This window comes from Cupriavidus sp. SHE (genome assembly GCF_000812445.1).
GTDB lineage: Bacteria > Pseudomonadota > Gammaproteobacteria > Burkholderiales > Burkholderiaceae > Cupriavidus > Cupriavidus metallidurans.
Window position 1 is genome coordinate 1 of record NZ_JWMB01000007.1, and the last position, 104,180, is coordinate 104,180.

A 104,180-nucleotide genomic window follows, 5' to 3' on the forward strand; every position below is an offset into this window, starting at 1 on the left:
GCCCGCAACCGCCGCGCCAATGGCCGAGTCGTTGGTCGAGGTGGCCAGGCGCGGCGTCAGGCGCGTCGGCGCGGTCTCCCCATCGCGCATGAAGCGCCATTCGGGCAGGGTGGAGATACCCGTGGTCTGGATGACGGTGTGGTGGGCAAGATCGTCGGGCGTGGCTGGCGTGCCGAACCGGGCCAGATAGTCAGGCGCGGCGCAGACCACGCGGCGGACCCGACCGACCGGGATGGCCTGCAACGACGAACTGGGCAGTGGGCCGATGCGGACCCCGACGTCGATACCTTCCTCGACGAAATTGACGTTGCGGTCGATCAGCAGGCATTCGGCATCGACTTCCGGATAGCGTCGCAGATACTCGACCACGATCGGCGTGACGAACCGACGCCCGAACAGGACCGAAGCCGTGATCGACAGCTTGCCACGCGGCGCGGCATGGGCGCCCGTGGTGGCAAGCTCGGCTTCCTCGATCTCGGCCAGGATGCGGCGGCAGTTTTCGTAGTAGGTGGCGCCGGTTGCCGTCGGGCGCACCAGCCGCGTGGTGCGTGTGAGCAGGCGCACGCCCAGGTGTGTCTCCAGCTCGGTGATGACGCGGCTGACCACCGAGAGCGACACGTCGAGCTTCCGGGCGGCGGGCGTGAAGCCGCCGGTATCCACCACGGTCACGAACGTCTTCATGGCCTGCAGGCGATCCACCGTCGTTCTCCGTCAGGCGGTGGGGCCGTTGCTGCCGATATCGCCGTTCTCGTCGATACCGTGCGCGTTCAGGTCCCAGCAGGCGATGAACAGCGCTGCGATCAGCGGCCCGATGACGAAGCCGTTGAGTCCGAACAGCGCCATGCCACCGAGCGTGGAGATCAGCACCACGTAGTCCGGCATCTGGGTGTCCTTGCCAACCAGGATCGGGCGCAGCACATTGTCGACCATGCCGATCACCAGCACGCCGAACCCAATCAGCACCAGGCCCGTGACCGTCGAGCCGGTCAGCAGGAAGTAGACCGCGACGGGTGCCCAGATCAGGCCTGCGCCCACGGCGGGCAGCAGCGACAGGAACGCCATGATCACGCCCCAGAGCAGCGCGCCCTGGATACCAAGGACCGCGAAGATGCCGCCGCCGAGTGTCCCCTGCACGAGTGCCACAGCCACGTTGCCCTTCACGGTGGCGCGTACCACGGTGGTGAACTTCTGGATCAGGTGCTGCTTGTACAAATCGCTGAGCGGCACGGCCGTGCGGATCTTGCGGGACAGCCGAGGGCCGTCGCGCAGCAGGAAGAACAGCAGGTACAGCATGATGCCGAAGCTGATCACGAACTGGGCCGTATTCTGGCCGATGCTCAGTGCCCGCGTGGCCACGAACTGGCTGGCCTGCAATGCGCTGGCGCTCAGCTTTTCCTGCAAGTCCGCGATGCTGGTCAGATCCACCTTTGCCAGCAGCGTGCGCACGTAGGGCGGCAGGGCGTCCACGGCGCGCTGAAAGTACACGCCGAAATTCAGTTGGCCCGAGCGGATGCTGTCGTAGAGGCTGGCGCCCTGGTTGATCAGCGAGGCGGTGATGATCGTCAGCGGCAGGATGACCAGCACCAGCACCAGAAGCAGTGTGAGCAGCGCGGCCACGTTGTTGCGCCCACGCAGCCCGGCCGTCAGGCGCCGTTGCAACGGGGCGAAGATGATGGCGAGGACGGCGCCCCAGAAAACAGCGCCATAGAAGGGCAGCAGAATCCAGAAGAACGCGATGGAGACCGCCGCGAGCAACAACAGGAACGTCTTGTGATACAGACCGGGTGATTCGGCCATGGTGGAATCCTTAAGCGCAAGCCAGCAGCCATTCTACGATGCCGTGAGGTCGCCACCCGTGACATGTGCCCCGGTGTGGCCGCACGGCCGTGAATGGCCCTATTTGCGCTGTCCGGGCTCCGCTACCGACCGGGCGGCCGCCAGATTGGCGGCGATCCGGCCGGCGGTCTGCGAATCCGGGGGCAGCAGCCGGTACAGGTGCTCCCAGTAGGCGATCGCGCCAGCCTTGTCGCCGCGTTCGGCCGCGGCGCTGGCGGCCAGCGCCAGCCCCTTCGGGTCGTCGGGGTCGAGCCGCAGCGCGGCGTCGATCTGTGCCATCGCCGGGCCTTCCAGCGATCCGCCGTTGACGCTGGCCAGCACGTCCGCGTAGTCGGAACGCAGCGACGCCACCTTCGGCTCCAGCGCTACCGCGCGAGCGAATGCCTCCGCTGCGTCGTCGTTGCGTTCGAGCACGGTGTACGAACGCCCCAGCATGACCCAGCCCTCGGCGTCGTTCGGATTCCTGCGCAGGCGCGCGGCGAGCTGGTCGACCATGTCCTCGACGCGGGCCGCCGTCAGGGTGACCTCGCCATCGGGGCCGTGAGGTCCATCGTGCGCCACCGCAGACCCGAGCAGCGATACTGGCGAGCCCAGGTGCAGATACAGCGCGACGGCCACCGGTGGCAACACGGTAAACAGCATCGCATTGGTCAGCAGCGATTGGCGGCGCGCGGGCGATTGCATGTCCCGTTCTGTCTCCGCCACGGCATCGCCCGCTGCCATCTGGCGGCGCCTGCCGCGCCAGAGCCAGGCCAGCACCGCCACGAGCAGGAGGAAGGGGCCGAGCCACAGCAGCCACGTCTGTGGCTTGAACGGCGGCTTGTAGAGCACGAAGTCGCCGTAGCGCTGGACCAGATAGGTCTTGATCGCATCGTCGCTGGCCCCTTGCACCATCTGGGCCCGGATCTGGCGGCGCAGGTCGACGGCCAGATCGGCGTTCGAATCGGCCAGTGTCTGGTTCTGGCAGACCAGGCACCGAAGCTGCGAGGAGAGCGCCAGCACGCGCGCGTCGAGTTCCGCATCCGTCAGCGCGAATGCTGCCCCGGCATGGAGCGCGATCAGCAGGGTCAGCGTGGAGAGCCAGGTTCTAGGCACGGCTGCCCCCGTTCTCAAGCGATTTCAGCAGTGGCAGCAGCTTCTGTTCAAGGACCTGCTGTGTGACCGGGCCGACCTGGCGATAGCGCACCACGCCCGCTGCGTCGATGATGAAGGTCTCCGGCACACCGTACACGCCGAGGTCGATGCCGACGCGGCCATCCGCATCGACGGCCGAGGCCTTGTAGGGGTCGCCCATCCGTTGCAGCCACTCCAGCGCCGCGCCGCGCGTGTCCTTGTAGTTCAGTCCATAGAGCGGCACCTGCGTCTGCCCGGCCATGCCGAGCAGGACCGGATGCTCGGCGCGGCACGCGGTGCACCAGGACGCCCAGACATTCAACACCCAGACCTTGCCGCGCAGGCTGGCCGGGTCGAATTTTTGCGCGTTGGCGTTTGCAGAGGTTTCGAGTACCGGCAGCACGAACGCAGGCGCAGGCTTGCCCACCAGCGACGAAGGCAGCTCGCGTGGATCGTGGCGCAGCCCCGCCGCCAGGGCGATCACGATCGCCAGGAATACGCCCAATGGAAGCAGGAAGCGCATCATGCTTCGGACTCCTTGCCGGCTGGCAGCGTCAGCGGGGGCGTGGCGGGGCGAGCCCCCGCATCGTCATTGGCCGTGACCGCAGACGTGACCGCCATCGCCGGATGGCGCGCGCGATATCGGCGGTCGCTGGCGGCAAGGAGCCCGCCCAGCGCCATCAACGCGCAGCCGCCCCAGACCCACGAGACGAAGGGCTTCACGTAGACCCGCAGCGCCCAGCGGGCATCGGCGGACGTGGCATCCGACGAATCGCCGAGCGCCACATAGAGATCGCGTGCGAGCCCGGTGTCGATGGCGGCCTCGGTGGTCGGCATGTCCTGGCTGCGGTAGACGCGCCGCTCGGTGGCGAGCGTGGTGACCGGACGGCCTTGCCGCGTCACCGTGACTGTGCCCCGCAGCGCATCGTAGTTCGGTCCCCTGACCGGCACTACGCCGTCAAAGCGGAAATCGTAGCCGCCCACCGCGACCGAGTCGCCCACGCGCATCGACAACTCGCGCACGCTCTCCTGGCTCTTGACCAGCGTGACGCCGGTGATGAACACGCCCACGCCGATGTGGGCCAGCAACATGCCGTAGTAGCCGGCCGGCAACTGGCGCAGGCCGGAGCGCCAGTCCCGCGCGTGCCGCATCTGCGTGGCCAGGCTGGCCAGCCCGCTCATTGCGCACCACGCGGCCAGCGTGAGGCCGAGTCCGGTCATGGCGGAGCTGTTGCGCAGCACGGCCAGCAGCCCAAGCGCGATGACCACACTTGCCACGGCCGCCCAGCGCAGTCGCCTGGCCATGTCGGGCAGGTCGCTGCGTCCCCAGCGTGCCAGCGGGGCGGCGCCCATCAGCAGCACGGCGGGGGCCATCAGCGGCACGAACACTTCTTCGAAGTACTCGGGGCCGACCGATACCTTGCCGAGGTCCAGCACGTCCAGCAGCAGCGGATACAGCGTGCCGAGCAGCACCGCCGAGGCGGCCACGGCCAGCAGCACGTTATTGGCCAGCAGGAAAGATTCGCGCGAGGTCAGGTTGAAATCGGTGCGCTGGGTCAGCCGGGGCGCGCGCCACGCGAATAGCGCGAGCGCCAGCCCCGTGACCAGTCCCAGCAACGTCAGGATGAAGATGCCGCGCCGGGGATCCACCGCGAATGCGTGGACCGAGGTAAGCACGCCAGAGCGGACCAGGAACGTGCCGAGCAGGCTCAGCGAGAACGTGAAGATCGCCAGCAGAGCGGTCCAGGCGCGGAACGCGCCGCGCTTCTCGGTGACCGCCAGCGAGTGGATCAGCGCGGTGCCGGCCAGCCAGGGCATGAACGACGCGTTCTCCACCGGGTCCCAGAACCACCAGCCGCCCCAGCCCAGTTCGTAGTAGGCCCACATGCTGCCCATCGCAATACCGATGGTCAGGAACATCCACGCCAGGATCGTCCACGGGCGCGACCAGCGTGCCCAGGCCGCGTCGAGTCGTCCTTCGAGCAAGGCCGCCACCGCGAATGAGAACGCCACCGCGAAGCCGACGTAGCCCATGTACAGGAATGGCGGATGGAACACCATGCCGGGGTCCTGCAGCAGCGGATTGAGGTCGCGCCCCTCCATCGCGCGGGGCAACAGACGCAGGAACGGATTCGATGCGAACAGCACGAACAGCAGCAGTCCGGTGCTGATGGCCCCCATCACGCCGAGCACGCGCGCGACGAACGCCAGTGGCAGGCGGCGGCTGAAGCCAGCCACGGCCATTGCCCACAGCGCCAGCATCAGCGACCACAGCAGCATCGATCCCTCATGGCCGCCCCATACCGCCGCCATGCGGTAGATCAGCGGCAGCGCGCTGTTAGAGTTCGCCGCCACGTAAAGCACGCTGAAGTCGTTGTCGACGAAGGCGTATGTCAGCGAGAGGTAGGCCGCGATCAGCAGCGTGCCATGCAGGAAGGCAGCGGGCCGTGCAAGGCACATCCAGGCAACATTGCCGCGCGCCGCGCCCACCATCGGCAGCGTTGCCAGCACCAGCGCCACGAGCATGGCCAGGATCAGTGCGAAGTGGCCCAGTTCCGGATTCATCGCGTTTTTTCCGTGGGGTTGTCCGATGCGGCGCGTTTGAGCGCGTCGGCGGCTTCGGGCGGCATGTAGTTCTCGTCATGCTTGGCCAGGATTTCGCTGGCGACGAACGTGCCGTCGCGATCGAGCGCCCCGCGTGCCACCACGCCCTTGCCCTCGCGGAACAGGTCCGGCAGCAGGCCACGGTAGACCACGGGTATGTCGTGCCGTGTATCGGTCACGACGAAGCGGATCGTCAGGTTTTCTGGATCGCGCTTCAGCGAGCCGGGGGCGACCAGGCCGCCGAGACGAAAATTGCGCGATGCCGGCGCTTCGTGCGCGGCCACCTGGGTTGGGCTGAAGAAGAAGACGAGATTGGAGCGAAACGCATTCAGTACGAATGCCAGTGCCGTGCCGCCGCACAGCAGCGCGGCCAGCAGCAGACCGAGGCGACGTTGCCTGCGCGTCATCGGCGCGACCTTGCCCGCAGGCTGTTGCGGCGCCGCGCGCGAAGCAGGATCAGTTCCGCGGCGATTAGCACGAAGGTCATGCCGAAGGCGCTTGCGATATAGCCGGCGTGTCCGGCCAGCATGTCGAGATTCAGCGTGCTCATGGCAAGGTCTCCAGGGTGCCGGTGTCGATCTCGCCGCGCTCGCGCAGGATGCAGCGCAGGCGCACCAGCGCCACGCCGATCGCGTACAGCCAGCACGCCACCGTCATCGTCAACATGCCGGCCAGCATCGTGGCCGCCATAGTTGGCGCGGCGGTCAGGCTGACCGATGCGCCCTGGTGCAGCGTGTTCCACCATTGCACGGAAAAGTAGATCACTGGCACATTCGCCACGCCGACCAGCGCCAGCACGGCGCAGGCACGTTCTGCGCGACGGGGCTCGTCGATGGCTGCCTCCAGCGCCATGTAGCCGAGGTAGAGGAACAGCAGGATCAGTTCCGATGTCAGCCGCGCGTCCCAGACCCAGTACGTGCCCCACGTGGGTTTGCCCCAGAGTGCCCCGGTCCATAGCGCGATGACCGTGAACATCGCGCCCGTGGGCGCCAGCGCCGACGCCATCATCGAGGACAGCCGCGTGCGCAGCACCAGCGCCAGCGCGCACCAGCCCGCCATGACCACGTAGATGAACATCGACATCCACGCTGCCGGCACGTGGATGAAGATGATCCGGTAGACCTCGCCCTGCTGGGCATCGGTGGGCGCCACCACGAATCCGAGGTACAGGCCGAGGGCCAGGAACAGCGCCGCAACGGCGAAGCACCAGGGCGCAAGCCGTCCGGCAAGCGGGTAGAAGCGCACTGGCGCGGCAAAGGCCAGCCAGCGCGCCCGCGCGGTGCGTGGGGAACGGGCGTTGGCGTCGAGGGAAATGTCGCGCTGCATCGTGTTACTCCATGGCGATGCGCAAGCCTGCCGCCGTGGCCAGCGGACACAGGAACAACGATAGCGCCAGGCAGGCCCCGAGTAGCGAAAATTGCGGGATCACGTCGAGTCCGGCATCGGCCGCCGCGCCCGCGCTGGCGCCGAACACCAGCACAGGAATTGACAGCGGCAGCACCAGGATGCACAACAGCACCGCGCCACCGCGCACGCCCAGCGTCAATGCCGCGCCAACGGCGCCGATCAGGCTAAGTGCAGGAGTTCCCACCAGCAGCGAGGCCGACAGCAGCAGCGCGGAGCCAGCCGGCAGGCTGTATTGCTGGGCCAGCAGCGGCGTCAGCACGAGCAGCGGCAGGCCGCTGGTCAGCCAGTGCGCGCCGATCTTGGCCAGCACGAGCAAGGCCAGCGGGTGGGGCGACAGCAGGAGTTGGTCGAGACTGCCATCCTCGTGTTCCTGTGTGAACAGCCGCGACAGCGACAGCATTGACGCGAGCAGCGCCGATACCCACAGGATGCCCGGCGCCAGCGCGCGCAATTGCTGCGGGTCCGGGCCGATGGCCAGCGGAAAGAGACTCGTGGCGATGACGAAGAAGACCACGCTGGAAAGCAGCCCGGTGCGCCGCCGCCAAGCGATCGACAGGTCGTGCGCGATGATCGTGCCGATGGCCTGGATCATGGCGAACCCGCGTCTGTGGCGAGATCGAGCACGGCACCCTCGGCGGGCAGCCGCTGATGCGTGGCGACCACGGCGATGCCGCCCCGCTGCAGGTGCTCGGCGAGCAGCGTGTGGAAGCAGTCGGTCGATGCGTCGTCGAGCGAAGTCAGCGGTTCATCGAGCAGCCATAGCGCGCGTGGCGTCAGCGCCAGCCGGGCCAGCGCCACGCGGCGGCGCTGTCCTTGCGAGAGCGTGCGCGCCGGGGCATCGGCGACGCGATCGAGGCCGAACCGGGCCAGTGCATGGTGCATGGCTTCCGCATCGGGCTGCTGGCCAGCCATGCGAGCGGCGAACTGAAGATTCTCGAAAGCAGACAGGTCGGGGTAGATGCCGTTGACGTGGCCGAGGTAGGCAACCTGCGCAAGATAGTCGGGGTCTCCGGCCCGCACCGGGCGGCCTCGCCAGTACAGGTCGCCCTCGGCGGGTGGCATCAGGCTGGACAACACGCGTAGCAGGCTGGTCTTGCCAGCACCGTTCGGGCCCATCACCTGCAACAGGTCGCCGAATGCCAGGGAAAGGCCGAGGCCGCGGAAGATAGCGCAATGGCCGCGCCGGACGCCAAGCTCGCGGGCCTCCAGTACCGCGTCGGCCATAGGCTATTGCTCCTCGGCCTTGGAGATGTCAGGCAGATGGTGGGCGATCCCTTTGTGGCAATCGATGCAGGTCTTTTCCTTGTTGGCCAGATAGGTCGAGTGCATGGCCTGCGCGCGCGGGCTCTGGCGCGTGAAGTCCATCGACTGGTAGTCGTGGCAATTGCGGCACTCGAGCGAGTCGTTTGCCTTGAAGCGGGCCCATTCGTGCTGCGCCAGTTCCAGCCGGTGCGCCTGGAACTTTTCGCGCGTGTCCACGGTGCCGAAGATCTTGGCCCAGACTTCCTTCGACGCCTGCATCTTGCGCGCCATCTTGTCGGTCCAGTTGTGCGGCACGTGGCAGTCCGAGCATTTGGCGCGCACGCCGCTGCGGTTGGTGAAGTGGATCGTGCCCTGCAGTTCCTGGTAGACGTTGTCGCGCATCTCGTGGCAGCCGGTGCAGAATTGCTCGGTGTTGGTGAGTTCCAGCGCCGTATTGAACGCGCCCCAGAACACCACACCGGCGATGAAGCCGCCCAGGGTCAGGAATCCCAGGCTGAAGTAGGCACTGGGGCGGTTGATGGTATGCCAGTAGCGCTTGATCAGGTCCCACATGATCGGTCACCGTCGCCTGGTTATTTGGCACCCTTGGTGCCGCCACTGCGTTTGAGGATCGCCTCCACATCGACGAACGTGTTGTTCACCAGCGGCTTGGCGTCGGCCTGCGGCACGTGGCATTGCGTGCAGAAGTAGCGCCGGGGCGAGATCTCGGCCAGCACGTTGTTGTCACGATCCATGTAGTGCGTGATGCTGACCGGGATGGCCTGCGTTTCCTCCGTGCGCGTGCGCGCGTGGCAGAACATGCAGCGGTTGAAGTCCTTGTCGAGCTGGTAGCTGTCGATCTTGTGGGGGATCGTCGGCGGTTGCATCGTGTAGTTGCGGGTGCGGCGGATATCCTTGTTCTCGGTCGGGAACAGGATTGGCGGAGAGGTCTCGCTGGCCACCGGCGTGGGGCCACGCATCGAGTCCACCAGGCCCTGCGCGCGCGCCAGCGGCACGCTGAGCAGCATGACCACCAGCATGAGGACCAGCAGGGGCAGGGGGACCCAGGATCGGCTTGGCAACATGGCGTGTCCTCCTGTACTCATACCTTGACGATCTTGACCGCGCACTTCTTGAAGTCGGTCTGCAGCGAGATCGGGCAGGTTGCGTCGAGCGTGACCTTGTTGATCAGCTGGCTGGCATCGAACCAGGGCACGAATACCAGACCGCGCGGCGGCGCGTCGCGTCCGCGGGTTTCGATGCGCGTGCGCATACGGCCGCGCCGCGAGACCACTTCCACTTCCACCCCGCGCCGCAGCCCCAGTGCCTTGGCGTCTTCCGGATGCATGAAGCACACCGCATTCGGGAAGGCGCGGTACAGCTCCGGCACGCGCCGTGTCATCGAGCCGGAGTGCCAGTGTTCAAGCACGCGGCCCGTGGCCAGCCAGAACGGGTATTCCTTGTCCGGGGACTCGGCCGGCGGCTCGTAGGGCAGGGCGTAGATCACGGCCTTGCCGTCCGGGTTGCCGTAGAACTGGAAGCCGGTACCCGCCTTCACGTACGGGTCCGAGCCTTCGCGATAGCGCCAGCGCGTCTCCTTGCCGTTGACCACCGGCCAGCGCAGGCCGCGTGCCTCGTGGTACATGTCGAACGGCGCCAGGTCGTGGCCGTGGCCACGGCCGAAGGTCGCGTATTCCTCGAACAGGCCCTTCTGGACGTAGAAGCCGAAAGCCTTGGACTCGTAGTTGTTGTAGTCGGAGGCGGTTTCCTTGAGTGGAAACTTGTCGACCTGACCGTTGCGATACAGCACGTCGAAGAGCGTCTTGCCCTTGTACTCGGGCTTCTTCGCGATCAGGTCCGCCGGCCAGACGTCCTCGACCTTGAAGCGCTTCGAGAATTCCATCAACTGCCAGAGATCGGAGCGCGCCTCGCCCGGGGCGTCTACGAGCTGGTGCCAGAATTGCGTGCGGCGTTCCGCGTTACCGTACGCGCCTTCCTTTTCCACCCACATCGCGGTGGGCAGGATCAGGTCGGCCGAGAGCGCGGTGACCGTCGGGTAGGCGTCGGAGACGACGATGAAGTTCGTCGGATTGCGGTAGCCGGGCAGGGTCTCCTCCATCATGTTGGCTGCCGCCTGCATGTTGTTGTTGACCTGCACCCAGTACGCGTTGAGCTTGCCGTCCCTGAGCATCCGGTTCTGCAGGACGGCGTGGTAGCCGGGCTTGTCGGGGATGGTCCCCGCCGGCAGCTTCCAGATGCGTTCGGCTTCCTCGCGGTGCTTGGGATTGGTGACGACCATGTCGGCCGGCAGCCGGTGCGAGAACGTGCCTACCTCCCGTGCCGTGCCGCAGGCGGATGGCTGCCCTGTCAGCGAGAACGGGCTGTTGCCCGGCGTGGCGATCTTGCCCGTCAGCAGGTGGACGTTGTAGGCCATGTTGTTGACCCACGTGCCGCGCGTGTGCTGGTTGAAACCCATGGTCCACAGCGACATGACCTTGAGATTCGGGTCGGCATAAAGCTCGGCCAGTTGCTCGAGCTGCTTCTTGGGCACGCCTGAGAGCTTGCTGACGTAGTCAGCATCGTACTTCGACACGAACTTCGCGAAGTCGTCGAACGTAATCGGTTTGGAGTCGTTCGGGTTGCCGGCGTTCTTGGCCGCCTTCTGGAGCGGATTGTCCGGGCGCAGGCCATAGCCGATATCGGTCACGCCTTCCTTGAACACCGTGTACTTGTTGACGAAGTCCTTGTTGACCTTGTTATTGCGGATGATGTAGTTGGCGATAAAGTTCAGCATCGCCAGGTCGGTCTGGGGCTTGAAGATGACCGGGATATCGGCCAGGTCGAACGAACGGTGCGTGAACGTGGACAGCACGGCCACGCGGGTCTTGGGGTGGCTCAGGCGGCGGTCCGTGATGCGTGTCCACAGGATCGGGTGCATCTCCGCCATATTGGAGCCCCACAGCACAAAGACGTCGGCAGCCTCGATGTCGTCATAACAGCCCATCGGCTCGTCCATGCCGAAGGTGCGCATGAAGCCGGTCACGGCCGACGCCATGCAATGGCGCGCGTTCGGGTCGATGTTGTTGGAGCGGAACCCCGCCTTGTACAGCTTGGAAGCGGCGTAGCCTTCCCATACGGTCCACTGGCCGGAGCCGAACATGCCCACGGCGGTCGGGCCTTTCTCCTTGAGCACGCGCTTGAACTGGGCCTCCATCTCGTCGAAGGCGCGATCCCAGCTAACCGGCGCGAATTCGCCGTTCTTGTCGTACTTGCCGTTCTTCATCCGCAGCAGCGGCTTGGTCAGGCGGTCCTGCCCATACATGATCTTCGACAGGAAGTAGCCCTTCACGCAATTCAGGCCCTTGTTGACCTCGCAAAGCGGGTCGCCCTGGGTGGCCACCACCTTGTTGTCCTTGACCGCGACGGTCACACCGCACCCCGTGCCGCAGAAGCGGCAGGGCGCCTTCGACCATTTCAGTTTCGTGACTTCGCTGTCCGTCACGAAATTGGCCGCATCCGTCGGCAGCGAGACGCCCGCCACCGAGGCCGTGGCGGCGATGGCTGTCTGCTTGATGAAATCACGGCGCGTGAGTGGCATCGGAGATCTCCTCGTTCATGGCGGCGGCATCTTCGTTGTGCTGGTAGACCAGCGTGGCGGAAAAGACGCCTTCGAGTTGATGCAGACAGGTGAGTTGCGCGGCGATGGCGCGCGAGCTGGGTGCTTCCGCGGTGACGACGATCTTGCCGGCGTCACTGATCGCATGGATCTCCAGGCCAGTCATGGCCTCGATGGCCGCGCAGACGGCATCGAGCTTTTCCGGGTTCGCGTACACCATGATGCCGGCGATATGCCACTCTTCGCCGGCCGGCACGGGCACGATGGGAATGGACACTCCTGATGCTGGCATGGCGGGGGACTCCAGCTTCTCGGCTGCTCAGGCTAGCTTCGCAGCCTTGTTATGGCACGGGCATTGGACCAAAGGCCAATCCTGAATGGCAATGTTCAATGGGTTGGCGGTCCGCTGATCAGTTGGCTCATCCAGACGATGAAGCCATAGCCGGCCACGACGATGACCGAGAGCACGGGCACCATCACGGCGGTCAGAAACAGGAAGCTGCGCAGTTCTTCCGTTTTGCGTTGGGGATCTTCGACGCTGCCTGATTGCATAGCGGCCTCTGGTTATGTACAGGCTTGCCGGACTTTGCGCCGGTTATGCGTACTTATTAAAGAAACCATTAAGCGAAGTGTCAAGGCGGCCACACGCGGTGGTCACGCCGCTCCGACAGCGGTGGAATATATCAAGACGTGATCTGATTCGTGACCGTGGCCTGCGCGAAGGCGCTGAAGATGGAAAAGCGTGGTTCTGGTACCTTCGACGGAGATCGCCGTGCCCGCTGCCGGCCCAACCATACACATTGCCCGTAGAGCCATGCAAAGCAAAGATCACTGGGAGACTGTCTACGCGACGAAGCCGCCAACAGAGGTCAGTTGGTATCAATCCGCGCCGACCCTGTCACTCGACCTGATCCGCAAGCTCGATCTGCCAGCGGACGCCACCATCGCTGACATTGGCGGAGGTGCCTCCACGCTGGTTGATCATCTTTTGTCACAGGGATTTCATCGCCTGGTGGTTGTCGATCTTGCCGGCCATGCACTGGCCGCCGCGCGGGACCGTCTGGGCGCGCGGGCGGCGGGCGTGCGCTGGATCGAAGGCGATGTCACCACGCCAGTATTGCCAGAAGCGTCCGTCGATCTCTGGCATGACCGTGCCGTGTTTCACTTTCTGACTGAGTCAGAGGATCGCGGGGCGTATGTGGCGCAGGCCAGACGCGCGGTCCGGCCTGGCGGTCACCTGATCATCGCCACCTTCGCGCTGGACGGGCCCACGCAGTGCAGCGGCCTGCCGGTGGCGCGATACGACGTCGCAGGGCTGCGTGCCGAGTTCGCCCCCGCGTTCGATCTTGTCGCGCACACCACGGAGACCCATACAACCCCGGCGGGGCACAAGCAGTCATTCCTGTACTGCCACTTCGTGCCTCATCCTTCGGTCTTGATGCCCGACTGAGCCACGAGCGTCTGCCAGACCTGCTGGTCGCGTCGGAGCAACGCGGCGAACTCCTGCGCCGTCGTGCCTCTGGGCAACATGCCGCTGTCAATCAGCATCTTCGAGCCGGCAGGTGTCTTGATGATCGTCGCAAGCTCGTTCGAGAGCCGCTGCACCAGTGGCGCCGGCGTCCGGGCTGGCGCCAGCATGCCGATCCAGCCGATGGACTCGAAGCCGCTGAACCCGGCTTCGGCGAACGTCGGTACATTCGGCATTGATGGCACGCGCGACCGGCCCAGTGTTGCCAGCACCTTGATCCGGCCGGCATCGCCATAGGTCTTGGCCATCACCGTGGAGACGAAGCCTACCGGCAACTGGTTGGCCAGCAGATCGCCGATGGCTGCCGTATCGCCCTTGTAGGCGGTATGGACGATATTGATGCCGGCCTTGCGCTTGAGCAGTTCACCGTACAGATGGCCAGTGGAGCCGACCCCCAGGCTGCCATAGGCGGAGCCGGGATGTTTGCGGGCCCATTCCACGTACTCGGGCAGTGTCCTGGCCGGGGTCGCATCGCTGGCCACCAGGACCTGCGCGGCATCCGCCACGAGCGTGAGTGCCTCGAAGTCGGTCAGCGGGTTGTACAGCGGCTGGGGCTGGATCAGCGGGCTCTGGATCAGGGCGGTGTTCGTGAACAGCAGCGTGCGGCCATCAGGCGCGGCTGTGGCGACAGCGGCGGCGCCGATCATGCCAGCCGCGCCCGGGCGGTTGTCGACGATCACGTTGGTCTTCAGCGCGGTACTGAGCTTGTCTGCGATAAAGCGCGTGATCGCATCGGTGGAGCCGCCGGGCGGATAGGGCAAGACGATGCGGACCGGGCCGGTGACGGTCTGCGCCAACGCTGGGCGGTGCAGCGCGAGGCCGCCGAGCATCGCGGCGGAGAGCTTCAACAAGTGGCGTCGCTGGGTGTTCATCGTTGTCTCCAATATTCTCTTGGTCGTGTCGGGGCGCGGTGGCGGGCTGTCAGCCCACCTCTTATTCGTCCTGCTCGAACTGTTTCTGCAGTTCCCCCTTCTTGACCTTGCCCGTTGCCGTCATCGGCAACTCGTCCACCACGCGGATCTCGGGCACCTTGTAGGTCGCCATATGCTCGCGGCACCATGCCGTCAGCGCCTCGGCCGACACATTGTCATGCCCGGGGCGCAGGCGGATAAAGGCCACCGGCACCTGGCCCTTGTCCCGATCGGGACGTGCGACCACGGCGGACCCGAGTACGGCGGCATGACGCCCGAGCAGGACTTCCAGCTCGGACGGGAATACGCTCATGCCGCGCACCTTGATCATCTCCTTGCGCCGTCCAAGGAAGTGCAGGTAGCCCGCATCGTCATAGGCGCCGATATCGCCCGTCCTGAACCAGCCGTCCCGGAACACCTCCGCATTGGCGTCGGGGCGGCCCCAATAGCCCTTGAGCAGCGAAGGCGTGGTGACGACAATCTCGCCTTCCTCGCCAACGGGCAGCGTCACGCCGGTTTCGAAGTCGCAGATCTTGATGCGCGTGCCCGGCACTGGCAGACCGACGAAGACTGGCCGGCCGTGCAGGTCCATGTCGTCTGTCTGCATCCCCGTGGTGAAGGTGTCGCTCGTGTGCGTCTCCGTCATGCCCCAGGCGCCTTCGGCCACGACGCTGCCGGTCAGCGCGTGCCACTGGCGGCGCAGGTCCACGGTCAGCTTGCGGATGAACGATGCCACGCGCGTATGTTGCAGCGAGCGCATGTCGTGCCGCGCAAGCTCGGGGTGCTGCAGCAGTTCCACAAGGTTGTCGACGACCATGAACGTGCGATTGACGCGGTAGCGGTCCACGGCGGCCATGACGGCGAGGGGGTCCCAGCGCGCCAGCAGTACCAGCGTGGCGCCGCTGAAGATCGGATAGATCAACCCGAGGTTCTCGCCGGCGATCCAGAACATCGGCAGGAAGTTCAGCATCACGTCCGACGACGGCAGCTTTGCATCCTGGTCTTCGCGCCCGCTGGTGACCGCCAGCGTGGCGGCCGCCGTGTAGATCATGTCGCGCTGGGTATGCATGCAGCCCTTGGGCATACCGGTGGTACCGCCCGTGTAGTTCAGCGCGGCCAATGCATCGAGATCCACGCTCACGTCGCGCACGTTGCCCGTGCATGTCTGGATGGCCGCCATCAGGTCGATCGTGCCCGCGTGCGCCACTGGCGCGGCATCGAGTCCAGCCGGAACGGGCAGCGTGGGATGCACGGGCAGGAATTCGCCGGCCGATGTGCTGAACACCGTTTCCACGCTGGTTTGCGGCTTCACCGTCATCAGCATCGGCACAAGCGTGTCGAGCGCGATCACCATGGTCGCACCGGCATCGTTCAGCTCGTAGGCCAGTTCGTGTTCCTTGAACAGCGGATTCACGGGCACGTAGACGGCGCCAAGCTTGAGAATCGCGTAGAACACGATATGGAACTGCGGACAGTTGCCCAGCAGTACGGCCACGCGATTGCCGGGGCCGATGCCGTGGCCCCGCAGCAGTTCCGCGCAGCGCTCGCTCAGGTCGTCGAGTTCGGCGAAGGTGATCTCGCTGCCGTAGTAGATCAGCGCCGGCCGCTCAGGCTGGATGCGCGCCCATGCCCGCAGGGTCTCGCCAAGGCTGATCTCGCCGTGTGGATACTGCGGTGAGGTGGGCAGGCCGGCGGGCCAGATGCGGCGATGCCGCGCTTCAAGATCTGCGAAGAAAGCTGCGTCTTCCATCGTGTCTCCAGGAGTATTTGCTCCGCGCTCCGGCACGGCGGGAGCGGAGTCAGGGGGCAGTTCAGTCACTGCGTCGGCTACCACGCATCCACGTAGCGTCGGGGCGCCTCGTCTCGTGGGGTGGCATCGAGCCCGGCCAGCAACCAGCGCCGCGTTTCGGCAGGATCGATGACCGCGTCGATCTCGAGCCCGGCTGCGGCATTGATCGCGTGTCCGCGTTCGTACATCTGCGCCACGAGCTGCTGGTAGAGGGCGTCGCGTTCGGGGCCAGCCGGCAGCGCTTCCAGCTCCTTGCGGAAGCCGAGCCGTACCGCGCCTTCCAGTCCCATGCCGCCGAACTCGCCGGTTGGCCAGGAGATGGTGAAGGCCGGCGCGCGGAAGCCGCCTGCAGCCATGGCCATCGCGCCCAGACCGTAGCCCTTGCGCAGCACCACGGCCATGAACGGCACGCGCACCTTGGCGCCCAGCACGAACAGGCGGGACACATGGCGGACCTGCGCGCGGGCTTCGATCTCCGGGCCGACCATAAAGCCCGGCGTGTCGATCAGCGAGACGATCGGCAGGCCATGCGTGTCGCACAGCTGCATGAATCGCGCGGCCTTGTCCGCGCCGTCTACGTCGATGGCGCCACCCAAGTGGCGCGGGTTGTTGGCGACGATGCCCACGGGTCGGCCTTCGATACGCGCCAGCGCCGTATGGACTCCAGTGCCATAGCCCGCGCGCAGCTCGATCACGCTGCCAACGTCGGCAATGCCCTGGATCGCGGCACGGGTGTCGTAGACGCGCAGGCGGTTCTCGGGCACCACGCCGCGCAGCATCAGGGCGTCGGGCGCCTCCCAGTCCTGCGTGCGGCCCTGGAACATCGACAGGTAATGCTTCGCCGCGCGCACGGCTTCGGCTTCGTCGTCGACGAGCAGGTCGACCACGCCATTCTGGTACTGCACGGCGGCGGGGCCGATGTCCTCCGGGCGATACACGCCAAGGCCGCCGCCTTCGATCATGGCGGGGCCGGCCATGCCGATGTTCGCGTCGCGCGTGGCGATGATCACGTCGCTGCAGCCGAGCAGGGCCGCGTTGCCCGCGAAGCACCGGCCAGCGGCGATGCCGATCACCGGCACCTCGCCGCTCAGCGCGGCAAATGCGGCGAAGGACGGTTGGTAGAGACCGGCGACGGTAGGAAAGTCCACATCGCCGGGGCGTCCGCCGCCGCCTTCCGCGAAGATCACGGTTGGCAGCTTCTGCTCGGCGGCCACCTGCAGGATGCGATCTGTCTTGATGTGGTTGCGCTTGCCCTGCGTGCCCGCCAGTACCGTGGCGTCGTACGCCAGCACCGCGCAGCGCGCGCGCTCCGGTGCGAATCGGGTGCCGTTGATGCGGCCGGTGCCGGTGATCAGGCCATCGGCCGGCGTATTGGTGATCAGGTCCTCGGCGCTGCGTCGGCTGGCCTGCGCGGCTACCGCATAGGCGCCGTACTCGACGAAACTGCCTGCATCGCACAGATCAGCCACGTTCTCGCGCGCGGTGCGCTGGCCGCGCGCATGGCGTTTCGCCACCGCGTCCGGCCGCGCGGCATCATCGAGGAACGCATCGCGATCGCGCACACGTTGCAGATCGGGGCGGATCGCGCGTGGGTCTGCCGCTTCGCTGCGGTGATGCGCGACGCCGGCGTCAGCCACCAGTTCCAGCACGAGCAGGATTTGCCCTTCGACAGTCTGGCCGGCGGCACCGACGCGCACATCGATCACACGGCCCGCGCACTCGGCCGCGATGGTGTGCTCCATCTTCATGGCGTCGAGGATTGCCACGATCTGGCCCGGTTGCACGATGTCGTCTTCCTGAACGCGCATCTCGACCACGCGCCCGTTCATTGGCGCGCGCACTGCAACCAGTCCTTCATCGATAGCCTCGGCAGCAGCGGTCGGAACAGGCACGGGGGCGGTCTGCGTGATACCGATGGAAGCCTGTCGCGCTGCATCGCTGGCCGCCACGCGTTGCGCGGCGGTCAACAGTTCCGGCAGGATCGCCTCGAAGTGACGTGTATGGACATGCTGCGTCGCGAAGTCTTCGCGTGCCACCAGGGCGCGCAACAGGTCGAGGTTGCTTGGCACGCCGTCAACACGGCATTCACCGAGCGCACGCCGCACGCGCCGCACCACGTCCTCGAAACGGGGCGAGGCGGTGCTCACGATTAGTTTGGCCAGCAACGAGTCATAGCCTGCCGGTGGCGCGTAACCGGTGTAGCCGTGCGTGTCGACGCGAACATCGGGCCCGGTAGGCGGATCGAAGCGTTCGAGCCTTCCCTGCGCCTGGCGCGCCTGGCCCTGCGCATCGGTGGCCTCGGCATTGATGCGTAGCTGAACGGAGAAGCCCCGCGCTGTCGGCGGCGCGGCGGGGTCGAGACCCAGGTCGCGCAGGCTCCGGCCATCGGCAAGGCCAAGCTGGAGGGCAACGAGATCGAGACCCGTCACCTGTTCCGTGATGGTGTGCTCTACCTGCAGACGAGGATTGGCTTCGATAAACACGAAGCCGTGGGGCGTGCCTGCGTCGTCGGTCTCCACCAGGAACTCGAACGTGCCCAGGCTGCGGTAGCCGGTATGCCTTGCGATCCTGCTGGCGGCCTGCACGATGCGATCGCGCAGGGCGGGTGTCAGCACCGGGCTCGGCGCGATTTCCACCAACTTCTGGAAGCGGCGCTGCAGCGTGCAATCGCGTTCACCGAGCGCGATTGTCTCCGTCCCATCGCCGATGATCTGCACTTCAATATGGCGCGCGCGTTCGACCAGCCGCTCGGCATAGATCGCTTCGATGCCGAAGGCGCTGCGGGCTTCCGACTGGCAGCGCGCGTAGGCTTCGGCCAGCGCTTCGGCATCGCGGACGACGCGCATCCCGCGTCCACCGCCGCCGCCCACGGCCTTCAGCACGATGCCATCGCCTTGCTGCGCCGCGAAGAACGCGCGGACGTCGTCGAGCGAAGCGCCACCGGGGGTGGCCGGCATCACCGGCACGTCGCATTGCGCGGCCAGTGCGAGCGCGCGGCCCTTGTCGCCGAACAGGGCAAGCTGCTCGGGCGTGGGACCGACGAACGTGATACCTGCTGCCGCGCATGCCTGCGCGAAGTCGGCACGCTCGCTCAGAAAGCCGTAGCCCGGATGGATTGCATCGCAGCCAGCGGCGCGCGCCGCGCCGAGAATGGCGTCGATATCGAGATAGGCAGCCGGGCCATTGCCGGGCAGCGCGATGGCTTCATCGGCAAGCTGGCGATGGCGCGATTGAGCGTCGTCGGTGGCGTACACCGCGACAGTGGCAATGCCGAGATCCTGCGCGGCGCGTTGAACCCGCAGCGCGATTTCGCCGCGGTTGGCAATCAGAAGCTTTTTCACTGGCTCGATTCCGTGAGGGATGGATGCGGTACCGCCCGGATGCAAGCCAGAATGTAAGGCGCGTGCGTCAAGCTGCATGCACCCATGGCGCAAGTTTCATGGCGGCCATGCATCGGCTGTATAGCCGCAGCCGCCCTGCGGAATTGCTGCCTTGAGCCGCCTGGAGTGGCCTTGTGCCGCCGCGCCTAGTCGCCTGCGATTCGCTGCGCTGCAGCGATAAAGCGCTGCACATGGCGATCGTCGGTGTCCTGCTGCGTGGCCAGGGCGATGCCGATACGTGCCGCCGGGCGTGGGCTGGACAGGCGCAGAAAGCGCACGCGCCGATTCGTGTAACGCGCCGCCACGCCCGGCACCAGCGCCACGCCCAATCCGCTTTCCACCAGACTGACGATGGTCTGCACCTGCACCGCCTCTTGCGCGATGCGCGGCACGAAACCGGCCTGCTGGCACAGCAGCATCGCCACGGCCTGCAGGTTCGGCACATCGGCACGGGGATGCATGATGAAGGGCTCGTCGGCCAGCGCCTTCAATGCGATGCTCTCCTGCTCGGCAAAACGACCGTCAGCCGGCACCGCCGCCACGAAGGCGTCGGACTCGAGCGGGGTCAGCGTGTAGGGGCCGCTGTTGAGGATGGGAAAGCGCACGAGTCCGGCGTCGAGCTGGCCGTGTTCGATGCGGTCCAGAATCGCGGCCGATGTGGATTCGTGAAGGATCAGGTCGATGCCAGGGTGTGCCGAGCGGAAGGCCGGGATGAGACGGGGAAGCAACGCATAGGTGGCGGAGCCGACAAAACCGATACGCAACGCGCCGCGTTCCCCAAGCGCCGCAGACACCGCGGCGGCCCGCGCCTGGCCGGCATGGAACAGGGCCCGGCGCGCATCGTTGAGCGCCGCTTCGCCCGCCTGGGTGAGCCGCACGCCGCGCGTGGTGCGCACGAACAGCGGCGTGCCCAGTGATTCCTCCAGCTTGCGGATCGAAATCGACAACGGGGGTTGCGCCATGTGCAGGCGCTCGGCGGCGCGATGGAAGTTGCCGGTTTCGGCCAGCACGACGAATTGCTGGAGCTGACGTAGATCCATGATGATATCCAATGAATATCGGTTGCTAAAAATCTAATATTAGACGCAATGGGGCTGGCTGCCTTAATCTTGGCCGATCAATACATCGAATCAATACAACAGGAGACACGGTATGCTGCCTCTGTCCGGCATCCGCGTGGTGGATCTGTCGACCGTGGTGATGGGTCCTTACGCCAGCCAGTGGTTGGCCGATCTTGGCGCGGAAGTCATCAAGGTGGAAACACCCGAAGGCGATTCCACGCGCCGTACCGGCCCGGCGACCGAGGACGGCATGTCCGCGATCTTCCTGGGCGTGAACCGCAGCAAGAAGAGCGTGGTGCTGAACCTGAAGCGCCCGGAGGCGCAGGCGGCGCTGCACCGGCTGCTGGCGTCGGCCGATGTCTTCGTCCACAGCATGCGGCCGCAGAAGCTGGCGAAGCTGGATCTCGATCCCGCCAGCGTCATGGCGCGCCATCCGCAACTGATCTTCGTGAGCCTGCTCGGTTTTGCCGAGGACGGCCCGTACGGTGGCCGTCCCGCGTATGACGACATCATCCAGGGGCTGTGTGGCAACGCGGCGTTGATGGCCGCGCAGACCGGCACCGTGCGTTACTTCCCGACCATCTCGGCGGACAAGACCAGTGGTCTGGTTGCCGCGCTGTCGATCTCGGCCGCGATTGCGGGCCGTGCGCGACAAGGCGGAAAGGGCTCGATGGTCGAAGTGCCGATGTTCGAATCGATGGTGGCCTTCAATATGGTCGAGCATCTGTACGGGCAGCACTTCGAGCCGCCGCGTGGGCCGTCCGGCTATCCGCGCGTGCTGGCGCCGCTGCGCCGGCCGTACCAGACCGCGGACGGCTACGTCTGCATGATGCCGTACACCGACGCGCACTGGCGTGACTTCTTCCAGGCGTCGGGGCGCGAGGACCTGGCTGCCGACGGGCGTTTCACCGATATCGCCGCCCGCACGCGCCATATCGAAACGCTCTATGAAATCACCGGCGAACTCGTGCGCGCGCGCAGCACCGCGGACTGGCTGGCCGTCTGTGAGCGGCTGCAGATTCCAGTTGCCCGCGTGAACGGCCTTCACGAACTCGTTGACGATCCGCACCTGCGCGCGACCGGCTTCTTCGACCAGATCGAAGATCCGTCGATGGGCACGCTGCGCTTTCCCGGCGCGCCTGTGCGCTTCGATGGCGAACGCGCGCGCGCGGCCGTGCCGCCCAGGCTTGGCGAGCACACGCGCGAGATCCTTGCCGCCGCCGGACTTGGCGACGACGAGATCGACCGGCTGCAATCGAATCAGTAGGCCCGCATCCATCACCGAATTCCCGAGGAGACACCATGACGACTTCACAACCGCAACGCCTGGGCCAGGGCTTCTACTGGCAGGACATCCGCGAAGGGCAGGTTTTCGAGACCTTCAGCCGCACCGTTACCGAGACTGACCTGGTCAACTTCATCTCGGTCACCGGGATGCTCGAAGCGATCTTTATCGAAGAAGGTTACGAGGCCGGCGCCATCAAGGGACGTCCGGTGCCCGCCGCGCTGACGTACTCGCTGATCGAGGGCTTCATCCTGCAGACGATGATCCAGGGTACCGGGCTGGCGATGCTCGAGCTGACGCAGAAGATCCTCGGTCCGGTGGTGGTGGGCGACACGATCCACGCCAGGATCACCGTGACTGGCATTCGTCCGACGTCGAAGAGCGGCCGCGCCGTGGTGGATTCGTCGATCGAGGTGTTCAACCAGCGTAACGAGCTGGTCATGACGTACACGGCGCGACGCCTGCTGGCGGGCCGCTGATCCGGTGGCGTAACCGCCTTCGCTGTACTTGCCGTACTTGCCGTACTTTCTGGAGGAGACAACCATCATGCCGACACAGAGCAAAAAAGCCGGGCATTTCATTCGTTCGATTCTGCTTGCCGGCTGCGCCTTCGCGCTGACGGCGGCCGTCGCGCCGGCCATGGCGGGCGAGTTTCCGGATCATCCGATCCGGCTCGTCGTGCCGTTCCCGCCCGGCGGACCTACCGATCTGGTGTCGCGCGTGATTGCGCGGAAGATGTCCGAGGAGATCGGGCAACAGGTCATCGTTGACAACCGGCCTGGCGCCAACGGCAATATCGCCGGCGAGATGGTGGCCAAGTCGCCGGCTGACGGCTACACGGTGCTGTACAACACGTCGTCGATCGCGTTGAGCCCGGCGCTGTACAAGAAGCTGCCGTATGACGTGAAGCGTGACTTCGCGCCGGTGGCGATGACCGCAATGGTGCCGCTCGTGCTGGAAGTCAACGCGCAGGTGCCGGTGCGCACCGTGCCGGAGTTCGTTGCCTGGCTGAAGGCCAATCCGGGCAAGATGACCTATGGTTCGGCGGGCAACGGCAACGTCACGCATCTGGCGGCGTTCCTGTTCCTGCAGGCAAACGGGCTCGACGCCGCCCATGCGCCGTACAAGGGCAGCGCCCCGGCACTGACCGATCTGGCCAGCGGGCAGGTGCAGTTCATGACCGACACCATCAACTCGTCGTTGCCGTTTATCCGCGACAAGCGGATGCGCGCACTGGCCGTCACCAGCAGCGCGCGCAGTTCGCAACTCCCGGACGTGCCGACGCTGGCCGAATCTGGCATGCATGGGTTCGAAGTGGGCGCGTGGCAGGGCATGATGGTGCCCGCGAAGACCTCGCCGGAGATCATCAAGAAGCTCAACAGCGCGGCCCTGAAGGCGCTTGCGGCGCCCGATGTGCGTGCCAGCCTGGCGCTGCAGGGCGCGGAGGTGCGGGCGTCGAGCCCGGAGGCCTATGCGAAGTACGTGGCATCGGAAATCGACCGTTGGCACAAGGTGGTCAAGGACACTGGCGTGACGCTGGATTGAAGCAGCATCAGGCGCTCACCGGGCGCTTACCGGGCGCTTATGGAGGTACCGTTTTGAGTTCACTGTTTGGCACGTTCTCGCTGATATCCCTGCCTCCTGAGGCGTTGGCGTTCCGGCGCGAGGTGAAGGCATTCCTGGCCGAGCATCTGCCGGATCTTCCCGCCGATGTCCGCGCGCGATCGTGGATGGGATTCGACGCCGCGTTCAGCCGCGCGCTTGCGCAGCGTGGGTGGGTCGGCGTCACGCTGCCGGCGCGGTTCGGTGGCGCAGGGCTCGATGCGTTCTCGCGTTTCGTGCTGGTGGAGGAACTGCTTGCCTGCGGCGCGCCGGTTTCCGCGCACTGGATTGCCGATCGCCAGAGTGGCCCGTTGATCCTGCGCTACGGCAGCGATGCGCAACGCGAGTTCTATCTGCCACGTATCTGCCGGGGCGAGGCCTTCTTCTGCATCGGCATGAGCGAGCCCAATTCGGGGTCCGATCTGGCCAGCGTGGCCACGCGTGCGGTGCCGCAGCCAGGTGGCGGTTGGCGCCTGAACGGCCGCAAGATCTGGACGACCAACGCGGATCGCTGCCACTACATGCTCGCGCTGGTGCGAACCTCGGGCGAGGCTGGGGACCGGCAGAAGGGGCTGTCGCAGGTGATTGTCGACCTGTCTCTGCCGGGCGTGACGGTTCGGCCGATCCATGATCTGAGCGGTGATGCGCATTTCTCGGAGGTCAGCTTCGAGGACGTGCTGCTGCCCGCCGATGCGCTGATCGGCAACGAAGGCGCGGGCTGGGAACAGGTCAACGCGGAACTGGCATTCGAGCGCAGCGGCCCCGAGCGGCTGTACTCGAGCGTGGTGCTGCTCGATGCCTGGGTGGCTGCGCTCCGTCGCCTGCCTGCGGTGCGCCGCGATGCAGTCACAATCGGCGGGATCGTCGGCCGGCTGGCCACGCTACGGGCGATGTCCGTGGCCGTGACCGCGCGGCTGGCTGCCGGAGAAAGCCCGCTGGTGGAGGCGGCATTGGTCAAGGATCTCGGCACCGGACTGGAGCAGTCGATCGGCGCGTTGGCCGAAGCGGCGCTGGGCGATGACCCGGAGCTGGCGATGGATGCGGAGCTGGTTCGCACCGCTGCCTATGTCAGCCAGATTTCGCCGACCTATTCGCTGCGCGGTGGTACGCGAGAGATCCTTCGCGGCATGATCGCCCGCGGCCTGGGCCTTCGCTAAGAGGCGCTATCAAAAAGATTCTGGCGTCGTTGCGCGGCCTTGCCGTACCACTTGTACTGTCTGCGGCCGCGCGTCTAGCCAGAACCGCTTCGCTTCATTTTGATAGCGCCTCCAAGGGATGCAGGGATGAGGGACGCTTAAGGGATTAGGGACGCACCATGTACAACGAATACTCGGAAGCACTGGAAGCGCTACTGCGCGATCACTGCACGCCCGCTGTCGTGCGACAGATCGAGTCCGGCGGCAGTGGCGCGGATCTCTGGCGCTTGCTCGATGAAAGCGGTTTCGCGGACAGCTTGCTGCCGGAAGCCGGGTTGAGCCTGGCGGACGTCGCGCCGATGCTGTTCGTGATGGGCCGGCATGTGCTCCCGGTGCCGTTGGCGCAGACGATGTTTGCCCGGGCCGTGCTGCGGATGGCAGGCGTCGAAGTGCCGGAGGGACGGGAGGGGCCTATTGCGCTGGCCGATTTCGACGGCGCGCAACGCACGCATGTGCCGTGCGGCGCCACGGCAACGTGGTTTCTGGTGCAAGAGGGCGCCCAGGCGGCGCTCGTCCATCGCGAAGCCGCGGCGCTTTCGCCTACTGGCGTGCGGGATGACCTGACGCTGTCGCTCGGGGAAGTTGGCACGCAACGATTCCCATTGCCGGCAGGGCTGTTGCGTTCGGTGGGCGCATGCCTGCACGCAGTGCAAATGGCGGGTGCGATGTCGAGCGTGTTCGACTTGACGCTGCAATACGCCAATGACCGGGCGCAGTTCGGCCGCAATATCGGCAAGTTCCAGGCGATCCAGCATCAGATCAGCGTGATGGCGGAGCAGGTGGCGGCGGTGCGTATGGCGGCGCAGATCGCTTGCGCGGCCGACGGCTGGCAACCTGACCGGCTGCGCGCGGCCATCGGCAAGTTCAATGCGAGTGATGCGGTGACGGCCGTGACGTCGATCGCTCACGCGGTGCATGGCGCGATTGGTGTGACGGCGGAGTACGACCTGCAGCTCTATACGCGCCGGCTGCACGCGTGGCGGCTGGCGGATGGGTCGGAGCGGTACTGGGCGCGCGAACTTGGCGAGGCGACCTGCGAGGCCGATGGCCTGACCGTGGACCTGATTCGCGAGTGGAGCGGCGAGGCAGCGTAGTCGCAGGGACGGCCACGGCCCGCTCCACGCGGGAGCGGGCCGTCGTCGATCCCTGGTGTGCGTTACACGATCGTGTCGACCACACCGCCGTCAACGCGCAGGGCCGCCCCGGTGGTGGCGGACGCCTGTGGCGAGCAGACGTAGACGATCATGTTGGCCACTTCCTCGACACTGGCCGCGCGCTGGATGATCGACGTGCTGCGGTGTGCCTTGACGAACTCGGCCGCCACTTCCTCGGCGCTTTTGCCGGATTTCGCGATTTCATCCTTGAGCATGGCCGTCACGCCTTCGGATAGCGTCGGGCCGGGCAGCACGGCGTTCACCGTGACGCCGGTGCCTGCCATCCGCTTGGCCAGACCGCGCGAGACCGCCAACTGCGCGGTCTTGGTAAAGCCATAGTGGATCATCTCGACCGGAATGTTGATGCCAGACTCAGAGGCGATAAACACGATGCGGCCCCATTTGCGCTCGGCCATGCCCTTGGCATAGGCGCGCGAGAGGCGTACGCCGGACAGCACGTTGACGTCGAAAAAGCGTGTCCAGTCGCTGTCCGGAATATCGAAGAAATCCTTCGGCTCGAAAATGCCGAGGTTGTTGACGAGGATGTCGACAGCCGGGTGGGTATTGACGAGGGTGTCGCAGACGGCGGCGTCGGTCAGGTCGCCTGCGAATCCGGTGGCCTGGGCGGTGGGATAGGATTTCTTCAGCGACGCCAGCGCGTTATCGACCGAGGCCTGGCTACGGCCGTTGACGATCACGTGGGCGCCGGACTCGGCCAGTCCGCGCGCCGTGGCAAAGCCGATGCCGGCGGTGGAACCGGTGACCAGGGCGGTCTTGCCCGACAGATCGATGTTCATGGCGACTCCATTTCGTTGGAAGGTGAGCCCTTGGCCGCTACGGCAGGGCAACCCGTCAAGTGTATGAAGCCGCCGGCGAACTGCAAGCCGGGCGTGTGGAATGCAGCGTTCCGCCCGTGAAAGCGAACGGCAGTGAAACGGGAACTGCGCCGGGGCCAGGCGAGCCACCGGCGGGTGACGTGGCCAGCCCTTGTTTGCTGGCTATTCCTTCACCGTCCCGGCCACGTGCAGAATCCGGTTTCGCACCACGGCGATAGCCTGCTTGAGGGCGTAGACATCCTGAAAATAGCGCTGCGGCATCCGTATCTGACTGGCGTGCGCATCGATCTGCTCGATTTCCTCGCGCCACTGCGCAATCTGGTGCCGCGTCGGCCGCTCGCTTCTCCAGATTTCATCTTCCAGCGCCTTGATCTCCCGATACCAGACCACGAGCCGGCCTTTGATCCGCGACTCCGCGAAACGCGGCAGGGCCTGCAACAGGCCCAATAGCAGGGCCATGAAGGGGAGCAGGATCAGCAGCCGTCTTTCGACAAAGCTGGCCAGCCAGAAGGGCAGGTATCGCTGCAGGAAAGGACGCCCCGACTTGAAGAAGCGCGTGCTTTCCTCCGAAACGGGAAACTCGTTGGTGTTCAGGTTGGGAAACGTGCCGAGCGGCGTGAAGTAGTCTTCGCCGCCGTGGACGGTCTTGGCGGCTTCCAGCAGCAGGTACACCAATGCGGGGTGCATGGTGTCCTTGGATACGAGCAGGGCCTTGGCGGCCAGCAGCGTGACGTCGGCCTGCGGAAGATCGTTGACGATGCTGGTCGAGGCACGCGGGAAGACGATCTTGGAGAGCGACGGGAATTTCTGCACCAGCGCATCAGCCTGGGCGAAGCTCATCAGTTTCAGGTCGCTGTTCAATAGCGTCTGCTGCATCTCCGCATCCGGCCTGCCGATGAAGAACGCGGCGTCCACCTGCCCATCCTTGAGGCCCTGGTAGGCCGCATTGGCGTCCATTTGCAGCAGCGTGGTATTGGCAGCGGTAATGCCGCTATGCGCGAGCAGGATCCGGGAGACTTCGAGTAGCCCGCTGCCCGGAACGCCAATGGAGACTTTCTTCCCTTGCAGTTGGGACAGTCGATCCATCCTGGCGGCGCCGCGATAGAACACCCAGATCGGTTCATAGGCGACGGCGGCAATGGTCTGCAGCCCGTCGGTATCGCTCGGGCTGACCGTGCCCGACTGGATGAACCCCACCTCGTACGCACTATCCGGATTCTTCAGCCGTTCGTAGTTCTCGATCGAACCGGAAGAACTGCGGATCTCGAGGTTGATGCCGTCGCGTTTCAGGATGGCCGCGTATCGATCCGCGAAACCTTGATAGATGCCCTTGTCCGCGCCGGTGGTGATGATGATCGTATGCTGGATGGCGGGCCGGATGACAGCTACCAGTGACCAGCCCAGTGCGACCAGCAGCAGGATGCCCCCAGCAATAAGGAGTCGACGGCGGCCCGCCGACATGGGCGGATTCTGGCTGCGGCGAAGCGCCGGATCGCGCCTAGACATTGGTCACCCGATAACAGAAAGAAAGCACTCCCGCTGCAGCAACGCCGAGTATCGCTGATGACATGGCGAGTTTTGTAATTTTTGGATTTTCTACGATACCAGATTGTTGTATCGCGGCTCAAACGACCTCACTCGGCAGCTCGATCAGGGGGCAAGAAAAAAGGCCGCATGAATGCGGCCTTCTCTTCGTGCGATGCCGCTCAGTGGAAGAGCTTCATTGCCTGGGTGATCGTGTTGGATACGCCCCAGACCAGCGGGATCAGCACATACAGCCAGAAGATGGCCAGCAGGCCTTTGCTGGTGGGTTGGGCTTTCACTCGTGAGTTGTCCATGTGCATCTCTCCGTCGGGCGGTCAGTGGGCGGCGCTGGCATTGCCGGCAAGGCTGGATACATCGGCTTCGCTCATGTGGTGCCTGTCGCTGACGCGCGCCACCAGCAGATTGCAGATGAAGCCGACCACGAGCAGGGCCGCCATGATGTGCAGTGTCATCGTGTATGCGTCGGCGCCAGTCACGCCGTGCGCGACCTGGTACTCGCGGATGTAGTTCACGAGCACCGGGCCGGCAATACCCGCGGCGGCCCAGGCTGTCAGCAGGCGACCGTGGATGCCGCCCACGAAGGCGGTGCCGAACATGTCGGCCAGGTAAGCCGGGATCGTGGCGAAGCCGCCGCCGTACATCGACATGATCACGCAGTAGGCCAGCACGAACAGCGCGATGTTGCCGCTTGCGCCAAGCTGTGGCACCAGCCAGTACAGGACAGCGCCCAGCGCGAAGAATACGAAGTAGGTGTTCTTGCGGCCGATCCAGTCAGAGGACGAAGCCCAGAAAAAGCGGCCGCCCATATTGAACAGCGACAGCAGGCCCACGAAGCCGGCTGCTGCGGCGGCGGTCACGCTGCCTTTGAAGCTCTCCTGAATCATCAGCGACGCCTGGCCCAGCACGCCGATGCCGGCCGTCACGTTCAGGAACAGCACCAGCCACAGCAGGTAGAACTGGGACGTCTTCAGGGCCTGGTCGATGTGCACGTGGTTACGCGTGATCATCTTGCTGGCGGTGGTGGGCGGGGTCCAGCCAGCCGGCTTCCAGCCCGGGGCGGGCACGCGGATGGCCAGAGAGCCGATCAGCATCGACACGAAGTAGCCGATGCCCATGACCACGAAAGTCTGGGCCACACCCACAGACGTAGCGCTCTTGAAGGTGTTCATCAGCGCCACGGACAACGGCGCGGCGATCATCGCGCCGCCGCCGAAGCCCATGATCGCCATGCCGGTGGCCATGCCGCGACGGTCCGGGAACCAGCGAATCAGCGTGGACACGGGCGATACATAGCCCAGGCCCAGTCCGATGCCGCCCAGCACGCCGTATCCGAGATAGAGCAGGGCGATCTGGTGCGTGTAGATACCCAGCGCGGAGACCAGGAACCCGCTGCCAAAGCAGCAGGCGGCGGTGAACATCGTCAGGCGCGGACCCACGCGCTCGAGCCATTTGCCGGCGAATGCAGCGGAAATGCCAAGGAAGAAGATCGCCAGCGAGAAAATCCAGCCAAGCGTGGTCAGTTTCCAGTCATCGGGCGCTGACTCGGTAATGCCGATTACCCTCGATAGCGGTACGTTGAATACCGAGAATGCATAGGCCTGGCCGATGCAAAGGTGAACCGCCAGCGCGGCGGGCGGGACCATCCAGCGGGAAAATCCCGGCTTGGCGTAGGTCGCTTCCTTGGAAAAGAACGGGGCCGGGCCATAGGCCGGGCTGCTGCCTTCATTCATCACACTGCTCATCGAGCGTTCTCCAGACGAGGGTCCTGGGCAACCGTTCCGCTTGCAGCATGGCGCGCAGGCGGGTCTGGGTGGCCCAGCCGGTTGACCCGTCACGCCGCGGTCGGATTACCCCCAGATGTGTCGACGCACCGGGCTTTGGACATGGTTATGGCCCGGACTGGTCGACGCTTGCTACCACACTACAAATCGGAAATGAGATTGGGCTGCGGGTAATGGCGCCGCGGCAACTGGCGCGAGCGAGTGCCGGCGGATCCGGCAGTCGGCGTGGCGAGAGACGCGAGGCGTCCCGGGATGAAATGGCTCATTATTTTTCCGTCGGGGGCGAGCAGTCATTGTTCTGACCAACAATGACTACCGTGGAAAATGTTATGTGCGCTGAACCTTAGCTGTGTCGATCGCTGACTTCAATAGGTTTTCGAGGACATATTCCCGTACCAACGGCGCTTTCGATGTGATGCATGAAAATCGACGGCGCGACGCGATATTTACCGTGTGATTTTTGCGACAGCGTTGAATAATGTATGGACGGCACATGGGGCCGCATATGCCATATTGATAGGACAAATTGTCACGAATGCGTCATGCGCGACGCCTACGATCTGTGCCGTGGCGGTTTTCCTCTGCCATGGAAGGACAAGCCGGTCACCAGCAATGGGTGCAAACGGGCGACAAGTGGGTGTCGCACGGACCGGCGAATTGACACGCCGCGGCCGGCCAATGGTCGCGGCATTTTTTTTCGCCCGAGAAGGTCAGTCAAACGTCAGAAGGCTTCGTTGATCTGGAAATAGGCGCCCTTGGTCTGGCGGCCGACGCCGACATCGAATCGGACATTGACCCGCGGCTTGAACTCGAAGCGGTAGCCCACGCCGCCATTCGGCAGCCAGTGGGCTGACGTCAGCCCGCCGGGGTTGCCGGCGATGGCGCCAGTGGCGAGCCAGAACACCATGCCCTGCCGGCCCACGATGTGCCAGCGGTATTCCACCTGGGCGGTCAGCATCGCCTTGTCCCGATACTGGCCCATGAAGTAGCCGCGCATGTGCTTGTTGTCGCCGAGAATCGACATCATGCTCCACGGCACATCGCCCCAGTTGAACTTGCCGTAGATGTCGAATGCCAGCACGTCCCGCTCGCGCATACGGAAGTAGCGGTCGTAAGTGAATTCCAGCGACTCGAAATCGGTGTCGCTGCCCAGCGCGCGCCGGAAGATGGTGCCATTCAGAAGCAGCGCCTGCCCCTTGTATGGATTGGGCAGGAAATCTCGCGTGTCATACGAAAAATGGGCCGTCAGGCCGCTGCTGAGCACGCGAGTGCCGTGCGGGTCAGTGGCCAGCGCGCTGTTCGCGCCGCGATCCAGTTGCGTCGCGTCGTCGTACTCGACATCGATGCCGCCGCCAATATAGGTGTTGGGCTGCACGCGCATCATGACCCGGGGCTTGAACACGACGCCGCGACGCGTATAGCCCTCCTTGTTGGCGTCGTTGACCGCGTTGTCGTATCCGATGCCCCAGTACGACGTGGGGATATTGATCAGCGCGCCGGAAAACACGAAGCGGTAGCTGTCATCGGCGAAGAACGTGTTGTTGTCCACGCCGATACCCAGGGCCCCCGTGGTGGTGGCGAAGCCATGGATGTTGACGGTGGAGAGCTGCGTATCTTCCTCGGCGTTCTTCGGTTTGTAGAGGCCAATGGCCGCCGCGCCGATGCCGAAACCCATTTCCGGGTTATAGAAAGGACCCGGCAGCACGCCCCAGTCGATGCCGTGGCTCAGGTCTACCTGCTTCGAGGCGCCGAGCTTGTTAAGGATCTTGTCTATCCAGCCTACGTGTTCCGGGTCCTGCGCCGGCTCGCTCGACTGCGCGGCGGCGTTCGCGGCGGCCAGGGCAAGAGCGAGCGGGATAACCAGGGTCGTGCGCATGGTTGTCAGAACCGGAGGAGGCCAGTAGCAATCACGTAGTTGCGGTTATACCCGTAACCGATCTCCAGCAGTAAGCCGACACTGCGGTTGATTGTCCAACTCGCGCCGACGGATCCGCTCCAGGGCCCAGTGACCTGCTCGGCCATCTGGTAGTTCAGGCGGGTAGTCTGGCCGCCGCCGCCGCCCGCGGTCCAAGCGTGGGCGGCAAGCGGCAGGCAGCCGATTCGTCCGCCGCGTACTCCCATCGCGTGCGCATTCCCTTGGCCCGGTCAAGATGCACGATCTTTACCGAATGCCGCCCTGGATCGAAGTGAATGTTTTCGATAGGCGACATGAGGAAATCCAGATCCCAATCCGCACCCGACGGCGCGGCGACCATGCGTTCAGGCCACAGCCTGAGTCACGAAGCGGATTGGCGCTTGCATCGCCGCAGATGGGCGATGGACTAGGGCTGATCGCTGTAGGTCAGCTCGACTGCGCAGGAGTGGTAGCGGTGGCCGGAGTGGCCGAAACCTTCGGCGTGCTGGCCGCGGCCGTGTCGCAGGCCGGGCGGGTGACTTGCTGTCGCTGCCGGGCCTCGGCACGACCGCGCTCGATCACGGCAAAGTCGGGGCCGGCAACGGCTGACAGCGAGGCAAGGAGGGAGGCTGCGCCACACAGGGCGAGCAGGGCGGACTTCATCAGAAAACTCCGACGGGTGGGAAAAACTATGCCCAGAATGATCCGCTCCTTCCGTCATAGCGTCCAAGACCGGATCGTTATTCGGGCGATAGGCTGGGCCAATAGTTGGCGATAAGGCCAACTATTGCGCAGCGGGCCAGCCCACGTACTGCCGCTACATCTGGTACCTACGACCGGAACATGATTTGTGCGACGACCACAAGGACCATGAAGTACACGAATAGCAGTCCGCAGAGCGAAAACGCCACCGTGCAGAGCGTGTCCATCGCCCGATTGGGGTCTGAGAATCGTTCTTTCAGCCAGTTGTTCATATCAAACTCCAGAAGTCAGACGACGCAAGCGCGCCGAGATGAATCAATGCAAAGCCAATTGCAGACAGTGAGGTAATGCCGAGCGAGGCCAGCAGGACCCTGTTATGCCCGCGCCGGGGCATTCCCGATGCATATCCGTCCGTATGGGGTAGAACTGCGCCACACGCGGCGAACAGGCTTGCCAGCACAAGCAGGAGCGTCATGCCGCCGTTCAGGTACCCCTGGAAACCGGCATCCACCCTCGCACTTGGTGGACAGGGTTCTGCCAGCTCATACAGTGCGGAGGTGCAGAAGCCGATCGCCGCCCAGCAGAGCTGCCCGTTCCTGACAACACTAACTAAGGCCAGTTGGGCGGAGGGGATGGCAAGCGGGAAGGCCTTCATGCAGATCAGCGAGATCATCGGCGCCAGCACGGGCAGGGCGACGGTGACGAGAAACCATCCCACCTTGAACCTCCTTGTCCTCTGATTGGTTTCAGAGAGTCTAAGAAGGCATGCGCGCTACGGCGAGTAAACTTGTGTTTCCAATTTCGCCAAGCGCATTACATTTGTTGTCGCGATGCATCGGCGGCGGTGTTCGCCAACGATGACCGTGGCAAACACCGCCTCGGAGCACTGCGCGGCTCAGCGCATCTTGCCGAGGATGGCCTGCATCTCGGTGGCATCGAATGCCCGAAGCGTCTGGGTGTGAACGTTGCCAAGCGCGCCGACGCTCAGCCCGAACGCCGTCACCACGGTGTCATCCTGCGCCTCCAGCGTCAGCACGACGTCGTATTTGCCCAGTGTCCAGAACACATCCTTCACTTGCACGCCAAGTTGCGCGCCCAATTCACGCACGGCGGCGGCGCGTTTGGTCGTTTCCTTGACAGTGCGGATGCCCTGATCGGTGAAGCTTGCCAGCACGATGTAGCGGGTCATGGTGAGTCTCCGGCAACAAGTGGATGGGCGCCGTCGGCGCCGTGCCGGGTGTGGGCGTGAACCCTATCCGGCCGGGAGAGCGTGTGGACGGTGGTTCAGGGATTCGGCGCGAACTCGCGCGGCGCTTCGTCGTTCACCCCAAGACGATGGCGGTGACGACGCTCGCCTGGAAGAATCGGCGAAACAGCCTGAGCAATGCCAAAAGCACGCAAATTGCGAACCACCGGCGACCGGATGCGGTTCGTGGTCATCCCGTGGCCATTTCGGGGAACGCGATCCCGTGGTGTGGCGCGAGGTGTTGCAGAAATGAAGCGCCTTCCGCGCAGCAACCCGGCCTGTTGCCATCGCCATGTAACGGATGCGCTGCAACATGGCTGCCATTCTGGGTCAGCCAAGAATGTCTTTCATAAGAATCAAGTAGTAATCTTCCTGCCACATTTCTCATGCATCCTCCAGTCCGTCTCAAACAGGGAGGACACCATAATGAGAAGGATTTCCGTACTCGCGGCAGCCGCCATGTCGGTCGCCCTCGCGGCCTGCGGCGGCGATGACAACAATGGCAACAACGCCGGCACGACGCCGCCGGTCGAGCAGCCACAAGGCGGCGCCACGCCGACCAAGAACGTCGTGTTTTTCCTCGGCGACGGCATGGGCATGACGACGCTGACCGCCGCGCGTATCTACAAGGTGGGTGAGGAAGGCGATCTGACGATCGACACGATGCCGGAAAGCGGCTTCGTCCGTACGTATTCGAACGACGCCCAGGTCACGGACAGCGCCCCGTCGATGGCCGCCTACATGACCGGCGTGAAAATGAACAACGAAGTCATCTCGATGACTCCGGAAACGAGCGCCGTGGACGCCAATGGCAAGGCCTACGTGTCGGGCGCTGACAGCACCTGCCCGGCGACGGGCAACGGCAAGAGCGTGCCGACGCTGCTCGAGCAGATGAAGGCTGCCGGCTACGGCACGGGCGTGGTCACCACCACGCGCATCACGCACGCCACGCCAGCGGCCACCTACGCCCACATCTGCCACCGCGACGGCGAGAACGCCATCGCTGCGCAACTGGTACCGAAGGGCGCCGGCTTCAACGGCGCGCTGACCGATGGCGTCGACGTGATCTTCGGCGGCGGACGCCAGCACTTCCTGGCTACGGCCGCAGGCGGCAAGCGTACCGACGGCCGCGATCTGGTCGGCGAGTTCAAGACGGCCGGCTATAGCTACGCTGCCAGCAAGTCGGACTTCGACAAGATCACGGCCAGCTCCGCCAAGGTGGTGGGTCTGTTCAACGCGAGCCATATGGATTACGACCTCGATCGCGATCCGGCGAAGGAGCCGAGCCTGGCAGAGATGACCGGCAAGGCCATCGACGTGCTGGCTGCCAAGAAGAAGGGCTTCTTCCTGATGGTGGAAGGCGGCCGTATCGACCACGCGCTGCACGAAACCACCGCCCGCAAGGCGCTGCAGGACACCGCCGCGTTCGACGACGCGATCAAGGCCGCCATCGACAAGCTCAACGTGATCGACCCGGGCCTGAAGAACACGCTGATCGTCGTCACCGCCGACCATGACCACACCCTGGTCCTGAACGGCTACGCCAAGCGCACGGGCAAGACCAGCGATGCCAACCCCGGCGTGCTGGGTCTGGTCAAGGACTACGTGACTGGCTCTGCCAAGCTCGATTCGACCGGCAACCCGTTCTCGATCATCGGCTTCGGCAATGGCGAGAACCGTCCGGCCACGCGTACCGCGCTGACCGATGTGCAGGTCTTCGACAAGACCTACCACCAGGAAGCTGTGATTCCGATGCCTGCGGGTGGTGAAACCCACGGTGGCACCGATGTGTTCATCGGCGCCATGGGCAACGGCGCTACCAGCTTCACCGGTGTGATGGACAACATCGAGGTGTTCGGCCTGATCAAGAAGGCAATCGGACTCTGAGCCAACCCGCCATCACCGCACAACGGAATATCGACATGAAAATCACTACCCGTATCGGAATGCTGGCGGCCGCGGCGGCCAGCGCTTGCCTGACGATGCCCGCGGCGCACGCCGCCGGCGAGGCCAAGAACGTCATCTTCTTCCTGGGCGACGGCATGGGCCCCGCCACCGTTACCGCATCGCGTATCTACAAGTACGGCGAGTCGGGCAAGCTGACGATGGAATCGCTGAAGCGCACCGCGCGCATCAAGACGTTCTCCAACGACGCGCAAACCACCGACAGCGCACCGTCGATGGCTGCCTACATGACCGGCGTGAAGATGAACAACGAGGTCATCTCGATGTCCCCGGACACGAAGGCGACCGCGCCGGGCACAGACGTCAACGGCAACAAGACCATCAACAACTGCCTGCCGACCAACGGTACCTCGGTGCCGACGCTGCTGGAACTGGCCAAGGCGCGCGGCAAGGCAACGGGCGCTATCACCACGACCGAGCTGACGCACGCCACGCCGGCCGCCACGTACTCGCACATCTGCCATCGCGATGCGCAGTACAACATCGCCGCGCAAGCGGTGCCGGGCGGCGCGGGTTTCAACACGGCGCTGGGTGACGGCGTCGACGTGCTGATGGGCGGCGGACGCAACCACTGGACGCCGTTTGACGCCACGACCAACAAGAAGGGCCGTGCCGATGGCCGCAATCTGCTGACGGAGTTCGCCGCCAAGGGCTACGCCGTGGCCGCCACGCGCGACCAGATGTTGCAGGCAAGCGGCAACAAGCTGATTGGTCTGTTCAGCACGACGAGCCATCTCGAGTACGAGATTGACCGCGTGGCGGGCAAGGGCGAAGGCGCTACCCAGCCGAGCCTGGCGGACATGACCGCCAAGGCGATCGAGCTGCTGTCGAAGAACGGCAATGGCTACTTCCTGATGGTCGAGGGTGGCCGTATCGACCACGCGCTGCACGGCACCAATGCCAAGCGCGCGCTGGAAGACACCATCGCCTTCGACGACGCCATCAAGCGCGCGCTGTCGATGGTCGATCTGTCAAACACGATCATCGTGGTCACCGCCGACCACGATCATACGATGACGATCAACGGCTACTCGCACCGCGGCAACCCGATCCTGGCCACGGCCACCGACTACAAGACCAAGAAGACGGCCCTGGCGGCCGATGGTCTGCCCTACACCACGCTGGTGTTCGGCAACGGTGGCACCCCGCGCAAGGCTACCCGCGACAACCCTTCGCTGGTGGACACCACCGCCAATGACTATCTGCAGGAAGTTGGCGTGAACCTGGGTTCCCCGGGTGCCGAAACGCACGGTGGCGGCGATGTGATGCTGTTCTCCACTGGCCCCGGCAGCGCGCCGTTGAAGGGCACTCTCGACAACACCAAGGTGTTCGGTGTGGTCAAGTCGGCCCTGGGTCTCTGATCCTCGTCGTACCCGACACGGGCACTTCACGTGCCCGTGCCATGACGCACGCCGGTTCGCCGGCGTGCGCTTTCCACTTTCAGCACGGCAATGATCAACATGAAGCAAGCCAGCATGAAACAAGCCGGCGTGAAGCAGGCAATCGGCCAGTTCGTTCTGCTGGCTCTCGGCATAGGCGCCTCGTCGACGGCCCTAGCGGCCACGGCCACGGTCACGGCCACGGATTCGGGCAAGCCGCTCGCGCTGCGCGTGCAGCACGAGCTGTCGGCACTCGGCAAGGATGGCGTGAAGCGCGATGTGTCGTTCGGCGAGCGTGTCTATCGCAACGGTGACTCGGTCTGGATCGAGCGCGAAGTGCCGGCGAGCGTGCGCCATGCGCACGACGAGGCAGAACATGCCGCGGGTGACAAGGGCCACAAGCACATGGATGTTTCCACGGCGGCGCGCTGGATCGAACGCAAGCCCAACGGCGAACTCAATGTTCGGCTCGTCAGCGACCAGATGCGCAAGACCTTCGAGGTGCGCCAGGGTGACTACGGCAATGTCGGCTTCGATGGTTCCTGGGCCGCGGCGAGCCATCTGCTCGACCCCGCCCTGCTCAAGACGATGAAGGCCAACGGGCCCGTACGCGATGGCGTGCAGGAATACACGGCCCGTCGCGGCGACGAGCGCGTGACGGTGCAATGGGATGTGGCCGGGCAGTATCCGCGCCTGGTGCAGTCGCTCAACACGAGCGGCACACAGAAGAAGATCACGCGTGTTACGTCGGTCGCGACGCCGGCGAGCGCGCCCTGGTCTCGCACACGCGGCTACGCGCAGGGCGATTACTCCGATCTGCTGGATTGAATCGCCGATTGACTCGGATATCCGCTGACGTGCCGGACAGCGCCGGATAGCGCCGGACAGCGCTGGGCGCTCAGCGGCCCGATTGGGTGCGAATCGACGTGGCGATATCGCGGCTCACCGAGGCGAGGGCGCGGTTATGCGCCGAGATGATCGCCTCGAAGCCATCGCCGGCAACGGCCTCGCGCACCACCGAGCGCCCTGCAATCGCCGGCTGCTTCCCCGGCGGCTGGATGGTCCACAGCGCATCCATCGACACGGCGACGGCCGGCTCCGTATCCAGACTCAGGATATCCACGCGGACACGCCAGGCCGGCATTGCATTCGAACCCGTATCGAAGACGGTCACCTGATCGGACCCCAGCGTGGTTCTCAGATCGGCAGCGATGACCTGGGAGATTTCGGACTTGAGCGGCTCGGCCCAGCGTGCGAATTCGTTGACCTTGACTTCATTGGCCGAGACACGTGTCACGATCTGAGGCCGGTCGACCAGATCCGGGATTGTCACCGGCCCGACGACGACACGGATTGGCGTCGCGGTGGAGGCACGTTCCACGGTGTTGTCCGGATCTAGCGTGTAGAACCGCGATTTCGGCGAGCTACAGCCGGCCAGCAGCCCGATAAGCGCCACGGATGCCACGCTTGCGCTGGCGATCGACCTTGTCATGCGTTTCATGGCTTGTCCTCCGCTTTGCCGCGTATCAGCGCTTCGGGGTGTTGCTCCAGATAGTCGGCAAGCGAGCGGAGCGCGGCGGCCGTACGGGCGAGTTCCTTCATGGCGTCCGCCGTGTTCTGCTGCAGCGCCGAGTCGGGGCCGAGCGCGGTGTTGGCGGAGTCGAGCGTGGAGCGTGCCGATGCCAGCGTGTCTCGTGCTTGCGGCACGAGCTCCGAGTCCAGCCGCGTCAATAGCGACGTCGCGTTGCGGAGCATGTCCTTGGTGTTCTGGCCGATCTGCGCAAAGGGCACGCTGTTCAGTTGCGCGACAACGCGGGTCAGGGACTGCTGCAGCGACTGCAGATCGCCTTGGATGGACGGAAACTCCGGCGGGCTTTCGTTCCAGTTGATCTTGGCCTTGGGTGCGTTGGGGAAGAAATCCAGCGCGATATAAAGCTGCCCGGTCAGAAGGTTTCCATTCCGCAATTGCATTCGGAGCCCTTGGGAGACCAGGAAGTCGCCAAGCTCGCGGGGATTTTCGGCTACCGGGCCCAAGGCGGCGCCGGTGCGGTAACGCGACGTGAATCGTCCCGGGTAGAAGTTTATTTCCACCGGGATGCTGAACTTGCGCGTGGCCGGATCGTAGCGCGTGTAGATGCCGGTGACCTCGCCGATCACGATGCCCCGGAACTCGATCGGAGCGCCGATGGCCAGGCCGCGCACCGTGTCCGTGAAATTGACCACGTAGTGATGCACGACGCTGTCCTGGCGCTTGAGTGCGGTGACACGGTCATGGAATAGCGCGAAGGTCGATCCTGCCGCTGCAGCAGGTTGGTCCTGCGCTTCATACGGGGTCTCGAAGCCAATGCCACCGATCAGGATCGACACCACGGACTGGGTGTTCACGCGCAAGCCGCTCGTATCGAGCGAAACGTCAACGCCGCTGGCGTGCCAGAAGCGTGTGCCCTGCTGCACGAACCGGTCGTACGGGGCATTCACGAACACCTTGAGCGTGACGCCACGCCCGTCGGAGTCGAGGTCGAATGCGGTGATCTGTCCCACCTGAAGGCGGCGGAAGTAGACCGGGGAGCCGACATCGAGCGAGCCCACGTCCTCGCTCTTTAGCGTGAACTCGCGGCCCGGCACGTCGCTGGTGAATGCGGGCGGCGTCTCGAGCCCGACAAAGTCGTGGCGCGTCGCCGTCGCCGTGCCGGTATCGGTGGCGATATACGAGCCGGACAGCAGTGTGCCGAGGCCGGAGACGGACCCGCCCGAGATGCGCGGCCGCACCACCCAGAAACGTGTGTTGTCGACAAGCAGGCGTCCGGCGTCCTTGGCGATCTCGGCGGTCACCACCACGCGCTTGCTATCGGGGGAAAGCGCCACCGACTTGACCAAGCCGATGTCGACGTCCTTGAACTTGATCTTGGTCTTGCCGGCCTCCAGGCCCTCGCCGGTCTTGAAGCTGACGGTGATCGTCGGTCCCTGTTCGATCACGGCCTTCACCGCGAGCCAGCCGCCGATCAGCACGGCAACGATTGGCACGAGCCATATGAGCTGCAGGCGCCAGCGCGAGCGCGATGGCGACTTGGCGACGGCCTCGGGGAAGTCCGGGGTATCGGGGTCCTGGCCTGGACTGGTCATGGTTGATGCTCCGCTTCATCCCAGATCAGCCGCGGATCGAATGTCATCGCGGCGAACATGGTCAGTACCACCACCGCGCCGAAGGCGATGGCGGCGGGGCCGGCCTGGATCGTGGCCAGGGCCTTGAATTGCACCAGTGCGACGAGCACGGTGATTACGTAGATATCCAGCATCGACCAGCGGCCGACGAACTCCACCACGCGATAGATCTTCGTGCGGCGCTTCGGCGCAGAGGTGGAATGAAATTGCGTGGAGAAGGCGAGGTAGCCGAGCGCGAGGATCTTGAGCATCGGCACGGCAATGCTGGCAATGAACACCACGATCGCGAGCAGCCACGATCCTGACGTCCACAGGTATGCGACACCACTCAGGATTGTGTCGTTCTCCGCGCCGAACAGCGAGCTCGTGTACATGACGGGCAGCACGTTAGCGGGGATGTACAGCACGACGGCGGAAATCAGCAATGCCCAGGTGCGTGTCAGGCTCGCGGGTTTGCGACTATGCAGCGTCGCGCCGCATCGCGGGCAGGCCAGCGCATGGTCGCGCGTGTGGGCGCTGGTCAGCAGTCCGCAATCGTGGCACGAAAGCAGGCCGCAATGCGCCGCCGTGATGGGGCCCGAAACGATTGGCGGTTCCAGATGCGGGCGTGCGCCGCCGGTTGTGCGCACATCCGAGAATCGGACCCATAGCGAATGCGGGTCGAAGGCGGTATGGGCCCCGACCAGCACGAGCATCAGCGCGCCGAACGACCACAGCGCGACGCCGGGCACGACCGACGCGATGTGCGCGAGCTTGACCAGGGCCACCAGCAGGCCAAGGATCAGCACCTCGGTCATTCCCCAGGACTCGGCCTGATGGCAGAGCCGCAGCACCTGAGGCGCAAACCAGGGCTTGCGGCCCAGACGCAGCGGCAGCAGTACCCACAACATGCTTGCCGTCTGCAGTACCGGCATCACGATGGTCGTGATCAGGACCAGGATTGCCAGCGGCCACATGCCGCCGTGAAACAGCACGCGCACTGCGCCAGCGAGTGTCGTTTGCACCAGCGTGCCGCTGACGGAGAGACCGACGATCGGATAGAGATTCGAAATGCCCAGCAGCACCAGCGCGCCGAGCGCGAGGGCCAGCGCCTGCTCCAAGCCGTCAGGGTGGTTGCGGGCAAGTTCGGCGTCGCAGCGGCAGCATCGCAGCGTGCCCTTGATGGGCACGGGCAATGCGCGCTGGAGCAGGTCGCATTCGGGGCAGGCGATCAGATCGGTGCGGGTCATGCGCCACCTCCGTGACGTGTTCGGCCTTGACGATCCTGCTTTGCCTGTTGACATCGCCGGTGCCGGAGTGGCTTCCTGGTCCTTTCCGCTTTGTACAGGCGTCAAGCCACCAGTGGCTCGTGGGAGCCACTGCAGCTAAGCCTATCAATCGACGCCTGGATCGGGTAGGGGACTTTGGTCCAGCATCGCCGGGTCATGCACGGGTCATGCACGACGTAACCGGCGTAACCGGCGCAATCAGCGAGAGAAACAGCATGGATCAGCGCCCGGAGCGCTGATTCATCTGCCCGAGCACGTGCCGCGCGTGTCCCGAGCAGTCTTCGTCGTCGGCAAGGTTCTCGATGTCGTGGGCGAGCGCGAGCAGGTCGCGCCGGGTGCCAGCCAGCCGCTGTTCCAACAATTCGATCTCGCCGGCCTTGCGCCGCAATACCTCGATGAGCTTGTCGCGTGGCCAGTCATTGAGATGGGTCGGAAGGATGGCGCGGATTTCGTCGAGCGAGAAGCCGGCGTTCTGGGCCCGCAGGATGATTTCCAGCCGTGTCAGCGTTTCCGGGGCGTATTCGCGGTAGCCATTGGCCTGCCGCTGTGCCGGCTGGAGCAGACCGCTTGCCTCGTAGAACCGAATGCGCGAGGCGGCCACGCCGCTCAGGCGTGCCAGTTCTCCTATCTTCATCTGCAGTGTTCCAGGGGGACTTGACATTAAAGTTGACTTTAAGCTTAGGGTTACGCAGTCGTCAACGCAATGCGCAAATGCCTGCGAACCCCAGCCATGAAACTGTTCACGCCCCTTACCCTGCCCAACGGCGCAGTCATTCCCAACCGCCTGGCCAAGGCCGCCATGGAAGAGAACATGGCCGATGCGGACCATGCGCCATCTGACGCATTGCTACGGCTCTACGAAGCCTGGGCCGCGGGAGGCGCTGGCCTGATCCTTACGGGCAATGTCATGGTCGATCACCGGGCGATGACCGGACCGAATGGCGTCGTGCTGGAGAACGACGCCCATCTGGATCGCTTCCGGCAATGGGCGCGGATCGCACGCGCCCACGGCGCCCACGTCTGGATGCAGATCAACCACCCCGGCCGCCAGATGCCCGCCGCGCTGGGACAGACCACGCTGGCGCCGTCAGCCGTTCCGCTGGAACTGGGCGCGCTGTCCAGGCAGTTTCCCGTTCCCAGGGAGATGACGGCAGCCGACATCGACGATGTGCGCGAGCGCTTCGTCTGCAGCGCGCACCTGGCCGAACAGAGCGGCTTCACTGGGGTGCAGATCCACGCGGCCCATGGCTATCTGCTCAGTCAGTTCCTGTCGCCGCTGGCTAACCGGCGGCACGACCAATGGGGTGGCCCGATCGAGAACCGCGCGCGTCTGCTGCTCGACATCGTGCGTGCGGTGCGGCAGGCGGTGTCGCCGGCTTTTGTGGTGTCCGTCAAGCTGAACTCGGCCGATTTCCAGCGCGGGGGATTCAGCCCCGATGATGCGAAGCGCGTGGTCGAGCTGCTCAATCCGCTCGGCGTCGATCTGGTGGAACTGTCGGGCGGTAGCTACGAAGCCCCGGCCATGCAAGGGCAGGCGCGGGATGGGCGCACGCTCGAGCGCGAGGCGTACTTTCTGGCCTTTGCGCGTGATATCGCAGCCATCGCGCAGATGCCGCTGATGGTCACGGGTGGTATCCGCCGCCGCGCCGTGGCCGACCAGGTGGTCGATAGCGGCATTGCGATGGTTGGCATCGCCACCGCGCTGTCCATCGATCCCAATCTGCCGCGCGATTGGTTGGCGGGCAAGAACAACGCGCCCGCGCTCCGCCCGATCACATGGAAGAACAAGGTGCTGGGTTCGCTGGCCAACATGGCCGTGGTCAAGTTCCAGCTCAAGCGGCTCAGCCAGGGACGCGGCACGCATCCACGGGTCTCCCCGCTCAGGGCACTGGTCATGCAGCAAATGGCCAACACCTGCCAGACAAGGCGTTACAAGCGCTGGATGATGGGGCGGGAGTTGGGCTGAGGGTAATAAGGGGTAAGGGGCCGGCCCACTACCGCCCCTGATTCACGGCTTCGAATCCGGCGACGAGTGCATCGAGCAGATGGCGCACGGCGGGCACCATGCCGCGCCGCGTCGGAAAGATCGCGTGCACGAGCCCACTTGTCGAGGCCAGTTCGGGCAGCAGATGCAGCAGCCGGCCAGACTGCAGATCTTCTTCGATGAATTCCCTCGGCAGCATGGCCACGCCGACGCCGAGCATCGCGGCGATTTTCAGGCTAGCGATATCGTCCGTCGCGAGTCGGGGGCGGTGGGCGAAAGCACGCTCCTTTCCGCCGGCATCGACGAGGTTCCAGACGTATCGCTCGTTGTTGCTGGCCATGGCAATGGTCGACCAGTCCTGTAGCGACTCGATCGAGGCTGGCTGGGCGTGCAGCCTTGCCAGTTCCGGACTTGCGACGAGGACGAACGTGGACAAGCCCAGTTGCCGGACCGCGAGGTCGGTGTCCTCCAGCGGCGCGGGCCTGACGCGGATCGCGAAGTCCAGCCCTTCCTCGATGACGTCGACGCGGCGATTGGTGGCGTCGACCAGAACCTGCACCTGTGGGTTGTCGCGCACGTAACGGGAGATGGTCTCGGCGACACCCGAGCTGAGAAGCGCAACCGGGCAACTGATCCGCACGGTGCCCTGTGGCTGCGAGCGGGTCTGGTCGACGATCTCCTTGGCGGCCCTGGCTTCGGCCACCACCGCAAGGCAGTGCTGGTGAAAGCGTCGCCCGGTCTCCGTCAACGACAGGCTGCGGCTGGTGCGGTTCAGCAGGCGCACCCCAAGCGCCTCTTCCAGCGCGCGGATGCGCCGACTCAGTTTCGATGTCTGCTGGCCAAGGCTACGGGCGGCGGCAGTGAAGCTGCCGCGATCCACCACTTCAGCGAACAGCCGAAGGTCATTGAGGTCCGGGATCTGATCCATGTGAGGAGGCGCTTCAGGATGATCAGATCATCCTACTGGTGACAACGATGCTTTGCAAACTCGGATATTTCGCCATTGTCGTTGCTTGCCTAGCATTCATCCCAACCAGAGACCACGCTAAATCGTGCGGGTCGATGGGAGAGCCGGCCGATTGCGGACGGCCTGACCGAGGGGATGGAAATGCTCGTACACCGGCGTTGGGAATCACTGGATGCAGCCGATCATGGCTGGCTCCGCGCGAAGCACCACTTCCAGGTCGATGCCGCTGGCAACCCCGCGCATCACCCGCTTGGCTCGCTGATTGTCTGGAATGACGACGAGATAGCGGTCGGTGGAGGCTTTCCGCTTCATGGGCACCGCGACATGGAGATCGTCACGTATGTCCGCCAGGGGACGCTCGAACACCGTGACACGCTGGGCTCCATCGGCACGATCCGGGCAGGAGAGGTCCAGGTGATGAGTGCGGGCCGTGGCATTCGTCACGCCGAGTCCAACCGCGGCAGCGAGCCGCTCAGGCTCTATCAGATCTGGCTGCTGCCGCGCGAACGTGGCGGCGACCCGCGATGGGAGACCCGGCCTTTTCCCGAGGCTGCCCGATCCGGCAGCTTCGCAGTACTGGCCAGTGGATTCCCCGGCGACGGCGACGCACTGCCGATCCGTGCGAATGCTCGGCTTCTCGCCGCGACACTCGGGCCCGGTGATCGCCTCACACATTCATTCGCTCCACACAGCAACGCCTACCTCGTGGTGGCTTCGGGACGTATCGCCGTGGATGGCGAGTTCGTCGGGCTACGCGATGGGGTGGCGATCACGAATGCCGCATCCATCGACGTCGCGGCGCTTGAACACTCTGAACTGGTGATGGTGGAAACCCGTTGAGAGTCACTTGATCCATCCACCTCGAATCACTTTCGTCTGAAAGGACATGACCATGGAACACAACAAGTACTACCCGCTACTCGGCCGCATCATGCTCGGTGCGCCATTTCTCATGAGCGGCCTCGGCAAACTGGCCGCATATGGCGGCACCGTTGGCTATATTTCCGCAGTCGGCCTGCCGGCGGCGCCGCTGGCGTACCTGATCGCGGTGGCGGTCGAGGTGGGCGGCGGCATGATGCTGTTGTCGGGTTATCGGGTGCGTGCGGCGTCGCTAGTGATGGCGGCATTCTGCGTGGCGACAGCCGTTTTCTTCCATCACAACTTCGCCGATCAGAATCAGATGATTCACTTCCTGAAGAACCTGATGATCGCGGGCGGCCTTTTGCAGATCGCCAGCTTTGGTGCGGGCGCATGGAGCCTGGACGCGCGTCTTGCGGGGCCGGCGCCGCGCAAGACGGCCTTGCGGGCGAACTGATATCGGCGCTTGCTTGGCAAGCATGACGAATTGCCTGCAGGAGGCAACCAATGCAGAACAGTATTCCAACGCTGTTGCGGCGCAATCTTGAAGACGTCTTCGGCGAAATCGATCCGGCGCGCAGGCGCCGTGCCATCGACGATATCTTTACTGACGACTGCGTGTTCTACGATCCGAACAGCGGTGTCCATCGTGGCCGCGAGGCGATCGACAGGATTGCAGGTGTTATCAAGGCGTCGCATCCGGACTTCCGGTATCAGCCGATTGCCGAGCCCGAGGTGGCGGGGGATGGGGGGCGCATTCGATGGGTATCGGGGCGTCCTGGCGAAGCGCCTGCCTATGCGGGCACCGACTTCATCGTTACCAGGGACGGCCGCATTGTTGCCGTTTATCTCTTCTTCGACGAACTGCCTTGAGTCGTGGCGCGCCTGCCTCAAAGGCTGGCGCTGCCGAATCCCTCCGGCGTTGCCGGAACCATAGAAACCTCATGAAGGAGTCTGCAAATGTCCAAGGTCCTGGTGCTGTATTACTCCACCTACGGGCACGTGGAAGCCCTGGCGGAGGCAGTCGCTGAAGGCGCTCGCGCCACCGGCGCTACCGTCGATGTCAAGCGGGTACCGGAAACGGTGCCGGCGGCGGTGGCCGAGGCCTCCCACTTCAAGGTCGACCAGAAAGCGCCGGTAGCCACGGTGGAGGATCTGGCTAACTACGACGCCATCGTGGTCGGCACGCCAACCCGCTTCGGGCGCATTTCCTCGCAGATGGCGGCGTTTCTCGATCAGGCCGGTGGCCTGTGGATGCGCGGCGTGCTGAACGGCAAGGTCGGTGGCGCTTTCACGTCTACCGCCACTCAGCACGGCGGGCAGGAAGCCACGCTGTTCTCGATCATTGCCAACCTGCTGCACTTCGGCATGACCATCGTCGGCTTGCCGTACAGCCATCAAGGGCAGATGACGCTGGATGAAATCGTCGGCGGGTCGCCGTATGGCGCGACGACCATCGCTGGTGGACAAGGGCAGCGTCAACCGAGCGCCATCGAACTCGAGGGTGCGCGCCACCAGGGCGAACTGATCGCGAAGACCGCGAACAAGCTGTTCGGCTGAGGATGTGCATCGCTAGCTGAGCGGCCTGCCGGGGGCAGTCGGACAGGGAGTGGCGCCTTGCCTGGGCGTCGCTTCCTTTCGCCCATCGCGGGACGGCGCGCTCGGGTGCTAGAAGTTATGCCGCATGGCCAGTGCGAAGGTCTGTGGATCGGCGCCGGCCTTCACGCCCAGGCCGTTGATGGCGAAGTCATAGAGGGCGTTCCGCTTGTTGTTGATCCGGCTGTAGTAGGTATAGATCGACGTGCGCTTGGAAAGCGGATAGTCGTAGCCAACAGTGATCTGCGTGGCGCCGGTCTCGGGGCCGGCATGGAATGACCCAATCGTCTCGGTCGCATTGCCCGCGCCGTTGCTGGCGAACGTGAAGCCGATCTTCACGCTGCCGGGTCCGAGCTTCTGGACCAGTGAGGTGTAGTAGCTGTTGCGCGTCAGGTCACCGGTGGCAGTGCGATAGTGCAATCGCTCGTACACCAGGGCGATCGTCGTCGTGGGGAACTGGTAGGAGACGCCGACCTTCATGCCATCGTCGTTACGGCCGGCGGTCTGATAGTGCTGATGGATCTCGTAGGCCATCGACACACTGAGCGGGCCGTGTTCGTACGCACCCGCGAACGAGTACAGCGCCGGATTGCGCGGCACGCTGATCTTTTCTTCCGGCAGGCCCCAGGTCATCGCGCCGCTTAACCCGCGCCATTGCGGCGTCTGGTAATGCAGGGAGTTCTGCTGGCGCCGGTCGAACGAGTTGGTGTTCTGGACGTTGTCCGCGGTGGCGGCCGCGCCATTGCCCATGATCGACATATAGCCGGCGGTGGTCGGGTAGTAGGGGTCGAGGGTCTTGGTCGAAGTGGTATAGGCCGTATCCCAGTTGCCCATGAATACGGTGCCATACGGGCTGGCCATGCCGAGCCGCGTGTCGCGTGCGGCGATCTGCCCCGCGCCGGTGTCGATCGACAGCGTGCTCTCGACCTGCCAGATGGCCTTGAGCCCATAGCCGAGCGCCTCCTCGCCGCGAATACCAAAAACGGACCGGTTGTTGGTCAGCCGCGCAGTGCCGCCCAGGTGGGTGCCGTCGGTCGCGGTGGAGGCTGACGCGTACTCGAGGGCCGTATTGAGTCGCCCGTAGATCACAACGGATGACTGGGCGTTCGCCGTGCCGACCAGGCAGGTGGCCGACGCCGCCAACGCCGCCAACGTCGCCAGGGGGCGCATCCAGTGCCTCACGCCAACTCTTGTCATCTCGCGCTCCCCCGTTGGTTTGATTCCTATAGTAGTGAAGCGTCGCGCGGACGGGAATCGACGCTGATCGATAGAGGGACCACTACAAGGGAATCATGGCGCTCGAGAACCAGAAACCTATTCCGGCCAGCATGCACGGCGGTGTGCTGTCGTTTGTCGCAGGCTTTGTCGATGTGGTTGGCTTCATCGCCCTGTTCGGGCTGTTCACGGCCCACGTGACCGGCAACTTCATCATGATCGGCGTGGAGTTGACCGGGAACTCGGACGGCCTGGCAACCAAGCTGCTGGCACTGCCGGCCTTTGTCGTCGCAGTGGCTGCCACACGTGTGCTCGAGTCGAGTTTCGCGCGACGCCAGCGCCCGGTGGTTGCGCTGCTGCTCGCCATCGAATGCCTGTTCCTGCTGCTATTCATCGGCACCGGGCTTTGGGCGAAGGCTGGCGCTGGCCTGACGGCCAATGCGTTGCCGTCCACGCTTGCGGGAATGCTGGCCGTGGTGGCCATGGGCATCCAGAACGCGTTGTCCCGTACCGCGCTGGCCGATCTGGGGCCGACCACCATCATGACTGGCAACACTACCCAGGTCGTGATCGATCTCGTCGATCTGACTTCCGCCAGCCCGGAACAGACCGGGGCAATCGTCACGCGGCTGCGCAAGATGCTGCCAGCCGTGGTGGGGTTTGCCGCTGGCGCGGTGCTCGGCGCGCTTGCCTATCAGGCGGTCAGTTTCTGGTGCGTCTTCCTGCCGGTGCTGCTGCTGGCGGCGGTGTGTCGCCAGCGTTGGCCCGGCCGGGTGGCGCTGGCCTGAACCGGGGTTCGCCTGCCATCGAAATTTTGCCTTTTTGCTTTGAAATATTTTGGTGTACCATCCGCATACATTAACAGCGTCAACGTATTCAAAAAATGGAAGCCAATGAGTTCCGCCCGCTGGCTGGCGTAAAAGTGCTTGAGTTGTCACAGATCCTGGCGGGCCCCACCTGTGGGCTGATGCTTGGCGATCTAGGGGCCGACGTGGTCAAGATCGAGCGATTTCCCGCCGGGGACGACGCGCGGAAGTACCGCCGGCAGGGCGACAGCGGATTGCCGCCTTCCTTCCTGATTGTCAATCGCGGCAAGCGGTCGCTCGGCCTCGACCTGCGCAAGGAAGAGGGCAAGGCGGTGCTCAAGCGGATGGTTGCCCAGGCCGATGTGCTGACCGAGAACTTCCGTCTGGGAGTGATGGAGAAACTGGGCCTTGGCTACGACGTGCTGCGCGAGGTGAATCCGGCCCTGATCTACTGCTCGATCACCGGATACGGACGGACGGGGCCGCTGGCCAGCAAAGGTGGCTTCGACCTGATTCTGCAGGCGTTCTCGGGGCTCATCAGCGTGACAGGAGAGCCCGGCCGCGACCCGGTCAAGCCGGGCATGTCGATCGCCGACGTCAATGCCGGCATCCTGGCCGCATTCGGTATCCTGGCCGCGTACATCAACCGGCTACGCACGGGCGAGGGCTCGCGCGTCGAGACCTCGCTGCTGCAGGCGTCGATGCAGCAGCTTTACTGGTACGCGGCGGCCTACTTCTCGACCGGGGCGATTGCGAAGCCGGTCGGCACGGCGCATCCGCTCATCGCGCCTTACCAGGTGTATCAATGCGCTGATGGCGGTATCGCGCTGGGGGGCGCCAATCAGACCAACTGGGAGCGCATCGCCGATGTGCTGGGCCATCCGGAGTGGAAGGCCGATCCGCGTTTCGACAGCGCGGCGGAAAGACTCGCGCGCCGTGCCGAACTCGAACTGTTGATCACCGATGTCCTGAAGGGCGCGCCGGTGGCGACGTGGGTAGAGCGATTCGATGCCGTGGGGGTGCCTGTCGGCCCGGTTCAGAACGTGGCGCAGGCACTGGAGCATCCGCAGGCGAAGGCAGTCGGGATGGTCGTGGAAGCCCGCAAGCCAGGCGGCGGCATGACGCGCGCGCTGGGGCTACCCGTTCTGTTCGACGGGGGCAACGCCAGTTCGACCGGCCCGGCCCCCGCGCTGGGCGAGCATTCCAGTTCGGTGCTGCGGGAGTTTGGATTTGCCGCGGGAGAGATCGAGGACCTGCTGCGCAACGCCGTGGTCCACGACTGCGCTCATCCGGTCGCGGCGTGATGCGCGTGATGTGCTTACGGGCGACGTCCGCGGCCGACCGCCGCGCCATCGTCGGGCATCGCCGCGATCATGTCGGCATAGACATTGCCGCCCGCGGAGATGTGCCGGACCATCGCTTCGGCGGCGGCATCCTCGTCGCCAACCTTGATCGCGTCGAGCACGGCCTTGTGCTCGGCCAGCGATGCGCGAACGCGCGCGGGGTGCTCGAAGCGGTAGTCCCGCATGCCACGCATCCGCGCGCGCATGGTGCGGATCTGCTTGGCCAGGATGTCGTTGCGGCTGCCCTCGTAGAGCACGCCATGGAATTCGTCGTTGGCGGCGCGGTAGGCCTCGGCATCTCCCTGTGCGGCCGCGCACGCTTCGTAGGCGGTCTCCAGCGCGTCACGCTCCGCCGGCGTCATGCGGCGCGAGGCGAGTCGGGCGGCAAGCGATTCCAACTGGACCAGGATCTCGCTCAGCGCGACGTAGTCGCGCAATGTAATCGACGACACGATCGCGCCCTGGCGCGGCACCAGGGTGACGAGTCCGGCCGATGCGAGCTGGATCAGAGCTTCGCGCGCGGGCGTGCGGGACACGCCGAAACGGTCGATCAGTTGCTGTTCATCGATCTGGGTGCCGCTCGGCAGGTGCCCGGACAGGATTTCCTGCTCTATCTCGGACCTGATGGTTTCGGTGCGGCTCTTCTTTTCTTCCGACATGCCTGTGTTCATCGCTGTAGATGTGGCGATTCTACGCTGCTGCCGGCGCTTACCGGCCGTCTTCCGGCCCGGAATTCGATCTTTTTCGTCGTTTATGTACACATAAGGTTTGTTTACGCATGCATAAATTTGCTGCGTGAGCGCCTTTATGCCTCTACGCCTTTACACACCTTCATCCCCAAACCTCCTATGACCGACACATCCGGATTGCCCTCGCTCGCCATCGAAGGGCGAGTTGCCACCATCACATTCCAGCGCCCCGACGTCGCCAATCGCCTTGGGCCCGATGACCTTGACGAGATTCATCGCCATATCGAAACGGTGAACGCCAGCGAAGCGCTCGTCCTGCGGATTCGTGGCACCGGGAAGTACTTCTGCAGCGGCTTCGATATCGGCAAGCTCGCGGCGGGGCAGGGCGGGTCGGGCTTTGAAGAACTCGTCAACGCGGTCGAGGACTGCCGGCCTGTCACCATCGCCGCGCTAAACGGTGGCGTCTATGGCGGCGGCACCGATCTCGCGCTCGCGTGCGACTTCCGCGTTGGCGTACCGACAACGGACATGTTCATGCCCGCCGCGCGTCTCGGCCTGCATTTCTACAAGCGTGGCATGGAGCGATACGTGACCAGGCTCGGCCTGGACACGGCCAAGCGGCTCTTCCTGACCGCAGCCCGGCTCCAGTCGGACGAACTGCTGCGCTGCGGCTTTTTGACATCGCTGGTCGACGCCGCCGACCTCGACGCGAACGTCGATGCGCTGAGCGAAACGGTCGCCAGCATGGCGCCGCTCGCGGTGCTGGGCATGAAAAAACATCTCAACCGGATTGCGCGGGGCGTGCTCGATGTCGAGGAACTGGCTGTCGACGTTGCACGCGCCGCGCAATCGGCTGACATCAAGGAGGGCGCGCTGGCCTGGAGGGAAAAGCGCAAACCAAGGTTCCAGGGCAACTAGTCCAGGGAGCCGGCTTTCATCAGTAGAACCGAAATGGAGACAGAAGCATGAAGATAGCGAAGGCATCGAAGATATGCATCGCCGCCGCGTTGCTGGTGCCGATGACGCTGGCGTGGGCGCAGGGCCCTGCCGCGTATCCAACCAAACCGATCCGGCTGATCGTCGGTTTCCCGCCAGGCGGTGGCGCTGATGCCGTGGCGCGCATCGTCGCGGAAAGAATGTCCCGGGACCTGGGGCAGAGCATCATCATCGACAACAAGCCCGGCGCCGGCACGACCATCGCGGCGGAAGCGGCAGCCCGCGCCGAGCCCGATGGCTATACGGTCTTCATGGGTAGCGCGAACCTCTTCGGAGCGGACAAGGTCCTCTACAAGACAATTCGCTACGACGGGCAGAAGGACTTCACGCCGATCTCGCGCTGGACCATCGCGCCGATGGTCCTGGCGGTGAATAACGATATTGGTGTGAAGTCGGTGCAGGAACTGATCGCCAAGGCGAAGCAGAATCCCGGCAAGTACTTCTATGCTTCATCCGGCAGCGGCGGGGCGCCGCATATGGCTGGTGTCTACTTCAACAAGCTCGGCGGCACGCGGATGGAGCACGTGCCGTTCAAGGGCGGCGCGCCGGCCGTGACGGCCGTGATTGCTGGCGATGCGCAAATGATCTTCGCCACGCCGCCGTCCGTGCTGCCGATGGTGGAGACCGGCAAGCTCAAGGCGCTGGCCGTGACGTCGGAGAAGCGGTCGCCGTTGCTGCCGAACCTGCCCACAGTGTCGGAGAGCAGCGTCAAAGGCTACGACTTCACGTTCTGGTTCGGGTTGTTTGGCCCGGCCAATCTACCGCCCGATGTCGTGCGCAAGCTTTTTGCCGCAAGCCAGAAGGCATTGAGCGATCCCGAGGTGGTGCAGAAGCTCGCGGCGCAAGGCAACCAGGCGCTGCCTTCTGCGTCGCCGGATGAATTCCGCAAATGGGCGTTGGCGGAAGGGGCCAAGTCCAAGCAATTGATTGAGCAGTCTGGCGCACATCTGGACTAGGCTGGGCGGAGCAGGGCCGCCAGGCCCATGGCCAATGGCGGAAATAGTGACGATTCAGGCGTTTGACTTTTTAAGACGACTGGTCATATTATTTCCGCCATGGCTCGTACATCAGACAAGACCGACATTCCGAACCGCCTGACCAAGGCGGGTCGCGAACTGTTCTCCCACCACGGCTACAACGCCACCGGCATCCAGCAGATCACCGATCACGCTGGCGTGCCGAAGGGCTCGTTCTACAACCACTTCGAAAGCAAGGAAGCGTTCGCGGCAGCGATCATCGCGGAGTACGCCGATTATCTGCACCGCTCATGGGAAGCCATGATGGAGGACGCCCCGCCCGAGCCGATGGCGGCGATCCGCTATGTCTTCACGCGGATGATTGCCTATCACGAATGCTGTCCCACGCAGGCGGGTTGCCTGATCGGCAACTTCGCTGCCGAGATCGCCTTGACGAGCGATACCTGTCGGGCCGTGCTGCAGGACGCCCAGTTCGCCTGGCGCGAACGGCTGGCCGGCATGATCAGCCTCGCCCAGGCGCACGGCGAAATCCGCGCCGATATCGCGTCAGCCGAGCTCTCGGGGCTCGTCTGGGATACGTGGGAGGGCGCCTTGCTGCGTATGAAGATTGAACGCTCGGTTGCCCCGCTACGCCGCAGCGTCGACCTGATGTTCGACCACCTGTTCCAGCCGGCCGCCGCGGCCGGCATCCACCACAGTCCAACCTTGGAGTAAGTCATTCATGGGTGCACAGACCGAAGCATTCCTCACCGAAGCCCTGTTTCAGCCGATCAAGCTGGGCCGTATCGAACTCGCCAACCGCATGGCCATGGCACCGCTCACGCGCAGCCGCGCCGATGACGATCTGGTGCCGACCGAGATGGTGGTCGAGTACTACCGCCAGCGCGCCAGCGTCGGCCTGATCATTGCCGAAGCCACGCAGGTTTCGGAGACGGCCCAGGGCTACACGAACACCCCCGGCGTCTACACGCCCGAGCAGATCGCGGCCTGGAAGACGGTGACCGACGCCGTGCACGCGCAAGGCGGCAAGATTTTCCTGCAGATCTGGCACACGGGTCGCATGTCGCACTCGCATTTCCAGCCGGACAATCAGGCACCGGTGGCGCCTTCGGCCATTGCGGCCAATGCCAAGACGTATATCAACGGCCAGGGCTACGTCGAATGCTCGCTTCCGCGCGCGCTGGAAGCTTCGGAGATTCCGGAGATCGTGAATGACTTCCGCGTCGCCGCGGCCAACGCGATCAAGGCTGGCTTCGATGGCGTCGAAGTGCATGGCGCGCACGGCTATCTGCTCGATGCCTTCCTGCGCGATGGCACGAACAAGCGTACCGACGCCTACGGCGGCAGCATCGAGAACCGCGCCCGCTTCCTGCTGGAAGTCATGGCGGCGGTGACTGCCGAAATCGGTGCCGATCGCGTGGGTGTCCGACTGGCGCCGGTGTCGCCGGTCAACGACGCGGTGGAAAGCAACCCGCAGCCGCTTTTCGAATACGTTGTGCGTGAGCTGGAAAAACTCCATCCGGTGTACATCCACGTGGTCGAAGGCTACACGGGTGGCCCGCGCGACAATGTGCCGTTCGACTACGAGGCGCTGCACCGCCTGTACTCGGGCGTGTGGATGCTCAATAACGGCTACAGCAAGGAAATGGCCGAGGAAGCGATCCGCGCCGGCCGTGCCGACATGGTCTCGTTCGGCCGCAAGATGATCACCAACCCAGACCTGCCGCGCCGCTTCCGTGAGAACCACCCGCTGAACAGTCCGTTCGAGGACGCGTCGCTCTACGGCGGTACTGGCCCGCACGGCTATGTCGACTATCCGGCATTGGCCTGATCTTCGGCCTCGCGCGCTCTAAGGGCGAGTTTGCATCCGGACCTATGTCCTTATGTCCATAGGTCCGGATCGCGGCAAGCTTGACGTAGCGCGTGCTTCTTGAAATCCCCAGCGTTCTGGCGGCCTTTGAAAGGTTGCCGCGCGCATCGTTGATGGCGGCGCGTATCGCCTGCCGCTCCAGATCGTCGAGGCGGCCAGACGCTACGACATCGCCGATCCCACCGGTCCCGCCAGTAGTTCGGTGAGCGTGGTCGAATCCTCCAGGTCATCCAGCGACAGCAGGCAATCCTCGATGGCGCGTTGGCGCTGCGCGGTTAGCAGGCCGTCGGTGAGTCGTCGGTACTTGGCCACCACCTGCTCGCGGCTCATCGGATGCAGGGCGGACTTGGGGGCCGGTTGTTCGGCCAGCAACTCGGTGCCGTCACGCAGGCGAATGCGCAGGCGGGTCCGGCCACGGCCAAGCGCGCCGGCCTGGTCGAATCCGGCGTCGTGGTGCGCGCGAATCCGTGGAATGAGTGCCCACACGTCATCGCGGTCGATGCGTTCGGGCGCGAACTGTCGCACCATGGCTTCGCCATCCAGCAGCGTCACCGCAAGCGCGTAGGCGATGTTCATCTGGGCGGCAATCGGGGTGATTGGCCGCGCGAGGTCCCACCAGCCGTGGTGATAGACGGCGTGGGACAGGTCGACGTCGATGCGCTCGACATCCTCGGCGCGGAACCGGTGCGTGGCGACGAGATCGAGGAGGCCATCGATGCCTGCGTGCAGCCCGCCCATCGCCGCATGGGCCTTGAGCACGAAGCGGGGCGTTTCCCAGTGGTCGCCGAGTCCGTGCGCGATCTGTGTGGCATCGGGGTTGTGCCCCTCGCCAAAGGTCGAGAGAAAGCCACCGTACTCGCGCTCGAAAACGCGCTGGATACCGCTGTAGCCGCTGGCCGCCAGATGGGCTGCGTAGAGTCCGTTACGCGCGGCAAAGCCGTGGTGCATACGTTTCGACATCGCTTCATATTGCGCGGCCATCAGGCCGGCGGACTGCGTTGCCGCCAGTCCAAGGGCGTCTTCGAAGCCCGCGGCGTCCAGTTGTAGCAGCAAGCCCACGGCCGCAGCCGCCGCATGCGTGCCGAACACCGGACCGGAATGCCATCCACGCGACAACATTTGGCCACCGTGCAGGGCCAGGCCGACGCGCGGACCCACCTCGAAGCCGGCGATCGCCGCCGCCAGCATCCGATCGCCACGGATGCCGCCAAGTCTTTCCGCCGTGGCGAGTAGCGAAGGCAGGATCAGTGACGCGCTATGCAGCGGCGCCAGCGGATGGAAGTCGTCGAGTTCGAACCCCTGGATGAAGGTGCCATTGAGCAAGGCGGCCACCGGAGCGGTCGCCTTGCGACCCCATCCAATAATGCTGCACGGCCCTTCGGCTTCGAGGGCCATGACCGATTCGACCGCGGTGCGGGACCACGGCAGCTGGGCGCCAACCAGCGCGCAACCCACGCCGTCCAGCAGCAGCAATCTGGCCCGTTCGCGCACGGTGTCAGGCACCGCGCTCAAGTCGAAGTTGGCCAGCCAGGTAGCCAGTTGACCGGTTGGGCCGGAGGGATCGCTGGCCTGTCGTCGAGCCTGTTCGCTCATGCTGTTCTCCATGTTTTCAGATACGTTCGAAAATGCCATCCAGACGGCCGCGGGCGAGGACCGATCGGTCAAGCTGCGCCAGCACTTCGGGCAGCGTCGGCGGTTTGTCGAAATGCAGTTTCCCGTTGAGTGCCAGCAACTGGAAGGAGTAGCGATGGGGGCCGTGGCCGGGTAGGGCTCTCGGGCCGGCATAGGCGGTTTTGCCGAAGCTGTTGCGGCCCAGCACGGCATGGATGCTTGCCGGTGGATTGAAGGCGGCCTCCGGCAGGCCGGGCAGGTTGGGGTCGATGCCGGTGGCGATCATGTGCACGAATGGGCGTGGCAAGGGCGCATCGGCATCTTCGATGATCAGCACCAGTTCCTCGGTCTCCGAAGGCAAGCCGCGCCACGCGAGTGCGGGCGAGCGATTCTCGCCGACGCCCTTGCCGGCGTGCGCGACCGGAATCGTTTGCCCGGCGCCGAAGCTGCCGCTGCTGAGTTCCAGCAGAGCGGGGGCAGAGGCAACGGCCGGGTGATGCCAGGCAAGGCGTTGCTCTCCGGCCCTTCGTCCTTTCAGGAGACGTCCCAGCAGGCGGCTCAGCATGATTTGACTCCGCTATCGGCGTTGGCTTCGGACAGGTTCCATACCCAGGGCCGGCGCTGACGGTCGGCGTCCTGCCAGGCACGGATCAGGTTGTCTTCGAGCAGCGTGCCCCCGATCTCGTCGAGGCCCTGTAGGAGCATCTCCCGGCGGAGTGGGTCGATATCGAAGCTCCAGCGGCGATCGCCGGCTTCGACCACCTTGTGCTGGAGATCCACCTTGAACGGGATGGCATGGCGCGCGAGGTTCATCAGTTCGCTGACCAGCGCCTCGTCGAGAATCAAGGGCAGGATGCCGTTCTGGAAGCAGTTGTTGTAGAAGATGCTGCCGAAGCTTGGCGCGATGATGCACCGATAGCCCATCGACTGCAGCGCCCAGACGGCGCTCTCGCGCGACGAGCCGCAGCCGAAATTGGCGCCGCTGACAAGAATCGGCGCGCCGGAGAACTCGGGCAGGGCCGGAAGGAATGTCGGATCGGGGCTGCCATCGGCCAGGTAACGAATCGCCTCGAAGGCGTGCACGCCGAGTTGGTCCCTGGGTACGGTGGTGAGGCGATCGATGCGGATGATGACATCGGTATCGAGGTTGGCGCGGGGCAACGGCGCCGCAAGGCCAGCAAGTGTATGGAACGGTTGCATCTCAGAAGCTCCGAATGTCGGTCAACACCCCAGTGATCGCCGCGGCCGCTGCCATGGCCGGGCTGGCCAGATGCGTGCGGGCGCCCGGTCCCTGACGGCCGACGAAATTGCGGTTCGAGGTGGAGACCGCTCGCGCACCCGGAGGCACCTGTTCACCGTTGGCCGCCACGCACATGCTGCAGCCGGGCTCCCGCCACTGGAATCCAGCATCTTCGAAGACGCGATCCAGCCCTTCGGCCTCGGCGGCGCGCTTGACCAGTTCGGAGCCGGGCACCACCCAGGCCGTCACGCCGGCGGCTACGCTGCGGCCACGCACGACGTGTGCTGCATCGCGCAGATCGGATAGCCGGGAGTTGGCGCAAGAGCCAATGAAAACCCAGTCGACCGGCGTGCCTGCCAACGCCTGTCCGGTCTCTAGCCCCATGTACGCCTGCGCTGCGCGCCATTCCTCCGCTACGGCCGGGCTTGGGGCATCGTCCGGGTGGGGCACGCACTGGTCGATGGCGACTGCCTGGTCCGGACTGGTGCCCCACGTAATCACCGGACGCACGGCTTCGGCAACGATGCGTTCTTCTCGATCGAACATGGCGTCCGCGTCGCCGGCCAGGGACCGCCAAGTCTCGACGGCACGCTCGAACAACTCGCCCTTTGGGGCGAAAGGCCGGCCGCGCAGGTAGTCGAACGTGGCGTCGTCCGGTGCGACCATGGCGAATTTGGCGCCCAGCTCCACCGCGAGGTTGCACAAGGTCAGCCGGCCCTCGATCGGCATGGCTTCGATCGCCGGTCCGGCGAACTCCACGGCGTGGCCGACGCCGGCGGATGCGCCGAGTGTTGCGATGATATGCAGGGCCAGGTCTTTCGGTGTCACGCCCCTGGGCAGTCGTCCATCGACACGCACGCGCATACGCCGCGGCTTTTGTTGGCGCAGCGTCTGTGTGGCCAATACATGCACGATTTCGGACGAGCCGATACCGAAGGCCAGCGAGCCAAGGCCGCCGTTCGTACACGTATGGCTGTCACCGCAGACCAGGGTCGTGCCGGGGAGCGCGATGCCAAGTTCGGGCGCCATGACGTGAACGATGCCTTGACCCGGCTGGCCGAGATCGAACAGACGAATGCGGCCCTTTTCGCTCCCCTGTTTGAGCCCGGCCCAGAGCATGGCACCAAGTGGATACGTTGTTTCCGTGCGGCCGGGCGCGCTGGAGACGACGTGATCGGGCGTTGCAAAGCACAGTTCCGGGTTGTGCGGCGGCAGCTTGCGCTTGGCGAGCTCCCCCAGGGCAGGCGCGCCGGAGAGATCGTGCAGCAGATGCCGGTCAATGTGCAGTAGCGCCCAGCCGTCACCGAGGTCCTTGATGACATGCGCATCCCAGACCTTGTCAAAATGCGTTCGACCCATGCTTCACTCCTGATGGCTTTGCTGGAAGTGCTGCCGGAGCGCGCTCCATTCGTCGGCACCCAGCCGGCGGAACAGCGCGGCGACGGTCGCGTCCATCCGGGGCGCGGGCATTTGCCCCTCGCGCTGCACGTCCTGCAGCACGGCGTCGCAGGCTTCGATGGTGGCCTTGAGCAGAAGACCGGGAAGGATGACCATGCGATATCCGAGTTCCCCAGCTTCTGCGAATGGCAGCAGCGGCGTGCGTCCGGTGGGGACCAGATTGAGCAGGCAAGGCCCGCTGACTTCGCGCGGGATGGTGGCGACTTCTTCGCGGGTCTGCGGCGCTTCCACGAATGCCATATCGGCGCCGGCCTCGAGTGCGAGGTTCGCGCGGGTGATGGCCTCTTCGAGGCTGACCACGGCGCGCGCATCGGTCCGCGCGATGATCGTGAAGTCCGGGTGCCGCCGCGCGGCCACGGCGGCGCGGATCTTGGCCAGGAACTCGTTTCGTTCCACGATCTCCTTGCCGTCCAGGTGGCCGCAGCGTTTGGAGAAGACCTGGTCCTCGATATGGATGGCCGCGACGTTGCGGGATTCGAACTCGCGCACGGTGCGCGTGACGTTGAGCTCGTTGCCATAGCCGGTGTCGGCATCGGCAATCAGCGGGATGTCCACCGAACGCGCGAGCACGGCGGCGTTCTCGACCATTTCGCTCATGCCGAGCAGGCCAAAGTCCGGGAACCCGCGGGCAGCGGCGGTGCCAGCGCCGGTCATGTACACGGCGCTGAATCCCGCCTGCTGAACGAGGCGGGCGGTCAGGCCGTCATAAGCGCCCGGTGCGACCACGATTTCCGGTCGGGCGAGCAGTTGGCGCAGCTTGGTGGCAGCGTTCATCGAGGTCTCCTGGCTTGATTTGAGGATGATGCGAAGGGTTTGGTCACTGACTGATTTCCTCGAGCGAGAGGCCGGAGGTACGCGGTCCGAGCAGGCCGATACTCAGGGCCACCAGCAGCATGCAGGCGACGATGAGCCCCACCGCGCCGGGCACACCCGCGTGCTTCAGGGATGCGGCGATGAGAAATCCGCTCAATGCGCCGGAGACACGGCTCACGGCATAAACGAAGCCGATCGCCTTGGCGCGGTGGCGCGTCGGATACAGCTCGGCCTGGTACGAGTGGAAGCCCAGCGAAATCATGGTTCCCCCGAGTGTCAGCAGCGCGCCCGTCATCAGGATGGCGACCCCGCTGTTCAGGTTCACGAACATCGTGCCTGCGCCGGCCATTACCAGCGCGGAGACCACGATCAGGGTCTTGCGCTCGACACGATCGACGAAGGCCACCGCCAGCAGCGGGCCAAGCGGTGCGACGAGGGAGACCATCAATCCGTACTCGAGGCTCGAGGAAAGCCCCACGCCACGCTGCACCAGGAACGTGGGCATCCAGTTCGAAAAGCCATAGAGACCAATGGCCTGGGCGGCGTGGAACAGTACGAGCATGACCGTCCGGCGTCGGTATGGCGCGCGCCAGATCTCGCGGAAGGAGGCCGGTTTGCCAACGGGCACCTCGCGCGGAGGAAGAGGTGCCGGCAAGGGACGGCCACTCTGCTGGCGGGCTTTTGCTTCCAGTTGCTCGACCACTGCCGTGGCCTGCTGCAATCGGCCATGGCTGGCCAGCCAGCGAGGACTTTCCGGCAGGCCCAGGCGCAACAGCCAGACGAACAGTGCTCCGACGCCGCCCATAAGCACCACCACGCGCCAGCCGTCGAGACCCAGCACGGTGCGCGGCACGAACCACCAGGCCATCAGCGCGACCGAGGGCACGGCAAGGTAGGAAATCACCGCGCTCACCGCAAACGCGCGGCCACGGATGCGCGCCGGCACGAGTTCGCTCAGGTAGGCGTCGATGGTGACCAGCTCCACGCCGAGGCCGATGCCCGTCATCAACCGCCAGAAGTTCAGCCAGGCCGCGTCGTGCTGGAACGCCATGCATACCGCCGACGCCGAATACCAGAGCAGGGCGACGGTGAATACCGAGCGCCGCCCAAGCCGATCGGCAATCGACCCGAATGCCAGTACGCCGATCAGGAGGCCAAGGAACGTCGCGGCGATATAGCTCGCCGCGCCGTCGAGGGCGAAGAAGCCTTCCGTGGTCGCGCTGAGCACGCCGCTGTGGATGATCCCTGGCAGCACATAGGCCGTGGAGAAGAGCTCATAGAACTCGAAGTAGGCCCCCAGCGAGAGCAGCAGGACCAGGCTCCAGGTGCTGCGCGTGGCCGGAAGGCGGTCTATCCGTGCGGCCAGTTCGCCGGCACTGATGCGTGCGGGGGCGGCCTGCGATGCCGCGGACAGCGTCCGATCAGTCATGTTGTCTCCGTCTTATCTGTACGGACTTGGCATGCGCTGCCTCATCCGCAATTAATGTTGTTATATTATTATGATGTCATAGGTACGGCACAGCAAGGGGAATTTCAGATAAGCTCCGGACAGACAGGAGGGATTCGCCACAAATGACTTCGGATGTGATGCATAGCGCGCTAAAACGCAGCCCGGGCACGTCGTTGCACCGGCAGATGTTCACGGTCCTGCGCGATCAGATCGTGCGCGGCCAGTACCGCGCCGGCGCGATGATTCCGAAGGAGGAAGAGCTTTGCGCCATGTTTGGCGTTTCGCGCATCACCGTGCGGCGCGCATTGGCCGATCTGGAAGCGGAAGGGCTGGTCGAAAAGCGCCAGGGCAAGGGCACGTTCGTTCGCCTTGAACTGCCGGCGATGCGCCCGATGGCCACGCTTGGGTATCTCGAATCGCTACGTCAGATTTCGGATGAAACGACGGTCGAAGTGCTGGACTTCGAACGCCCGCTGGCGGCAGGGGATATCGCGCAGCTATTGGGGATCGAGGAGGCGTCGCCGCTGCTGCATGTGACGCGCCTGCGCCGCAAGGCCGCGGTGCCCGTGATGATTACCGAGACATGGGTGCCGGAGGCGTATATCGGAGAGATCAACCAGTCGGATCTGGAAACAGAGCCGCTGTTCGAACTGCTGATGAAGCGGGGCATCCGGTTTGGGCGCGTGGCGCAGGAGTTCACCGCCATCGCTGCGTCGCCAGCGCAGGCGCGGCTGCTGCAGGTACCCCCGGGCCAGCCGCTGATCGGTATCAACCGGCTGATCTATGACGATCAGCAGCACCCCGTGCAATACCTTGTGGTCGTGATGTCGCCGGAGCGCAGCAGGGTGCTGATGGATATCGCGGTCGGGGCCATGAATACGCCGGCGACCGGAAGCATCGTCCACGACGCCGCCGCCTAGCCGCCTGGCCGCCTGGTCCGGCGGCGGCGTTGTGGCAGTCGAGGGGACTACGCCAACCTTACTGCGCGTCGAGCTGGCGGCGCGCGCGGCGCGAATAGTAGGCGAAGGTCGCTTCGAATCGCTTCTGCGTGCTGACCCAGCGTTGAGCCTCGCGACCGAGTTCGGGCGGAATCGGCTGGATCTCCCCGGCGGCCATCGCCAGCAGTTGCAGGCGAGCGGCGCGCTCGAACATCACGCCCAGCACACAGGCTTCTTCCACCGACGCGCCCGCTACCAGCAGGCCGTGGTGCGACAGCAGAATCGCCTTCTTGTCGCCCAGGGCGCCCGCGATGAGTTCGCCCTCTTCATTGCCGACTGGAATGCCAGGCCATTTTTCCAGGAACGCGGTCTGGTCGTACAGCACGCACGTGTCCATATGCGAGATAGTCAGCGGCACTTCCAGCATGGCAAGCGCGGAAGCGTGCGGCGCGTGAGAGTGAACGATGCAGTTCAGATCGGGGCGCGCGCGATAGAGCCATGAATGGAAGCGATTGGCGGGGTTTGGCATCCCGTTCCCCGAAATCACTTCGAGGTCCTCATTGACGAGCAGGAGGTTGTCCGCCGTGATTTCGTCGAAGCCAAGACCCAGGCGTTGCGTGTAGTACGTGCCCGGTTGTTCCGCCCGCGCCGTGATCTGGCCGGAGAGCACGGAATCGTGCCCGAACGTGAACAGGATCCGGCAGGTCTCGGCGACCGCTTCGCGCAGCGGCATCCTGTCCGCGCGGAGTTCGGTCTGCATTTTTTCGAGCGAAGACGCGACGATTTCGCTCTTGCTCAACTGCATGGTATTGGCCATGTTGTGTCCTTCAGGGATGTGCTGGAGTCGGGATAGGAGGTGGCTTTACTTGTTGCCTGCGCCAAGCAGGGCAGACCATCGCTGATTCTCGTCGCTGATCAGCTTGCGGAATTGTTCGGGTGATGACGCGGCGGGCTCGGTCCCTTGCGCGATAAGCGTTGCCTTGAACTTCGGATCGGCAGCCACCTTCGCCACGGCGGCATTGAGTTTTTTCACGATGGCCGGATCAAGTCCCGCGGGTCCGATCAGGCCGGCAACGGAGCCGGATACCAGTGATGGAAAGCCAAGCTCTGCTGTGGAGGGTACCTGCGGCGCGGTGGAGAGCCGGTGCGGGCTTGCCACGGCCAGCGCGCGGAGCTTGCCGGACGTCACGAACGGCATCACCTGGGGCGTGGCTTCAAACGTCATGTTGACCTGGCCCGATACGACGTTGGTGACGGATTCCGCGCCGCTCTTGAATGGCACATGCAGGAATTCGACCTTCGCCACGTCCTGGAAAATGCGCATTCCCTGATAGGGCGCGCTCCCCACGCCGGCGGTGCCGACGCTGATGGCATCGGGCTTGCGCTGAGCGAGCTTGATCAGTGCGGGCAGAGTGTTAGCCGGAACATCCGCGCCAACCACGACGAGGAATGGCGTGGACCCCACGAGCGAGATGTAGGTGAAATCCTTCGCGCTATCGAAGTTGACCTTGACGTCCGTATGCGGATTGACGGCCAGCACGCCAACGGTGGCAAACATCAGCGTGTAGCCATCGGGGCGCGCGCGCCGCACGAAGTCGGCCGCGATGTTGCCGCCGGCGCCGGGCCGATTCTCTACCACCACCGACTGGCCAAGCTGCTCGGAGAGCGCCTTGCCCGTCGCTCGCGCGATAAGGTCGGTAATGCCACCGGCGCCAAACGGCACGACCAGGGTGATTGGCTTGTCGGGGTATCCGGTGGCATTGGCGGTGAACGGGATACTCAGCAGCATGGCGGCAGCCAGGCTAGCCATGGACGACAGGCTACGGCGGCGGTGGGGGCAGGTAGGGCGGGTGGGACGCACTTGCATTCTCCTTTAGGGGGCATATTGGAAACAAGTGTGTCTAGCATGACACCAAAGTGTCCTTAGTGCAACCGAGTTGCCGGGTGGGTCCATCGGGCCGTAAAATCGCGGACCGATGGATGCGCCGGTTCAGGCGCGCACAAACCTCGATTCCGGGATGAGCAAAAAGCAAAAAGTGGAACCCGTGGCGGCCGAGCCGAGCATTGCCGAGCGGCTGGCCGAGCTGCGCAAACTCAACGGCCTGACGCTCGAAGAACTGGCGCAACGCGCGTCACTGACCAAGAGCTACCTGTCCAAGCTGGAGCGGGGACTGTCGTCGCCGACCATTGGCACTGTGCTCAAGCTGGCCGATGCGCTGGGCGTGACGGTGGATCAGCTCATCACGCGGTCGTCGCGTGCCAACGAGATTCTTCACATCCGGGCGGCGGACCGGATTCCCTTCAGCCCGTCCACGGAGCGCCTTGGCTATACCTACGAGGCCATTGCGACCGAACGGCCCGACAAGGCGATGCAGCCGTTCATCATGGTGCCGCCGTTCACGCTGGAGGAAGACCAGCCCATGGCGAGCCATGCGGGAGAGGAACTGATCTTCGTCGTCTCGGGCGAAATGGAAGTCCTGTTCGACGACCGTACCGTGCGCATGAGCGCTGGCGATTCGCTGTATTTCAACGCTTCCATTCCGCACCGGTCACGTTCGCTGGGGCGGATTCAGGCACAGGCCCTGGTGGTCGTCAGCGATCGCAAGAAGGCGTGACGCGAGGGCGAACCCTCGCGGAGGCTGACTCTCGCTCCAGGCAACAACGGATCACGTAGTTCTGCAATTCACTTGCCGCGCCGTACCTCTGGCCCTATGATTCCATGACACAGTGTGTCATATAGGAAATTTCAAGGGTATGGAGGAAACCGTGAGTCAGACCTCAGACCGCAGCGTCGGAGCCACTGCGCCGTCGTGGCGTGGTGTCGTCCGCTTTCTTCACAAAACGCCAAGGGCCTTCCTGCCGATGCTGCCCTTTCCGGAGATCACCCTCGTCGCTGGCAAGGGCATCGAAGGGGATCGCTACATGATCGGCAACGAGGCGGGGTTCTACTCTCACAAGCCCGAAGAGGGCCGGCAGGTCACGCTATTCGAACTGGAAACGCTCGAGGCGCTGGCCCGGGATGCCAAGGTCGTGTTGCATCCCGAGGAACACCGCCGGAACGTCACGGTAGAGGGCGTGCCCCTCAATCACCTCGTGGGGCGCCGGTTCTGGCTTGGCGACACATTGCTGGAAGCCACTCGCCTGTCCACACCCTGCCGTCATCTGGAGGAAATCCTGGGCAAGGCTGTCTTCGATCCGCTCGTTCATCGCTCGGGTCTCAACTGCAAGATACTCAGCGGTGGTGTGGTCCGTATTGGCGATGTAGTGAGGCCAGCCTGATGGCGGCCCGGCCCATCAAGACCGTCTCGGTGGTGGTGTCCGCCATCGACGAGCCACTGCCCGGCGTCAAGCGGTTCGTCCTCAGCGACCAGGACCACTGGCCATTGCCGCCTTTCACCCCCGGCGCGCATATCGACCTGCATCTCGGAGGCGGCCTGGTGCGCACGTACTCGCTGTGCAACGCGCCTTCGGACAGGAACCGGTATGTCATCGCCGTGAAGCACGAGGTGGCGGGGCGAGGGGGATCGGCCTTCGTGCACGAGCGGCTCGATGTCGGGGCGTCGATCGGGGTGTCGCTGCCCAGAGGTGGCATCCGCACCACGGACACGGGGATGAACGTCTTCATCGCAGGCGGGATAGGTGTGACGCCGTTTATCTCGACGATCCGCGATCTCGAACTGCGGGGTCAGACAAACTACGTGCTGCACTGGTCCAGCGCGGGGGCGCCATCGCTCGTCGACATGCTGGGCGACGCCATCGCGGCGGGCAGGGTCCGGCTTTACGACACGCGCGTCGAATCCGCGCCGGATATGGAAGCGATTCTGAATGCGTGCGGTGAGAATGCCAAAGCCTACTGCTGCGGTCCGATGAGGATGCTTGACGCCTTCGAGCGGATCGTCGAAGGCTGGCCGGACGCCCGCAAGCACATCGAGCGCTTCACGCCGCCCAAACTGGTGGACGATACCGACGCGGTGCCCTATACCGTGGTGCTGGCAAGGAGCGGGAAGGAGGCGATCGTCGAGCCAAATGTCGGGCTGGTCGGAACGCTGGAGGCACTTGGGGCGGACGTGTCCGTGTCTTGCGGAGGCGGCGTTTGTGGCGCGTGCAGGACGACCTGGCTGGAAGGGCCGCCGATCCATCGGGACCGGGTCCTGTCGCCGGAGGAGCGCGCCCAGGACGTCATGGTCTGTGTGGCCGGATGCGCGGGGTCACGTCTGGTGCTGGATCTGTAGGGGCTGCCGCTTCGCCCCTGGGCCTGAGCCTGTGCATGGTTTCGGTTTTCGCCGGATCCCACTCCGTCCTGTGTCGTGATAGCATTTGTCCTATGACAATGCTGCGGCGGGAGTGGCATGTCCGCTCACCGCTGATATCCCGATATGCGCCGAGGCCCGGGCCATGCACACAGATTCCCCTGATTCCGCACATCCGACGCAGCCGCTCCACGACCTGCACAACCGCTGGCCACAGGCCGAGTCCGTGGAGGACTTCCGTCACAACCTCGTGGCGGTTCATGCGCGCATCGCGGCGGCCTGTCACCGCGTTGGCCGCGATCCTGCCAGTGTGCGGCTGTTGCCCGTCAGCAAGACCAAGCCGGAGGCGAGCATTCGTCTGGCCCATGCGGCCGGCTGCCGTCTGCTCGGCGAAAACAAGCCGCAGGAGGCCTACCGAAAGTGGGAGGCGCTGGCGGATCTGGAAGACCTGCAGTGGTCAGTGATTGGCCATCTTCAAACCAACAAGGCCAAGCTCGTGGCGCGTTTCGCCACCGAGTTCCAGGCGCTGGACAGCCTGCGCGTGGCCGAGGCACTGGACCGACGTCTGCAGATCGAGGGCAGGGCGCTCGATGTGTTCGTGCAGGTCAACACGTCCGGCGAGGTGAGCAAATTTGGTCTGCATCCCGATGAAGTGCCGGACTTTCTGCGCGCGCTGCCTGCGTTCTCCGGCTTGCGCGTGCGCGGGCTCATGACGCTGGCGCTGCTGTCGGCGGAAGCCGGGCGGGTACGCCAGTGCTTCGTGCTGCTGCGCGAGCTTCGCGAGCGGCTACGGCGGGATGCGCCCGTCGGCATCGGGCTCGATGAGCTTTCGATGGGTATGTCCGGGGATTTCGAGATTGCCATCGAGGAAGGCGCCACGGTCGTGCGCGTCGGTCAGGCGATCTTTGGCGCCAGATCAACGCCCGATAGCTTTTACTGGCCAGAGGCGGAAGGGGGCGACTCTACATTGAGCGCTGCTCACTCCGGCCTTCAAGACGAACGTTGATGGGACACGCTGCATTGCATCGCAAGGAAATGAGCCATGTCTGGTGAGACAGATACCGGGGACGCGCTGCGCCCCCTCTTCATGGACGTTGTGTCCGTACAGTCGCAGGTGGTCTATGGCCATGTTGGCAACAACGTGGCGTTGCCAACGCTGCGCGCGCATGGCCTGAACGTGGCCGCCGTGCCGACGGTCATGTTCAGCAACACCCCTCACTACCCGACGCTGCACGGTGGGGCGCTACCCATCGACTGGTTCGGGGGATACCTAAGCGACCTGTCGGCCCGTGGCGCGCTCCAGCGCCTGAAAGCCATTCTGGTTGGCTATCTCGGCAATCCGGAGCAGGTGGCCGTGCTATCCCGCTGGATCAATCAGGTGCTGGCCGAGCACCCGGATGTGCAGGTGATCGTCGACCCGGTGATCGGTGACCATGACACCGGGATCTATGTCGCGGATGGCATGGTCGAGGCCGTGCGCGAGCTGCTTCTGCCGCTGGCACATGGACTCACGCCGAACGATTTCGAACTCGGGCATCTGAGTGGCCGTTCCGCCGACAGCGTCGAGCAGGTCGTCGCCGCCGCACGCAGCCTGCTGACCGATCGCGTGCAATGGATGGTAGTCACCAGCGCGGCCCCCGGCACGTGGGGACACGACGACATGAAACTGCTCATCGTTACCCGGCACGATGCGCAGGTGCTGAGCCATCCCCGCATCGCGGTTTCGCCCAAGGGCACCGGAGACCTGTTCAGCGCGAAGTTGACCGCGCGACTATTGGAAGGAATGCCGCTGGCCGAGGCCGCTGCAAGCGCCAGCGACCACGTGGTGACCGCTCTGGAAGCCACCCGTCGCGCGCAAAGCCTGGAGCTTCAATTGCCATCGAACCCCTGTATCACGCATCGAGAGTGACCCGATGAAGACCTATCGACTCAACATCTGGCGCCATGACAGGCTGCTGGGTCATTTCGATTCCGGCACGCCGTGGGCCGCCGAGGCCGTCAAGGACGTTGCGGGCCGCCTGGGTGCCGCGGATGGCTATCGACTCGAGTTGCTTGTGGCAACGGATGAGCGTCGTGTGGTGGAAAGCGGCCCCGGTGGCGTGCGGGTGCTCGGCATCGAGCCGCTGTTCGTCAAGACCTCCCTGGACGAGCACGTCCAGGGCTGAAATCGGTCAGGTGCGTGGGGCGGTTGTGGGGGGATCGAGGGGCGATTGCGGGGCGATTCAGCCGCGGCTGGCAATTGCCTGACCCAGCCGCACCGGCTGTCCGACCTGCCAGTCCGGATGGTATTGCCATGCCGATCCCGGCATCAGCAACACGATCGTCGAGCCGAGCTGGAAGTGCCCCATCTCCACACCCTGAAGCAGATCCTTCAGTTGAGGTGCGGAAGCGCCGTCGGCGTAGTGCCACTCCGAGACTTGCCCGGATCGCTTGGGCTCCACCAGGCCATGCCAGACCGTGGCGATGCGCCCGACGATGGCCGCGCCCACGAGCACCAGCGCAAAGACGCCGTGCTGCGGATGCTCGAACCAGCAAACCAGACGCTCATTGATGGCGAGCAGTCCGTCGATGCCTTCAACGATATCGGGCCTGACGGAGTACAGCTTGCCGGGCACATGACGCATGCCCAGCAGGCGCCCCTCGCACGGCATGTGAATCCGGTGGTAGTTGCGGGGGCTCAGATACACCGTGGAAAAGCACCCGCCTTCCAGCTGTTTCGCGAGGGCGGCATCCCCCAGCAACGCGGTGGCGCTATAGGCATGTTGCTTGGCATGGATCATCTGGCCAGCTTCGACGCGCCCAATCTGGCTGATCGTGCCGTCCACCGGGCTGGTCCAGTCCGCCGCAGCGATCGGGCGCGCGCCGGGGCGCAGCGCGCGGATAAAGAACTCGTTGAACGTCGGATAGGTGGCGAGGTCGCTGACCAATGCCTCATCGAGGTCGATCTTGTGCCGGCGCACGAACGTGCGGATCAGGTACTGGGCGAGCCAGGGCTGGCGGCAATCCGCCAGTTGACCTGCGATACGGGTCAGCAGGTGTAGCGGGGCGAGGCGTTGCAGCAGGACCGAGAAGGACATGGAGGCGGGCGTTGGGGCGACCCGGTGCAACGCATCGGGCCGCTGATTGTTTCATGGGGCAGGATTCTAATGTGGAACGATCCCGTTTGTACTGTTTGTACCGTTTCTGCCAGGTGTCGTCGCAAGGTGTCGTTGTTACGGCAGGGAATCACTGTATTGCCACCGTGGTGGCGGCGATCTACCCAAGGCTGCGCCTGATGTCCTGCGCCAGCCGTTCGCATTGCGCAGGTTCGATGGCGGAAATCGTGATGCGCAGGCCCCGCACGCCATCCTGCACGGAGAAAGCGCTCCCTTGCCGGACCAGCCAGCCTTGCCGGGCCAGTGCTAGGGCGATGGCCTGATCGTCGCACTGCAAGGGCACCCAGAGGTTGAAGCCATCGCCCTGCGCCATGTGCCCGATGCCCTGAGCGTCCAGCGCCTGCTCCATCGCCTGCCGGCGTCGGGCGTAGTCGTTCCGGGCCTTGTCGATCAGCCTGATGGTCTCGGGGCGGGTGACGGTGACCTCGACGATGTCCTGCAGAAGGTGGCTGACCCAGCTTGTTCCGGGCGCCAGGCACAAGCGTAGCTGCCGGGATGTGGCCACGTCGCTGGCAACCGCGGCGACGCGAAGATCGGGGCCTAGTGCCTTGGTGAAGGACCGCACCACGGCCCAGCGATAGGTGCTGCGAGGAATCACCGGGTGGTAGGCGGCGCCAGAGAGCAGGGCGAAATGGTCGTCCACGATCACCGGCACATTGGGATGCTTTGCCAGCAATCGCGAGATTGCCCGCGCCCGCTTCTCGCTCAGGCAGCAGCCCGTCGGATTGTGCGCGCGCGGCGTCAGGATGACAGCCTGAGCCCCCTTGGCAAGGGCGCTTGCCAGGCCTTCTGCCTGGATGCCTTCCGCATCCACGGGCACGCCGATCGGCTGCAGTCCGATGGCGCGCAGCATGTTGATGCTGCTCAGGAAGCAGGGATTTTCGACCGCTACCTTGTCCCCAGCCACCAGATACGCGTTGAGCAGCCGCTCGATGGCATCGACGGCGCCATGCGCCAGATTGACTTCGAAAGGCGCGGGGCAGTCGGGCTCGAACCATTTCCGCGCATACGCTTCCAGCCCGGCATTGACAGTGGGTTCGCCATAGAGCCGCGGCTTGTAGGGGCGGCTCTGCAGCGCGGCCGAGATATCCGGCAGCCACTCGATATTCGGATTGCCGCTGGCAAGATCGGTCAGGGGGCTGCCCGCCAGCGTGCCTTCCTGCTCACCCGGCTCGTATTGGTCGCGGATGATCGTGCCAAGCCGCCCCTGCGTCACGGCAATGCCCGCCATGGCGAGGCGCTTGTAGGCCGCGGCCACCGTGTTCCGATTGATGCCCAGTTCCAGGGCCAGGTCGCGTACGGGGGGAAGAGACGTTCCGGGGAGCAGTTGCCGGGACTGCGTCAGGGTGCGTACACAGTCGAAGATCTCCGCGGCGGTCTTGCCGTGTATTTTCATTGGGTGCCAGGACAGTCGATGTGTGCGGGAAAGCCAGGATTCATCTAGCCCGATCCAGTCCGATCTGGCCCGAAGGCGTCATTCTGACATGCCCGGACACTTGGCAGGTATGCCAATCCAGCGATTGGCATAGGGCAAAAAAACGGTGATGCAGCGGAATCGGGGGCACCGGATTGAAGTGGGCTTCGCGCCGCATTCGCGGCGGTGGCTCCCCGGGGCCGCGCCGTGCCGGTGCTCCACGCCGATCGGCCGTTGGAGCCGCCAAAGGAACTTGCCGCCCTCCGCCGGGTCCATTGTTGCGGTCGGTTACAATGCTGTGCCGCAATATCACAATTCTCAGGCTGACGCTGCAGTTGTACCGTATTCGTCACAAGAAATGTGATTTTTATCCGCTTTTCACGCCCCCGATTTGATGCGTTTCGTCCTCTTCCTGCTGACTGCCTTGTGCCTGTCCGCGCTGTCGTTCTCGGCAGCGGCGAACGTGCGCTCGGCCGTGCCGAAGGTGGTAGCGGCGAAAGCGGAAGCGGCGAAGGTCGAGGTGGCCATACCCGATTACGATGCGAGGCTCGCCACCGGCGACGATCTCGCACAGCTTGCCCTGCCGGGAGATCCCGACTTCGGTGACGACGCGGAATTCGATGACGGCCCGCCGCCGGGGTACTGCAATATCTGGTCGGCTGATCTGCTCGATCCGCCCGATCTTTTCGACGCGGTCGACGAGACCAGCGCGTTATTCATCCTTCCCGTATTCCAGCTTGCGCAATCCGTCGATGTCGTGCTGCCCACGCTCACGGAACGCGGCAAGTTCCAGTCCGAAGGCCAGTTCCGACCGCCCAGACCCTTCGTCTGATCGCTCAGGCCGCCGTCCGTGCTGACTGCACGCGCGGTGCGCCTTCATTGCCCCTGAGTCCACACACGTCCGTGACGGTTGCCGTCGCGGTCTGACGCCATGCGTGCCCGCCTGCCGAACGATGTCCGGTGGCGGGGCGTGTGACGGGAAGCGTGTGTGTAGTCGCCGGGGCAGTCGTGCCGTTCGACCGATCCTGACATGAAGACCAAGAAAACGTTGACTTGGGCCGCCGCGCTGTCGTTGATGAGCGCGCCGGCCTGGGCCGCGCAGCCCGTGCCGGCCGGCGTTACCGCCGCCCCCGGGGCTGCCTCGCCACAAGCGGCGAAGCTCGCCGCCAAGGCCATGCCGCGCGCTACCACGCCAGCCCCCGATACGTTCGACCTGCCGCAGTTGCTGCAACTGGCGCAGTCGACCAACAAGGGCGTGGAAGCCGCGCAGGCCAATGTGGATGCCGCCACGGCTGCTATTACCAGCGCCCGTGCGTATCCGAACCCGCAAGTGGAAGTGATGTATGGACGCCTGTCCGGCAAGCAGCCGGGCGTGACCAGCGGCAATGCGCCGTCCTACGCAATCGTCCAGAAACTCGATTACCCGAACCAGCGCAATCTGCGCGAGCAGATGGCGGGCCGCGGCCTGGAGGCTTCCGAGGCAATGCGGCAAGGCTTCCGCAGTGACCTGGCCGCGCGCGTGAAGACGTCGTACTACCAGGTGCTGCGCCGCGAGACCGAACTGGCCGCCGCGCGCGAGGACCTGAACATGATGCGGCAGATCCAGGAGCGCGCGAAGGTGCGCGTGAACGTCGGCGAGGCCCCGCGCTATGAATTGATCAAGGCCGACACGGAACTGCTGGCTGCGCAGAAGACGCTGCAGACGGCGGAGCTGCGTGTCGACCAGGCCAAGGCCACGCTGCGCCAGCAGGTGGGAGGCGTAATGCCCGCGCGCTTTGCGCTGGACGGCAGCCTCGGGCACGCGCCCGACATGCCACCGCTGGAAACGCTGCGCGACACGCTGCAGGCCAGCAATGCGGAACTGACCCAGCGCCGCAGCGAGCTGGAACGCGCGAAGCTGGGCGTGGACTACCAGCGCGCGCTGCGCTGGCCCGAGGTGGCGGTGCGTGCCAGCACCGACCGGCAGCCTGACAACAATGTTTCGCAGATCGGCCTGGTGATGACGATTCCGATCTGGGATCGCCGCAGCGGCCCGGTGGGCGAGGCGACGGCGCAGGCCACACAAGCCCGCACGGCGCTCGAAGCGCGTGAATTCGAGTTGATGCAGGAACTCGACACGGCCTATCGCCAATACGAGATCGCGCAGGCGCAGGTGACGGCGCTCGAATCGGGCATCGTGCGCGAGGCCGAGTCGGCCTTGGGCGTGGCCGAATCCGCCTATCGCTTCGGCGAGCGCGGCATTCTCGACTACCTCGACGCCCAGCGCGTGCTGCGTAGCGCGCGCAGCGAGTTGATTGCTGCGCAATACGAACTGCAAGTCGCCGCCATCCAGATTGACAAGCTCATGTCGGCCTCGCCGGGCGTCAATACCGCCCCCGCGTCGTCCATGCCCGATCTCCCGAATCTGAACTGATCATGCGTCCCCAATTCCTGCTTTCCTTTGCAGCCGCCGCCGTGATGATGCTGTCGCTGGCCGGCTGTTCCGATGACCCCGCCCCGGCCGCCGAGGCGCCAAAGTTGCCACCCGGCATTGTCAAGCCCGAGGAGAACCTCAAGCGCACGCTCAAGGTGGCGCCGGTTGCCGCGTCCCCATTCAGCGAGATGTTGCGCGTGGCGGGCCGTATCGACTTCGACGAGCAGCGCGTCTCGCGCATCGGCGCCAGCGTGACTGGCCGCGTGACCGATCTCTATGCCGTGCTCGGCCAGGAGGTCAAGGCCGGCCAGGTGCTGGCCCGCCTGCACAGTAGCGAACTGGGCGCTGCCCAGATGGCCTTCCTGAAGGCCGAGGCGCAGAACACGCTGCAGGCCCGCAATGCGGAGCGCGCGCGGCAACTGTTCGCCGCCGACGTGATCGGCCGTGCCGAACTGCAGCGCCGCGAAAGCGAATACGCGATTGCCGCGGCGGAGGCCCGTGCCTACCGCGATCAACTGCGCGTGCTCGGCATGTCCGCCGCGTCGATCGCCACGCTGGCGAAGAGCGGCAGCATCGAGTCGTATTCACCGGTGTTCTCGAGCATCAACGGCACGGTGGTCGAGCGCAATGTGGCGCAGGGCCAGGTGGTGCAGCCGGCTGACGCGCTGTACACGGTGGCCGATCTGTCGCGCGTGTGGGTCGTCGCCGAGGTGCCCGAGCAGCAGGCTGCGCAGGTGGCCGAAGGGCAGAGCGTCGATATCGAGGTGCCGTCACTGGCCAACAGCAATGGCCGCATCACGGGCAAGCTGATCTACGTGGGCCGGACCGTGAATCCGCAGTCGCGCACGGTGCTGGTTCGTACCGAACTCCAGAACAAGGATGGCCGTCTCAAGCCCGCCATGCTCGCCACCATGCTGATCGCCGCCAAACCGGTGGAACTGCTGGTGGTGCCGGGTTCAGCCGTGGTCCGTGAAGGCAACGATGAACAGGTCTATGTGGAAGTTAGCGACGGCCAGTACCGCCTGACCAAGGTGAAGCTGGGCCCCGAGAGCGACGGCATGCGTGTGGTCCAGAGCGGCATCAAGCCTGGCGACCGCGTGGTCGTGGAAGGCGCGTTCCACCTGGACAACGAGCGCAAGCAGCAGGAGCAGGGGTAACCGGCCATGATGACATCGCTTGTTGAAGCCGCGATCAAGCAGCGGCTGGTGGTGTGCGTGATCGCCGTGGTGCTGTTCTTCTTTGGCCTGCGCGCGGCCGGGAAGCTATCCGTCGATGCGTTCCCGGACGTCACCAACGTCCAGGTGCAGATCGCCACGGAAGCCACGGGACGCTCGCCTGAGGAAGTGGAGCGCTTTGTCACGGTGCCGATCGAGATGTCGATGACGGGCCTGCCCGGACTCGAGGAGATGCGCTCGCTGAACAAGGCGGGCCTGTCGCTGATCACGCTCGTGTTCACGGACAAGACCGACGTCTACTTCGCGCGGCAGCTCGTCATGGAGCGGCTGATCGAGGTTTCCGGCCGAATGCCAGAGGGCGTGACGCCGGTGCTCGGGCCGGTTTCCACCGGGTTGGGCGAGGTCTACCAGTACACGCTGGACCGCGCCGACGACGGCGACCGCGAACTGACACAGGAGGAACTGTCGGAGCGCCGCATCGCGCAGGACTGGGTGGTGCGGCCGCTGCTGCGCTCGATCCCGGGCGTGGCGGAAATCAACTCGCAGGGCGGCTTCGTGCGGCAGTACCAGGCACTGGTCAATCCGGAGCGGATGCGCCACTACAGCATCAACATCCAGCAGGTCTACCAGGCGCTGGCGCGTAACAACGCCAACTCCGGCGGTGGCGTGCTGCCGCACTACGCCGAGCAGTACCTGATTCGCGGCGTGGGCCTGGCCAAGGGTGTCGACGATATCGGCAGCATCGTGCTCAAGGAGATCAACGGCACGCCGGTCTACCTGCGTGATGTGGCACAGGTGACGATCGGCCACGAGGTCCGCCAGGGCGCGCTGGTCAAGAACGGCCAGACCGAGGCCGTTGGCGGCATCGTGATGATGATGCGCGGTGGCAACGCCAAGGAAGTGGTGAGCCGCGTCAAGGCACGCGTGGCGGACATCAACGAGCGTGGCATGTTGCCGGGCAAGCTGCAGATCGTGCCGTACTACGACCGTAGCGAACTGGTGGACTCCGCGCTGTGGACCGTCACCAAGGTGCTGCTCGAAGGCGTGGTGCTGGTGGTGATCGTGCTGTTCCTGTTCCTGGGCGACGTGCGTTCCTCGGTGATCGTGCTGGCCACGCTGGTGCTGACACCATTGCTGACGTTCATCGTGATGAACCAGGTGGGGCTGTCGGCCAACCTGATGTCGCTGGGGGGGCTGGCCATCGCCATCGGCCTGATGGTCGACGGCTCGGTCGTGGTGGTCGAGAACGCGTTCGAGCGGCTCGGCCACGCGGAGAAAACCGGGCTGACGCGCACGCAGGTGCTGGTCAAGGCGGTGCAGGAAGTGGCCACGCCGGTGATCGTGGGCGTGGGCATCATCATCCTGGTGTTCCTGCCGCTGATGACGCTGTCCGGCATGGAAGGCAAGATGTTCGCGCCGCTGGCCTTCACGATCTCGATCGCGCTGGCGATCTCGCTGTTCCTGTCGCTGACGCTGTCGCCGGTGCTGTCGTCGTACCTGCTCAAGGGCGGCGCCGAACACGACACGCGCGTCATCGCGTTCATGAAGCGCTACTACCTGCGCATGCTTCACTGGTCGCTGGCAAACAGCAAGAAGACCGTGCTGTCGGCGGTGGGGCTGTTCATCGCCACGCTGATGATCGTGCCGCTGCTTGGTACATCGTTCATTCCGGAGATGAAGGAAGGCTCGATCGTGCCGGCTATCGACCGCGTGCCGAACATCTCGCTGGAAGAGTCGATCAAGTTGGAGAAACAGGCCAACAAGCTGGTGCTCGAAGTGCCGGGCGTGAAGTCGGTGGTCTCGGGCGTGGGTCGTGGTGAAAGCCCGGCCGACCCGCAGGGTCAGAACGAATCGACGCCGATCGCCAGCCTCAAGGACCGCGACGAGTGGCCCGATGGCTGGACGCAGGACGACATCGCCAACGCGATCCGCGAGAAGCTCAAGGCCATTCCCGGCGTGCAGATCGTGATGGCGCAGCCGATCTCGGACCGCGTGGACGAGATGGTCAGCGGTGTGCGTTCCGATATTGCCGTGAAGATCTTCGGCGACGACCTGGAGACGCTGCGTGACCTGGCTGGCCAGATCGCCCGCGTGGCAGGTGGCATCCAGGGGTCGCAGGACATCCGTATCGAACGGATCTCGGGCCAGCAATACCTGTCGATCGAGATCGACCGTCAGGCGATTGCGCGGTACGGGTTGAACGTGTCGGACATCCACGACATTATCGAGATCGCCATCGGCGGCAAGCGTGCCACGGACATCTTCGAAGGCGAACGTCGCTTTGCGGCGGCCGTACGCCTGCCCGAGGAATTCCGCAGCAACGTGCAGGAGATTCGCCAGTTGCTGGTATCGGCGCCCGATGGCGTACAGGTGCCGCTGCAGAGCGTGGCGAAGATCGAAGTGACCGATGGTCCGGCGCAGATCAGCCGCGAAATGGCCAAGCGCCGCGTGGTGGTGATGATCAACGTGAAGGATCGCGATCTCGGCGGCTTCGTGGCCGAACTGCAGTCCGCCACCGAGAGCAAGGTCAAGCTGCCCGAGGGCTACTACTTCGAGTGGGGCGGCCAGTTCCAGAACATGGAACGCGCGATGGGCCACCTGAAGATCATCGTGCCGATTACCATCGCCGCGATCTTCTTCCTGCTGTTCCTGCTGTTCAATTCGGTGCGCTATGCCACGCTGATCATCACGGTGCTGCCGTTTGCATCGATCGGCGGCATCATCGGGCTGTTTGTCACGGGCGAGTACCTGTCCGTACCGGCGTCGGTGGGCTTTATCGCGCTGTGGGGCATGGCGGTGCTGAACGGGGTGGTGCTGGTGTCGTACATCCGCACATTGCGCGAGTCGGGCATGTCGCTGCGCAACGCGGTGGTGCGCGGCGCCACGCAGCGTTTCCGTCCGGTGATGATGACCGCGACGATCGCCATGCTGGGTCTGGTGCCGTTCCTGTTCTCGACGGGCCCCGGCTCCGAGGTGCAGCGTCCGCTGGCGGTGGTGGTGATCGGCGGGCTGATTACGTCGACGCTGCTCACGCTGGTCATGGTGCCTACGCTGTACCGCTGGTTCGATGACCGCAAGCCGGAGCCGCGCGACATGTCGGTGTAACGCGACCCGGAACATTCGATCCGTACGCCAGTACAATGGCAACCGGCCGGCATGCAACGCGCGTGCCGGCCTTTTTTTGTTTGGAGTGCATACCATGACGATCCAAGCGCGCCGCGTGCTGACGGCGCTCGCATTGATCGCGCTGCCGGTGACCGCGATGGCGGCGCCTGCCGCATCCTCGGCCGACGCGCCCGTCAACGTCGAACTGGGCCAGCGCGGCGGCAAGCCCGAAGCGCCCGAGGCGCCCGGTGCCTGCATGAACGCGGTGAAGGCCGCGTTGCCGAATCCCGACCAGTTTCGCTGGGTGCGCGGCACCACTCGCCGCGTGGCCGAAGACGTCTACAGCGTGGTCGGCAGCATCGAGTACGTGGACAAGTCAGGACAGGCCCGCAAGGGCGAGGCGCAGTGCGATGTGATGCGCGCCCCCGGTAACCAGTTCATCGTGCCGAAGGTGCGTTTGCCCCAGTAATCTCCGCGCTGACCCTGCCACACCGGAAACCCGCAAGATGACATTTTTGTCATCTTGCGGGTTTTTGTTGGACATCGACGACCTCGTCTTCTAACCTCTTGTGTACGCCGTACACAAATAGCGGCGCAACTCACAAGGAGGCGTTTGCATGAAGATCGAAGCGACCAACGAACACCGCTGGCTACAAAAGCTCGTCGGCAGGTGGGTAGGCGAGGGCGAGGCCCAGATGGGCCCCGAGGCGCCGCCTGAAAAATGGAAGATCCCCGAGCAGGTCAGCCAGGTGGGCGACGTCTGGGTGCAGGCGCGTGCGGAGGGCGAGTTTCCGGGATGCGGGTCGGCGGTCACGATCATGACGCTCGGCTACGACCCCGTTCGCAAGCACTTTGTCGGCACGTTCATCGGTTCGATGATGACCCACATGTGGGTCTACGAAGGCGATCTCGAGGCCGATGGCCGCACGCTCACGCTGCGTGCCGATGGCCCGGCGTTCGGCCCGGATGGCAAAGTGATCGCGGGGAAAACGGCGAAGTACCGCGACGTTGTGGCCATGGTTGACGACGATCACCGCACGCTGACGTCGTTCATGCAGGCCGACAACGGCGAGTGGATGCAGATCGTGCAGGCTCGCTATCGTCGCGAGAAGTAGGATGCCGTTCACGGTTTGACTGGCGTTATATACGTGGTTATATTGCGATGCGACGCCCGCCATTCCGCAGGCGTGCTGCCGCATTGTTGCCACGATGAACCGCTCACTGCTGTTGCTGGATGCCTTTGCCGCCCAACCCGGCGATCCCGTTACACGGGCGTTGGCCGGGGTACTGGAGTCCGCCTGCGCGGGGCGCTTGCCGCGCTTCGCGCAATGGCTCGGCCTGCCGCCGGACGCGTTCCGGCACATGCTGGATCACTGCTTTCCCGGGGCCGCGCAGGCGGGGTGGGCGCCAGATGTTCCACCACAGGCGCCGGACAGCCTGCCGTGCGAATTCGCCGATCTGGTGGAGATGCTCGAGGACGGCTGCACGCCGGGCGCGGCAGGGACGCTGGTGCCGCTAGTGCATTGGGCCGCGCACGCGCTGGCCTGCGGCTGCTTCGGCCATACGCACTTGTGGCAGGACATGGGCCTGTCCGGGCGCGACGATGTGTCCGCGTTGCTGCGGCAGGTCTTCTGGCCGGTCTTCGCGGCCAATACCACGGACATGAAATGGAAGAAGTTCTTCTATCACCGCGTCTGCGAGCGGCTCGACATCCATCCTTGCCCTGAGCCCTCGTGCGAGGGCTGCGACCATTACGCGGCCTGTCACGGCACCGAATCGGCCATCGAATCGGCCATCGTGCGACAGCCTCGCTCCTGATTCCCGATTGAAGTCTCCCCAGCCTCCCCGGTGCAGGCGGGCGAGCGTATGAGCGTGGTTATGCGCGATCGACGCGATCGAGTTCGTTGCTGCTCCACCAGGCCTCCAGCAGCGGCTGGAAGCGGTCGTCGGGGGCGCGCGGCACGCGCGTGCTCTTGCGGGCGGGCGGGAGCTGCCGGCCCGTGAGCTGGTAGAAGATGGCGCCGGGCAACGTGCCGGGACCGTGGGGCACGTGATCGACCACGTTCATCTGGCGCGCGGCCTTCAGCGCGCGCGTGGTTTCCTCGGGGCTAAGACCACACGCGTCGGCCATCACGTCACGGCGCAGCGGGCCTTGACGCTTGAGACCATCGATCAGCAGATGCACGCAATCGCGCGTATTCCGTTGTTTCATGTCGCGCATTTTGCGTACCTGCCCCGGACTGCACAATCGTGCATGACATTTGTTTGCATTCGTGCCGGGAATCCGTGGCAGTTCGCTGACAAGCGCACATTCCAGGCGGTGAACGCGCCACATTCGTGCTGCAGGCTTGCATCGGTCTCGATACTGTATAAACATACAGTATTCGTAAAAATACGAGGGCAGCGCCAGTCGATTGCGCCTCTTCATCCACATCATGACCGTGTCATCGCATGTCACGCCGCCGACAGTCGTGGCGGGCCATGCGGCTTCCTCCTCCTCCGCGCCCCGTGCATCGGTGAGCGAACTCGAGCACCGCTACCCCGGGCTGTGGCGCGCGGGTCAGCTCGGCCGCGCCGGGCGCTTGCCCGTGTGCCCGACCGGGTACGATGCCCTGACGGCCGAACTGCCAGGCGGCGGCTGGCCTGTCGGCGCCGTGACCGAGTTGCTGCTGGCCCAGGGTGGCGCGGGCGAATTGCGTCTGCTGATGCCGGCGTTGCGCGCGCTGGCCGCGGCGGGGCGCCGCATCGGTTTTGTCGATCCCCCGTACCTGCCCAATGCGGCAGGACTGGCGGGAGGGCTGGCGGCAGGACTGGCCGACGGTGGCCTGCCCGCGCGTCAGCTTTACTGGGTACGTCCGCAGGCGGGTGCGCCAGTGGCATCGCGCCGCGCCGACATGGCGTGGGCGGCCGAGCAGATGTTGCGCAGCCAGGCGTTCGGCGCGGTGCTGGTCTGGCTCCCGGCGGCGCGGCCAGAGGTGCTGCGGCGTCTGCAGGTGCTGGCGCAGGCCGGCGATACCGTGGTGTGGGTGCTGCGGCCGATCCGCGTGCTGCACGAATCGTCGCCGGCCATGCTGCGGCTGGCGTTATCGCCGTTGCCCGGCAATCTGCTATCCATCGTTTTTCACAAGCGGCGCGGCCCGGCACGCGACACGCCGCTGCTGTTGCCGCTGGAAGGCATGCTCCATGTGCCGCGGCGCGCGGGTATGCCCGCGGTGCCCACGCCGGTCGTTCCGGTCGCTCCGGTCGTTCCAGCAACTCCGGCAGGAGCCGATCATCATGTTCCCGATATCTCCGACATCCGCGGCAGCGCCAGCCATCCCGGCGTACTGGATCGCGGTGCACCTGCCGCGCCTGCCGCTGGACGCGCTGCAGCCGAGCTGGCCTGAGCCGGTCGATGCCGGTATGTCCGCCGCTACGTCTACGTCTGCCCGTATGCCCGCCAGTACGTCCGCCAGTACGTCCGCCGATCCCCGGCCCGCACCCCATACCGGAACGCTGCATCAGGCGCTGCCGGTGGCGGTGATCGAGCACGAGCGCGTGGTGCTGGCCAATGGCCCGGCCGTGGCGCTGGGCGTGCGCTATGGAATGCGGCGCGGCGGCGTGCAGGCGCTGTCGGCCGATGTGGTACAGCTCGATCGCGATCTCGCGGCGGAGTCCGCATTGATGACCTCGGCCGCTTTGGCGTTGCTGCATTTCACGCCGGCCGTGGCGATCGACGCCGAACCCGAAGCGGCCACGGTGATGCTCGATGTCACGGCCAGCCTGCGCCTGTTCGGCGGCCATCGCGCGTTGTGCCGGGCGATTCGCGCGCGTGTGCGGCAACTGGGCACGTTTGCGCAGATCGGTAGCGGTACCACGGCGCAGGGCGCCGCATGGCTGGCGCGTCAGCCGTTGCGCAAGACGTCGCGCGGCATTGTCCGGCCCGCGCGCCGCGCGGTGCGGGCCGCCCGCATGACGCGCCTGCTCGACCGCCTGCCGGTGGAATGCCTGCACACGCTGGCCGATCCCGAATGGCTCGAAGGCATTGGCTGCCGCACGCTGGGGCAAGTGCGCCGTCTGCCGCGCGCGGGGTTGTCGCGCCGCATCGGCACGGAATTGCTGGCGCGGCTTGACCAGGCCTATGGCCAGATCGCGTCTGGGTTTGCCTGGTTCGAGGCGCCGCCGGCGTTTGCGCAGCGCATGGAACTGCCAGGCCGCGTGGAGTCGGCCGAAGGCGTGCTGGCCGGGGCGCAGCGGCTGTTGCTGGCGCTCTCGGGCTGGCTGGCCGTGCAGCAGGCCGGCGTGACGCGCTGCGTGCTGATGCTGGAGCACGAACGCTACCGGCTGGGCGAGGACACCGACAGCACGCCGGTGCCGCTCCGGCTGGCGCAGCCAAGCCGTGATCCCGTGCATCTGTCGAAGCTGCTGCGCGAGAAGCTCGACAAGATCCGCTTTCATGCGCCGGTGGGCGGGTTGGCGTTGCGCGTGGAGGCGATGGAAATTTGCGTGCCGCAAAGCGACTCGCTGTTTCCGGAACCGGGTGCCGAACCGGCGGAACTGGGCCGGCTGCTCGATACGCTGGTGGCGCGGCTAGGGCGCGACAACGTGCTGCAGCCGCATCCACAGGCGGATCACCGGCCCGAGCGCGCCAATCAATGGGCGCCTGTCGACGAACCGCCCGCCCGGGGCACGACAAACGGCACGACAAGCGGCGGCGCAGCCCCGCCCGAACGGCCGCTATGGCTGCTGGAATCGCCATTGCCGCTGCGCGTGCACAAGCATCGCCCCGTTCATGAGGGCCCGCTGGTGATGCTGACGCGCCCCGAACGCATCGAGGCCGGCTGGTGGGATGGTGGCCTGGCCACGCGCGACTACTTCATCGCCGAGCGCGACGACGGGCTGCGTTGCTGGGTCTATCGTGAACGCCCGGGGCATCCCACGCGCGACGGGCAGGAAGACGGCGGCGAATACCGCTGGTTCCTGCATGGGCTGTTTGCCTGAGCGCGCCGGATGCCAGGAGGTTGATCGTGCTGTCAGGCCTGTCTTCGTTGTTGCCGTCGCTGCCCGACTACGTCGAGCTGCACTGCATCTCCAACTTCACATTCCTGAACGGTGCCTCGCATCCGCAGGAACTGATTTCGCGCGCGTTCCAACTGGGCTACAGCGGGCTGGCGCTGACCGATGAATGCTCGGTGGCCGGCACCGCCCGCGCGCATCATGCGATCAAGGTGCTGCGCGAGGATATGTGGGAGGCGGTAACACGCAGCGCCCGGCGGCTTGCCGCAGGGCAGACGGCGGGCGATGTCGACGAGATAGAGGAGCTGTCGGCATTCGACCTCGACACCGGCGACGAAGAGAGCGATGCAGGAGGTGTGGAGGATGCGGAGGGTGCGGAGGATGAGGACGCGCTGTCGCCGGACGACTTCGACGATGACCCCGATGCCGCCGCGCGCCGTCATCGCGTGCTCGAAGCCCGCGCCGCCGCTGCCGATGCGTTCAACCTGATCATCGGCAGCCGCTTCACGTTGACAGCCGCGCCCGAAGACACCATGCCGCCACCGCGCCTGGTGCTGCTGGCGCGCAATCGCATCGGGTTTGGCGACCTGTGCGAGTTCATCACGCTGGGCCGCACCCGCGCGGAGAAGGGCAGCTATTTGCTGTATCCATCCGATCTTGCCGATCCGCAGCCGAAGCAGGCGCATCTGCGCGGAATGCCGGATTGCCTGGTGGTCCTGCTGCCCGATTACTGCGCCGATCTCGACGTCCTGCGCGCGCAGGCACGCTGGTGTCGCGCAACCTTCGGCGATCGCGCATGGATGGCGATGGAACTGCTGCAGGGCCATGCCGAAGCCATGCATCGCGCGCGTTTGCAGCAGGTGTCGGCGGAAACCGGCGTGCCGCTGGTGGCGGCCGGCGCGGTCAACATGCATGTCCGCTCGCGCAAACCGCTGGCCGATGTGCTGACCGCGATCCGCATCGGCCAGCCTTTGCCCGCGTGTGGACGGGCCCTCGCGCCAAATGCCGAGGCGCATCTGCGCATGCGTCAGGTGCTGTCGCGGCTCTATCCGCGCGAAGCGCTGGCGCAGACGCTGAAGCTGGCGGACCAATGCCGCTTCTCGCTCGACATGCTGCGCTACGAGTATCCCGAGGAACTCGTGCCCGACGGCGAAACGCCGATCACCTATCTGCGCAAGGAGGTGGAGCGCGGCATCACCGAACGTTTTCCACATGGCATGGCGCCGGAATGGGAGGCGCAACTCAAGGAAGAACTCGAGCTGATCGAGGAGAAACACTACGAGCCGTTCTTTCTGACCGTGCACGATATCGTCCGCTTCGCGCGCCAGGAGGGCATCCTGTGCCAGGGGCGTGGATCGGCGGCCAACTCGCTAGTCTGCTACTGCCTGCATATCACTGAGGTCAGCCCGGAACAGGCCAACCTGCTGTTCGGCCGGTTCCTGTCGCGCGAGCGTGACGAGCCGCCCGATATCGATGTCGATTTCGAGCACCAGCGGCGCGAGGAGGTGATCCAGTACATCTATGGAAAATACGGCCGCCATCGCGCCGCGCTGGCCGCGTCGCTGATTACGTACCGCTCGCGCAGCGCGTTGCGCGACGTGGGGCGTGCGCTCGGCATCGACCCGGGCGTGGTGGAACAGGTGGTCAAGGGGCAGGCCTGGTGGGATGGCGGCGCGGCGTTCATTGATCGCATTTCGCGCTACGGGCTTGATCCCGATTCCATCACCGTGCGGCAATGGGCCAGCCTGACGGAGCAGTTGCGCGGCTTTCCCCGTCACCTGTCGCAACATGTGGGCGGCTTCGTGATCGCCCGGGACAAGCTGTCGCGGCTCGTGCCGATCGAGAATGCGGCGATGGAAAACCGCAGTGTGATCCAGTGGGACAAGGACGACCTGGAATCGCTGGGGTTGTTGAAGGTCGATGTGCTCGCGCTGGGCATGCTGACCGCGATTCGCCGTGCGCTGACGATGATCCCGAATCCGGACCCGGAGCGCGCCGGACTGCCCACGCGCATGGAAGATCTGCCCGATGGCGACGTCAAGACCTACGACATGATCTGCAAGGCCGATACGATCGGCGTGTTCCAGATCGAATCGCGCGCGCAGCAATCGATGCTGCCGCGGCTGCAACCGCGGAAGTACTACGACCTCGTGGTGGAAGTGGCCATCGTGCGGCCGGGGCCGATCCAGGGCGGCATGGTGCATCCCTATCTGAAGCGGCGCGAAGCGTTTCGCCTCACCCGCAAGCTGCCAACCTACTTCGACGACGTGATCCGCCGCGTGCTGGGCCGCACCTTGGGCGTACCGATCTTCCAGGAGCAGGTCATGCAGCTTGCGATCGAGGCGGCTGGGTTTACGCCCGGGCAGGCTGATCAGTTACGGCGCTCGATGGCGGCCTGGCGCCGTCGTGGCGATCTCAAGAAGCATCAGGACGCGCTGGTACGGGCGCTGACCGGGCGCGGCTATCCCGAATCGTTCGCGCTGGCCATCTGCAAGCAGATCGAGGGGTTTGGGGAATATGGCTTCCCGGAAAGCCATGCGGCCAGCTTTGCCAAGCTCGTATACGTCAGCGCCTGGATCAAGTGTCATTACCCCGAGGCGTTCCTGTGCGCACTGCTCAACAGTCAGCCGATGGGCTTCTACTCGCCGTCGCAACTGGTGCAGGACGCGCGCCGGCATGGCGTGACGTCGCAGCCTGTGGACGTGACGATCAGCAACTGGGAGAGCACGCTGGAGCCGCGCCGGGAAGGGCAGAACTTCCGCGACGTGCGGCTGGGCATGAATCGCGTGAAGGGGATGCGCGAGGCTGCCGCACTGCGGATCGAGGCGGCGCGTGTGGCGCGGCCATTCGACAGCGTCGAGGACCTCGCTCGCCGCGCGTCACTGGACCGGCACGACATTGACGCGCTGGCCGCGGCCGACGCGCTGGTATCCCTCGCGGGGCATCGACGCCAGGCACGCTGGCACGCGCGTGGCGCGGCGGTGCAGACCGCGCATCGCGATCTGCTGCACGATGCGCCGCCGCAGGAGCACGCACTGCAACTTCCCGAGCCGAAACTCGGTGAGGACGTGGCCGCCGACTACGCCAGCCTGGGGCTATCGCTGAAGTGCCATCCGCTGACACTACTGCGCCACAGACTGAGCGCGCTCAAGTTCGCGACGGCACGCCAACTCGCGAACTGCGCCAACGGCCGCCGCGTGCGCGCCTGCGGCATCGTGACCGTGCGCCAACGGCCATCGACGGCCAGCGGCACGATCTTCACCTCGATCGAGGACGAGACCGGCGCCGTCAACGTCATCATCTGGCCAGACCTGGTAGAGCGGCAGCGCAAGGAGGTTCTGGGAGCGACGCTGCTCGGCGTGATTGGCACCTGGCAACGACAGGGCGAGGTGCGCCATCTGGTCGCGGACGAACTGGTGGATCTGAGTCCGTTGCTGGGGAGGCTGATGGTGGGGAGTCGGGATTTTCATTGAGAAGGAGGTCCAGCTTCCCCCCCCCTTCTCATGCATCGGAGCAGAGCGCAGCAGGCCGGTCCCCGACTCCGGTCCCCAACTCAACGCACAAATTTTCAACCCCTGCAAGCAAAACCCCGCCAGGGTTGATTGCCCAAAAATTAGGCAATCAACCTTGAGCCAATACCGGCGCGGGCTGGCGGGTTGTCAAGAGGGGGATTATCCACGCTCTCTGTGGATAGTTCCTATCCGTCGTGCGGACTACCCCATCTGTATTAACAGAGGTGCTTACTTCGGTCCCTACTTCGGCTGGGCAACCGTTCGCAGATAGGGCTTGAGCGTCTTGAAGCCCTGTGGATATTTTTTCTTCGCGTCGTCATCCGACACCGAGGTGGGGATGATCACGTCGTCGCCGGGCTTCCAGTTGACGGGTGTGGCGACGGTGTGTTTCGCGTTCAGTTGCAGCGAGTCGAGCAGGCGCAGCACCTCGTCGAAATTGCGTCCCGCGCTCATCGGGTAGACCAGCATGGCCTTGACCTTCTTGTCAGGGCCGATCATGAACACCGCGCGGATCGTGGCGTTGTCCGCTGCCGTGCGTGGGCCGCCGCTCGCCTCGGGGTGGATCATGTCGTAGAGCTTGGCCACCTTGAGGTCGTGATCGCCGATCATCGGGTAGTTGACCGTGGCGCCCTGCGTTTCCTCGATGTCCTTGACCCAGCGCGAATGGTCGCCCACCGGATCGATCGACAGGCCGATGATCTTCGTATTGCGTTTGTCGAACTCGGGCTTCAGCTTGGCCATGTAGCCGAGCTCGGTGGTGCAGACCGGCGTGAAATCCTTGGGGTGCGAGAACAGGATGGCCCAGCTGTCGCCGATCCACTCATGAAAATGAATCTTCCCTTCAGTGGTGTCGGCGGTGAAGTCCGGTGCTTCCTCGCCAAGTCGGATTGCCATGGTCGTGCTCCTTTATTGGTGGGTTGGGTGGGGGCGTGACGCAGCCGTCTGTGCGGCGAAAATCCAGTATAGGAACTGGTTTGCCTGCCGGACGGACAAATGGCCTTCATCCATGTGGCGGATGGCCGGCCTGGCCAGGGCCGTGCCGGTATCGCCGGAATCACTCCTGTCGTGCTACTCGGGCCGTTCCAGATCCTCGATGACCGCGCGCAGGAACCGGGCCGCCTCGCCGCCCGTGACCACGCGGTGATCGAACGTCAGCGACAGTGGCATGACCCGGTGCACGGCAGGCACGCCGCCGGACGCCACCACTTCGTCGCGCACGCGCCCCGCCCCGAGGATGGCAACCGTTGGCGGCACCACGATGGGCGCCGCGTAGCGGCCCGCGATCATGCCGAAGTTCGACAGGGTGATGGTATTGCCGCGCATTTCCTCCGGCGCGATGGTGCGCGCGACCACGTCGGCGCGCATTCGGTCCAGCCCGGCACGCAGGTCGGCGGCATCGCGTTTGCCGACGTTGCGCAGCACCGGCACGAACAACCCCTCCGGCAGGTCCGCCGCAATGCCCACGTCGATCCGCTCGAGCAGGTGGCGTCTGCCGGTCCTGCCTTCGTACCACGCGTTGAGCGCCGGTTCCGCGCGCACGCCGGCCACCAGCGCGCGCACCAGGCGGATCGTGATGTCCTGACCGGTCACCGATGCGCCGGTCGCCTGCCACGCGTGCAGGTCCGCATCGTCCATGACCGTGGCCGCGGCCACTTCGCTCTGCGCGCGCGCCATGTTCTGCGCCATTGCGCGGCGCACACCGCGCAGCACGTCCGGCGCGCCGACGTCCGCCAGGGTGGTGGCCACGCGCTGCACATCGGTGGCCGTGATCACACCATCATGGCCGGATGGGGTGACCATCGACAGGTCGACCGACAGCTTGCGCGCCAGCGCGCGCACGGCCGGCGTGGCCTTGATGCCGTGTCCGCCGGGAATGCCGGCGGCGCCTACGCGCGTGACGCCTTCATTGACCACATGCGTGCCGACCTTCACGGCGCCTACCACCGTGCCGGCATCGTCGGGCGCCCCCGCGCCCTCGAAGCCAACCAGCGGCGCGCCCAGGTGGACGATGTCGCCGGGCTGCGCAAAGAGCTTCGCAACCTGTCCGGCGAACGGCGAGGGGATCTCGACGATGGCCTTGGCAGTTTCCACCGACAACAGCGGCTGGTCGGCTGCGATGGTGTCCCCGGGCTTCACATGCCAGTTGACGATTTCCGCTTCCTGCAGGCCTTCGCCCAGGTCGGGCAGTTTGAAGATCCGCATCGCTATGTCTCCTTGGCTAGGCTGCTTCCAGCGCGCGTCGCGCCGCGTCGACAATCCGCGCCACCGACGGCATGTAGCTGTGTTCGAGTCGCGCCAGCGGCACCACCGTGTCAGGCGCCGTCACGCGCTGCACCGGGGCGCTCAGCGAATAGAGTCCCGCGTCGGCCAGGTTGGCGGCAATCTCCGCGCCCAGGCCGGCGGTACGCGGCGCTTCATGCACGATCACGCATCGGCCGCTCTGCGCAACCGACTCCAGGATGGTCTCCATGTCCAGCGGCTTGAGCGTGGCCACGTCGATCACTGCCGCGGAAACGCCTTCGTCGGCCAGCACATCGGCCGCGGCCAGCGTTTCCCGCAACATCGCGCCCCAGCTCACCAGCGTGAGGTCAGTGCCCTCGCGCAGCGTGAAGCAGGCGTCGAGGGGCAGCGCCTGGCCGTCGTCGGCGACCTCCTGCCGGAACAGCCGATACAGGCGGGTGGGCTCCAGGAAGATCACCGGGTCCGGGTCGCGAATCGCCGCAAGCAGCAGCCCGTAGGCGCGCGCCGGCGATGAAGGCATGACCACGCGGATGCCTGGCATCTGCGCGAACAGGGCCTCCGGGCTTTCGGAATGGTGTTCGGGCGCGTGGATGCCCGCGCCGCTCGGCGCGCGTACGACCATCGGACACGTGATCCGGCCGCGTGTGCGGTGCCGCATATGACCCGCGTGATTCAGGATGTTGTCGATCGCCGGATAGATGAAGCCGGCGAACTGGATCTCCGCGACGGGCTTGAGCCCCATCGCCGCCATGCCGATGGCCGCGCCGACGATGGCGCCCTCGGCCAGCGGCGTGTCGATGACGCGCGCCTCGCCGAAGCGCGACTGCAGCCCCACGGTCGAGCGGAATACGCCGCCGTTCACGCCGATGTCCTCGCCCAGCAGCACCACGTCGGGATCGTTGGCCAGGGCGTGGGCCAGGGCCAGGTTGACGGCTTCCACCATATGCAGTTCAGCCATGATGGGCTCCCGAGGTGTCGGTCTTGCCAGAGGCGTCGTATTGCCGCGCGGTGTCGAGTTGTTCGGCCATGGCGTCTGGCAGCGTTTCATACAGGCAATCGAACATCGCCGATGCATCGGGATGCGGCAGCGCAAGATAGGCCTGCACGGCTGCGCCGACGGCCTGCTGGCATTCCTTGATCAGCGCCTCTTCCTGCGCGGCGTCCCAGGCGCCGAGGCGGGCCAGGTAGTCTCGCAGCCGGATAATGGGCTCGCAGCGCCAGGCTTCCTTGACCGATGCCTCGTCCCGGTAGCGCGACGCATCATCGGCTGTCGTATGGTCGCCCAGGCGGTAGCTCACCGCCTCGATCAATGTCGGCCCGCCGCCGTGGCGCGCATGCTCGATGGCCGCGCCAACGCGCTGCCGCACCGCAATCACGTCATTGCCGTCGATCTGTTCGCCCGGAATGCCCGCCGCGATCGCCTTCTGGGCCAGCGTCGCCGCCGCCGTCTGCTTGGCGCGCGGCATCGAGATGGCCCACTGGTTGTTGTTGATAACGATGACCAGCGGGACGTGCCACGCGCCGGCCATGTTCATCCCTTCGTAGAAGTCACCCTTCGAGGTGCCGCCGTCGCCTAGGATGCACACCGCCACGTTCGGCGCCTGGCGCAGCTTGAACGTGTAGGCCACGCCGGCCGCATGGCCAACCTGCGTGCCGATCGGCACGCAGTTGCCGAAGTCATATGGCACTGCGGCAAAGGCGCTGCCGCGTTCGTCGCCACCCCAGTACAGCAGGCTCTCCGTCATCGTGACGCCCCGCACAAACTGCGCGGCATGATCGCGGTACGACGGCACCAGCACGTCGTCGCGGCGCATCGCCGTGGCCACGCCGACGCCGATCGCTTCCTGGCCCAGCGCGGACGCGAACGTGCCGATCTGGCCGGTACGCTGCATCGCGATGGCCTTGAGATCGAACTGCCGGGTCAGCACCATGGCGCGATAGAGCGGCAGCAGGGTGGCCGGATCGCGGGCAAAGTCGGGAAGGTCGGGCTCGGGCGAGCCGTCGGGGGAGAGGTAGCGGGTAAAGCCGATTTCAAAACGCGCAACAGTGCCCATGTGGTTGTCCCCTTGAGGTTGCTCCCTTGTGGTTCGCGGTGTCCTGTGCGGCGCAGCATCTTGTGAACGCTGCTGCCTTTGAGTGTAGGGCACGGAATCGCGCTGCGGGCGTGCGGTGGCGCACCGCCGTCACATTGTCGGCGCGGGCGGGTGGGGCGGTTTCATCGGGGGACGCGAAGCCGGGGCGCTAGCGGCGCCGATGCGCGGCCTGTGGCGGCACACCGCCACGTGGTGGATAGAGTTTCTGGAACTGGGTGGACGTAATCCCCATGCCGCCCTTGTCGTCGATGATCGTCATCTCGTGCCACGCGACGGGCGAGCCCTGAAGACCGGCGAATTCCCTCAACTGCCAGATCCGGCCCGTCTGCGTGTCGAGCAGGAACGGGCCGGTGCGAGTCTGGCCGCTGGCGACGATCTGGAACCGGCCGGGCGCTGCGGCCTCCGCTGGCTGGCCTTCCGGGATGGGCGGCTGGGCGACGGCCCCGGCCCCGGCGACGGATGCGGCATTGGATGCGGCGGAAACCGGACTGCCGCTGGACGTGGCGGGTGCCCCTGCCTTGGGCTTGTCGCTGCCTCCGCATCCGGTCAAGACCACGAAGGCTGTCGCCATCGACAGAGACAGCATGGAACGTATTGCATCTTGCATACGGGCCTCCCGCGCGCCTGGTGTTGTTCCAGTCATTCCAGAAAGTTTAGGCGCGAGGCCACGGGCGCGCCAACGCGATATAAGGAATCCGCATAATCGCGCGCGATTTGATTCGTTGTCCGGCCGGTGCGGCTTCCCTACAGTGCAAGGCTTGTGCTTCCCCCAGAGCAAAGACCTGCCATGACGATCGCCACTGCCGACGCCACCGTCGATACCTCCGCCAACCTCGCCACCGATTCTTCCGCCAGATCCCTTCAAGATTTCGAAATCCGCCCGCTGGGCGCCGCACTGGGTGCGGAAGTCATCGGGGTCGATCTGGGGCGGCCGCTGTCGCATGGTGATTTCCAGCGCATCCATCAGGCGCATCTCGATCATCACGTGCTGGTGTTCCGCGACCAGCGCATCACGCCGGCACAACAGATCGCCTTCAGCCGCCGCTTCGGGCCGCTGCAGATTCACGTGCTGAACCAGTTCCAGTTGCCGGGCCACCCCGAAGTGCTGATCGTCTCGAACGTGATCGAGAACGGCAAGCCGATCGGGCTGGGCGATGCCGGCCACTTCTGGCATTCGGATCTCTCGTACAAGGAGACACCGAGTCTTGGTTCCCTGTTGCACGCGCGGGAGTTGCCCGCCGAAGGCGGCGACACGCTTTTCGCCAATATGCATACCGCGTGGGAGAGCCTGCCGGAAGCGCTGCAGCGCAAGGTGGCCGATCTCACCGCCGAGCACACGTATCTGGCGCGGTACGCGGAGTTGCAGGCGCGCAGCCCGTGGCGTCCGAACCTGACGCCGGAGCAGATCGCGCAGGTCAAGCCCGTGGTGCATCCGGTGGTTCGCACGCATCCGGAGACCGGGCGCCGCGCGCTGTTCGTCAGCGAGCATTTCACCACGCGCATCGTCGGCCTGCCTGATGACGAAAGCCGCGCGATCCTCGAAGAATTGTTCGCGCACAGCGTGAAGCCCGAGCACGTGTACCGCCATCAGTGGCGCGAGCACGACCTCGTGTTCTGGGACAACCGGTCGCTGCTGCATCTGGCCGCCGGCACGCCCGATCAACTGCGGCGCGTGATGTATCGCACCACGATCGAAGGCGATCAGCCGTTCTGATCCGGTTCCCGTTTTTTCACTCCGGCCCCATTTTTCAGGAGTCCATTGCATGTCGCTGTTTACGTCCGCTTCCACCCTGACCCGTCGCGCCGCCGTTGCCATGCTGACGGCGGGCCTCGCCTTGACTGGCAATGCGCACGCCGAAGGCCGCCTGCGCATTGCCGAGCAGTTCGGCGTGGTCTATCTGCTGCTCAACGTCGCACGTGACCAGCAACTGATCGAGAAACACGGCAAGCAGCAGGGTATCGACGTCAAGGTCGAATGGACGCAGCTTTCCGGTGGCGCGGCGGTCAACGATGCCTTGCTCTCCGGCGCGATCGACATCGCAGGTGCCGGTGTCGGCCCGCTGTTGACGCTGTGGGACCGCACCCAGGGCAAGCAGAACGTGAAGGGCGTGGCGTCGCTTGGCAACTTCCCGTACTACCTGGTCAGCAACAATCCCAAGGTCAAGACGATTGCGGATTTCACCGAGAAGGACCGCATCGCGTTGCCGGCGGTGAGCGTCTCGGTGCAGTCGCGCGTGCTGCAATATGCCGCTGCCAAGCAGTGGGGTGACAAGGAATTCAACCGGCTCGACAAATGGACCGTGGCGGTGCCGCATCCCGATGCTGCCGCGGCGATCATTGCAGGCGGCACCGAGATCACTGGTCACTTCGGCAACCCGCCGTTCCAGGAACAGGAACTGGCGGGGAATCCGCACGCGCGCATCGTGCTCAATTCCTACGATGTGCTCGGCGGGCCCAGCTCCGCCACGGTGCTCTACGCGACTGAGAAATTCCGCAGCGAGAACCCGAAAACCTATCGCGCGTTCGTCGATGCGCTGGCCGAAGCCGCCCAGTTCGCAACGAAGAACCCGGAAGCTGCCGCCGATCTGTATATCCGCGTGAACAAGGCGAAGATCGACCGCGCGCTGCTGGTGAAGATCCTGAAGAACCCGCAGGTGCAGTTCAAGGTGACGCCGCAGAATACGTTCGCGCTGGCGGACTTCATGTATCGCGTGGGTGCGATCAAGCATCAGCCGAAGTCGTGGCAGGACTATTTCTTCCAGGACCCGGCAACCGCCGAAGGGAGCTGACATGGCCGAAGGCAATAGCGCGCACCTGCGTGTGGTCGCCAGTCACGAACCGCTGCTGCAGGTGGATGGCGTATCGCTGGAGTACCGCACCGCGCAGCGCGTGGTGCGCGCCACGCATCGCGTGAGCTTCGACGTCCACGCCACCGACCGGTTCGTGCTGCTGGGGCCTTCGGGTTGCGGCAAGTCGACGCTGCTCAAGGCGGTTGCGGGCTTCGTGCCGCCGGCCGAAGGCGAGATCCGGCTCGATGGGCAACGGGTGCAAAAGCCGGGGCCGGACCGCATCGTCGTGTTCCAGGAATTCGACCAGTTGCCGCCGTGGAAGACGGTGCGACAGAACGTGATGTTCCCGCTGCGGCAGGCGCGTGGCATGTCAAAGGCCGAGGCCAACGACGTGGCGCTGCATTTCCTGGACAAGGTGGGGCTCGCGGCCTTTGCCGATGCCTATCCACACACGTTGTCGGGCGGCATGAAGCAACGGGTGGCGATTGCGCGCGCGTTGGCCATGCGGCCGAAAGTGCTGCTGATGGACGAGCCGTTTGCCGCGCTCGACGCGCTGACGCGCCGCCGGATGCAGGAGGAATTGCTCGCGCTGTGGGACGACGCGGCCTTCACGCTGCTGTTCGTGACTCACTCGATCGAGGAAGCACTGGTGGTCGGCAGCCGCATTCTGCTGCTGTCGCCGCATCCGGGGCGAGTGCGCGCGGAACTCAACAGTCATCAGTTCACGCTGGCCAGCCAGGGCAGCGCGGAATTCCAGACGGCCGCGCACCGCATCCACCGGATGCTGTTCGACGAATCCGCCACCGTGGAGGATGCGTCGAGCCGCATCGTTCACGCCTGAATTCCCAGGTATCCCCAAATTCCCGCACTTCGATTCGAGATGCAAGCGATGAGTACCGCCAATCCCCCGGTTCGCCCCGAGTACGAGCACGTACTGGCTCCCTTCACGGCCGCGCCGTTGTCTCTGCCGCTGCCGTGGTACCGGCAACTGTGGCAGCAAGGCTGGTTGCGCAAGGCCCTGATCCTGATGGTGCTGGCCACGCTGTGGGAGATCATCGCCCGCATCCAGGACAACGACCTGCTGCTGCCGACGTTCCTGGCCACGGTACGGGCGTTCGGCGAAGGCATCGCCAGTGGCGAACTGCCGGGCAAGGCGGCGGTGTCGTTGACGGTGCTGCTGCAGGGCTATGCGGCCGGCATCGTGCTGGCCTTCGCGCTCACCACGCTGGCTGCGTCGACGCGTATCGGGCGCGACCTGCTCGACACGCTGACGGCGATGTTCAATCCTCTGCCGGCTATCGCGCTGCTGCCGCTGGCGCTGCTGTGGTTCGGACTTGGCAGCAAGAGCCTGATCTTCGTGCTGGTGCACTCAGTGCTGTGGCCGCTCGCGCTGAATACGTATGCCGGGTTTCGCGGCGTGCCGGAAACGCTGCGTATGGCGGGGCGTAACTATGGCCTGCGTGGGCTGCGCTTCGTGGTGCTGATCCTGGTTCCCGCGGCGTTGCCGGCCATCCTTTCCGGGCTGAAGATCGGCTGGGCTTTCGCGTGGCGCACGCTGATCGCGGCCGAGCTTGTCTTTGGCGCTTCGTCGGGCAAGGGCGGCCTGGGCTGGTACATCTTCCAGAACCGCAACGAACTCTATACCGACCGCGTGTTCGCGGGGCTGGCCACCGTGATCCTGATCGGGCTGGCAGTGGAAGGGCTGGTATTCGCCACACTGGAGCGTGTCACCGTCCGGCGCTGGGGGCAGCAGCACTAGCAGCCACACTAGCAGCACTGGCAGGCAGGTCTTGCCGTTGTCATGCGAGCGGAGTAACGTACGCGCTCATGACCGCGATCCATCATGCTGCCGCCCAGGGCTTCTCTGCCCAGGCCGATACCTACGCCCGTGGGCGTCCCGAATATCCCACCGAGCTTTCCGGCTGGCTGCGCGACACGCTTGGCGTGGCGCCCGGCAAGACCGTTGTCGACCTCGGCGCGGGCACTGGCAAGTTCACGCGCCTGCTGGCGCAGACCGGCGCCACGGTGATTGCCGTGGAGCCGGTCGATGCCATGCGCGCGCAACTGTCGGCGAAGCTGCCGGACGTGCGGGCGCTGGCGGGTAGCGCCGAGTCGATTCCGCTGCCCGACGGCAGCGTCGACGCGGTGGTCTGCGCCCAGGCGTTCCACTGGTTTGCCAACACTGCCGCCGTGCAGGAAATCCGCCGCGTGCTGAAGCCCGGCGGCAAGCTCGGGCTGGTGTGGAATGTCCGCGACGAGTCGGTAGGCTGGGTCGCCAGGCTGACCGAGATCATGACGCCGTTCGAGGGCGATGCGCCGCGCTTCTACAAGGGGGACTGGAAGAAGGTCTTCCCGGCCGATGGCATGGGACCGCTCGGTCTGACACGCTTTGCGTACACCCACAGCGGCGCGCCGGAACAGGTGATCGTCGATCGCGTGATGTCGGTCAGCTTCATCGCGTCGCTGCCGCAGGACCAGCAGGACGCCGTGCGCGCCCGGTTGCGCGAGGTCATTGCCACCGACCCGGCGCTGCAGGGGCGCGACGTGGTGTCGTTCCCGTACAGCACCGAGGCGTACTGCTGCGAACGGCTCTGATCCGGTGGCGGTCAGATGACGGTCAGACGACCGTCAGATGAGCATCAGGTGGCCGGCGCCAGCCGGTCGCGATAGCGCGCGGCCAGGACCTGGCTGAGCGCCAGCGCCAGCACTGCCGCCAGCGCGGCGAACAGGTACACGGCCGGATAGCCGGCGTGCTTCGTGATCAGGCCGGCTACGGGGCCGGTCAACCCGAGCGAGAAATCGAAGAACAGCGCGTAGGCGCCCAGCGCGGAGCCGCGATTGGTGGCTGGCACGCGCTTGACGGCTTCAATGCCGAGCGACGGAAAGACCAGCGAGAAACCGAAGCCCACCACGGCCGCGCCAGCCAGCGCCTGCCACGGTGCCTGGGCCAGCCACAGCATCGCCAGACCCGCTGCCTCCACCGCGAACGACACCAGCGCCACCGGATAACCGCCGAAGCGCGTGATGCTGTCGGCCATGATCAGCCGCGTCAGGACGAAGCAGGTGCCGAGCGCGGTCAGCGCCAGCGCGGCATGATCCCAGCCATGCCCCGCGTAGTAGAGCGTGATGAAGGCCGTGATCGCGCCAAAGCCGACCGAGCCGAGCCCGAGGCACAGGCCGAACGGTGACATCGCGCGGAATACGCTGCGGAAGGGCAAGCGCTCGCCCTTGAGTATTGGCACGGCGGGTTGGCGGCGCGCCAGCAGCCACGCGGCGCCGGCGATGACCGACGTCACGATGCCGATCGCGGTCAGGCCACCGTGGCCGGCCAGCAGCACGCCCACGGGCGCGCCCACCGCCAGCGCGCCGTAGGTGGTGACGCCATTCCAGGAAATCACTTTTGCCGTATGGCGCGCGCCCACGCTGCCGATGCCCCAGGCGATGGTGCCGGTGGTCACCAGGCTCTCGCCCGCGCCCAGCATCAGGCGGCTCGACAACAGCCAGCCCAGCGCGAGCCAGTCGTTGCCCGCGAACTGCGCGGCAACCAGCATCAGCAAGCCGCTGCCGGCGCACAGCAGCAGGCCAGTCAGCACCGAGCGCTTCGGCCCTTTCATGTCGCACAGGCTGCCGGCCCACGGACGGCTCAGCAGCGTGGCCAGGTACTGGATGCTGACAGCCAGACCCGCCAGTACCGCGCTATAGCCAAGGTCGCCATGCACGAAGCCGGGCACCACGGCGATCGGCAGGCCGACGCTGAGATATGCGATGAAGTTGAAGACAACGATGCCAAGTATGCGACGAGTCACATTACCGGAGGCGAGATCGCCATGCGGTGGCGTGGCCTCGGGGGAAAGCGGGGTGGTCATTCGGTGCGGGGCGCGATTGGACGGGGATACAGGCCGGGTCCGGGTCGTGTATCAGGTACGACAACATAGGGAAAACCCGAGAGCGGCAATCATACCGGGAATGGGCGCGGTCCGTGCGGCGTGTTGGCGAGCAGATTGACATTGATTTTGCCGTTCTATACCGTGGACGCCCGTTCCATGCCACGTCCTCGACGCTTTATCCATGCCCCGCAAAGCCGCCCAACTCTCCGAAGCCGACAAGCACGCCGCTGAAGGTGGTGCCGTCGCTGTGGACCGGGCGTTGTTCGTGCTGTCGGCTTTCCGGGAAGGCGACGGGACGTTGGGGCTGGCCGAACTCGCGCAACGCAGCGGCCTGTACAAGAGCACGCTGCTGCGGCTGCTGGCGTCGCTGGAGCACGCGCGGCTGATCCAGCGTCATACGGATGGACGCTATGGGCTCGGCCCCGAGATCGCACGGCTTAATGCGGTCTACGCGGCGTCGTTCTCGCTCGAGCAGGTCGTGTTGCCGGCGTTGCGCGAACTGGTGCGCACCACGCGCGAATCGGCCGCGTTCCACATCCAGCAGGGCGAACACCGGCTCTGCCTTTATCGCGTGGATTCCCCGCAGCCGGTGCGCGACCACATTCGTGCCGGCGATCTGCTGCCGCTCAATCGCGGCGCCGGCGGCCGTGTGCTGCGCGCTTTCGCCGGCGCGCGCGGAGAGATCTATCAGCGCATCCGCGACGAAGGCGTGATCGCGCTGGTGGGCGACCGCAGCCCCGATATCGCGGGCGTGTCGTCGCCGGTGTTCGGGCCCGGCGGGGAATTGAAGGGCGCCTTGACGCTGACCTGCCCGACGCCGCGTTTCTCCGAATCGTTCCGTGAACAGGTACTCGATGCCGCGCGGCAGCTGACGCAGGCGCTTGGCGGGATTTTCCCGGAGATCGTCGAAGCCGCCGGACCCTCATCCTCGGCGGCAACTACCCCGCAGGACGATTGAGCATCCCCCGGCTTGTCGGGGGTGCCGCTCGGTGACCCGCGCGGGATAAGATGCGTGCTTTCGTGCCGACGATTGCAACAGGGGCCACCCGCCAAGGGTAAACCTCGACAAGCGGCAGCCGCCCCCGGTAGCTTTAGAGGATTCGACTCCCGTGCACCTGGCCCAGCAGACCATCCTGGTCGTGATGATGGTGGTTTTCTCCAGCACGCTCGTCATGGCGGCGGGGCTGGTGCTCGCGCTGCGCGCCAATGAGGCTGGCCGCCTGTGGGCCGTCGGGCATGTGATCGCCTCGGGCGCGGGGCTGGTCGTCGCGGCCAGCGCAAGCGCCGGATCGGCGGAACTCGGCGCGCTCGGCGCCGGTGCCTATGTACTTGGCCGCCTGACGATCTACCGGGGTGTGCGCGTCTACTACGGCATGTCCGAACAAGCGGCGCTGCTGCACGGTGTCGGCTTCGTGGCGCTGGTGCTGCTGATGCTGCTGACCGGCCTGCCCGACGGCAGCATGCTCATGCATGCCCTCGCGTACGGCTTGCTGGCCCTGATCTCGTTTTCCACTGTCATCACCATGCTGCGCAGCGCGCGCGGCCGCAGGAGCATCGGCGGCCCGCTGGTGCTGGCTTCCCACCTGGTGCTGCTGATCTCGCAGGTGGCGGCGCTGAGCTACGGGGCGACATTCAAGGGTTTCGAGGTCACGCCTTTCTTCCTGCAGCCCGAAGGCTCGGTCTGGCCGCTGGCGCCGCTGGTCGCCGTGTTGCTGGGCCTGTTCGGTTTCTGCCTGATGTCGATGGAGCAGATCATCGCGCGCAACGAGAGCGGCGCGCGTACCGATGCGCTGACCGGGCTGCTCAATCGCGGCGCGCTCGACATGATGGCCATCAGCATGATCGCGCGCTGGCAGCGCGACGGCGAGGCGCTGTCGTGCCTCGTGATCGACGTCGACTATTTCAAGCTGGTCAACGACACGCACGGCCACCATGCCGGTGACAACGTGCTGCGTGAAATCGCGACGGCGCTCGACAATTCGCGGCGCGCGTCAGATATTGCCGCGCGCTATGGTGGCGAAGAGTTTTGCATCCTCTGTCCGCATACGGACGAGCACCAGGCCACTGCGCTGGCCAATCGTATTCTGCGGAAGGTGAGGGCGATCGAACTGCCCGGCGCGGGCGGTCATGCCAGTGTCAGCATCGGCGTGGCCGAGCTGCGCGGCGGGCCCTCGAGCCGTGAGGGCCTGTGGCGCAGCCTGTTCGCCACGGCGGATCGCGCGCTCTATCAGGCCAAGCAGCGCGGCCGCGACCAGTTCATGCTGGCGTCCAGCATGATCGAAGAGACACCGGTCGGCGACGCGCTGCAATCGGTGACCGAGCCGCAGATGATTGTTTGATGGCGGATACCTGGGCGGGCCCGGTGGGTACCTGGGCCGCCCTTATGTCGCCCTTATGTCGCCCTTATGTCGCTCTTATGCCGTCCTTAAGCCGACCTTATGCCGCCCCGCCATCCACCGGCACATCCCGTTGCGGCTGCCCGTCGTACGTCCAGATGAACTGGCGCGGAATCGGCCCCTTGTTGCGGCCGCCCTGCTGGGTTTGCTCCCACGCATGAGACAGGATGCCCACCGAGCGCGACAGGCAGAATAGCCCGCGTGCCAGCGGTGCAGGAAATCCCAGTTCCGCGTAGATGACAGCGGTCGCGCCGTCGATGTTCATCGGGATCGGCTTGTCGCGTCCCGCGCCGAGCGCCTTCTCCACCGCGCGCGCAATCGCTGCGTAACGGCCGGACACCACGCCATCGTCGGCAGCCTGATCCACCAACGCCAGCAGGCGCGGCGCGCGCGGGTCGAGCGGATGGAATCGATGGCCGAAGCCCGAGACGAACTTGCCGTGCAGGTCGCGATAGTGGGCCAGGCCAGCGGCCACGGCATCATCGAACGGCGTGCCGGCGTCGAAGCGGCGCGCGATGTCCTGATAGAGTTCCACCGCTTGCTCGCCGGCGCCGCCGTGCACATCGCCCAGCACGTTGACCGCCGAGGCCATGGCATTGTTCAGCCCCACGCCGCAGGTGGCGGCCATGCGGGCGATGGCGATGCTGGGTGCCTGCGGGCCGTGGTCGACGGCGGCCATCAGCGCTGCGTCGAGCAGTTCGCCCTCGCGCTTGCCCGGCAGCTCGCCGCGCAGCATCAGCCAGATCATCTGCGCGAACGACACATTGCCGATCAACTGCTCGATCGGGTAGCCGCGATAGCGGATCTCGCCCGGCTTCATGTCGATGATTTCGGTACGCCACCAGTCCTGCGAAGCCTGCTGGCCGGCGTCGATCGTTTCGTTCGTGGCGCTCATAGCGCGCGCTCCTGTTTGAGGGTGTCGATGGCGGCGGCGTCATAGCCGAGTTCGCCGAGTATGTCGTCGGTATGCTCGCCGAGTTGTGGCGGGGGCGTGTCCACGGACGGTGCCTGCCCGTTGACCTTGAAACCGGTGCGCAGCAGGCGGATGTCGCGACCCACGCCTGGCACGTTTTCGAACGCGCCGATCATGCCGCGGTCGCGCACCTGCGGAAGTGCGAGCGTGTCCGGCACCTTCAGCACCGGCCCGGCCGGCACGCCGGCCTCATTGAGCAGTTGCCACCAGTCGGTGGCGGACTTCTTCGCCAGTTCCGCTTCCAGTTCGGCGGTCAGCGCCGCGCGGTTCGCCAGGCGCGACTGGCGCTCGGCAAAGCGCGGGTCGGTCGCCAGTTCGGGGCGGCCCACCACACGGCACACCGCTTCGAACTGCTCCTGCTTGTTGGCGGCGATATTGAGCGGGCCGTCACCAGTGCGGAACGTGCCGGACGGGCTCGCCGTCATGTTCTCGTTGCCCATCGGGGCAGGGTCCTTGCCCGCCACCAGATGGTTGGAAACAACCCAGCCCATCGTGACCAGCGTGGCTTCCAGCATCGATACGTCGAGGAAGTAGCCTTCCGTGCGTTCGGTATCGGCCAGCGAGGCGGCGATGGAAAAGGCCGCGGTCATGCCGCCGATGGTGTCGGAGACGGGATAACCGACGCGATACGGCGCGGTCTGCGGGTCGCCGGTGATGCTCATCACGCCTGCCATGCCCTGGATGATCTGGTCATAGGCCGGCAGGTCGGAGAGCGGCCCATCCTGGCCGAATCCGGAGATCGCGCAGTAGATCAGGCGCGGGTTCACCAGCTTGAGTTCGTCGTAGCCCAGGCCCAGGCGCGTCATCACGCCGGGGCGGAAGTTCTCGACAACGACGTCGGCGCTCTGCACCAGCTTGCGGAAGACTTCCTTGCCGCGCGCGTGCTTGAGGTTGATCGTGATCGAGCGCTTGCCGGGGTTCTGCGCCAGGAACGACACGCCCATCAGCTTGCGGTTCAGTTCTGCATCGGCGCCAAGCTGACGTGCGAGGTCGCCCGTGCCAGGCGTTTCCACCTTGATCACCTCGGCCCCCATGTGGGCGAGCTGGTGGCAGCAGAAGGGCCCGGCCAGCACGTTGGTGAGGTCGAGCACGCGGATATTGCGAAGCGGCTTTTGCATGAGGGGTACGAGGGGCATGTGGGACATGTAGGTCCGGCCAGGAAGGTTGTTGGTCTTAGAGGCACTATCAAAATGATTCTGGCGTCGTTGCGCGGCCTTGCCGTACTACTTGTACTGTCTGCGGCCGCGCGCCTAGCCAGAACCGCTTCGCTTCTTTTTGATAGCGCCTCCTATTCAACGCGAGCGCCGGAGTCTCGCACGATCGTGCCCCAGCGCGTGTGCTCGCTCTTGATGAACGTGGCGAGGTCAGCCGCGGAGCCGCCGCGCGGTTCGCTGCCTTCGTCACGCAGTCTGGCGATCGTATCCGCATCCTTGAGCGCCTTGTTGACTTCCGCGTTCAGGCGGGCGATCACGTCGGCCGGTGTGCCGGCGGGCGCCACCAGCGCCTTCCAGTCCTCGGCCTGGAAACCCGCGTAGCCCTGCTCCGCGACGGTAGGCACATTCGGCAGCAGCGCCACGCGCTTGACCGACGTCACGCCCAGCGCGCGCAGCTTGCCAGCCTTGAGCATCGGCATGGCGATCGGCGGTGTGGCGAAGTAGAAGTCGGTCTGGCCGCCCATCAGGTCGGTCAGCGCGGGCGATGCGCCCTTGTATGGCACATGCAGCGCCTTGAAGCCGGCACGGCGCTGGAACATCTCGCCGGTCAGGTGGCCCACGGTGCCGGTGCCGGCCGACGCCATCGACAGTTGCTTGGTCTTGGCCGCGGCCACGAGGTCAGCCAGCGTCTTGTAGGGCGAGTCCTGTCGCACGATCAGCACCACGGGCTGCGCGGCCACCAGGGCTACGGGCGTGAAATCCGTGACCGCGTTGTACGGCATCTTCGGATAGAGCGTCGGGTTGATGGCGAGGTTGGCGGTCTGGCCCATGCCGATCGTGTAGCCATCCGGGCGTGCCTTGGCCACGGCGTCGAGGCCGATGTTGCCGCCGGCGCCGGCGCGGTTTTCCACCACCACAGTCCAGTGCGTGGCGGTGCCAATCTTGTTGAAGACCAGACGCGATAGCACGTCGGTGCCGCCTGCCGGCGGGAACGGCACGACCAGACGGATCGGCTGAGCCGGATAGGCATCGGCGGCAAACGCGGACGCACCCGGCAGGGCGGCGATGGCCGCCACGGCGATCAGGCCGTGCACGAGGGTGCGGCGTCGCGAGGAGGCCGGGCGGGTCGGACGGGTCGGGTGGGTCTTGGTCATGCTGGGGTCTCCGATTTCTGATGTTCTATAGAACAGAACATTGATCTTAACAAAGGAATGAAACGGAGGATAGGAGGGGGGCGACGGACTGTCAAGTCATGGTGGATGACAGGTGGCGGCGGGATGTCAGGCTGCGGCGCGCGGGTGTGATCCTGACCTGGATGGGAATTTGAACGGCTTGCCCTCTCCCCAGCGCGCTCTGGCGCTGCGGGAGAGGGGAAAAACAGCGGGTGTTTTGATGGGCGTGAGTGAGTCCCCCTCACCCGCGATGGCGCGAGAGGGGTTGGGGGAGAGCGAAAAGACGGAAGGGCGGCGTCAGGCCGCCGCGAGTGCGGTCAATGCGAAGCCAGCGCCGACAGCGTGTCGGGCGGCAGATAGCGCGGACTTTGCCGCCGAAGCATCGCGCCCCAGCCGCAGCAGGCCGCCAAGTTGATGCGGAGCCTTGAGCAGACCGAAGAGGATTGCGCCGATGTCAGTGCTGCCATCGGCCGCCATGCCGGCCACGGCCAGCGGGGGCACGGGACGATCGGCAGGGTCGATCACCACGCGCAGTGCGGCGAACGGAATATGGTGGGTCTGGGCGGCCAGCGCGGCGATGTGGGATTCCATGTCCACGGCCAATGCGCCGTGGGATTCGTGCAGGGCGGTCTTGCCGGTCACCGTGGTGACCGGGGTATCGGAACCCGCCAGCAGGCCACACACGGCCTGGGGCAGGGCGCGGCGAAGCGCCGCTGTCCAGTACGGGTCGGTCGAGTAAGACGCGTCGCCCGCCCGTACGGCGGTGGCGACGATCACGGTGCCCGGCGGCAGCGTGGGATCGAGCCCGCCGGCCACGCCGAAGCTGATGACGCCGTCGCAGCCTTGCGCCAGCCGGGCGTCGAGCACACGCGCCAGTGCCGCATCGCGATGCCCGTAGAGCGTTTCCACGCCCGGTCCCGACGCGATGCGCGCCTCGAAATCCATCCCGCTGACTGCCAGTACCGCCACGACTTCAGAGCCCCCAGGTGATGGCGCGATTGCCATCGCGCAGCAGGTTGCGGAAGCGCGCCAGTGCCCAGAGCGGGAAGAAGCGCGAATAGCCGTGGTAGCGCAGATAGAACACGCGAGGGAAACCCACCGCCGTGAAGTACGGCTCGTCCCAGAAACCATGGCTGGCCTGCG

Annotated in this window: 102 protein-coding genes and 1 pseudogene; 44 read left to right on the forward strand and 59 right to left on the reverse strand. The window is 65.2% G+C overall.

Features of this window, described 5'->3' with window-relative positions:
- From RN01_RS02975 to napE, 15 genes are all read right to left on the reverse strand, one after another.
- Positions 1-699: LysR family transcriptional regulator (locus RN01_RS02975; protein ID WP_039016649.1), on the reverse strand; the 699-nt coding region annotated here is incomplete at its 3' end.
- A gap of 12 nt (positions 700-711) precedes the next feature.
- Positions 712-1,797 carry an AI-2E family transporter gene (locus tag RN01_RS02980; protein ID WP_024570658.1) on the reverse strand — a complete coding sequence of 362 codons (1,086 nt, stop codon included), beginning with the start codon at positions 1,795-1,797 and terminating at the stop codon, positions 712-714.
- A gap of 99 nt (positions 1,798-1,896) precedes the next feature.
- Positions 1,897-2,931, reverse strand: coding sequence for a cytochrome c-type biogenesis protein CcmH (locus tag RN01_RS35040; protein ID WP_024570659.1), 1,035 nt, complete (start codon positions 2,929-2,931; stop codon positions 1,897-1,899).
- Entirely contained in the window at positions 2,924-3,475 is a 552-nt protein-coding gene (locus RN01_RS02990) for a DsbE family thiol:disulfide interchange protein (RefSeq protein ID WP_017514931.1), read from the reverse strand. Before RN01_RS02990 ends, RN01_RS35040 begins: the two co-directional genes overlap by 8 nt.
- Positions 3,472-5,514 carry a heme lyase CcmF/NrfE family subunit gene (locus RN01_RS02995; protein WP_024570660.1) on the reverse strand — a complete coding sequence of 681 codons (2,043 nt, stop codon included), beginning with the start codon at positions 5,512-5,514 and terminating at the stop codon, positions 3,472-3,474. Before RN01_RS02995 ends, RN01_RS02990 begins: the two co-directional genes overlap by 4 nt.
- On the reverse strand, positions 5,511-5,960 hold the full coding sequence (ccmE, locus tag RN01_RS03000; RefSeq protein WP_011518552.1) for a cytochrome c maturation protein CcmE: 450 nt from the start codon (positions 5,958-5,960) through the stop codon (positions 5,511-5,513). The genes RN01_RS02995 and ccmE overlap by 4 nt, the downstream gene beginning before the upstream one ends.
- Complete coding sequence (ccmD, locus tag RN01_RS32755; RefSeq protein WP_008644368.1) at positions 5,957-6,103, reverse strand: heme exporter protein CcmD; 147 nt, start codon at positions 6,101-6,103, stop codon at positions 5,957-5,959. The genes ccmE and ccmD overlap by 4 nt, the downstream gene beginning before the upstream one ends.
- Entirely contained in the window at positions 6,100-6,879 is a 780-nt protein-coding gene (ccmC, locus tag RN01_RS03005; RefSeq protein WP_024570661.1) for a heme ABC transporter permease CcmC, read from the reverse strand. The genes ccmD and ccmC overlap by 4 nt, the downstream gene beginning before the upstream one ends.
- 4 nt (positions 6,880-6,883) lie before the next feature.
- Positions 6,884-7,552: a heme exporter protein CcmB gene (gene ccmB, locus RN01_RS03010; RefSeq protein WP_017515685.1), complete on the reverse strand. Its 669-nt coding sequence runs from the start codon at positions 7,550-7,552 to the stop codon at positions 6,884-6,886.
- Complete coding sequence (gene ccmA, locus RN01_RS03015) at positions 7,549-8,184, reverse strand: cytochrome c biogenesis heme-transporting ATPase CcmA (RefSeq protein WP_017515684.1); 636 nt, start codon at positions 8,182-8,184, stop codon at positions 7,549-7,551. Before ccmA ends, ccmB begins: the two co-directional genes overlap by 4 nt.
- 3 nt (positions 8,185-8,187) lie before the next feature.
- Positions 8,188-8,775 (reverse strand): cytochrome c3 family protein, encoded by a 588-nt coding sequence (locus RN01_RS03020; RefSeq protein ID WP_008644358.1) that lies wholly within the window; start codon positions 8,773-8,775, stop codon positions 8,188-8,190.
- Between the two features lie 20 nt (positions 8,776-8,795).
- Positions 8,796-9,287: a nitrate reductase cytochrome c-type subunit gene (locus RN01_RS03025; RefSeq protein ID WP_017514417.1), complete on the reverse strand. Its 492-nt coding sequence runs from the start codon at positions 9,285-9,287 to the stop codon at positions 8,796-8,798.
- 17 nt (positions 9,288-9,304) lie between these two features.
- Complete coding sequence (gene napA / locus RN01_RS03030; RefSeq protein ID WP_017514416.1) at positions 9,305-11,800, reverse strand: periplasmic nitrate reductase subunit alpha; 2,496 nt, start codon at positions 11,798-11,800, stop codon at positions 9,305-9,307.
- On the reverse strand, positions 11,781-12,110 hold the full coding sequence (locus RN01_RS03035; RefSeq protein ID WP_017514415.1) for a chaperone NapD: 330 nt from the start codon (positions 12,108-12,110) through the stop codon (positions 11,781-11,783). The genes napA and RN01_RS03035 overlap by 20 nt, the downstream gene beginning before the upstream one ends.
- 95 nt (positions 12,111-12,205) lie before the next feature.
- On the reverse strand, positions 12,206-12,370 hold the full coding sequence (gene napE / locus RN01_RS03040; protein WP_011518560.1) for a periplasmic nitrate reductase, NapE protein: 165 nt from the start codon (positions 12,368-12,370) through the stop codon (positions 12,206-12,208).
- A 262-nt stretch (positions 12,371-12,632) separates the two neighbouring features.
- On the opposite strand from napE, the gene RN01_RS03045 reads away from it, so the two are divergent.
- Positions 12,633-13,268 carry a class I SAM-dependent methyltransferase gene (locus RN01_RS03045; RefSeq protein ID WP_024570662.1) on the forward strand — a complete coding sequence of 212 codons (636 nt, stop codon included), beginning with the start codon at positions 12,633-12,635 and terminating at the stop codon, positions 13,266-13,268.
- Here the strand turns inward: RN01_RS03045 and RN01_RS03050 are convergent.
- The 4 genes from RN01_RS03050 to RN01_RS03065 form a co-directional block, all read right to left on the reverse strand.
- Positions 13,241-14,218 carry a tripartite tricarboxylate transporter substrate binding protein gene (locus RN01_RS03050; RefSeq protein ID WP_024570663.1) on the reverse strand — a complete coding sequence of 326 codons (978 nt, stop codon included), beginning with the start codon at positions 14,216-14,218 and terminating at the stop codon, positions 13,241-13,243. The two genes, RN01_RS03045 and RN01_RS03050, sit on opposite strands and share 28 nt — an antisense overlap.
- 61 nt (positions 14,219-14,279) lie before the next feature.
- Complete coding sequence (locus RN01_RS03055) at positions 14,280-16,007, reverse strand: AMP-binding protein (protein WP_017515233.1); 1,728 nt, start codon at positions 16,005-16,007, stop codon at positions 14,280-14,282.
- A 77-nt stretch (positions 16,008-16,084) separates the two neighbouring features.
- Positions 16,085-19,387 (reverse strand): carboxyl transferase domain-containing protein, encoded by a 3,303-nt coding sequence (locus RN01_RS03060; RefSeq protein ID WP_024570664.1) that lies wholly within the window; start codon positions 19,385-19,387, stop codon positions 16,085-16,087.
- 185 nt (positions 19,388-19,572) lie between these two features.
- Positions 19,573-20,466 (reverse strand): LysR family transcriptional regulator, encoded by an 894-nt coding sequence (locus RN01_RS03065; RefSeq protein WP_008644346.1) that lies wholly within the window; start codon positions 20,464-20,466, stop codon positions 19,573-19,575.
- Positions 20,467-20,578: 112 nt separating this feature from the next.
- Here RN01_RS03065 and RN01_RS03070 point away from each other — a divergent pair, with 112 nt between their 5' ends.
- From RN01_RS03070 to RN01_RS03090, 5 genes are all read left to right on the forward strand, one after another.
- A complete protein-coding gene (locus RN01_RS03070) occupies positions 20,579-21,754 on the forward strand; it encodes a CaiB/BaiF CoA-transferase family protein (RefSeq protein WP_017512314.1) in 1,176 nt (391 codons plus the stop codon).
- A gap of 35 nt (positions 21,755-21,789) precedes the next feature.
- Positions 21,790-22,251 carry a MaoC family dehydratase gene (locus RN01_RS03075; protein ID WP_008644344.1) on the forward strand — a complete coding sequence of 154 codons (462 nt, stop codon included), beginning with the start codon at positions 21,790-21,792 and terminating at the stop codon, positions 22,249-22,251.
- Positions 22,252-22,318: 67 nt separating this feature from the next.
- Complete coding sequence (locus RN01_RS03080) at positions 22,319-23,317, forward strand: tripartite tricarboxylate transporter substrate binding protein (protein ID WP_017512313.1); 999 nt, start codon at positions 22,319-22,321, stop codon at positions 23,315-23,317.
- A 53-nt stretch (positions 23,318-23,370) separates the two neighbouring features.
- Positions 23,371-24,531, forward strand: a complete 1,161-nt coding sequence (locus RN01_RS03085) for an acyl-CoA dehydrogenase family protein (protein ID WP_017512312.1) — start codon at positions 23,371-23,373, stop codon at positions 24,529-24,531.
- A 158-nt stretch (positions 24,532-24,689) separates the two neighbouring features.
- Complete coding sequence (locus tag RN01_RS03090; RefSeq protein ID WP_017512311.1) at positions 24,690-25,664, forward strand: acyl-CoA dehydrogenase family protein; 975 nt, start codon at positions 24,690-24,692, stop codon at positions 25,662-25,664.
- 62 nt (positions 25,665-25,726) lie between these two features.
- Here RN01_RS03090 and RN01_RS03095 read toward each other — a convergent pair whose 3' ends face one another.
- The 10 genes from RN01_RS03095 to RN01_RS33760 form a co-directional block, all read right to left on the reverse strand.
- On the reverse strand, positions 25,727-26,521 hold the full coding sequence (locus RN01_RS03095) for an SDR family NAD(P)-dependent oxidoreductase (protein WP_017512310.1): 795 nt from the start codon (positions 26,519-26,521) through the stop codon (positions 25,727-25,729).
- A gap of 201 nt (positions 26,522-26,722) precedes the next feature.
- Complete coding sequence (locus RN01_RS03100; RefSeq protein WP_024570665.1) at positions 26,723-28,021, reverse strand: TAXI family TRAP transporter solute-binding subunit; 1,299 nt, start codon at positions 28,019-28,021, stop codon at positions 26,723-26,725.
- A 245-nt stretch (positions 28,022-28,266) separates the two neighbouring features.
- Positions 28,267-28,398, reverse strand: a complete 132-nt coding sequence (locus RN01_RS03105) for a hypothetical protein (protein ID WP_017512308.1) — start codon at positions 28,396-28,398, stop codon at positions 28,267-28,269.
- A gap of 21 nt (positions 28,399-28,419) precedes the next feature.
- Complete coding sequence (locus tag RN01_RS03110; protein ID WP_011518571.1) at positions 28,420-29,847, reverse strand: OFA family MFS transporter; 1,428 nt, start codon at positions 29,845-29,847, stop codon at positions 28,420-28,422.
- Positions 29,848-30,607: 760 nt separating this feature from the next.
- Positions 30,608-31,762, reverse strand: coding sequence for a BamA/TamA family outer membrane protein (locus tag RN01_RS03115; protein WP_017511284.1), 1,155 nt, complete (start codon positions 31,760-31,762; stop codon positions 30,608-30,610).
- 465 nt (positions 31,763-32,227) lie between these two features.
- Positions 32,228-32,443 carry a hypothetical protein gene (locus RN01_RS03125; RefSeq protein WP_008644324.1) on the reverse strand — a complete coding sequence of 72 codons (216 nt, stop codon included), beginning with the start codon at positions 32,441-32,443 and terminating at the stop codon, positions 32,228-32,230.
- A 167-nt stretch (positions 32,444-32,610) separates the two neighbouring features.
- Positions 32,611-32,754, reverse strand: a complete 144-nt coding sequence (locus tag RN01_RS33755) for a hypothetical protein (RefSeq protein WP_017511282.1) — start codon at positions 32,752-32,754, stop codon at positions 32,611-32,613.
- On the reverse strand, positions 32,751-33,200 hold the full coding sequence (locus tag RN01_RS03130) for a hypothetical protein (RefSeq protein ID WP_017511281.1): 450 nt from the start codon (positions 33,198-33,200) through the stop codon (positions 32,751-32,753). The genes RN01_RS33755 and RN01_RS03130 overlap by 4 nt, the downstream gene beginning before the upstream one ends.
- Positions 33,201-33,377: 177 nt before the next feature.
- Positions 33,378-33,671 carry a GYD domain-containing protein gene (locus RN01_RS03135; protein ID WP_008644323.1) on the reverse strand — a complete coding sequence of 98 codons (294 nt, stop codon included), beginning with the start codon at positions 33,669-33,671 and terminating at the stop codon, positions 33,378-33,380.
- Positions 33,672-33,766: 95 nt separating this feature from the next.
- Positions 33,767-33,922, reverse strand: coding sequence for a hypothetical protein (locus RN01_RS33760; protein ID WP_017511280.1), 156 nt, complete (start codon positions 33,920-33,922; stop codon positions 33,767-33,769).
- A gap of 232 nt (positions 33,923-34,154) precedes the next feature.
- Here RN01_RS33760 and RN01_RS03140 point away from each other — a divergent pair, with 232 nt between their 5' ends.
- From RN01_RS03140 to RN01_RS03150, 3 genes are all read left to right on the forward strand, one after another.
- Positions 34,155-35,615, forward strand: coding sequence for an alkaline phosphatase (locus tag RN01_RS03140; protein WP_024570666.1), 1,461 nt, complete (start codon positions 34,155-34,157; stop codon positions 35,613-35,615).
- Positions 35,616-35,650: 35 nt separating this feature from the next.
- A complete protein-coding gene (locus RN01_RS03145) occupies positions 35,651-37,054 on the forward strand; it encodes an alkaline phosphatase (RefSeq protein WP_017511277.1) in 1,404 nt (467 codons plus the stop codon).
- 99 nt (positions 37,055-37,153) lie between these two features.
- Positions 37,154-37,900 (forward strand): hypothetical protein, encoded by a 747-nt coding sequence (locus tag RN01_RS03150; protein WP_080672913.1) that lies wholly within the window; start codon positions 37,154-37,156, stop codon positions 37,898-37,900.
- Between the two features lie 70 nt (positions 37,901-37,970).
- On the opposite strand, the gene RN01_RS03155 is transcribed toward RN01_RS03150, so the two are convergent.
- The 4 genes from RN01_RS03155 to RN01_RS03170 form a co-directional block, all read right to left on the reverse strand.
- Entirely contained in the window at positions 37,971-38,573 is a 603-nt protein-coding gene (locus RN01_RS03155) for a membrane integrity-associated transporter subunit PqiC (protein WP_017511275.1), read from the reverse strand.
- On the reverse strand, positions 38,570-40,195 hold the full coding sequence (locus RN01_RS03160) for an intermembrane transport protein PqiB (protein WP_017511274.1): 1,626 nt from the start codon (positions 40,193-40,195) through the stop codon (positions 38,570-38,572). The genes RN01_RS03155 and RN01_RS03160 overlap by 4 nt, the downstream gene beginning before the upstream one ends.
- A complete protein-coding gene (locus RN01_RS03165) occupies positions 40,192-41,463 on the reverse strand; it encodes a paraquat-inducible protein A (protein WP_017511273.1) in 1,272 nt (423 codons plus the stop codon). The genes RN01_RS03160 and RN01_RS03165 overlap by 4 nt, the downstream gene beginning before the upstream one ends.
- A 259-nt stretch (positions 41,464-41,722) precedes the next feature.
- On the reverse strand, positions 41,723-42,136 hold the full coding sequence (locus tag RN01_RS03170) for a MerR family transcriptional regulator (protein WP_017511272.1): 414 nt from the start codon (positions 42,134-42,136) through the stop codon (positions 41,723-41,725).
- 96 nt (positions 42,137-42,232) lie between these two features.
- Here RN01_RS03170 and RN01_RS03175 point away from each other — a divergent pair, with 96 nt between their 5' ends.
- On the forward strand, positions 42,233-43,468 hold the full coding sequence (locus RN01_RS03175) for an NADH:flavin oxidoreductase/NADH oxidase family protein (protein WP_017511271.1): 1,236 nt from the start codon (positions 42,233-42,235) through the stop codon (positions 43,466-43,468).
- A gap of 28 nt (positions 43,469-43,496) precedes the next feature.
- Here the strand turns inward: RN01_RS03175 and RN01_RS03180 are convergent, their stop codons facing one another.
- Positions 43,497-44,414, reverse strand: a complete 918-nt coding sequence (locus RN01_RS03180; RefSeq protein WP_024570668.1) for a LysR substrate-binding domain-containing protein — start codon at positions 44,412-44,414, stop codon at positions 43,497-43,499.
- Between the two features lie 180 nt (positions 44,415-44,594).
- On the opposite strand from RN01_RS03180, the gene RN01_RS03185 reads away from it, so the two are divergent.
- From RN01_RS03185 to wrbA, 4 genes are all read left to right on the forward strand, one after another.
- Positions 44,595-45,293, forward strand: coding sequence for a pirin family protein (locus tag RN01_RS03185; protein WP_024570669.1), 699 nt, complete (start codon positions 44,595-44,597; stop codon positions 45,291-45,293).
- Positions 45,294-45,345: 52 nt separating this feature from the next.
- Positions 45,346-45,768: a DoxX family protein gene (locus RN01_RS03190; protein WP_024570670.1), complete on the forward strand. Its 423-nt coding sequence runs from the start codon at positions 45,346-45,348 to the stop codon at positions 45,766-45,768.
- 50 nt (positions 45,769-45,818) lie between these two features.
- Positions 45,819-46,184 (forward strand): nuclear transport factor 2 family protein, encoded by a 366-nt coding sequence (locus tag RN01_RS03195; protein WP_017511267.1) that lies wholly within the window; start codon positions 45,819-45,821, stop codon positions 46,182-46,184.
- A gap of 87 nt (positions 46,185-46,271) precedes the next feature.
- Entirely contained in the window at positions 46,272-46,871 is a 600-nt protein-coding gene (gene wrbA / locus RN01_RS03200; protein ID WP_011518590.1) for an NAD(P)H:quinone oxidoreductase, read from the forward strand.
- Positions 46,872-46,979: 108 nt separating this feature from the next.
- Here wrbA and RN01_RS03205 read toward each other — a convergent pair whose 3' ends face one another.
- Positions 46,980-48,104, reverse strand: coding sequence for a porin (locus RN01_RS03205; protein WP_024570671.1), 1,125 nt, complete (start codon positions 48,102-48,104; stop codon positions 46,980-46,982).
- A gap of 95 nt (positions 48,105-48,199) precedes the next feature.
- Between RN01_RS03205 and RN01_RS03210 the strand changes: the two genes are divergently transcribed.
- Both RN01_RS03210 and RN01_RS03215 read left to right on the forward strand, forming a co-directional pair.
- Positions 48,200-48,910, forward strand: coding sequence for a YoaK family protein (locus RN01_RS03210; protein WP_017511265.1), 711 nt, complete (start codon positions 48,200-48,202; stop codon positions 48,908-48,910).
- Between the two features lie 95 nt (positions 48,911-49,005).
- Positions 49,006-50,232 (forward strand): CaiB/BaiF CoA-transferase family protein, encoded by a 1,227-nt coding sequence (locus RN01_RS03215; RefSeq protein ID WP_017511264.1) that lies wholly within the window; start codon positions 49,006-49,008, stop codon positions 50,230-50,232.
- Positions 50,233-50,246: 14 nt separating this feature from the next.
- On the opposite strand, the gene RN01_RS03220 is transcribed toward RN01_RS03215, so the two are convergent.
- The gene (locus tag RN01_RS03220) at positions 50,247-50,930 is read right to left on the reverse strand and encodes a GntR family transcriptional regulator (protein WP_024570673.1); all 684 of its coding nucleotides are present in this window, start codon (positions 50,928-50,930) and stop codon (positions 50,247-50,249) included.
- A 189-nt stretch (positions 50,931-51,119) separates the two neighbouring features.
- Between RN01_RS03220 and RN01_RS03225 the strand changes: the two genes are divergently transcribed.
- The 4 genes from RN01_RS03225 to RN01_RS03240 all read left to right on the forward strand — a co-directional run bounded on the left by RN01_RS03225 (position 51,120) and on the right by RN01_RS03240 (position 54,764).
- Positions 51,120-51,878, forward strand: a complete 759-nt coding sequence (locus RN01_RS03225; RefSeq protein ID WP_017513804.1) for an enoyl-CoA hydratase/isomerase family protein — start codon at positions 51,120-51,122, stop codon at positions 51,876-51,878.
- A 47-nt stretch (positions 51,879-51,925) separates the two neighbouring features.
- On the forward strand, positions 51,926-52,912 hold the full coding sequence (locus RN01_RS03230; RefSeq protein ID WP_017513803.1) for a tripartite tricarboxylate transporter substrate binding protein: 987 nt from the start codon (positions 51,926-51,928) through the stop codon (positions 52,910-52,912).
- A gap of 99 nt (positions 52,913-53,011) precedes the next feature.
- Positions 53,012-53,647, forward strand: a complete 636-nt coding sequence (locus RN01_RS03235; RefSeq protein ID WP_011518597.1) for a TetR/AcrR family transcriptional regulator — start codon at positions 53,012-53,014, stop codon at positions 53,645-53,647.
- 7 nt (positions 53,648-53,654) lie between these two features.
- Positions 53,655-54,764, forward strand: a complete 1,110-nt coding sequence (locus RN01_RS03240) for an alkene reductase (RefSeq protein WP_017513801.1) — start codon at positions 53,655-53,657, stop codon at positions 54,762-54,764.
- Positions 54,765-54,849: 85 nt separating this feature from the next.
- On the opposite strand, the pseudogene RN01_RS35045 reads toward RN01_RS03240, so the two are convergent.
- The 7 genes and pseudogenes from RN01_RS35045 to RN01_RS03270 form a co-directional block, all read right to left on the reverse strand.
- Positions 54,850-54,981 (reverse strand): annotated as a pseudogene (locus RN01_RS35045) (helix-turn-helix domain-containing protein); the annotation flags it as partial.
- Positions 54,966-56,396, reverse strand: coding sequence for an MmgE/PrpD family protein (locus tag RN01_RS03245; RefSeq protein ID WP_017513800.1), 1,431 nt, complete (start codon positions 56,394-56,396; stop codon positions 54,966-54,968). The pseudogene RN01_RS35045 and the gene RN01_RS03245, both read right to left, overlap by 16 nt.
- 16 nt (positions 56,397-56,412) lie before the next feature.
- Positions 56,413-56,979, reverse strand: a complete 567-nt coding sequence (locus RN01_RS03250) for a YbhB/YbcL family Raf kinase inhibitor-like protein (RefSeq protein WP_008644275.1) — start codon at positions 56,977-56,979, stop codon at positions 56,413-56,415.
- On the reverse strand, positions 56,973-57,614 hold the full coding sequence (gene leuD / locus RN01_RS03255) for a 3-isopropylmalate dehydratase small subunit (protein ID WP_024570675.1): 642 nt from the start codon (positions 57,612-57,614) through the stop codon (positions 56,973-56,975). Before leuD ends, RN01_RS03250 begins: the two co-directional genes overlap by 7 nt.
- 1 nt (position 57,615) lies before the next feature.
- Entirely contained in the window at positions 57,616-59,013 is a 1,398-nt protein-coding gene (gene leuC, locus RN01_RS03260; RefSeq protein WP_017514812.1) for a 3-isopropylmalate dehydratase large subunit, read from the reverse strand.
- Between the two features lie 3 nt (positions 59,014-59,016).
- Complete coding sequence (locus RN01_RS03265; RefSeq protein WP_024570676.1) at positions 59,017-59,886, reverse strand: oxaloacetate decarboxylase; 870 nt, start codon at positions 59,884-59,886, stop codon at positions 59,017-59,019.
- A 43-nt stretch (positions 59,887-59,929) separates the two neighbouring features.
- Positions 59,930-61,354 carry an MFS transporter gene (locus RN01_RS03270; RefSeq protein WP_024570677.1) on the reverse strand — a complete coding sequence of 475 codons (1,425 nt, stop codon included), beginning with the start codon at positions 61,352-61,354 and terminating at the stop codon, positions 59,930-59,932.
- Between the two features lie 143 nt (positions 61,355-61,497).
- Between RN01_RS03270 and RN01_RS03275 the strand changes: the two genes are divergently transcribed.
- A complete protein-coding gene (locus RN01_RS03275; protein ID WP_024570678.1) occupies positions 61,498-62,295 on the forward strand; it encodes a GntR family transcriptional regulator in 798 nt (265 codons plus the stop codon).
- 58 nt (positions 62,296-62,353) lie between these two features.
- Here RN01_RS03275 and RN01_RS03280 read toward each other — a convergent pair whose 3' ends face one another.
- Both RN01_RS03280 and RN01_RS03285 read right to left on the reverse strand, forming a co-directional pair.
- Positions 62,354-63,130 carry an aldolase gene (locus tag RN01_RS03280; protein WP_011518603.1) on the reverse strand — a complete coding sequence of 259 codons (777 nt, stop codon included), beginning with the start codon at positions 63,128-63,130 and terminating at the stop codon, positions 62,354-62,356.
- Between the two features lie 45 nt (positions 63,131-63,175).
- Positions 63,176-64,180 (reverse strand): tripartite tricarboxylate transporter substrate binding protein, encoded by a 1,005-nt coding sequence (locus RN01_RS03285; RefSeq protein ID WP_024570679.1) that lies wholly within the window; start codon positions 64,178-64,180, stop codon positions 63,176-63,178.
- A 109-nt stretch (positions 64,181-64,289) separates the two neighbouring features.
- Here RN01_RS03285 and RN01_RS03290 point away from each other — a divergent pair, with 109 nt between their 5' ends.
- From RN01_RS03290 to RN01_RS03315, 6 genes are all read left to right on the forward strand, one after another.
- On the forward strand, positions 64,290-64,928 hold the full coding sequence (locus RN01_RS03290; RefSeq protein ID WP_011518605.1) for a helix-turn-helix domain-containing protein: 639 nt from the start codon (positions 64,290-64,292) through the stop codon (positions 64,926-64,928).
- A gap of 151 nt (positions 64,929-65,079) precedes the next feature.
- Entirely contained in the window at positions 65,080-65,592 is a 513-nt protein-coding gene (locus tag RN01_RS03295; RefSeq protein WP_223277413.1) for an MOSC domain-containing protein, read from the forward strand.
- Positions 65,592-66,545 carry a PDR/VanB family oxidoreductase gene (locus tag RN01_RS03300; RefSeq protein WP_017513596.1) on the forward strand — a complete coding sequence of 318 codons (954 nt, stop codon included), beginning with the start codon at positions 65,592-65,594 and terminating at the stop codon, positions 66,543-66,545. Before RN01_RS03295 ends, RN01_RS03300 begins: the two co-directional genes overlap by 1 nt.
- A 163-nt stretch (positions 66,546-66,708) precedes the next feature.
- Entirely contained in the window at positions 66,709-67,569 is an 861-nt protein-coding gene (locus RN01_RS03305; protein ID WP_017513595.1) for a YggS family pyridoxal phosphate-dependent enzyme, read from the forward strand.
- Between the two features lie 36 nt (positions 67,570-67,605).
- Entirely contained in the window at positions 67,606-68,472 is an 867-nt protein-coding gene (gene pdxK / locus RN01_RS03310) for a pyridoxine/pyridoxal/pyridoxamine kinase (protein WP_017513594.1), read from the forward strand.
- 4 nt (positions 68,473-68,476) lie between these two features.
- On the forward strand, positions 68,477-68,728 hold the full coding sequence (locus RN01_RS03315) for a hypothetical protein (RefSeq protein WP_008647694.1): 252 nt from the start codon (positions 68,477-68,479) through the stop codon (positions 68,726-68,728).
- Positions 68,729-68,785: 57 nt separating this feature from the next.
- Here RN01_RS03315 and asd read toward each other — a convergent pair whose 3' ends face one another.
- Together asd and ptsJ are read right to left on the reverse strand one after the other, a co-directional pair.
- The gene (asd, locus tag RN01_RS03320; RefSeq protein ID WP_011518611.1) at positions 68,786-69,640 is read right to left on the reverse strand and encodes an archaetidylserine decarboxylase; all 855 of its coding nucleotides are present in this window, start codon (positions 69,638-69,640) and stop codon (positions 68,786-68,788) included.
- 178 nt (positions 69,641-69,818) lie between these two features.
- A complete protein-coding gene (gene ptsJ, locus RN01_RS03325; protein ID WP_017514500.1) occupies positions 69,819-71,114 on the reverse strand; it encodes a transcriptional regulator PtsJ in 1,296 nt (431 codons plus the stop codon).
- 412 nt (positions 71,115-71,526) lie between these two features.
- Here ptsJ and RN01_RS03330 point away from each other — a divergent pair, with 412 nt between their 5' ends.
- From RN01_RS03330 to RN01_RS03360, 7 genes are all read left to right on the forward strand, one after another.
- A complete protein-coding gene (locus RN01_RS03330; RefSeq protein ID WP_017514501.1) occupies positions 71,527-71,964 on the forward strand; it encodes a hypothetical protein in 438 nt (145 codons plus the stop codon).
- A gap of 198 nt (positions 71,965-72,162) precedes the next feature.
- The gene (locus RN01_RS03335) at positions 72,163-73,545 is read left to right on the forward strand and encodes a TolC family protein (protein ID WP_017514502.1); all 1,383 of its coding nucleotides are present in this window, start codon (positions 72,163-72,165) and stop codon (positions 73,543-73,545) included.
- A 2-nt stretch (positions 73,546-73,547) separates the two neighbouring features.
- Positions 73,548-74,702 carry an efflux RND transporter periplasmic adaptor subunit gene (locus tag RN01_RS03340; RefSeq protein WP_024570681.1) on the forward strand — a complete coding sequence of 385 codons (1,155 nt, stop codon included), beginning with the start codon at positions 73,548-73,550 and terminating at the stop codon, positions 74,700-74,702.
- A 6-nt stretch (positions 74,703-74,708) separates the two neighbouring features.
- Positions 74,709-77,825 (forward strand): efflux RND transporter permease subunit, encoded by a 3,117-nt coding sequence (locus RN01_RS03345; RefSeq protein ID WP_017512393.1) that lies wholly within the window; start codon positions 74,709-74,711, stop codon positions 77,823-77,825.
- A 94-nt stretch (positions 77,826-77,919) separates the two neighbouring features.
- Entirely contained in the window at positions 77,920-78,294 is a 375-nt protein-coding gene (locus tag RN01_RS03350) for a DUF2880 domain-containing protein (protein WP_008648670.1), read from the forward strand.
- A 148-nt stretch (positions 78,295-78,442) separates the two neighbouring features.
- Positions 78,443-78,940, forward strand: coding sequence for a DUF1579 domain-containing protein (locus RN01_RS03355; protein WP_017512394.1), 498 nt, complete (start codon positions 78,443-78,445; stop codon positions 78,938-78,940).
- A 94-nt stretch (positions 78,941-79,034) separates the two neighbouring features.
- A complete protein-coding gene (locus RN01_RS03360; RefSeq protein ID WP_017512395.1) occupies positions 79,035-79,643 on the forward strand; it encodes a nitrogen fixation protein NifQ in 609 nt (202 codons plus the stop codon).
- Positions 79,644-79,701: 58 nt separating this feature from the next.
- Here RN01_RS03360 and RN01_RS03365 read toward each other — a convergent pair whose 3' ends face one another.
- Entirely contained in the window at positions 79,702-80,037 is a 336-nt protein-coding gene (locus RN01_RS03365) for a hypothetical protein (protein WP_223277414.1), read from the reverse strand.
- 223 nt (positions 80,038-80,260) lie between these two features.
- Between RN01_RS03365 and imuA the strand changes: the two genes are divergently transcribed.
- Genes imuA through RN01_RS03380 form a run of 3 tightly spaced genes read left to right on the forward strand, consistent with a single transcriptional unit; the run spans position 80,261 to position 86,293 of the window.
- Positions 80,261-81,211: a translesion DNA synthesis-associated protein ImuA gene (imuA, locus tag RN01_RS03370; RefSeq protein ID WP_029700488.1), complete on the forward strand. Its 951-nt coding sequence runs from the start codon at positions 80,261-80,263 to the stop codon at positions 81,209-81,211.
- Positions 81,102-82,805: a DNA polymerase Y family protein gene (locus tag RN01_RS03375; RefSeq protein WP_051068968.1), complete on the forward strand. Its 1,704-nt coding sequence runs from the start codon at positions 81,102-81,104 to the stop codon at positions 82,803-82,805. The genes imuA and RN01_RS03375 overlap by 110 nt, the downstream gene beginning before the upstream one ends.
- 26 nt (positions 82,806-82,831) lie before the next feature.
- Positions 82,832-86,293, forward strand: a complete 3,462-nt coding sequence (locus RN01_RS03380; RefSeq protein ID WP_024570682.1) for an error-prone DNA polymerase — start codon at positions 82,832-82,834, stop codon at positions 86,291-86,293.
- 279 nt (positions 86,294-86,572) lie between these two features.
- On the opposite strand, the gene RN01_RS03385 is transcribed toward RN01_RS03380, so the two are convergent.
- From RN01_RS03385 to RN01_RS03405, 5 genes are all read right to left on the reverse strand, one after another.
- Positions 86,573-87,226 carry a peroxiredoxin gene (locus RN01_RS03385; protein ID WP_008650897.1) on the reverse strand — a complete coding sequence of 218 codons (654 nt, stop codon included), beginning with the start codon at positions 87,224-87,226 and terminating at the stop codon, positions 86,573-86,575.
- Positions 87,227-87,400: 174 nt separating this feature from the next.
- Complete coding sequence (locus tag RN01_RS03390) at positions 87,401-88,534, reverse strand: dihydrolipoamide acetyltransferase family protein (protein ID WP_017515462.1); 1,134 nt, start codon at positions 88,532-88,534, stop codon at positions 87,401-87,403.
- Positions 88,535-88,550: 16 nt separating this feature from the next.
- Complete coding sequence (locus tag RN01_RS03395) at positions 88,551-89,531, reverse strand: alpha-ketoacid dehydrogenase subunit beta (RefSeq protein WP_008650900.1); 981 nt, start codon at positions 89,529-89,531, stop codon at positions 88,551-88,553.
- Positions 89,524-90,627 carry a pyruvate dehydrogenase (acetyl-transferring) E1 component subunit alpha gene (gene pdhA / locus RN01_RS03400; protein ID WP_008650901.1) on the reverse strand — a complete coding sequence of 368 codons (1,104 nt, stop codon included), beginning with the start codon at positions 90,625-90,627 and terminating at the stop codon, positions 89,524-89,526. Before pdhA ends, RN01_RS03395 begins: the two co-directional genes overlap by 8 nt.
- Before the next feature lie 187 nt (positions 90,628-90,814).
- Positions 90,815-91,252: a hypothetical protein gene (locus RN01_RS03405; RefSeq protein WP_017513517.1), complete on the reverse strand. Its 438-nt coding sequence runs from the start codon at positions 91,250-91,252 to the stop codon at positions 90,815-90,817.
- 201 nt (positions 91,253-91,453) lie between these two features.
- On the opposite strand from RN01_RS03405, the gene RN01_RS03410 reads away from it, so the two are divergent.
- The 5 genes from RN01_RS03410 to RN01_RS03430 all read left to right on the forward strand — a co-directional run bounded on the left by RN01_RS03410 (position 91,454) and on the right by RN01_RS03430 (position 96,050).
- Positions 91,454-92,380 (forward strand): TauD/TfdA family dioxygenase, encoded by a 927-nt coding sequence (locus RN01_RS03410; RefSeq protein WP_017513518.1) that lies wholly within the window; start codon positions 91,454-91,456, stop codon positions 92,378-92,380.
- A 49-nt stretch (positions 92,381-92,429) separates the two neighbouring features.
- On the forward strand, positions 92,430-93,455 hold the full coding sequence (locus tag RN01_RS03415) for an ABC transporter substrate-binding protein (RefSeq protein WP_017513519.1): 1,026 nt from the start codon (positions 92,430-92,432) through the stop codon (positions 93,453-93,455).
- Position 93,456: 1 nt separating this feature from the next.
- Positions 93,457-94,296, forward strand: a complete 840-nt coding sequence (locus tag RN01_RS03420; protein WP_017513520.1) for an ABC transporter ATP-binding protein — start codon at positions 93,457-93,459, stop codon at positions 94,294-94,296.
- Positions 94,297-94,344: 48 nt separating this feature from the next.
- Entirely contained in the window at positions 94,345-95,214 is an 870-nt protein-coding gene (locus RN01_RS03425) for an ABC transporter permease (protein ID WP_017513521.1), read from the forward strand.
- 68 nt (positions 95,215-95,282) lie between these two features.
- Complete coding sequence (locus tag RN01_RS03430) at positions 95,283-96,050, forward strand: class I SAM-dependent methyltransferase (protein ID WP_017513522.1); 768 nt, start codon at positions 95,283-95,285, stop codon at positions 96,048-96,050.
- 44 nt (positions 96,051-96,094) lie between these two features.
- On the opposite strand, the gene RN01_RS03435 is transcribed toward RN01_RS03430, so the two are convergent.
- Positions 96,095-97,321, reverse strand: coding sequence for an MFS transporter (locus RN01_RS03435; RefSeq protein ID WP_024570685.1), 1,227 nt, complete (start codon positions 97,319-97,321; stop codon positions 96,095-96,097).
- A 202-nt stretch (positions 97,322-97,523) separates the two neighbouring features.
- Here RN01_RS03435 and RN01_RS03440 point away from each other — a divergent pair, with 202 nt between their 5' ends.
- Together RN01_RS03440 and RN01_RS03445 are read left to right on the forward strand one after the other, a co-directional pair.
- The gene (locus RN01_RS03440) at positions 97,524-98,300 is read left to right on the forward strand and encodes an IclR family transcriptional regulator (protein ID WP_017513249.1); all 777 of its coding nucleotides are present in this window, start codon (positions 97,524-97,526) and stop codon (positions 98,298-98,300) included.
- A 151-nt stretch (positions 98,301-98,451) separates the two neighbouring features.
- Positions 98,452-99,681 carry a diguanylate cyclase gene (locus tag RN01_RS03445; RefSeq protein WP_017513250.1) on the forward strand — a complete coding sequence of 410 codons (1,230 nt, stop codon included), beginning with the start codon at positions 98,452-98,454 and terminating at the stop codon, positions 99,679-99,681.
- Between the two features lie 97 nt (positions 99,682-99,778).
- Here the strand turns inward: RN01_RS03445 and RN01_RS03450 are convergent, their stop codons facing one another.
- The 5 genes from RN01_RS03450 to RN01_RS32770 all read right to left on the reverse strand — a co-directional run.
- Positions 99,779-100,633 carry a citryl-CoA lyase gene (locus tag RN01_RS03450; protein WP_017513251.1) on the reverse strand — a complete coding sequence of 285 codons (855 nt, stop codon included), beginning with the start codon at positions 100,631-100,633 and terminating at the stop codon, positions 99,779-99,781.
- The gene (locus tag RN01_RS03455; RefSeq protein ID WP_008650915.1) at positions 100,630-101,829 is read right to left on the reverse strand and encodes a CaiB/BaiF CoA-transferase family protein; all 1,200 of its coding nucleotides are present in this window, start codon (positions 101,827-101,829) and stop codon (positions 100,630-100,632) included. Before RN01_RS03455 ends, RN01_RS03450 begins: the two co-directional genes overlap by 4 nt.
- Positions 101,830-101,999: 170 nt before the next feature.
- A complete protein-coding gene (locus tag RN01_RS03460) occupies positions 102,000-103,019 on the reverse strand; it encodes a tripartite tricarboxylate transporter substrate binding protein (RefSeq protein ID WP_017513252.1) in 1,020 nt (339 codons plus the stop codon).
- Between the two features lie 315 nt (positions 103,020-103,334).
- Positions 103,335-103,982 carry a phosphorylase gene (locus RN01_RS03465; protein ID WP_017513253.1) on the reverse strand — a complete coding sequence of 216 codons (648 nt, stop codon included), beginning with the start codon at positions 103,980-103,982 and terminating at the stop codon, positions 103,335-103,337.
- A 28-nt stretch (positions 103,983-104,010) separates the two neighbouring features.
- On the reverse strand, positions 104,011-104,180 hold a 170-nt coding region (locus tag RN01_RS32770; RefSeq protein ID WP_156149776.1), incomplete at its 5' end, for a hypothetical protein.

Coding starts and splice junctions, on each gene's coding strand:
- RN01_RS03410 (WP_017513518.1), top strand. CDS start 91,454: ATGACGATCGCCACTGCCGACGCCACCGTCGATACCTCCGCCAACCTC.
- RN01_RS03035 (WP_017514415.1), bottom strand. CDS start 12,110: ATGCCAGCATCAGGAGTGTCCATTCCCATCGTGCCCGTGCCGGCCGGC.
- RN01_RS03125 (WP_008644324.1), bottom strand. CDS start 32,443: ATGAAGTCCGCCCTGCTCGCCCTGTGTGGCGCAGCCTCCCTCCTTGCC.
- RN01_RS03250 (WP_008644275.1), bottom strand. CDS start 56,979: ATGCTGAGCCGCCTGCTGGGACGTCTCCTGAAAGGACGAAGGGCCGGA.
- RN01_RS03100 (WP_024570665.1), bottom strand. CDS start 28,021: ATGTCGGCGGGCCGCCGTCGACTCCTTATTGCTGGGGGCATCCTGCTG.
- RN01_RS03045 (WP_024570662.1), top strand. CDS start 12,633: ATGCAAAGCAAAGATCACTGGGAGACTGTCTACGCGACGAAGCCGCCA.
- RN01_RS03220 (WP_024570673.1), bottom strand. CDS start 50,930: ATGTCGGAAGAAAAGAAGAGCCGCACCGAAACCATCAGGTCCGAGATA.
- RN01_RS03090 (WP_017512311.1), top strand. CDS start 24,690: ATGTACAACGAATACTCGGAAGCACTGGAAGCGCTACTGCGCGATCAC.
- RN01_RS03050 (WP_024570663.1), bottom strand. CDS start 14,218: ATGAACACCCAGCGACGCCACTTGTTGAAGCTCTCCGCCGCGATGCTC.
- RN01_RS03390 (WP_017515462.1), bottom strand. CDS start 88,534: ATGCGGATCTTCAAACTGCCCGACCTGGGCGAAGGCCTGCAGGAAGCG.
- RN01_RS03075 (WP_008644344.1), top strand. CDS start 21,790: ATGACGACTTCACAACCGCAACGCCTGGGCCAGGGCTTCTACTGGCAG.
- RN01_RS03340 (WP_024570681.1), top strand. CDS start 73,548: ATGCGTCCCCAATTCCTGCTTTCCTTTGCAGCCGCCGCCGTGATGATG.
- RN01_RS03450 (WP_017513251.1), bottom strand. CDS start 100,633: ATGAGCGCCACGAACGAAACGATCGACGCCGGCCAGCAGGCTTCGCAG.
- RN01_RS03195 (WP_017511267.1), top strand. CDS start 45,819: ATGCAGAACAGTATTCCAACGCTGTTGCGGCGCAATCTTGAAGACGTC.
- RN01_RS03025 (WP_017514417.1), bottom strand. CDS start 9,287: ATGTTGCCAAGCCGATCCTGGGTCCCCCTGCCCCTGCTGGTCCTCATG.
- RN01_RS03360 (WP_017512395.1), top strand. CDS start 79,035: ATGAACCGCTCACTGCTGTTGCTGGATGCCTTTGCCGCCCAACCCGGC.
- RN01_RS03355 (WP_017512394.1), top strand. CDS start 78,443: ATGAAGATCGAAGCGACCAACGAACACCGCTGGCTACAAAAGCTCGTC.
- asd (WP_011518611.1), bottom strand. CDS start 69,640: ATGTCCTTCTCGGTCCTGCTGCAACGCCTCGCCCCGCTACACCTGCTG.
- RN01_RS03455 (WP_008650915.1), bottom strand. CDS start 101,829: ATGCAAAAGCCGCTTCGCAATATCCGCGTGCTCGACCTCACCAACGTG.
- RN01_RS03345 (WP_017512393.1), top strand. CDS start 74,709: ATGATGACATCGCTTGTTGAAGCCGCGATCAAGCAGCGGCTGGTGGTG.
- RN01_RS02995 (WP_024570660.1), bottom strand. CDS start 5,514: ATGAATCCGGAACTGGGCCACTTCGCACTGATCCTGGCCATGCTCGTG.
- RN01_RS02990 (WP_017514931.1), bottom strand. CDS start 3,475: ATGATGCGCTTCCTGCTTCCATTGGGCGTATTCCTGGCGATCGTGATC.
- RN01_RS03140 (WP_024570666.1), top strand. CDS start 34,155: ATGAGAAGGATTTCCGTACTCGCGGCAGCCGCCATGTCGGTCGCCCTC.
- RN01_RS03230 (WP_017513803.1), top strand. CDS start 51,926: ATGAAGATAGCGAAGGCATCGAAGATATGCATCGCCGCCGCGTTGCTG.
- napE (WP_011518560.1), bottom strand. CDS start 12,370: ATGCAATCAGGCAGCGTCGAAGATCCCCAACGCAAAACGGAAGAACTG.
- RN01_RS03065 (WP_008644346.1), bottom strand. CDS start 20,466: ATGGATCTACGTCAGCTCCAGCAATTCGTCGTGCTGGCCGAAACCGGC.
- RN01_RS03280 (WP_011518603.1), bottom strand. CDS start 63,130: ATGGCCAATACCATGCAGTTGAGCAAGAGCGAAATCGTCGCGTCTTCG.
- RN01_RS03165 (WP_017511273.1), bottom strand. CDS start 41,463: ATGACCCGCACCGATCTGATCGCCTGCCCCGAATGCGACCTGCTCCAG.
- RN01_RS03210 (WP_017511265.1), top strand. CDS start 48,200: ATGGCGCTCGAGAACCAGAAACCTATTCCGGCCAGCATGCACGGCGGT.
- ptsJ (WP_017514500.1), bottom strand. CDS start 71,114: ATGAAAATACACGGCAAGACCGCCGCGGAGATCTTCGACTGTGTACGC.
- RN01_RS03055 (WP_017515233.1), bottom strand. CDS start 16,007: ATGGAAGACGCAGCTTTCTTCGCAGATCTTGAAGCGCGGCATCGCCGC.
- RN01_RS03435 (WP_024570685.1), bottom strand. CDS start 97,321: ATGACCACCCCGCTTTCCCCCGAGGCCACGCCACCGCATGGCGATCTC.
- leuC (WP_017514812.1), bottom strand. CDS start 59,013: ATGGGTCGAACGCATTTTGACAAGGTCTGGGATGCGCATGTCATCAAG.
- RN01_RS03315 (WP_008647694.1), top strand. CDS start 68,477: ATGAAGACCTATCGACTCAACATCTGGCGCCATGACAGGCTGCTGGGT.
- RN01_RS03240 (WP_017513801.1), top strand. CDS start 53,655: ATGGGTGCACAGACCGAAGCATTCCTCACCGAAGCCCTGTTTCAGCCG.
- RN01_RS03215 (WP_017511264.1), top strand. CDS start 49,006: ATGGAAGCCAATGAGTTCCGCCCGCTGGCTGGCGTAAAAGTGCTTGAG.
- RN01_RS03365 (WP_223277414.1), bottom strand. CDS start 80,037: ATGAAACAACGGAATACGCGCGATTGCGTGCATCTGCTGATCGATGGT.
- RN01_RS03440 (WP_017513249.1), top strand. CDS start 97,524: ATGCCCCGCAAAGCCGCCCAACTCTCCGAAGCCGACAAGCACGCCGCT.
- wrbA (WP_011518590.1), top strand. CDS start 46,272: ATGTCCAAGGTCCTGGTGCTGTATTACTCCACCTACGGGCACGTGGAA.
- RN01_RS03150 (WP_080672913.1), top strand. CDS start 37,154: ATGAAGCAAGCCAGCATGAAACAAGCCGGCGTGAAGCAGGCAATCGGC.
- RN01_RS03405 (WP_017513517.1), bottom strand. CDS start 91,252: ATGCTGTCTCTGTCGATGGCGACAGCCTTCGTGGTCTTGACCGGATGC.
- RN01_RS02980 (WP_024570658.1), bottom strand. CDS start 1,797: ATGGCCGAATCACCCGGTCTGTATCACAAGACGTTCCTGTTGTTGCTC.
- RN01_RS03145 (WP_017511277.1), top strand. CDS start 35,651: ATGAAAATCACTACCCGTATCGGAATGCTGGCGGCCGCGGCGGCCAGC.
- leuD (WP_024570675.1), bottom strand. CDS start 57,614: ATGCAACCGTTCCATACACTTGCTGGCCTTGCGGCGCCGTTGCCCCGC.
- ccmA (WP_017515684.1), bottom strand. CDS start 8,184: ATGGCCGACGCGGTACTGGAGGCCCGCGAGCTTGGCGTCCGGCGCGGC.
- RN01_RS03420 (WP_017513520.1), top strand. CDS start 93,457: ATGGCCGAAGGCAATAGCGCGCACCTGCGTGTGGTCGCCAGTCACGAA.
- RN01_RS03270 (WP_024570677.1), bottom strand. CDS start 61,354: ATGACTGATCGGACGCTGTCCGCGGCATCGCAGGCCGCCCCCGCACGC.
- RN01_RS03135 (WP_008644323.1), bottom strand. CDS start 33,671: ATGACCCGCTACATCGTGCTGGCAAGCTTCACCGATCAGGGCATCCGC.
- RN01_RS03395 (WP_008650900.1), bottom strand. CDS start 89,531: ATGGCTGAACTGCATATGGTGGAAGCCGTCAACCTGGCCCTGGCCCAC.
- RN01_RS03205 (WP_024570671.1), bottom strand. CDS start 48,104: ATGACAAGAGTTGGCGTGAGGCACTGGATGCGCCCCCTGGCGACGTTG.
- ccmE (WP_011518552.1), bottom strand. CDS start 5,960: ATGACGCGCAGGCAACGTCGCCTCGGTCTGCTGCTGGCCGCGCTGCTG.
- RN01_RS03235 (WP_011518597.1), top strand. CDS start 53,012: ATGGCTCGTACATCAGACAAGACCGACATTCCGAACCGCCTGACCAAG.
- RN01_RS03375 (WP_051068968.1), top strand. CDS start 81,102: ATGTTCCCGATATCTCCGACATCCGCGGCAGCGCCAGCCATCCCGGCG.
- RN01_RS03275 (WP_024570678.1), top strand. CDS start 61,498: ATGACTTCGGATGTGATGCATAGCGCGCTAAAACGCAGCCCGGGCACG.
- RN01_RS03175 (WP_017511271.1), top strand. CDS start 42,233: ATGAAACTGTTCACGCCCCTTACCCTGCCCAACGGCGCAGTCATTCCC.
- RN01_RS03350 (WP_008648670.1), top strand. CDS start 77,920: ATGACGATCCAAGCGCGCCGCGTGCTGACGGCGCTCGCATTGATCGCG.
- RN01_RS03105 (WP_017512308.1), bottom strand. CDS start 28,398: ATGGACAACTCACGAGTGAAAGCCCAACCCACCAGCAAAGGCCTGCTG.
- RN01_RS03190 (WP_024570670.1), top strand. CDS start 45,346: ATGGAACACAACAAGTACTACCCGCTACTCGGCCGCATCATGCTCGGT.
- RN01_RS03290 (WP_011518605.1), top strand. CDS start 64,290: ATGGATGCGCCGGTTCAGGCGCGCACAAACCTCGATTCCGGGATGAGC.
- RN01_RS03160 (WP_017511274.1), bottom strand. CDS start 40,195: ATGACCAGTCCAGGCCAGGACCCCGATACCCCGGACTTCCCCGAGGCC.
- RN01_RS03305 (WP_017513595.1), top strand. CDS start 66,709: ATGCACACAGATTCCCCTGATTCCGCACATCCGACGCAGCCGCTCCAC.
- RN01_RS03430 (WP_017513522.1), top strand. CDS start 95,283: ATGACCGCGATCCATCATGCTGCCGCCCAGGGCTTCTCTGCCCAGGCC.
- RN01_RS33760 (WP_017511280.1), bottom strand. CDS start 33,922: ATGACCACGAACCGCATCCGGTCGCCGGTGGTTCGCAATTTGCGTGCT.
- RN01_RS03110 (WP_011518571.1), bottom strand. CDS start 29,847: ATGAGCAGTGTGATGAATGAAGGCAGCAGCCCGGCCTATGGCCCGGCC.
- RN01_RS03385 (WP_008650897.1), bottom strand. CDS start 87,226: ATGGCAATCCGACTTGGCGAGGAAGCACCGGACTTCACCGCCGACACC.
- RN01_RS03185 (WP_024570669.1), top strand. CDS start 44,595: ATGCTCGTACACCGGCGTTGGGAATCACTGGATGCAGCCGATCATGGC.
- RN01_RS03265 (WP_024570676.1), bottom strand. CDS start 59,886: ATGAACGCTGCCACCAAGCTGCGCCAACTGCTCGCCCGACCGGAAATC.
- imuA (WP_029700488.1), top strand. CDS start 80,261: ATGACCGTGTCATCGCATGTCACGCCGCCGACAGTCGTGGCGGGCCAT.
- ccmD (WP_008644368.1), bottom strand. CDS start 6,103: ATGAGCACGCTGAATCTCGACATGCTGGCCGGACACGCCGGCTATATC.
- RN01_RS03225 (WP_017513804.1), top strand. CDS start 51,120: ATGACCGACACATCCGGATTGCCCTCGCTCGCCATCGAAGGGCGAGTT.
- RN01_RS03245 (WP_017513800.1), bottom strand. CDS start 56,396: ATGAGCGAACAGGCTCGACGACAGGCCAGCGATCCCTCCGGCCCAACC.
- RN01_RS03330 (WP_017514501.1), top strand. CDS start 71,527: ATGCGTTTCGTCCTCTTCCTGCTGACTGCCTTGTGCCTGTCCGCGCTG.
- RN01_RS03170 (WP_017511272.1), bottom strand. CDS start 42,136: ATGAAGATAGGAGAACTGGCACGCCTGAGCGGCGTGGCCGCCTCGCGC.
- RN01_RS03155 (WP_017511275.1), bottom strand. CDS start 38,573: ATGAAACGCATGACAAGGTCGATCGCCAGCGCAAGCGTGGCATCCGTG.
- RN01_RS03020 (WP_008644358.1), bottom strand. CDS start 8,775: ATGTGGGACCTGATCAAGCGCTACTGGCATACCATCAACCGCCCCAGT.
- pdxK (WP_017513594.1), top strand. CDS start 67,606: ATGTCTGGTGAGACAGATACCGGGGACGCGCTGCGCCCCCTCTTCATG.
- RN01_RS03115 (WP_017511284.1), bottom strand. CDS start 31,762: ATGCGCACGACCCTGGTTATCCCGCTCGCTCTTGCCCTGGCCGCCGCG.
- RN01_RS33755 (WP_017511282.1), bottom strand. CDS start 32,754: ATGAACAACTGGCTGAAAGAACGATTCTCAGACCCCAATCGGGCGATG.
- pdhA (WP_008650901.1), bottom strand. CDS start 90,627: ATGGGCACTGTTGCGCGTTTTGAAATCGGCTTTACCCGCTACCTCTCC.
- RN01_RS03285 (WP_024570679.1), bottom strand. CDS start 64,180: ATGCAAGTGCGTCCCACCCGCCCTACCTGCCCCCACCGCCGCCGTAGC.
- ccmB (WP_017515685.1), bottom strand. CDS start 7,552: ATGATCCAGGCCATCGGCACGATCATCGCGCACGACCTGTCGATCGCT.
- RN01_RS03080 (WP_017512313.1), top strand. CDS start 22,319: ATGCCGACACAGAGCAAAAAAGCCGGGCATTTCATTCGTTCGATTCTG.
- RN01_RS03095 (WP_017512310.1), bottom strand. CDS start 26,521: ATGAACATCGATCTGTCGGGCAAGACCGCCCTGGTCACCGGTTCCACC.
- RN01_RS03180 (WP_024570668.1), bottom strand. CDS start 44,414: ATGGATCAGATCCCGGACCTCAATGACCTTCGGCTGTTCGCTGAAGTG.
- RN01_RS03425 (WP_017513521.1), top strand. CDS start 94,345: ATGAGTACCGCCAATCCCCCGGTTCGCCCCGAGTACGAGCACGTACTG.
- RN01_RS03300 (WP_017513596.1), top strand. CDS start 65,592: ATGGCGGCCCGGCCCATCAAGACCGTCTCGGTGGTGGTGTCCGCCATC.
- RN01_RS03415 (WP_017513519.1), top strand. CDS start 92,430: ATGTCGCTGTTTACGTCCGCTTCCACCCTGACCCGTCGCGCCGCCGTT.
- ccmC (WP_024570661.1), bottom strand. CDS start 6,879: ATGCAGCGCGACATTTCCCTCGACGCCAACGCCCGTTCCCCACGCACC.
- RN01_RS03070 (WP_017512314.1), top strand. CDS start 20,579: ATGCTGCCTCTGTCCGGCATCCGCGTGGTGGATCTGTCGACCGTGGTG.
- RN01_RS03465 (WP_017513253.1), bottom strand. CDS start 103,982: ATGGATTTCGAGGCGCGCATCGCGTCGGGACCGGGCGTGGAAACGCTC.
- napA (WP_017514416.1), bottom strand. CDS start 11,800: ATGCCACTCACGCGCCGTGATTTCATCAAGCAGACAGCCATCGCCGCC.
- RN01_RS03335 (WP_017514502.1), top strand. CDS start 72,163: ATGAAGACCAAGAAAACGTTGACTTGGGCCGCCGCGCTGTCGTTGATG.
- RN01_RS03460 (WP_017513252.1), bottom strand. CDS start 103,019: ATGACCAAGACCCACCCGACCCGTCCGACCCGCCCGGCCTCCTCGCGA.